This is a genomic window from Runella sp. R5_40, from assembly GCF_057652295.1.
In genome coordinates, this window is sequence record NZ_JBYFCH010000015.1 from 1 (window position 1) to 100,608 (window position 100,608).

Sequence of the window (100,608 nt, forward strand, 5' to 3'; positions counted from 1 at the left end):
TTTCCAAAACAGACAGGTTTGATTAAAACACAAACCTAAAAAAATACAACGCTCTCCACAAATTTTGAACTTGATCCCAAAATAGAGACTAAAAATACGGGTTGCAGTAATTGAAATGTGGAGTAAATTTAGGAGCATAGAAGCAAAAAAGGCTGCAAATCAGTGATTTGCAGCCTTTCAGCAGAGAGAGAGGGATTCGAACCCCCGGACCTGTTACAGTCAACGGTTTTCAAGACCGCCGCATTCGACCACTCTGCCATCTCTCTTTGTTTTCTCTTACTCGTCGTTTGGGATTGCAAAAGTAGAACTATTATTCAGCTTTGTCAAGCTTTTGTTTAAGAATTTTTAAGAGAATAGAGTTTCTTAAACAAATAAGCCTGTAAATCGGCAACATAGAAGCTTACGCATCAAAAACACATCAACTTTGACTACCAAATTGTTTATTCTTTAAAATCAAAAAACACTCTTCTTCTCCCATATTTAACAGAAACAATAGCCGCTATTTTACTCCAATCAAGGTTAAAAAACATTACTTAAGATATAATAAAATCATTGCAGTCCTCACCTGGTTTATGTAAATTTGACAAAATCAAATTTTTCAAAATATAAAAATGAAAGTTATTGATATTGATTATCAAGTAATTAGGAAATTTGAAACGACAATCGAGGGAGTCAGGGGTAAGATTGGAATCAACAACGATGAATTAATCACCCGTTGCCCTGAAAATGAAGCGCTCTGTTACCAAATTATTCTTCATAAAGAGATATATTTAAATCAGTTACCAGGCAAAATTTCCCTAAAAACGATCAAACTCTCTGTCAAACAACTATTAATGATTTATTAGATGAGAATATAGACCTTAGTGCTAACGCCCAATATGCTCCTGTATTTATAAGCCCTAATCTTGAAACAAGTCCCTTAGTTGCTATCGACGGTAATCATAGATTAATAGCCCATTTTTTAAAACACGGGGGAATAAGTGGCGTTCACGCTTACTTATTTGTTCATAACAATACAATGAGCTGGCCATGGACTCCACCGCTCGCCAAAGAATATCATCCCTCACATGACAAAAATTAGTGAACAGATTGATAAGCTAACGCGCTCTATCGAAAATGCTATTACGGGAGAACGCTTTTTGACTGACGTGTTGCCTGTGTCTTCATCAGAGATTAAGGCATCTGATTGGGTTTTTAACCGGAAAGCAGAAACTAAATACAATAGCCGAAGCGTTTTCAAGTTGGTAACTCACGAAAACCCGAAAGTTATTCATGGGCTGTTGAGCATAGAAGACAAAAACGACCATATCTTTATGCACTTGCTAGAAAGTGCAAAGTTCAACAAAGGAAAAAATAAAGTCTATGAAGGAGTAGCGGGAAATTTGGTCGCCTATGCTTGTAAAGTAGCATTTGAATACAACTATGACGGTATTGTATCTTTTGTTTTTTCTAAAACCCAATTGATTGAACACTACCAAGAAACTTTAGGAGCGAAACAGTTTGGTCGAGGCAGCCAAATGTTCATTGATACTCCTCAATCATATCAACTCTTTAAACGATATTTTCCCAATGAAAAGCAGTCCTAATTTTCAAAAACTCAATCAATCTGACGTAATGATTAATAGCGCAGTAGCTAAAGCTGACGATACCGCTTTCAGTGCGTTTTTAAAGGAGCGAAAAAAGAATAGCAGTGCGCAAAAAAAAAGCAAAAAACATTCTGCCTGCATTGAATAGAACATTCAATAATAAACAGCAGTATACCTAGCGATTTGGAGGCCTGTAAGCCCCCACCAATGATTTTAATACTTTCAACATTGGAAGATTCCCTCCTTAGACATTTGATATTTTTCACTGTTTTTAATAAAAACAAAAAAGGCTGCAAATCACTGATTTGCAGCCTTTCAGCAGAGAGAGAGGGATTCGAACCCCCGGACCTGTTACAGTCAACGGTTTTCAAGACCGCCGCATTCGACCACTCTGCCATCTCTCTTTGTTTTCCCTTACTCGTCGTTTGGGATTGCAAAAGTAGAATTATTACACAGCTTTGTCAAGTTTTTTCTAAGAAAAAATCTAAAAAAAAAGCGCAACAGCGCGTAAAAACGCCCTTTTTGCTGATTATCAATTTGTTAAAATTATTCTAATGCCTGCTTTAAATCCGCAATTAAATCATCAATATGCTCTAGCCCTACCGAAATTCTAAGCAGGTTTTTAGGACTCACCGAATGAACTCCCTCCGCCGTCGCGCGATGTTCAATCAAACTTTCTACTCCTCCCAAACTCGTGGCTCTAATAAACACTTTTACTTTGCTTTTCAAGGCCAAAGCCGCCGCCTCTCCCCCTTTCACTTGAATCGACATCATCGCTCCCCCCGCACTCATTTGTTTTTTGGCTACCTCTACCCCACTATGGCTCGGTAAAAAAGGATAATGAACGGCTTCTAAGGCAGGATGCGTACTCAGAAATTCTGCCAACTGTGCGGCATTCGAAGTTTGTTGACGAACCCGCAAAGGCAACGTTTTAAGCCCCCGCAAAACCAACCAACAATCAAATGGCGAAGGCACAGCCCCTCCCAATGCTTGTATCATTCGTGCTTTTTCAGCCAACGGACCATTTTCTTTAAATATTAACGCCCCGCTCAATAAATCGCTGTGCCCCCCAAAGTACTTGGTGGCAGAGTGCATCGACACATCACACCCCAAATCAAGTGGGCGTTGTAAAACAGGGGTTGCCCACGTATTGTCACAAACTGTATAGGCGCCTTTTTGGCGAGCCAAAGTAGCCACCTCCGCAATGTCAGTAATTTTGAGTTGGGGGTTCGACGGGCTTTCTATCCATACTAATTTGGTATTTGGCAAAAAAGCCGCCTCAATCGCTGCTAAATCGCTCATATCCACCTTTGTGTATTTTAACCCCCAAACGGACATTATTTCTTGCAACAAAGCGGGGGTTCCGTAGTAAGCATCGTCAGGAACAATGACGTGGTCGTTGGGAGAAAGACACTGAAAAATGGTAGCCGTAGCCGCCTGCCCCGACGCAAAAGCCATCCCGACTTCCCCACCTTCCAATACCGCATAGGCTTTTTCCAGTGAATTTCGGTTGGGGTTACTGGCTCGGGTATAGATATGTCCGTGAGGAATACTGCTATCGGGCTCACGCTCAAAGGTCGTTGACAAATAAATAGGCGGAACCACCGCACTGGCATTGGCGTCGTGGTACTGCGTACTATTAATGACTAAGGTTTCAAAATTCATCAGAAGTAGTAAGTGGGTTTTAACTCCACAATTTTACTCTAAATCTTTTTGAATCAAAAATTAGTTGCGTAGGTTTGTAATATAGTATGCAAGCATACCATTGATTTTGTTTTAATAAACCCTTTCGGACTCATGACAACCTTAGAAACATTCGACCTTCGTATTGAGGATTCAATTGCCTGGGTGTATTTTAATCGCCCAGAACGTGCCAACGCCCTAAATCAAAAGGCGTGGGATGAGATGAAGGTTCTTTTTGAAGAATTGGATGATAACAACGACGTTCGGGTAATTATATTAAGTGGGCACGGCAAGCATTTTTGCGCAGGAATCGACCTGGAGCTATTGATGAACGTAGCCCAATTTTCGCAACCTTGCGAAGGCAGAAAAAGAGAACAACTTCGCAAAAAAATTCTGGCCCTACAAGCTCCCATCAACGCCATTGAGCAGTGCAGTAAGCCCGTCATTGCGGCCATCAAAGGAGGCTGCATTGGTGGTGGAGTGGATATTATAAGTGCTTGCGATATGCGCTACTGCACCGACGACGCCTACTTTACCATCAAAGAAATTGACATGGGAATGGTGGCAGATTTGGGAACACTCCAACGGCTCCCTAAAATTATTCCCCCTGGTATTGCCCGCGAAATGGCTTATACGGGACGAAATGTAACGGGTTTGGAAGCAGAGCGCATCGGGTTAGTCAATCGTACTTTTGCAAGTGCCGAGGAAATGTACACGGAGGTGTTGAAAGTAGCTCAACAAATCGCGAGCAAGTCTCCCTTATCAATCAGAGGGACCAAAGCCATCCTCAACCACACCCGCGACCACTCAGTAGCCGATGGCCTAGAGTACATGGCAACCTGGAATGCTGCTATGTTACTTTCTGATGATTTAATGGAGGCGTTTCAGGCGAAAATGCAGAAGCGCCCCGCAGTGTATAAGTAAAAAAAGGGGCGACAAAACCACGTTCTTGCTTTTTGGCAAGAAAAATGGCTTTGTCGCCTCAGCGTATTCCCACGTTTCGTGCGTCGATTATACGCGACGAAGTTTTGCTTCAATCGTTTGTTGCGTATGTGGCACTGCGCGTAGTCGCTCCTTTGGAATCAACTTTCCAGTATCAATACAAATGCCGTACGTACCGTTTTTGATGCGAATAAGCGCGTTTTCAAGCTGCGTAATAAATTTTTGCAAACGCCCAGCCGATTGGCTCATTTGCTCCCGCTCGCTTGTGTCCACATCTTCCATCAATTTGGTCGCTGCACCAGTATTGTCGGTACCACTGTCATTTTTGCGACTTAATGTGTCCTTAATGTACGCCAATTCTTTACGCGCAACTTCAAGTTTTGTGTTGATGATTTCTTCGAACTCCTTCAACTCCTCTTCAGAGTAACGTTTTTTTTCTTCCTGTGCTGACATAATAAAACTCCTTGGTTTGGGGTACAACTTAATGGCGGAAGTCAATTAAGCCGCAAAAATACGTTTTATTCGGTTCTGTCAAACCATTTTTACGACCGTTTAATAAAAACTTATTATTTGTCGATTTTATGTTTTCCAACAAATACCAAGTAATATTTGGATAAAACCCCAAGAACCTATAGACTATTTTAACCTTTTGGCAAAGACTTGCATTTCCTTTTAAAGTCATTTATTGTATTATATCAAGAAAAAACTATCCTTTTGTGTTTTTGGTTATAATAATAGTAAGTTTGCGCCAAGAAGCTCAGACGCTTTTTGTGTCCAGAGATTTTATCATCAAACGAACATTCCAAATAATCAGATTTCTTTAAAGTTATGACTTACATTGAGCCTGCTCCTATCAAAGATAAGGAGAATCCATTGGAGTCGATGATGTCGCGTTTTGACAAAGCGGCCGAACTCCTTGGTATTAGCGATGAAATGTACCACATTCTCAAAGTCCCCCGCAAACAGGTCGTAGTCGGTCTTCCCGTTACGATGGACAATGGGCAAATCAAAGTCTTTGAAGGTTATCGCGTCATTCACTCTACCATCCTTGGCCCCGCCAAAGGAGGGATTCGATTTGATATGGCCGTCAACATTGACGAAGTGCGTGCCCTTGCCGCATGGATGACCTGGAAATGTGCCGTAGTAGATATTCCGTACGGTGGGGCAAAAGGAGGGATTGCTTGCAACCCTCGTACGATGTCCGCAGGTGAAATCGAACGCCTCATGCGCGCTTACACCTTGTCGATGCTCGATGTTTTTGGCCCCGACAAAGACATTCCCGCCCCCGACATGGGGACAGGCCCCCGCGAAATGGCATGGCTGATGGATGAATACTCCAAAGCCATGGGTATGACCGTTCACGGTGTGGTAACGGGCAAACCGCTCGTATTGGGTGGTTCACTTGGCCGTACCGAAGCGACAGGCCGTGGTGTAACGGTTTCGGCGCTTGCTGCCATGGAAAAAATGCGCATCAATCCCTACCGAGCAACGGCCGCCGTTCAAGGGTTTGGAAACGTAGGGATGTATGCAGCCTCGCTCATGCACGAACGCGGCGTCACAGTCCAAGCCATCAGTGATATTTCGGGTGGGTATTTCAATGCCCGAGGCATCGACATTGAAGATGCGATGAAGTACCGCGCTGCCAATGGTGGCATTATGGAGGGTTATAAAGAGGCTGACAAAATCACTAACGAAGAGCTCCTTTCGCTTCAAGTAGATGTATTGGTACCAGCGGCCAAAGAAGATGTTATTACCCACGACAATGCCGCGTATATTCAAGCTAAAATGATTGTGGAGGGTGCCAATGGGCCCACTTCTGCCAGTGCCGATGACATCATCAATGAAAAGGGGATTATGGTTGTTCCCGATATTTTAGCCAATGCTGGTGGTGTGACGGTTTCTTATTTTGAGTGGGTTCAAAACCGTATTGGTTACAAATGGAACCTCGAACGCATCAACCGCCGTTCGGATCGCATCATGAAAGATGCCTTTGAAAATGTGTATGCTACTTCGCAGAAATACCAAGTAAACATGCGACTTGCGGCTTATATTGTTGCTATCGACAAAGTAGCAAGTACCTATAAGTACCGTGGGGGTTATTAGAGAATTAAGATAGGGCAAGTTAGCAATCGTCACTTGCCCTTTTCATTATCTATTTGCTCAAAAATGCTGTCAATCGCTTTTTCTTAACCAATTCGTTCAAGTTCAGGATACAGTTTTCATCAATGACGATGTCTTGCTGCCAATTTGTTATTAACCAAGTTGGATTTAACTTTTCGGCCACCACAATTTTTTGGTTTTTGGTCAATACCCAAACAACTTTTTGCGTTCCAAAATCCAACATTTTTTGCGTTTTTTCAATAATATACTCCTCATCAGTGGCATAGTCGGCCATGTCAGCTTTGATATCCACTTCAATAACCACATGAGGGGAAGTTGAAAAATAATTATCATTCAGCGTACCTATATCATCTTGCCAATAGACAGCAATGTCGTTTGCAAGGTTATCTCCTACATCAATATGCAAACCAGCTTCGTTGGTAACGACTAGGTAGTCGTCCGAAAGATGAACCGACAGATACACATGAATTAGTGAAACAATAGCTGCTTGCAACGAACTACTTCCCATAATTTCTTCTGGTTTTTTCTTTTTACGAATCACATCCTTGTAACCTTTGTAATAAAGAGGTTTTCCGTTGAGGGTTTCGTAAATCAAATAATCGGGCACTTTTCGCTTCCGTTTTTGAGGCATATCAACCGAGGCAGTCATACAATTGTCGCTTTGATGATAAAGTAAAGATAGAAAAATTGAAGCGGTTTGCCTACTTTTGCAACGTTTATCTAAAAACCCCGTACGTATGACAATTCATAAAGAAGGTTTCGCTAGTATTGGTTTAGCAGGCGCATTTGTATTAATTACCAATTGGCTCTTGCGCTACTTTATAGGCGAAATCGAATGGCTAACAACCACTTGGCTTGTGGTATCACTCGTCTTCTTTTTTATTATTGTTCAATTTTTCCGTAAACCAACGCGGATTACGCCCATTCACCCCAATCACGTAATTGCCCCTTGCGATGGCAAAGTGGTCGTCATTGAAGAAGTGGTTGAAACAGAATACTTTAAAGGCCCACGTCGGCAAGTTTCTATTTTCATGTCCCCCATCAATGTCCATATCAACTGGAACCCCATTGCTGGTGTGGTTAACTATTTCAAATATCACCCAGGCAAATACTTGGTGGCGTGGCATCCCAAATCTAGTACAGAAAACGAACGCACAACTACGGTCATAAAAGCACCAAACGGAGCTGAAGTGCTTTTTCGTCAGATTGCGGGTGCCTTAGCTAAACGCATTGTTTGGTACGTAAAAGAAGGTCAACAGGTAAGCCAAGGGTCCGAAATGGGATTTATAAAGTTTGGCTCACGCGTCGATATTTACTTACCACTAGATGCTGATATTAAAGTAAATCTTGAAGAAAAAACAACAGGTGGAATCACAGTGTTAGCACATTTAAAATAAGTGTTATTCGACGCTTTGCACTTGACATTCGACATTAAAAATCATGCTATCTACGACAGAATCTACTTCACATTATGACAACCTCGACCAAATGAGTGTTCGGGAGTTGCTCACTAACATCAACAACGAAGACAAAACAGTTCCTTACGCCGTCGAAAAAGCCATTCCTCAAATAGAGGCATTGGTTGAGCAAATCGTCGTTAGAATGAAACAAGGTGGTCGCCTTTTTTACATTGGTGCAGGAACGAGTGGTCGCTTAGGTGTGGTAGATGCCTCAGAATGCCCCCCAACATACGGCGTACCTTTTGATTTGGTCATTGGTATCATGGCGGGCGGCGACAGTGCCATCCGTAAAGCCGTCGAAAATGCCGAAGATGACCCCAATCAGGCCTGGATTGACCTCCAAGCCTATGACATTGACGAACTAGATTCATTGATTGGAATTGCGGCGTCGGGTCGTACACCGTATGTGATTGGTGGACTCAATCAAGCCCGCAGTGCAGGCATTCTGACGGGGTGTATTGTATGCAATGTAGGGTCAAAAGTAGCCGCTGCGGCCGAATATCCCGTCGAAATCGTCGTAGGTCCCGAGTTTGTCACTGGTAGTACGCGCATGAAATCAGGAACGGCCCAAAAATTAGCCCTCAATATGATTTCCACTTCGGTCATGATTCAACTTGGACGCGTCCAGGGCAACAAAATGGTGGATATGCAAATGACCAATTTTAAACTCGTTCAACGCGCCATCCGAATGGTACGAGAGGAATTGCCGCACATAACCCCCGAAGAAGCGCAAGCGCTGTTGGATGCCCACGGAAGCGTTCGCAATGCTGTTGAAGCTGGCCGCAATTTGTCATGAAAAAAATCTGGAACAGCCTTAAAGAGCACGTAAAAGCCGATTTTGATGCTAAAACGTATGGCTTTACAGCTGTTTTTTTGGTGGTAATCATTGCCATCAATTACCGTATAAATTTAGAACGGGGAATCATTGATAGTTATCGTGGCAACTCGATTCGCATTTTCTGGTATTTTTTACTATACGCCTTCGCTTATTACGGAGGCGTTTTTATTTATACCCTTTGTAAAAAAGAAACCTCCGCACTGCGTACGCCTACTTTCTGGCTGTATAGTCTATTTATCTTGGGAGTGCTGGGATTAGACGGCGGCTTTTATGCCTACAACCAATGGAGTAAGACGCTTTTTGATGGACAAATTTACATCTTTGCGTTCCATTGTTTGTCTAACCTTTTTTCGGTTTTAACCGTCGTTCTTCCCTTTTTGCTCTTTTATAATTTCATTGAACAGCAGCCTTCTTACTTTTACGGACTACGTCCCCAATGGTTTGTTGTAAAGCCCTACTTGCTTTTGGTTGTTTTGATGGTGCCCCTTATCAGTTGGGCCTCGTTTCAACCTGATTTTTTGCGCTCATACCCTTCCTACAAAGGCTCAAATGCCGACGAGTTTTTTGGGGTAGCTCCTTGGGTAACAACCCTGTTTTATGAGGTGTGTTATGGTTTTGATTTCTGCATTACGGAGTGGCTTTTTCGAGGATTTTTAACCATTGGAATGGCTCGGTTTTTAGGTCGAGGTGTCATCATTCCAATGGTCGTCTGTTATGCCTCTCTTCATTTTGGGAAACCATTGGGAGAAACCATCGGCTCAATTTTCGGAGGCTATATTCTTGGTGTGTTGGCCCTACAAACGCGAAGTATCTGGGGCGGCATTATTGTTCATGTGGGAGTAGCTTGGCTGATGGACTTAGCGGCTTGGCTTCAACTGGTTTTGTCCTAGAGGCATTTAGCTCAAACGTCTTTTTGTATTGCTTAAAATTCGTTCCCATCCATTTATCCCACAAATTGAAATACAACCCATAATTCCCTTTCCCAAGTTGGTGATGCATGTTGTGGTGTGTGGGTGTATTTTGCCAACTTCCAAACCATGTATTTATAAAATTGGGTGAAAATACTTCGTAGCCAGTATGTCCCAGTACGTTCATAACTACCATAAAAATCAAGAAGATGAAAATTGCTAGCGGGTGCATGGGAATCAGTATTACCATAAAAATCAAAACACCTGCCTCAACTGCGGCTTCTAACGGATGAAACGCAAAGGCTGCCCACGGGGTTGGATTGTGCGACAAATGATGCACTTTGTGGAAAAAAGGGAATAATTTAGGATGGTGCATCATTCGATGAGTCCAATAAAAATATGTATCGTGCCAAAAAATAGCTAAAACAACACTTACTCCAAAATACAACCAGCCAATGTCTTCTATGTCAGTGTAAATTTGAGTAAGCCCCTGTTTACGAAGGGAATAGATACCCAAACCCACCGCCGAAAAAATAACCATTGTCAAAATTGAATAACCGATTTCACGGCGGACATCTTTGGATTTTGGGAATTTTTGTTGGATTTTAAAATAGAACCAATCGTGGCGTTTGAAGTAATAAAACAACCAGTAGGCTCCTCCTGCAACCAACACATATCGAACTAATTGAAAGAAAAAGGAAAGTGTCAAACGACTCAAAATATCGACTTCTTGAAATGTTTCCATGACTGATGAATTAGCAAACTATGATTATTTTAACTCAATTGATTTAGATTGGCCACCCACAGTGAGAATACCAACAGTATCGCAAGTACCTGAACCATAATCAAGTACACCTGATACACCTGCGGCGCTTAGTTTTACGACTCCGCTTACGGGCACATTGGTTTCACATGAACCTTTTGATACCATGGAGGTTGTAGTTTCGACGGCATAATCAAGGTCTCCCGCCTTAAAGCTCCCATTTAGAGAAGTTAATAGCTCGTCATCGCTCGTGGAGGGAGTAAGGAAGTTTTTCCAAGTTTGTGCCATAGCTACTGAGGTTGTAACACTCCCCGTGGGCGTAACGACATTAAGCGAGTTGACGTTGATTTTGTACTCAAGAGTGTTAGCTGGGTTTAATTTAAAATCAGAGAGGCTGATGGTACCATTCATGCTGACATCTCCCATTGTCAAATTCGTCATTTTGACCGTTATAGTTGTACCCGTTTGGCCAAAAGCCCCTGAATAAGAAATAGAAATTACCCCTTTAACAGTACCGTACGCTCCTGAACACCCGTTTCCAAAATCCACGGTAATTGATTTATTTTTGGTATCGGTTTGGATATTGGCACAGGTAGGGACATTTCCGCCGTCGGCAGCACGGCCATTCACTTTTGTTTTATCCATGATGTCATTCACCAATCTGGAGACATTTTGAAGTGAAGCTTGAACCTGGGTATTTTGTTTCATGGCTTTCTCCATTTGGGAAAAATCAACGGAGGGTTGTACAGTAACTGAGTCAATCTTGTTACAAGAAGTGAATAAGGTGGCTGCTAGAAGGGCTGCAATTGATAAGCGTTTCATGGTTTTGAGCTTTTAAATTTAGAAGCGTCGCTTCGATTAGTTAGACAAATTGATTTTGTTTGATGGCTCAAAATTGGGAGCGCCAGTCGAGCTCCCGAAAACAATTCAACCAACCCACTCCTTTTTTCAATCAAATTATCCTTTTGGGCTTCTTTTGCTTAAATACCTTCGGCCTATTCCTAAACTAGGCAGATGACGTATTTTACCACTTTTGTTGAAGAATTGAGCATTTTCGTTGAAAATTCCCCATAAAAGTCCCTTGCCTTCGTATTTTCGGGCATGTTTTTATTCACTAAAAAATATCGCTGGATTTGGCACGTCGCCTTTTGGTTGACCTACATATTGGTATTATCCTACACATTCGGTCAAATCATGCCCTTTTGGTCAGCCCAAGCACGCGTATTTTTGGGCTTGCTTTTACACGCTGCCTTTGCTTATTTTAACTGGTTTTGGCTCATTCCCCAATTTTTCCTCAACCGCAAATACGTTCACTATTTTTCGATTTCGATTCTGAGTTTTTTTGGTCTAACCGTCCTTCGCTTTTGGATTGAGCAATTATTGCCGACTTATCTTGTCTCCACCGTCACGACAATTCTTCCACTGCGCCTAATTTTCATTGCCTTTTCTTTTTTAAGCATTTGGGTGTTAAGCTCTCTTTTTAGGCTTTTAGAAGACCGAATTAAAACCATGCAACTTGAAAATGAGCTTCGAAACGCCCAATTAAACTCCGAACTGCGTTTTTTAAAATCTCAAATGAATCCGCATTTTTTGTTCAACACCCTCAACAATGTCTATTCACTAGCTTACCTTAAATCTGACCTGGCCGCCCCGATGATTCTTAAACTTTCGGGCATGTTACGATACATGTTGTACGAGTGTGACGCCCCCAAAGTGAGTATTCAAAAAGAAATTGAGTACCTTCAAGATTACGTTGAATTACAAGTCCTTAACCCCGCCGACCGCCCTAAAGTCACGTTTGAAGTAATCAATCAGGCACCCCAATTGCAGATTGAACCGATGTTGTTTGTCAATTTTATTGAAAATGCCTTTAAACACGGGAACCTAAATCATCCAAAAGGATTGATAAAAATCTACCTAAAAATAGAGCCTCAAATGCTAAAGTTTGAAGTTCAAAATAGCATAGGGTCGAGTGATAGCAAGGATAAAGTTGGTGGACTTGGTTTGCAGAACGTTCGACAACGACTTTCTCTCCTTTATCCCGAACGGCATCAGTTGAATACCATCCAACATGACAGCCTTTTTACAATTAGTTTACAACTCAAATTTTAACCTTGTTTTTCCTTTCTCCGTTTATGAATTGCTTGATTGTTGACGACGAATACATGGCGCGCCTTTTACTGGAAGAATACGTGCGAAAAGTACCCCAACTGACATTGTTGGCGAGTTGTGAAAATGCGTTAGAAGCGTTTCATCGGCTCAAAACCGAACAAATTGATATATTATTTTTGGACATTCAAATGCCTCACCTCAACGGGTTGGATTTTGTACAAACACTACAACAAAAGCCCGCCATCATTTTTACAACCGCTTATTCAGAACACGCTGTGGAGGGTTTTCGGCTCAATGCCATTGATTATTTATTGAAACCTTTTTCATTTGAGCGTTTTGTACAAGCCGTCAGTAAAGCAACCGATTATGTTCAGTATCGTCAACCGTCAGCTTCACTCCCTACCGAACCCACTCCCCCTATTTCTACCCATTTTTTTGTTAAATCAGAAGGAAAATTGGTTAAAGTGCGGTACGAAGACATTTTATACATTGAAGGTCTCAAAGAATACGTAAGCATTTATACCATTGATAAACAGCGGATTATCACACTTCAATCTATCAAAAACCTTGAAAATACGCTGCCAGCTTCTCATTTTATGAGAATTCACAAATCGTATATTATTCAATTAAAGTGGTTAGAGGCTATCGTTGGAAATCAGGTAGAAATCCACAAAAAGCTCCTCCCTATCGGTGCGACCTATAAAGAGGAGTTGCTTAAACGTCTGTCGATTGAATAAATCGTTATTCTTGTGGTATATTCTCCACCCCACGCACAAAAAGCGCTCTACTTGGCAAGGCAAATGTGGCACCTTGGGTTCGGACGATTTCTAGTATTTTGAAATTTACGTCTTCCCGCACGCGCATAAATTCCTTCCAAACGGACGTGCCCACGTGGTAAATTACTACTACGTCCAACGAACTTTCACTCAAAAGCTCTAACCGCACTGTGGGCTCTTTCGACCCCGTAATGTACTGCGAAAGTAAGTATTCACGGATTTCTTCGATGATTTTTTCAATGGTTTCCGAAGGTGTATCGTACGCCAATCGAACGTAGTACTTGGCGCGGCGGTGGGTTCGTTGTGAGACATTTTCGAGGGCTTGCGTCACCATCAAACGGTTGGGCACGGTTATCAAACTACCATCGTCCGAACGAACGCGCGTGCTTCTAAACCCAATTTGTTCTACCTCTCCCGAAATCTTATCCAATACCACCGACTGCCCCACCAAAAAAGGGCGTTCGAGCATGATGGTTATCGAGGCGATGAGGTTTTCGAGCGTTTCGCGGGCCGCCAACGCAATCACGACTCCCCCAATTCCCAAGCTGGTAATTAGTGCCCAAACGTTTACTTCATACACTTTGTGAAGCATGACAAAAAAACACGTCAGGGTCCAAAAAACGATGGCAATGTCTTTGAAGAAAGGGACGAGTTGATCATCTAAGGCAGAGGGCGTTTCGGCAGCTTGCTGCTTGAATATCAAGGAAATAAATTTTATTAGTCGAATTCCTAACCAGCCAACAGCCACCGACAACATCGTTTGAAAGACCCGCTCCAACAGCATCAGCCAGCCAAATTTTTCAGGCGAAGCCCAATTCCATTCGGAAGGAACTTTGAGGTGATGAAAGGCCAAAAATAAAATAACAAGGGTGATAAGAGCCTCAAAAGGACGGCGAGTAAGGCGCACAAATTCGGCCACGGGGATATTGCCAGCCTCACTTTTGATAAAACGGTAAATCGTACGACTCACAGTAAACGAAAGTCCGCGCCGAAGGATGATTCCTAAGCCCAATATGCCCACAAACCAAAATAAATCGCTGAGTTTGTTTTCTAAAATGGTGTAATGAAGCCAATACGAAACTTGGTCCATGTCTTTAGCTAGTTGATTCGGCTACAAAACAACGACGTATTTGGCGTTTTCACAACAAAAAGCGGGTTATCGAATGGTCAATTTCGACAACTCGGCCAAAAATACCTCTTTTCGACGACGGGCTACTTCAATCTGAGCATCGTCGTTCATTACCACCGTTCCCCCCTCCCCTTTGATGTATTTTTTCACTTGACGCAAATTGATAAGGTACTGATTATGAACCCGTACAAAGCCATAAGGGCTTAGCAATTCTTCGTATTCTTTTAAGTTTTTGGACACCATTATTTTTTTTCGGCCTATGAAATGAAAAATGGTATAATTCGCATCTGATTCACAGCGAACAATTTCTCGAATCGGTACATAAAAAATCCCTTCTTGCGTCGGAAGCGCCATTTGCATACTCTCCGACTGTCCTCCTCGAAGGTTTTGCAACAGTACTTCTACATTTTGAGCCGATGATTTTTTGGTTTTTATACGCTCAGAAGCCCGTTGAATAGCGGCCTCAAGTTCGTCGCCATCAATCGGTTTTAATAAATAATCGACCGCCCCAATTTTAAAGGCTTTTACGGCATAGTGGTCGAATCCTGTGGTAAAAATCACCTCAAAATCAATCCGTTCGAGGCCATCGAGCATGTCAAATCCGCTTTTGCCAGGCATCTGAATGTCCAAAAAAACCAAATCAGGGTTCAGCACCTGAATCGCGCGGGCACCTTCGTCGGCCGAATGGCAAAACTGCATAATGTAAATGTCTTGGGCATACAGTTCGAGGAGTTTTTTAAGGGCTTGGCACCCCATGAGTTCGTCGTCAACGATGAGCGCTTTTAACATAATTTGAATTGGGCAATGTCTGGCAAAACTATTTTTACTTTTGTTCCTGAAGGCTCACCCGTTTGGTCGTACAAATCGTCGATGATGATTTTGGCCCCTTCGGTATTGTACTGACGGTTAAAGGTTTCGATGCTTTCGAGGACGTTTTGAGTCCCTTTCGATTTTCGGCTGGGCGACAATTGTTTACTTATTTCTTTTGACTTTACCCGCCCGACTCCGTTGTCTTCAATGGTACACGACACCAGCGTTGACGTTTCTCTTTGAAACGAGAGTATAATTTTGCCTTGTTCCGAACGGTGCATCAGTCCGTGCCATATGGCATTTTCAACGTGCGGTTGTATCATCATGGTAGGAAAAACGGTTTCGTGAGCCTCCAAGCGGGGATCTACTTTGATTTCAAAATCAAACTTATTTTTCCCAAAACGCATTTGTTCTAACTCAACATAAAGGTTCATAAAGGTTACAATACGTTCGATGGTCTGAAGTGGCGTATCGGTATTGTCCAAAATTTGCCGAATCAATTTAGAAAACTTGGTGAGGTACTTCGATGCTTGGTGGTTTTGGTCGTGTAAAATAAAATTATTGATGGAATTGAGGCAATTAAAAATAAAATGCGGGTTCATTTGAGCACGTAATGCCTTCATTTCCAACGCTGCAATCTGGCGATTGAGCATCGCTTTTTCTTTTTCTCTCTCCTGAATACGGCGTATTCTTCCCGTAAAAAACACTACCAACGCCCCAACACCCGCCATCATCGCCAAAAAACGAAACCAATCTTTTGTCCAAAAAGGAGCGGTCACTCGTACTTTCAACGTCAGTGGAGTTTCGTTCCAAACTCCGTCCGAATTACTCGCTTTTATTTTAAAAACATAGTCTCCTGGAGGAATTTGCGAATAGCTCACAAAATGACGGCTTCCGCTGTATATCCAATTTTTATCAACCCCCTCCAATTGATACGCGTACTGATTCTTTTGGGGTGAAGTAAAATCTAGCGCAGCAAATTCAAACGACAAAAAGTTTTCTGTATAGCTCGTTTCAATCATCCCTTTTCCAAAAACATTCACCGAATGGTTCATCACTTTTACCTCTGTAATGGCCACAGGCGAAGGACTACCACGGCGTTGTAGCCCTGTAGGTTGAAAAATAGTAAAGCCATTGACTCCCCCAAACGCCATCTCGCCAGAAGCTAACTTAAGGTAAGCTCCCCCATTAAACTCATTATTTTGAATACCGTCGTGTACATCAAAAGCCGTAAAAGTCTCATTTTTAGGATTAAACCGTGCTAACCCCATATTGGTACTCATCCATACTTGCCCATTGTCATCCACCAACGAACCATACACGATGCTGTTGGGCAGGCCGTCGTCGGTGGTATATAGCTTAAATCGCTTAGACAGCGGATTGTATTTCCCAAAACCTACCCGATAACTACTAATCCAAAGAACGGAATCACTGCTTAGGTTGACACTGCTTACATCCCCCACCTCAATATGGGTGGACGGTATCACCAGTGGCACAGGCTCAATCGTCTCATTGATAGGCGAATACTTTTGCAGCCCTGCCCCTCTCCCAATCCAAATTGTCCCTTTTGAATCTTCTTTAAATGAGTTTATCAAATCGTCGTACCCGCTTGCATTGGCCCAAAAACGATACGCTTTTGTCGGATAATCAAACGTAAATAACCCTTTGGCCGTCCCCATCCAAATCCGCTTTCGGCTATCCATGTAAATCGTCCGAATTGCGGTTGATTGGAGCGTATCGAAGGCTGCCTTGCACGCAAGCGAAGGTTCGGTAAACTTTCCTTTTTTAGCATCAAACTGCACCAAGCCATTGCTCGTTGCCCCCCAAAAAAGGCTTGGTTCGACCTCAATCATTGCAAAGATCTGGCTTCGGCCTTCAGTTTCTGGTTTACTCACCCGCACTATTCCTGTCTTCTTATTCCAAACGTTGATTCCTTCTCCATCTGTTCCCACCAACAGATGGTCGCCCGATTCAGCAAAAGACAAAATGAAGTTGTAATTCAGCCCATTATCTTGATTTATGGTCCGAAATTTACCCAATCGAAGATTTATTTTGTTCAGCCCACTATTATTACTTCCCACCCACACTAAGCCCGAATTATCTTCAAAAATGTCGTTGAGCGGCGATCCTTTGAGGCTGTTGAGGCGCTGGTACGTCAAATCAGACGGCAAAAAATCCATTTTTTCGGTTTTGGTATCCAAACAAACCAACCCCGACTGTAGGCTCAACCAACATCGCCCGTTTTTGCCAATTGTCATCGATCGAATTGGAAATGTAATAAGCTCAGGCAAAAGGGCTCGTAAAGAATACTTTTTTACCAATTTCAGGGAATGACTATCAAACGTCCAAACGCCTTCATTTTCGACCCCTATCCAAATCAAGTTGTTATATACTTGCATCGGACGAATGTCATTGTCGGGAGCCAGCCCAAAAGACACTACCTTGTACTTGTTTTTTTTGACGTCCAACAACCAATAGTTTTCGCTGGTAGAAATCAATAGCCTGTTGGTATCAAGCTGTGCGGCATTTAGTATATTAAGCTTGGGGATTTTGCAGTAGGTACGTTTGCTTTTAGTATCTAGGAAATAGAGTCCTTTGTTGCTACACACCCAAAGCTTCCCTTGGGCACCTGGCAGGATTTTTCGTATTCTAATGTTTGGCAAAAACGTACGTATAGAATCCGTCAATATATTGAGTTCGGCAATGCCATTCCGAGTTCCTACCCAAAGGTGCTCGTCGCCATTGTGAAATAACTGCCGAATACTATTGCTGGGAAGCCCCCCCGCCGATTTGCCAATCTGCGCCCGATAGGGTTTGAACTGATACCCGTCGTACCGTAGCAACCCATCGTCAGTACCTACCCAAAGAAAACCCCGACTATCTTGGTTGATGCTCCAAACTGTATTTTGTGAAAGGCCGTTTCGGTTGTCAAAATTTTCCACCCAAGCATTTTGAAACACCTGCGCAAACAGCGACGGGATACTCCACCCTAGCAAGTACAACAAAAGCCCGCCTTTAAGCCGCATGTTTTTTCAATCAATCTTTTGAACAATCCCCAAAGTAGCAAATTACCAAAAATACATCCAAGCCCGCCACCTTTTTACAGATACCGCCAGTTATTCATCGGTAGTTTTTCGGGGATTTTGTCCAATTTATTTTTGAATCATCAAAATAACAAAACCCCTTGAAGTTATGAACGCGCTCACTCATCCGCCTTTGCCTCTGCTTGTAAAAACCCCTCCTCAGCGGAAAGTTTCCATTCCCAAACTCACGTTACCCTACATGAATCGCTTTGTCAGTATCCCAATCAATCAGATACTTTATATCCAAAGTGATGTCAATTACAGCAACATCTACCTAAAAGACGGGCGGCGTTTTTTAGTGGCAAAAACGTTAAAAGAATACAACCAAGAACTAAAAACCTACCCTTTCGCCCGCATTCATAAATCGTTTTTGGTCAATCTTGATTCGATTACTTCCTGTGATTTTCCTGAATACGAAGTACATCTTCAAAATGGGTTGTGCTTACCTATTGCGCGCCGTAAACGCAAAGTGTTTCAACAAGTATATCTTTTTTTTCAACGCGCCCACCGAATAGCCAGCTAAACTCATGGAAATGGCATTATTTATTGCAGGCATCGCCCTTGCTTTTGTGGTCGTATTTTCTATTCTGTGGTCGGCAGTTGTCTATGGTTTTTCTCACGTCAGTGGTTGGCAAAACCTAGCTAAAAAATTCGCTACCCAACCCTTAAAAGAGGGTTTTTATGCCAACGTGACAGGGCGGGTTGGTCTCTCCAATTATAACGGCTTGCTTCGACTCGCCTTTACCCAAGAAGGTATGTACCTGCACATTATGCCATTTTTCCAGCTCGGGCATCCGCCACTTCTTTTTCCTTGGACAAAAATTCGTCATTGGGAAAGTAAGCGTTTTTTTCTACAAACCTTTATTTGTTGTACCATCGACGGTATCCAGATTTGCCTCCCCCAAAAATACCTCGGAACACTCCAAAGCTACACCAGCGCTTATTCGTAAATCCTATGCTCAAAATTTTACTCTCCATCCTTTTGGTTTTGATTATTGCTGGCTACTTTTTTATTCAGTGGGCCAACCAACCTAAAAACGTTGAAGCCCTTTTAAAAGCTCGGATTGAGGCTCAAAGGAAAGCCCATTTGGACAGTCTTCAAGCCATCAAAAACAAAAAGGAAAATCAACAAGAACTCCAACAAACTATTCGTAAAGATGCTTTTAATCAACAAAAAACTGACAATGATTTACATTTATCCATCAATGAAACATTTGAAAACCATCAATTTAACAACCTTATTGACTCCAAAGCTGCCACTACGAAGATTGAAAAAAATCAACTTGTTTTTAGCACTATTGCCTACAAAAAGTCATCGAGTAGCTATGTTTTGGGATTAACAAAACAAGTATTTGACAACTTTGTGGCGGAAATGGACATCGAGTTGGGGGGAGGCAAAATTGACCTCGGAATCGTCTTCAATTACCAATCCCAAACCAAAAAAACCATGATTGGGGAGCTTGAATCATGGTCAGGTGACCAAATTACGACTAGCGGGCAAATACTCCGTACTTATCTCAACGGTAAATCAGACTATGAAAAACTGGTGTCCATCAAAGAAGAATTGACGTTTAAATCTATTCAGAAACAAAGGTTGAAAATTCGCAAAAAAGGTAATCACCTGACCATCAGTGTCAATGAACGAATAATCATTAACAAACCTACTGCTAATTACCGTTCTCCCATGGGAAAAATTGGAATTATCGCTACTGTTTCCAATAGTACTGATTGGAACGATAATGTAGTGGGAATCACCAAAAACCTTAAAATTTGGACATGGCAATAACCTCCTTATAGACATGAATCGTACTTTTTACTTTTATTCAAATTCGCTTCTACTCATGGGGATTTTATCTTGGCTTATATCAGCCTGTGGGCTAAGTTCCCCCAAAGAAAATGAGCGTTATGGTTTTGAACTTCCAATTGATAGCACAAAAGCAGTTTGGAAAAACTACCTCACCACACGCTCTTGGCACGACAGCATTCTATTGAAAAATCGGTTATACCTACCCCGCGACGAACACAAACATCGCCAACTTTTGTCAAAGCAAGGAATCGCCTTAATTGACCAAGCTACCCAAAAAGTTGTTTGGCATACCGATTTCCCCGTTGAAAAAACAGTGTCAGCCTACGATTCTGCTCAACACTCCTACGTTACTTCAAGTACACTTATTTTAGAAAACGACCGTCTTTTTTGCGCGTATTTGCACGTAGTTCCACCCCAACACACAGGCTCAACGGACTTAGACAAAAACCCCAAAGACCGATGGGAGTACGTCATTATGGAGGCAAGTACTGGAAAAATCATTCGGAAAGAAAAAATGCCCGACGCTCGCAATGCGTATGATTTTATCATTGTGGGCGACTACTGGTTTATCCAAGACACGCGCCACCAAACGCTAAGTCGATATTCGCCTCAAACAGGAGCCCGTTTATGGAGTTTCCCAACAACTGTCACTCTTTCGACCATTGCCAACGGAACCGTTTCTTTCCTAAAGCGGATTGATTCACAAACGTGGCAAACCACTGTTCTTGAACTAGATACGGGAAAAGTATTATTTAACAAACGCTTTGAGAAGTTAGACAAACACGTCATTAGTGCCTTGATTTACAAAGACGGCACTGCCTACGTGGAAATGGGCGCTCAAAAAGACATACACCTCGAACTAGGCACAAGCTACGCATATTACACCATCTCCTTTGATACTAAAACCAACAAACCCCTCTGGCGAACACCCTTTTCATGAAAAATCTACTACTTTCTCTCCTCCTGCTCATGACGACTTCTTACACAGCTTCAGCCCAAGAAGGGGCTTGGAAAATCGAAAAAGCTCAACTACCCAACGGTAAGCCCTACGAAGGAGCGTTGTCCATTTCAAAAATAGGAAACACATACGACGTTGACTGGAAAACTTCCGCAGGAAATTACAGCGGAATCGGCTTACTTGTCAACGGAAAATTGTTTGTTGGGTATGGGATAAATTCCGCCTACGGAATTGTCGTTTACCAAACAAGCCCAGCCCAACAACGGCTCCAAGGAGTATGGACTACCTCGAAACTCAACGGAAAAACGGGCACAGAAATCATCGTTGGCAAAAACGGGCAATACGATGTAGAAGGGAAAAATGCCGACGGCAGTCCCTATCAAGGCAAACTGATGATGCAAAAAACGGGCGATACTTTTCAAGCCCAGTGGACGATAGCGGGCCAAACGTACAACGGGGTCGGATTTATGAGTGGCGATATGCTCGTAATTGGCTACGGATTTGGTCAAGCTTTTGGGACCGTCGAATACCTGATTATCGGAAATAAAGCCAAGGGCCGCTGGGCAATGGGTGGCGGAAGTCAATTGGGAACTGAAAACCTAACCCGCTAATTCACTGACAATCATGGACTGCTTCCCAACCTGAAAATTCCAACACACTCCACGATAACACAAAAAAAAGCCACGAAGAATTGATTTCTTCGTGGCTTTTGGGCTTCCGTTGGAAGCAACAGCACTGACTTATTTCTGCGCTGGTTGTTGTGCAGGAGCTGGTGTAGTTGCTGGAGCAGGCGTTGTAGGCGCGGGAGCCGCAGGCAACGAACGTTGGTTCGCTTTCTCTACGTTTACGCTGTTGATTCCACCTGCCGCTTGAGGCTCACCGATGAACAAATGCGAAACCAACGCTAAAATCGCCATCGCACCTGCCAATCCCCAAGTGATTTGTTCCAAAAGGTCAGTCGTACGTTTTACACCAAACATTTGGCTCGCACCACTTCCTCCAAATTCTCCTGCTAAACCGCCTCCTTTTGAGTTTTGAACCAATACGATTAAAACCAACAATACAGCGATAATAGCAATTACAACGATAAATACGGTAAACATTTTTTTGTTTTCAGTTATGAGTTTTCTAGTTCAAGATTGACCTTTCACTTGCTACTCCGTGGTTAAGTCTTTTATCTTTTCGGCAAAGTACGCCTTTTTTTCTGGTTTTTTCAACATCAGTTGCTCGTATATTTCAATGGCCCGTTCAATTTTTCCTTGCCGCACCATGATTCGCGCCATCCCTTCGCTTACTACCTCTCTTCTGACGGTAGAGTTTCGCTTTTTGGCAAGGTCTTCAGGTTCAACATTAACTACGTCGTTCAGATTAGCGCGGATGGGACCAATTCGGGCTTCATTTTCGATGAAGCTATCAATGATGTCCATCTGAATTTGGCGTTCAAGTTCTCGATGTAACTTTACATTTTCTTCGGCTGTTGAACTCTCAATCTGTTCTAAATCATTCTGCAATACGTTCTCGCGCAATGTCGTGTCGTCAATAGGTGGCAATTCTGGCATCAATGTTTTCTGCTGTAATGAATCTAATGGTTCGTCAAAAAGGCTAATTTTTGGTAATTCTGGCAAATTCCATCGGGGTTTTGCCAATGATTCCACTTCCTTCTTCTGATAATCAGCTGGCCACAATACATTTTCAAATTTTTTACTCTTGAGATTGGGCGACCATTGAAATTCGTTTTGGATTAATTTTCGCAACGTATTTCGACTTATTGAATACGCTGCGGCTTTCTGAATGGGAACTTCCGCCACTTCTGGCTGATGAAGTGCAGTTGCTTTGGCAATCAATACCCGTAATGTTTGACAATAAGGGTACAAATCGGACGCCTCCTTGAGGTGAGGAATGTCAGCCTCCGTAATATCGTCTGGATGCGACGTCCAGTACGAAAATGATTCTTTTACGTAACGATTACTCATATATGGGGTCGTTTTATACAAAACCTACCAATCTCCTGCCGACTTATTAAAAATATCTTGGACAATTTGATCCAAAATTTGGGGTACAAGTCGGCTCTCTACTTGGCTTAGTGTCTGACTTTGAGGAAAATCTTTGAAGAATGAAAAACTTTGATCGAAGTTCTTCTCTTCATCTTTATTATTGGTAAACTTTACCTGAATCGTAATAGAAAGTCGGTTTAGAGCCGCTTGGTCATTGGCAGTGGGTGCCGCAGGAGTAACTTCATAGGCAGTAATAGAACCCTCCAACTGCAAATCGCCGTTTAGCGGCAATAGCGCCAAACTGGTATTACGCTGATAATACTCCTTCATTTTTTCATTAAACTGCAACGCCATGTTGGCTGGCCCCCCTGCGGTTCCCATCGTAAAGTTTGTAATCGTCACACTTTTAATATCGGGCGAAAGCGTCGTTCCTCTAAAAGAATAACAGCCTGACAACGATATACAAAGAGTCGTTAGGAATATCAGGTTTACGGTTTGGAGTTTACGGTTTGAAGTTGGGGGTTGATGGTTTACAGTTTGAGGTTTAGGGTTTAGAGTTAAAGCCCGAAATCCAAAAACAGGAAACCCCAAACTCAAAACCCGAAACAGGAAACCCGAAACAGGAAACCGAAAACTAATCTTCTTCAATATCATACTGTTTTATCTTACGATACAATGTTCGTTCTGAAATCCCGAGGGCTTGAGCTGCGTATTTTCGTTTGCCAGCGCTGCGTTGTAAAGCCTTCACAATCATCTCTTTCTCTTTGTGCTCCAAGGAGAGCGACTCATCCTCTGCTGTTTCGTGAGAAATATCCACTACCTCATTCTCAATGCTATCGTAAGGGGAAATCTGAATAATACTGGGGGTATTATTCGACATTGCCCCAGATGAATGCTGCGTTGCGGATGCGTTGAGGGCTGTTCCGCTTGGCAACAGTTTCGTAGTTTCTGATAAAGGCTGCGTGTCGGCTTCTATACTACTAAATAGACTACCATGTTCGCGCAAAATCTCTCCGTGGTGGGCATCGCCGCTCAACAACTTCAATACCAGCTTCTTGAGGTCATTCATATCGCGCCGCATGTCAAACAAAATTTTGTACAACAATTCTCGCTCATTAAATGACTCTCCCGCTGCGGCATTGTTACCTCCTGCTCCTAAAAACGTCATCGAGCGCGTCGTTGATGCGTAATTAGGTAAGTATTTTACCAAAACTTGCGGTGTAATTGGTACTTTATTTTCCGCTTCTAAGATTTGGATTTGCTCGGCAATGTTTTTTAACTGACGAATATTCCCTGGGAAATTATAACTAATCAGCATTTCTTTCCCTTCGTTCGTAAGCGTCACGGGTGCGATTCGGTACCTTTCTGCAAAATCTGAGGTAAATTTTCGAAACAATAAATCTATGTCGCTTCCCCGTTCACGAAGGGGTGGCACGGCAATCGGCACCGTATTGAGTCGATAATACAAATCTTCCCGAAACTTACCACGCTGCACTGCATCAATCAAATTTACGTTTGTTGCCGCAACCACACGAACATCGGTTTTTTGCACTGCCGATGACCCTACACGGATAAATTCCTTGTTTTCTAATACCCGCAATAAACGTGCTTGGGTCCCTACGGGCATTTCGGCAATTTCATCCAAGAAAATTGTACCACCGTTGGTAATCTCAAAATATCCTTTACGGTCTTCGATAGCTCCCGTAAACGAACCTTTCACGTGGCCAAACAACTCAGAATCAATGGTTCCCTCGGGAATTGCGCCGCAGTTGATGGCAATAAATGGGCCATGTTTACGTGAACTAAGATTGTGAATAATCTTAGAAAACGACTCTTTCCCACTTCCACTTTCTCCCGTTATGAGCACTGTCAAATCGGTGGCGGCTACCTGCATCGCTACGTTAAGGGCGTAGTTGAGGGCAGGTGCATTCCCGATAATGCCAAAACGGTTTTTAATGGATTGAATTTCAGGGTTTGTCATCATTAAACTTAGTAACTTTTCAAAAAATCAGCCAGCATCAATACATCAAAATAGCCATTTCCTTCCATTTGTCTTTTAAGTTTCAAATCAGAAGTGATGATAATTTTAGGCTCATTATCTGGGATTTGCCAAGCTGTTTCAAACAAATATCGGTCGCTATTATAATTTGTACCCAACTCGTTTAGTCGTTTGTCTATTTCATCAGGAATAGATTTATTTTTTTCTACCAAAACACACCTCTTATTATTTCTCAAAACTGCGCCAATAAATTGTTTAAAGTATTGATAAGTAGGAAACTGTTGATTGTCCTTAGCAAATTTATAAATCTTGGCTTCAAATGGACTTCCAGTCTGAACATATAGTACATCTCCGCGCTGTAAAAACCTATTTAAAAACTGCTCAAGTTGTTTTTTTTCTCCACCAGATGCTTTCCGCAAAAAATACTCAGGAAGCCATTCATTTACAACCAAATACATTAGGCTATTTTGAAAAAGGTTTCCAAATTTTTCAACTCAGACTCATAAAAATTTTTGAGTCCTCCTTCCAACTGCCCATCTGCATAAACTTTTTGGTGCTCAATGTGCGTACTTCTATCGTTTTTTGTCAAATAATAAACTTTCAAATCATCGGGCTGCAATTTCTTTTTTACGACCTCCGACAACAAACATGTAACAAAATGTTCGCTATGGGTAGAAAGTAAAAATTGTTTATCTTCTTCATAAGCGATTTCCACCAAGGCCTCCACCAGCTTTTCAATCATACTGGGATGCAGATGTATTTCGGGTTCATCAATACAAATAAATTTCTTATTGGGTTGTAATACCTTCGACAAAATCGTCACTAATTGGTTTGTTCCAGTCCCTTCATTGACTAAATTATTGACCAAACCTGTTTTTATATCTCGAGTTTGCAAGTAAAAAACTGCCGTATTGGGAATCACATGAACACTAAATGTCTTACCAGATATTTCTTCAAGATAATATGAAATCCTGCTTGACAAATCTTTATCTAAAGCAATTTTAGTAGCGATTTCATCTTCTGTAACAGTATCTATTTGTAAAGGCACCATCCCAAATGATGGTTTTGAGAAACCTCTCCGTACAGAAACAAGTTCAAAATTACTACTGAAATTATTTAATAAGTCTAACGATTCTTGAATTTCTTTAAAAGGACGGTTCGTTTCTTCATTATGAGAAACTAATAATTCTTTTAAAGTAAAACCATTATACTGTACTACTCCTACAAACTTTGGGAAGGTACTAAACTCAACCCATTTATTTAAAATGAAAGGCAAAGAAAAAGTCAATCTTTCAGAAGCTTCAAACGGTTGTCGAATCTCCAACTCTGCATTAACTTCGTATTTACCAAGCACTATCTTGTTATAAATATCGGTATTAAAATTTTTCAATTTAATACCGATAGCTATAGTGTCGTTATTATTCAAGTAATAAATCACATCCTCAAACCCGCCCATATTAATAATATTGGGAAGATTAAAAATGGCATCTAAAGGTCGGTTTGGATTAAATGCTAAATACTTTAAACACGCTAAGCCATACATTAAACTTGATTTCCCACTATTATTGCTTCCAGTCAATACCGTAATGCGCCCTAAATCTAAGGTTGCGTTTTCTATACTTCGGAAATTTTCAATATGTAATTCAGAAATCATGGCAATAAAAGCTTAAATCGTTTCCATTTCCACTACTTTTCCAATCAAAGTAGCCGACGAACATTCTGTTACTAGCACTTGTACGTAGTCTCCTTTTTTGAAATTTTCTTTCGGGAATACTACCACTTTATTTTGGTCATTTCGGCCACACAAGAAATCATCCGAGCGCTTTGATGGCCCTTCAACCAACACTTTGTGTATCTTACCTACAGCCAATTGATTGCGCTCGCTTGAGTGCTGCAATTGTACCGCAATCACTTCTTGCAAACGGCGTTTTTTTACGTCCTCCGCAATGTCATCTTTGAGTTTTTTGGCAGCTGGAGTTCCTGGGCGTTCTGAGTAAGCAAACATGTACGCATAATCGTACTTTACGTACTCCATCAGTGTCAACGTATCTTGGTGTTCTTCTTCCGTTTCCGAACAAAAGCCCGTAATCATGTCCGTTGAAATACCACAATCTACCCCTAAAATCTCACGAATACGGTCAATTTTTTGGATATACCAGTCACGGTCGTACGTACGGTTCATAATTTTCAGCACACGGCTGTTTCCGCTTTGCGCTGGCAAGTGGATGTATTTACAGATATTTTCGTACTTTTTCATTGTCCAAAGTACGTCATCGGTAATGTCTTTAGGGTGTGAAGTACTAAAACGTACGCGCAAATCTGGGCTAATGGTCGCGACCATTTCCAACAGCTGTGCAAAATTCACCATCGTAGGTAAATCATTGTTTTCGGCAGTTTCTTCTGTCCCTTTCCACTTATATGAATCCACATTTTGCCCCAAAAGCGTTACTTCACGGTAGCCTTCATCAAAGAGTTGTTGTGCTTCACGAACTACGCTAAAGGGATCGCGGCTACGCTCACGTCCACGGGTATAAGGTACTACGCAGAAGCTACACATGTTATCGCAACCACGCATGATACTGATATAAGCCGTGATTCCGTTGGAATTGAGGCGAATAGGTGATATATCGGCATACGTTTCTTCGCGAGAAAGAAATACGTTTACTGCTTTTTGGCCCGTTTCTGCCTCTTCTACCAACCGTGGTAAATCGCGGTAAGAATCGGGGCCTGCCACGATGTCAACAATTTTCTCTTCTTCTAAGAGCTTGGTTTTTAGGCGTTCTGCCATACATCCCAACACACCCACAATCATACCTGGGCGTTTTTTCTTCAACGTGTTGAGGTGTTTCAATCGGTTTCTAACTTTCTGCTCGGCGTTATCACGGATTGAACAAGTATTTAAGAAAACGACATCGGCCATGTCTTCCGAAGAAGTAGTGGCAAAATCGGCATTACGCATGACTGCGGCGACGATTTCGCTGTCCGAAAAATTCATCTGACAGCCATAGCTTTCGATAAACAGCCGTTTTTTTCCTGCCGCCAATTCTTCTTCACTCACTTTCACGACTTCGCACGCCTCTTTATCGCTTTCCGACAATATTTTTAATGTTGAGGTAATCATTCCAATAATTCGTTAAAAAAAAATTGAACCACAAAGGTACAAATTATAGACGACAAAACTGACAAAGTGGCAGAGTTTAACAAACTTTAAGGGGTTCACTCCCCAGGTTGCTGGGCTTTACCAATCTTCCTGTTCATCCAAAAATTGGCGGTGTGCGCGTTGTAGCTCTTGGAGTGTTTTGGTATTTTGTTGTTGGAGAGCCAATTGCATCCCTTTTTGGTACAATGCCTCGGCCCGTTCGAGGTTTTCGAGGGCCGCATACAACGCCGCAGCATGGTAATACGTTGGTAAATACGAAGGATGCTCGTCCAGCAAAGTATCAAAATAGACTTTGGCCTTTGCCGTGTCTTTGTTTAGATACTCCATCGCCAACGCATACGCATTAAAAGGGTCTTGAGAATCTTCTTCGTAAAATTGAAGCAGTAATTCGAGTCGGTTATTGTCCATAAAAAATTATTATGCAAGCATACTATTTTTAAACCTTGTGCTTTATATATTTGCACCAACAAAATAAATCTCCTTAAAGTTATATTTCAAATAATCCCGACGAAGCACATGAAAATTTTAGTTTGCATTACCAACGTACCTGATACAACGGCCAAAATCAGTTTTACCGACAATGACACTAAATTTAACAAAGCAGGCGTGCAGTACATCATCGGCCCATACGATGACTACGCCCTTGCCAGAGCCGTTGAATTGAAAGAAAAGCTGGGAGGAACCATCACTGTTTTGAACGTAGGCGAAGCCGAAAGTGACCCTCAAATCCGTAAAGCATTGGCCATTGGTGCCGACGATGCCATTCGTGTCAATTGCGACCCGCAAGACTCGTACTTTACCGCTGCCCAAATTGCAGCCATCGCCAAAGATGGCAGCTATGACTTGATTTTGATGGGACGCGAATCCATTGATTTTAACAGTGGAGTTGTTCACAGTTTGGTGGGCGAAATGCTTGGAATTCCGTCGTTTTCTCCTGTAATGAAACTTGATATTGAAGGTTCTACCGCCAAGTTTGCCCGTGAAATTGAAGGAGGTAAAGAAAACTTGGAAGCGCCGCTTCCGTTGGTACTCGGTTGCCAAGAGCCTATCGCTGAATGGAAAATCCCTAACATGCGTGGAATTATGACTGCTCGTACGAAGCCCTTAAAAGTGGTTGAACCAGTGGCCGTTGACGAGCTTGCGACCTTGGACAAATACACCTTGCCAGCCCCTAAAGGTGCTTGTAAGATGATTCCTGCCGACCAAGCGGAAACCCTCATTTCATTGCTCAAAACAGAAGCGAAGGTGTTGTAAAAACTGTCAATTTTCAAACGCAAAAAACTTAGAAATCATGTCAATTTTAATATTTGTAGAACTCGACAACGGTAGTATCAAAAAAACATCTTTGGAAGCCGTTGCTTACGGGGCAGAAATTGCCAAAGTAAAAGGAACAACCGCCACTGTATTGGCCATTGGCAATGCCGAAGCGTCAGAATTAGCCTCCGCAGGTGCGTACGGAGCCAGCAAAGTTTTGCACGCCAACGCGTCAGAATTAGCCACTGAAAATGCCATGGCTTACGCCTCGGTATTGGCCGCCGCAGTGCAGCAAGAAGGAGCTGAGGTTGTTATTTTACCAAAATCAGGTTTGTGTGATTCGATGGGGGCACGTGCCGCCGCTAAATTAGGCGCAAGCATTGTATCAGGCGTCACTGAGCTGCCCGATTTGACCGACGGTTTTAAAGTAAAACGCAGTATTTATACGGGAAAAGCCTTTGCGACAGTCTCGGTAAAAGGAGCAATCAAAATCTTGGGAATTAAGAAAAATGCCATTGAGGCCATTGCTGGCAGCGGAAGTGCCGAGGTTGTTGGCTTCTCTCCTGCCCTTGGTGGTGGCGATTTTGTGGCAAAAGTAATAAGCCAAGAAAAAGCCAGCGGCGAGTTGTCGTTGACCGAAGCCGACATTGTGGTGTCGGGTGGACGTGGAATGAAAGGCCCTGAGCATTGGCAACCGCTTCTCGACTTGGCACAGTCACTTGGTGCAGCTACGGGTTGTTCAAAACCAGTTTCTGACCTTGACTGGCGTCCTCACCACGAGCACATTGGTCAAACAGGTATCAAAGTGGCTCCTAATTTGTACATTGCGTGCGGGATTTCGGGAGCCATTCAACACCTTGCGGGCGTCAACTCTTCCAAAGTGATTGTGGCTATCAACAAAGACCCCGAAGCGCCATTTTTCAAAGCCGCCGACTATGGTATCGTAGGTGATGTATTTGACATTTTACCTCGCTTGACCAAAGCGGTGAAAGAGAGTAAATAAAAGGCAAAGGGCAAGTAGGCAAGAGGCAAGTTTGCCCCTTGCTAATTTGCTTTTTGCCCTTTGCTAATTTGTTTCTTGCCCTTTGCAAGTTTGCCCCTTGCTCTTTGCTAATTTGCCTCTTGTCTTTTACTAATTTGAAACTTCGTTGAAAGTTCCACTGTTACAAACCTGCGGGAGAAAAGAAAGCCTTTTCAAATCCCCGCAGGTTTATTATTTTTGTGTCCTAAAAAAAGCCGTGCTTTAGCATTTATCATAGTGGAAAAAATAAAACTTGAAATTTTGGGGCTTTCCCCAAGCCAATCCCAAACTGGTTCGTTTGCTTTGGTGTTGGGAGAAGAATACGGGAACCGTCGTTTACCGATTATTATTGGGATGTTTGAAGCGCAAGCCATTGCGATAGAAATAGAAAAAATCCAGCCCAATCGTCCCATGACCCACGACTTGTTCAAGTCGTTTGCAAAGGCATTCAATTATTCAGTCAGTGAAATTATTATTTCGGATTTAAAAGAAGGTATCTTCTTCGCACGTTTGCAATGCACTGATGGCATTCGTGATACGGTCATTGATGCGCGCCCTTCTGATGCCATAGCCATTGCACTTCGTTTCAATGTACCAATTTATACGTACGAAACCATTTTGTCGGAAGCAGGTATAACCTCTGGCGCACAAACTGATGCCGACGAACCCATCGAAGAAATTGTACAGTCGTCAAAGCCACGTTCATGGACTGACCAAATCAAAAACATGAGTTTGGAAGAGCTCCACAAAGTGTTGGAACAATCTCTCAACAACGAAGAATACGAAAAAGCCGCTAAAATTCGTGACGAAATAGCCCGTCGGAATTAATTTCGCCTGTTTTTTAAAATTATAGCTCACCAAAAAAGCCCCGTGAAGACGAGGCTTTTTTGGTAAATGGCAAATTAGGCTTCCCGTCTGACTATCGTCTGACGTGTGTCTCTCGTCTGACTATCGTCTGACGTTTACCTCGCGTCAGACGATAGTCAGACGCGAGGCACAGAGAAAATTTTTACTTTTTCTTCTTAGTAGGCAATACAGGCACTGGAATTTTTGAGGCAAACTCAGCGGCGCCTTTTTCGATGGCATCTTTAAAGAATGGGAAAGAAGTATCGTTGCTCGACTGACCCAAATCCAACGCTTTTTTCGCCAACGGTGCTGCTTCAGCAAAGTTACCTAACTTAGCCAAAATCTGGGCTTTCGTCCAAACGTTACGGAAAGTCTCTTTGTAAGCAACCGCTTGGTTGACCATCGAAAGGGCTTTTTGGAGGTTGCTTCCTTTGCCCAACAAATACGTTGCACCCGCGTTCATGTTGTTAGCACTTGCTTCCGCTGCTTTATCAATGGCTGTTTCCACAATTTTAGTCGTAGGAATTGCCAACAATGGGCTTACTTTCACTTTGTCCCATTTGATGTCCAAATTAGCCGTTGAATCCGTAATGTTTGAGAAACTTATTTCAAACGATTCCGTCATGGCAGCTTGCTCAGGCTTCACCGATATACGGGCCACGTCGTCTGCTTGTTTGTATTGTTCGGGCGCAGTAGCTGCTGATTTATTGATAATTACCGTCCACGCATCCGCATTTGGAATGCTGTAAAGGAAGTACTTACCCGCTGGAACCGTTTTACCATCCAACATAATATCCGTCGAAAACTCAATGGCAGTTGCTTGGTTGGCACCTGTGCGCCAAAACTGTCCATAAGGAACAAGTTTACCAAACACCTCACGGCCTTTTACGGCTGGGCGAGAATATTTTACCGTAATGTCAGTGACTCCTACAGTTTGCATCACTGTCGCTGCTGGACTAGGTTGTGGGGTACGGATTTGGGACATAGCCATACCGCTAACAAAAGTTAAAGCAGTGATTACCAACGATTTTTTCATCTTTTTAGGTATTTTATTAAATAAATTTGGGAAATTTTCGAGGCGAAGATACGGAAAAGAATGTGATAGATTCCATACCTTCGTCCCTGAATATTGTGCAATTTAAACAAACGTATGAACCGTACTCCACTTCTTCAACTCCTCCAAGCGTACCAACCCGCCGACACCGAAGAACAACGCATGTGGCTCGAAACCATTGAATTTGTGAAACAAAATCCTGCGTGTTTTGAGCGCTCACTCCAGATTGGTCACATCACAGGTTCTGCTTGGGTGGTGGACGAAACAGGGCAGTTTGTCCTGCTGATGCACCATCGAAAACTCGACCGCTGGTTTCAACCTGGTGGCCATGCCGACGGCGAATGGGATATCTTACAGGTAGCGATGAAGGAAGCACAAGAAGAAACGGGCTTAGGGTCGGTTGAAGTCGTGTCTCATTCAATCTATGATGTGGATGTTCACCTAATCCCTGCGAATGCCAAAGATCCTGCCCATTTTCACTACGACATACGTTTCATACTGCGTGCCAATAAATCTATACCCTTGAAAATCAACAATGAATCCAAAAACTTGGTCTGGGTTCCGCTGGAAGAGGTAGCGCACTACAATAACTCTGAATCTATTATGCGCATGGCACGCAAACAAAAATTAAGTACTTTTTTTGAGTAAAACAGGTAATTCCGCTTATCTTTGGTACTTTAAGTAGTGTATTCCAATCAGAACAAGTACCATCATGAAGCGTACCTTAACTCCATGTCGAAGCATGGCGGTTATGTGTTTGTTGTGGGTTCTAAACTCCCATCTCAGTAACGCACAACACAACAAAGAAGACCGCAATAATTATCCTTCGCCCCAAAACAACCCTAAAACCACCATTAAGGTGGACAAAGTACCTTTTGTTTTTTCGCCGCACTTGTCGTACAAAGAACAGAAACAGATTCAAATGAGTAAAAAACAGGTAGGCGGGATTACTTTTTCGGTTAAATCCGTTAAAAGTCAGCCCACTAATTACAAACAACCTACCCTCCGAAGTAAAAACAAGTTCCAGAAAAAAAGCCAAATGGTTGCTGATACGTCCGCGCCTTACGTGCGCTACGAGCTAAGTGACTCAACCGACCAATGAGGCCAATTGAGCAAGATTCGGATTGAATGTACTGCTGATTTCTGCCTATTTTTGCTGAAAGAAATCTCCCCAGAAATGGACACTATCAGCGAACAACAACACATTGATTACCAACGAATTGAAAAAGCAATTCGTTTTATTGAAGCTAATTTTCAGCAACAGCCGTCGTTGGCAGAAATTGCCGACCACGTTGCGTTATCGGAGTTTCACTTTAACCGACTTTTTAGCCGTTGGGCGGGGACAAGTCCACAGCGATTTTTGCGTTTTTTAACCAAAGAATTTGCCAAAGAACGCCTCGCCCAGTCGGCCAATTTACTTGATACCACCCTTGAAGCAGGCTTATCGAGCACCAGTCGCTTGCACGATTTGTTTGTGACCTACGAAGCCATGACTCCCGCAGAATTTAAAAACAAAGGTGAAGGGCTTACCATCCACTTCGGCATCCATGAAACGCCTTTCGGGGCTTGTTTTATTGCAGTTACGGCTCGGGGGGTAATGGAATTGCGATTTTTGGAGGAAGATGAAGCTGAACCGCTCACCCGTTCGCTCCAGCAGGAATGGATAAATGCCACCTGGATTCACACGCCCGAAATCACGCAATCTACGGTCAATCAGATTTTTGATGTTTCCCATGACGCGGCACAGCCCATTACAGTTTTATTGCGCGGCACCAATTTTCAAATCAAAGTTTGGGAAGCCTTGTTATCCATCCCAAAAGGACAACTAGCTAGTTATGAGCAAATTGCCCAACGAATCGGTCAACCTTCTGCCCACAGAGCCGTAGGAACTGCCATTGGAAGTAACCGCATTGCTTATCTGATTCCTTGCCATCGGGTTTTGCAAAAAGTCGGGGGAATTGGGGGCTATCGCTGGGGTATTACCCGAAAAAAGGCAATTTTGGGCTGGGAAATGAGCCAGATTTCGTAAAAAAAAGGCGAACTTTGCGGCCAAAATCAAGATTTCTTTTTTCATGACTTCTCCCCTTATTGCTCCTTCGGTTTTGGCCGCCGACTTTGCTAATCTCCAACGTGATGTTGAAATGCTAAATGCAAGCGAAGCCGATTGGATTCACGTTGACATCATGGACGGTGTGTTTGTGCCCAACATTTCATTTGGACTTCCCGTCACGGCTGCCATTAAGAAACACGCTCAAAAACCGCTGGATGTTCATTTAATGATTGTGCAACCTGAGCGCTACCTTGCCGCCTTTCGTGAAGCAGGAGCCGAGGTCTTGACAGTTCATTACGAAGCTTGCCCGCATCTTCACCGTACTATTCAACAAATCAAGGACTTAGGAGCCAAAGCAGGGGTTGCCCTTAACCCCCATACGCCCGTAAGCGTTCTCGAAGACGTCATTGCCGATTTGGATTTGGTACTAATTATGTCCGTCAATCCAGGTTTTGGTGGGCAAAAGTTCATCGAGCGCACGTACGAACGCGTTCGCCAAGCCGCTGCCCTGATTGAGAAGCAAGGAAGTCAGGCGGTTATTGAAATCGACGGTGGAGTGAACCAAGAAAACGCCCCACTCCTCTACCACGCAGGTGCTCGGGCCTTGGTAGCTGGCAGCTTCGTGTTCAACGCCCAAGACCCTATCGAGACGATTGCTCAGCTTAAGAAGGTTTAGTAGGTGAAGCAAGGCTTTGTTGCATACCTTAGGACAGAATTTAAGCATCTGTTCAAGAAGCTATGCAACAAACCTCCCCAAGCGTACGATTACCTGATTCTTCAGACCCTTTACAAAAAGTTTATCTTCTCTCATTTCGGCACTAATAATATCCCCTAAAGAACATTCGAGAGCATAAAATAGAATGTTATCTATTTGTATTTCACATTGTTAACCAATAGGAAACGCATAGATAATAAAGCTTATGGCTTGTATTGCACGCTTGTTTTTATACTGCGCTACAGCGCGATTGAGCGGTTAAGACTATTCTTGAGTTTTTTTGAACTGGGCTGCTTTAGCCTCGCTTTGAGGCACTATTTAGGCACGTATCACAGGCACTTTGCTTATGTTTAGTGCGTAGTCTTTAAGACGACGCAAAACTTTTTGATGTTTTATTTTTAGAATGCTGTGATAAAAACTCAAGGTTAGAGACTTTTCTATTTAACCTCCCAAATAGAAAACCAAATATTTTTATTTTTATCAATGGAAACTCTTATAGTAATTCTCAATTCGCTCTCACCATTCTCAACAGGAAGATAAAAGGAAATAAAGTACTCGGATAGAAATGTTTTTTTTGGAAACTCTATTTCTACTAATTCGTAATTAAAAAAATATTCTTTATCAGCCAATATCAGCTGATCTGGATATGATTCAATCACAGAAATTATTTCTTTCGTAATACCTTGTTTGTCAAAGCTATAATCATTTAATTCATTGTAATTTTGACCGATTAAGCATTTTACGAGACAGTATGAAATGTTTGCGAATGAAAAGAAAGAAGAGTCCATTTTATTAACTATTATCGTTTTACTCTAGTTTTTGGATAATTTGTAGGTGTTGAAAGGGTCATATTTAGCTTTCCCATGAAATATTTGTCCGCTTCTCTAACAAATATTTTAGCATCATTTCTTGATACCCCTGCGTTTCTTAAAGCTCGATATGCTATTCTTCTCTCTGCCCCATAAGTTCCACCACCTATTGTTTTATTTTGGGTTTGAGTAGCAATATTATGCTCCGTGCCTATAACATTTGCTTTACCTTTCAAATGTACATTAGGAGCATCCCGATATTTATAGCCAGGTATATTCCTAACAGCGGCATCTTGAATAATATGGTGTGCCTGCTCGTACTTACCAGTAAGTGCTTTCCAAGCGCCAAATGCTCTTTCACCTACAAACTCTACCCCTTTCTTGACAGCACTACCACTCACTACAGGTAAAGCAGCCCCCAAATGCGCACTAACTTTATCAAAAGTAGACGCTGATGTTCCATCTAAGTTAATAGCATTGCCACCTCTGGTTATATTGGTGGCTATGACTGTTGCATCATTAAAATCTGTATAACTCAGAATTTTTTTCCCTAAGTCAATCAGAGAGTTGCCAATATCGTTTTCGTGACCTAAAAAAGCTCTTTGTAACTGCCCATGTGATGTACGATCATTTTCTGGGCAATCTGGACATTGTCCGTCTGGGTCAGTATATTTGATGGGATTGTTCCAGCCGTAAGCGTAAGGGCTTTTATCTAATTGTACTGGTTCATCAGCCAGCGGGTCAATACTAAACCATCTTCCCACTGCTCCATCATACTGCCTTGCACCATAATCCAGCAAACCTGTCTCTGGTTGTAACTCTTTGCCGTTGTAGGTGTATTTATTTACAGTTCTATCTACGGCATCAATAGCTAATCCAAAAGCGTAATAATCATTTCGTTGCACTACCTCGCCTTGCCCACTCACTACCACCCGGGTATTGCCTAAGTGGTCAGTCACATAGTACTGGTACTCCCCTACGGTAGCACTTTGAAAGATATACTGACCCTCGCACGTGTATATAATTATGGTTTTTGACTCGCTTTAGGGTACATTTTAGGCACTCACCGTGTCACAGACACTCCGTTTATGTTTAGTGCGTAGTCTTGAAGATAACGAACAACGGTTCTGGTTTTTGTTTTTTAGAACACTACGACGAACTGGTGGGTTTTTAGGCGCTTACCATGTCACAAATACTTTACTTATGTTTAGTACGCAGTCTTCCGTTGGAAGCCAACGCACAACGTTTGTTATGCTATGCACAACAGTTTTAGTAATGGCTTAAATAACTTCAAAAGAATTATTTACTTTTCTCTCCAACTCCGTTCCAACATTTAAATTCAAGTATGGTATGATATAGGGATCGTAATTAGCAATAGTGTTTACATCATATATCATCAAATTTTCTGGATTGTTGATATATTCTTCATTTTCAGTTCCTGAAAAAAAACGCCAGCCGCTATCAGTATCAAAGTCGGGCGTTTCTCTGTACATATAACCAATTTCATATCCTTCGACAGTGACTTTGTCAGAAGCAATACAACTACCCATACCAGAAACTAGTTTTTTAATATATTCTGGTTGAATTTTAAAAGTCTTTTTTATCATTGTTTTTTCTCATATTTATGACTTCTGTTTGCCTTTCTATCCTCTAACTGGTACAAATTGGGGTTGTTTTCAGCTTCTATCACTTCTTTCCTTGTTCTCCCTTGTTCCTCGTGCATTTGTTTTCTGGATCTCCATTCATTACCTATGCCCCAAATCAATTTCACCGTCTTTTAATGGTTCTTTTGTATTTGGGGCTATCATTTCACCTTTTTCATTTCTTGGCTGATTTTCTTTTACTTTTTCAAGTGTAGATTTTCTTGGTTTTACTCGATTATATGTTTTTGCCCCCTCTCCTGCATCATCGGCCACGCCCAGCAATTTCTTCCCACCTTTATAGACATCTTTCACATCTCCCGCACTTACAGGCAATGCCTCTGATAGTAAGCTTAATCCTGCTCCTACCTTCTCCCAACCACTTGCATTTTTGTCTGTGAGGGTATTGGCATTATCTACAATATCACTAAAAGCGTCTGCCCAGAAGCTCCTTTTTTGAGGCTTGTTACTCCCTCTTTGGCTACTACTTTGCTTACTTTGAAAACTGCTTTGGCGGCTTTTGTCCAAATGCTTCGCCCATCGGGGTCAATATTATTTACGGGGTTGTTGTAAGTATAATGATATGGAGACCATGCTAAATACTTCTCTGCCAGAGGGTCAATTCCAAACCATCTTCCCACTGCTCCATTATACTGCCTTGCACCATAATCCAGCAAACCTGTCTCTGGTTGTAACTCATTGCCGTTGTAGGTGTATTTATTTACAGTTCTATCTACGGCATCAATAGCTAATCCAAAAGCATAATAATCATTTCGTTGCACTACCTCGCCTTGCCCACTCACTACCACCCGGGTATTGCCTAAATACTACTAAAATAACAAAGCTCAAAAAGTTTTTCAAATCACAATACTCTCATTTTTTAGGTTGCTAATTTCAGTCTGTTAAAGGTCACCCCAAAAATCACAAAATTTTGACAATTTCTCTCAAAAACTGTAACTTGGTGGCTTAGTTTTTCAAACTACCGATATGGCTCACCAATACGTTGACTTTATTTCTGACGAGCATTTGCTCAAGTGCATCCAAAATTTGCATAGTTCTTACTTAAAAGCAAAAAATAACATCAGTAAGAAGAGTTTTTACAGTAACAAAGTTGATACCATTAAACTGACTTTTGACGCTCAGTTTAATGGTATCAACCAAGAAGATTTAATTCAATCTGAAATTCTAAGGCAAATAGACAAATCTATTAACAATTCTATTGGCACTTTCCATGAGCAAATTTTAGGTGGAATCAATGGCTACGAAATTGGCAATTTAAGTGGGTTTGATATTAAAGCAACAGATAATACGCTATTTGCTGACATCAAAAACAAGCATAATACGATGAATAGTAGTTCGTCTGAGGCGTTATTCCAAAAATTAGCTCGATACGCAGACGACTACAAAAAAGCCAAATGTTACTGGGTTCAAATTTTATCAAAAGGAAGCTTTAATGAACACTGGAAAGGCGAAATTAATGGCAAAGAATATAGCCATAGTCGCGTATTTAAAATTTCTGGTGACCAATTTTACGCCCTTTTGTCTGGACAACCTAATGCCCTTTTGCAATTGTACAAAGCATTGCCATTAGCAATAAAAGACTACCTCAACGCTATAAATGCGGACAATATCATTGTTGAGAATTCAGCATTAGATGAAATAAAATCTGAAATTGACGAGTCAAAACGTTCGATTCTTGACCAAATCACGTTTGAAAACTACAGTTATTACTGGGGATTTAATGAGTTATGATATTCGTTTAAAAACTTAACAATAGAATACCCAACTTCACGACCCAAATTTACGGGCACTGCATTTCCAATTTGTTTATACTGTTGCGCTAAGGAACCAGCAAATCCCCAATCATCTGGAAAGGTTTGAATACGAGCGTATTCACGCACAGTAAATGGCCTTGTTTCTTCGGGATGACAACGTTCCGTTTGTTTTTGAGCAGGACTACAAGTAAGTGTTAGACAGGGTTCATCCCAGCCAATTCTTCTTGCTATTCCTGTTTTACCGCCACCTAAATAGAAGCTACCTCCCATAAATTCTTTTTGAATTTCAAGCGGTAAATCACGCCAATAACCTTTTTGTGGTACTAAATCTAAAACAGCCTTTTTACTCATTGGATATTTTGCACCATTTGATGTTGGAACATCACAATCAAACAGCTCGCCTTGCTTCAAAGCATCCTTTAGATTATATATTTTTTTGTATGGTTTTGGATACAGATATTCAGTATCAATATCTTTTCTTACACCAACTAAAATCAACCGTTCTCTTTTTTGTGGGACTTTATAATGAATGGCTTTTAAAACTTGAACAGGAACAACTTTATAACCAATCTCATCCAAAATAGAAATCATTCCTTGCAAAGTCTTCCCATTATCATGACTCAACAATCCTCTCACATTTTCGCCAATGCAAATAAGTGGGTTAGTTTCTTTGACAACACGGGCAAACTCGTAAAATAGCGTTCCCCTGGCATCGGCTAAGCCTAATTTTTTCCCCGCATAACTAAATGCTTGGCACGGGAAACCACCCGTAACAACATCTACTTGTCCATTAAATTCTGAAAAATCAAAATTCTTAATATCTCCTTCCAGCACTCTCCAATTGGGGCGATTATTGCGTAAGGTTGCACAAGCAAATTTGTCTATTTCATTCAAGGCTACGCATTTAAGGCCAGCCTGTTCCATTCCAACGGCCAACCCACCAGCGCCTGCAAATAACTCCAAAACTTTATAGTCTCTTTGAGGGGAAACATAATTAGAAACCGTCTCACGGGTATCCAAATGGACAAAATCAGAGAATAACTCTAAAACTTCCGTTTTTCTGTAAACACGATAGTTGCTCATAGGCTCTCTTACGGCTGACAATTTTCCTTCTCTATCCCAACGTCTTAGGGTTTCTTTATTTTTTCCAAGCAATTCAGCTGTTTCAGAGAGTGTCAAAAATTCATCCATAACCAAATTATAAAACATTATATATTGGTTACAAATTTAGCTTTTTTTTGAATTCAAAAAACAACCAACGAAAAATTAGTTTGGACTCACCTCCCAATAAACACCCCCGACCGCTTCCCTGTCGATTTTTGGGCGTGATATACTTCTTCGCCATTGACCCAAACCCGTTCGATGCCCGAAGACAAGGCCGTTGGGTTTTGAATGGACGCATTGCCATTGACTCGATTGGGGTCAAACAATACCAAGTCGGCATAAAAAGCGGGCTGAATGAGTCCTCTTTGCCGAATGCCTAGGTTTTCTGCCGTCAAGGAAGTCATTTTCTGAATCGCCGTTTCTAGGGGCATGAGTTGTTTTTCACGAACATAGTTTCCCAACACCCGAGTAAACGCCCCGTACCCGCGAGGGTGCCCACCCCAACCTCCATCCGAACAAATAGTCGTAAAAGGCCACGCCAAAAAATTGGCGACGTCTTCTTCACTCATGGATTTTCCCATGATGGTTTCGGTACTTCCCTTAAAATCAGGTTTTTTTTCGTCAAAATCGGCCGCTTCGGCAATCAGCCCCATGAGCGTTTTGGACGTTGTTTCTTTTCGGATAGCAGCAATTTCTGAGATGGTTTTCCCCACGTACGCAGCGTTGGGGGCATACCTCACCAATACCGAACCCGAGGGGTCAAATAATTGGTTAACGGCAAATTCGGCACTTTCAGCGTTGGTATAATCCCGTTTTGGAAACAACACCCGCAAAGTTGAATTCCAAAAATCGTAGGGATAACAATCGGCAGTAATGTTGATTCCTTGCGCTCGCGCTTTTTGCAAGGTCCCCAACACTTCCCGCGAACGCCCCCACTGATCGCGTTTGGCTATTTTAATGTGAGAAACCTGGACGGGCATCTTGGTTTGCCGTCCAATCTCAATGATTTCGTCCAAGGCTTCGTCAAACCCAATGTCTTCGCTGCGAATGTGGCTTATGTATCTTCCGCCTGCTTTGGCTGCGACTTTGGCCAATTGCAGCACCTCATCACGGTTGGAAAAAAAGGCAGATTCATATTCCAAACCCGTTGCCAACCCCAACGAACCTTTTTCCATCTCGGCGTTGAGTTCGCGCTTCATTTTCTCAATTTCGTCCGTTTTTGCGGTTCGGAACAAGCTTTTTGCCCCCATCGCTTTGGCACGTAGGGTCGAGTGCCCTGTGTAGGTCGCCACGTTGACTGCCACGGGCTGTTGCTTCATTCGCTTTTGGAGGGTGTCTATTGGATAGCTACTTCCATCTTGCCCAATCACTATGGTCGTAATTCCCTGACTTACTAGGGCTTCGGCATCAGGGCGGTTTTCTAGTCCGCCAAAATGATGGCTGTGGGCATCAATAAACCCAGGGGCTAACACCCATCCGTTGGCATTGGTCACTTTCTCTCCCCCATAAGGCTGCAAATCACCAACTTCCCAAATAAGGTTATTTTTGATACGAACGGCGCCCGCATAAGAGGCAATACCCGTTCCATCCACGATTTTAGCGTTGGTAATGAGTTCAGTAGTAGGGAGTTTGGCAATTTTTCCTTCTAAAATCTGTTGCGCTACCCGAATCGCCGTTCCGTCTTCCGAGCTCGTGAGGGCAATAAACGTCCATTTCTGCGCTAGGTGCCGTTCAATAATCGTTTGAAAGCCAACCCAACCTCCCGTATGCGAAACTTTCATTCCTTCTTTATCTAATCCCCACCCAAAGCCATACCACGAAAACGAGCCATCGTTGAGTTTGGCAGGCTTAAAAGCATCTTGCAGTGTCGCTTTTTTAATCAGTTTTTCGGTCAACAATGCCTGTTCCCAAATCAACAAATCTTCGACAGAAGAATACACATTTCCATCGCCCCAAACTCCGTCTAAACGTATCAAATCATTGGGCACATATTTCCCATTTACTCGTTTGGAGCCATAGACCCTATTTTCGGGCGATTTGGGCATGGTGAGGGTATAGATGTAGGTATTTTTCAATCCCAAGGGTTGCACAATTTTCCGTTCAAGATAGCGCTGAATAGGCTCAGCTGTCAATTTTTCGATTAGACACGCCAACAAAATATACCCTGTATTACAGTACGAAAATTGAGAATTGGGTTGAAACCGCAACGGTGGGCGGTGGTTTTTGAGCAATTTTAAAACCCCTTCATTTGTTAAGGTATCAAGAGTAGTGTTGTACTGCGTTGCCAAATCGAAGTACTCGGGCAACCCGTGGGTGTGATTCAACAAATGCCGAATCGTGATGGTATCGTAGGGAAAATCGGGCAGGTGTTGTTTGAGCTTATCATCGTATTGGAGCTTCCCTTCTTCTTTGAGCATCATAACAATCATGCTCGTAAACTGCTTTGACACCGAAGCTAGATTGAAAGCGGAGGCAGTTGTTAAGGATTGAGTAGCATTGGCTGCTACCGTTCCAAACGCTTTTTTATACACCGTTTTCCCTTCTTTGGCCACCAAAAATGTCCCATTCAACATGCCACGTTGGTGGAGTAAGGTCAAAGAAGAATCTAGGGTAGCGAGTTTTTGAGCATTGGGTTGGGCCATTGCAGTACCCAGAGCAGTCAAGGCAAGACATAACCAGTAAGCCTTACGAGCCCATTGATGAAGTGTGCTGTACGAAGCCATTTTTTATTCGTTATAAAAAAAGCGTGAGACCGAAATGGGCTCACGCTTTTTAAAGTTATAGATGATACACAACTACTTTTTCAACGCCTTGGGCGTCAAAATCATACTCATGCGTTTACCTTCCAATTTTGGTTCAAGTTCTACTTTCCCCACCTCTTCCAATGCCTTGGCAAAGCGCTCAAGGAGTTTATATCCTTGGTCTTTGAATACAATCTCACGACCAGAGAATTGCACATACGCTTTTACTTTTGCTCCTTCTTTGAGGAAGTTAAGGGCATGTTTCAATTTAAAATCGTAATCATGATCATCAGTCGTTGGACTAAAGCGAATTTCTTTAATCACTACTTTCTGAGCATTGGCTTTGATTTCCTTTTGCTTTTTCTTTTGCTCGTACTTGAATTTTGAATAATCAATGACCTTACAAACAGGTGGAACAGCATTAGGCGAAATTTCTACCAAGTCTAAGTTTTGTTCCTCCGCCATTTTAAGTGCTTGTTGGATGTCAAAAATTCCTTGTGGAACATTTTCTCCAACCATCCGCACTTGTGGTACACGGATACGTTCATTAATACGGTACGGTTCTTCTTGTCTTACTGGGCGAAAAGGTCTGCGTTGTTGTTGAGCCATTCAATAATTAAATTATGGTAATCTTGTGTTTGATGCGAAAACTAACGAATAGTTGAATTTTCTACAAAAATTTGGTGAAAAAAGTTTAAAATTTAGTGCAAAGTTAAAATTTCTTGCGAAACTTCCAGCTTATTTGACTTTGAAAGTCGTAGTACCGATGCGAAAACCTTCACAATACAACTCAATCGTGTGTTCGCCTTTTTTCAACGGAACACCTGCTCTTGAGTAAATGATCGACCCTTGTGAACCGTCATTGCTGTAGTTAAGGGATTGTTTTGCGGTATATACAGTCTCGCGGCCACTGTACAAAAACGTACCCGAACCCGTCGCCATGTCTGCCATTACTGCTCCTTCAGGATCAAGGATTCTTAAATAAACGTCACGGTTTCCGTTTTTCGCAATTGGATTACCCGCCAAATCAAAATCCACTTTCAATTTGTCGATGCGTTTGGCACGGTAGCTTCCACCGTCGCGCTCTTTGCCTTTTGAAGAAACTGCATTTACTTCAATTTTTTCGGCTTTCAACGCAGACGCAATCGTTACTTTGTCAGAAAGTTCTTTGTTTTTGGTACTCAAATTACCCACCGAATCTTCAAACGTACGCTGTAAGTTTGCTTTTTCGCCCTCAAGTCCCGAAACTTTGCTTGAAAGTTCCTGATTTTGAGCGGTTACAATACCCAATTCTTCTTTCAACTTTGCAATGTCTTGGTCTTTCTGGGCCAAAATTGCTTCGTAGTTGGCAATTTTTTGTTTGTATTTTGACACATCTACCGACGCTGCCGTTGCTGAATTTTTCAACGCAGCCCGATCGCGGTCAAGTTGTTGTTTCAACGTAATCAATGAATCCACTTGTCCTCCTAATTGCTGTATTTCAGCGATTTTCAGGTCTAGTTGAGCCGAAATTGAGTCAAGTTTCATTTTGGTAGCCACGACTTCTTCCGTTTTTGCCGCAATCACCGTTTCTTGTTCTTTATTCTTTTCCCGTTCTTTGTAGAAAAAATAAATTAACACCACGTTGAGTAGCGCTAAAATCGCTAGTGCAGCAAGGAGCAGGCTTTTGCGGTCATTCTTTTGTCCTTGATTGTAGTCCATAATGTTTGTTAATTAGTTAGAGTAGTTACCGCCCAAGAAACGTGAGCCTTGGGAATTTATTGCGAAAAATAACAAAAAATTCAATGTCAGAAAATCAGCTCCCCCCCAACGAAGACGAGGAAGAAGAATATTACGAACATCACCGCATTGTGGCCGACAAAGGTCAGACCCTGATGCGAATCGACCACTACCTCAAACATCATCTTTCGGGAGTCACACGGACTAAGCTTCAAAATGCGATTGAGACTGAATCGGTCAAAGTTAATGATAAACCTGTAAAGTCAAGCTATAAAGTAAAACCGTTTGATATTATAACGGTTGCGATGCCACATCCGCCGAGGGTTACGGAGATTTTGGCTGAGAATATTCCGCTCTCAATCACCTACGAAGATCCCGAAGTACTGGTGCTCAACAAACCCGCAGGGATGGTCGTACACCCTGCGTATGGCAACTGGAACGGCACCGTGGTCAATGCACTTTTATATCATTTTGAAAATTTGCCTACGGGGCGAAACGGAGAGGCGCGCCCTGGCCTGATTCACCGAATCGACAAAGACACGTCGGGGCTGTTGGTCATTGCCAAAACCGAATATGCGATGGCCCACGTGGCCCGGCAGTTTTTTGAACACACCACTGAGCGTACGTATTACGCCATCATTTGGGGGATTCCTAAAGAAGAAAAAGGGACAATTGTAGGGCACATCGGCCGAAGTGCCCGCGACCGAAAAGTAATGGCCGTTTATACCGATGGAAGCCAGGGCAAGCACGCCGTTACCCACTACGAAGTACTTGCTACCTATAAATATGTATCACTTATCAAATGTAAACTAGAAACGGGGCGAACGCACCAAATTAGGGCACATTTTCAATTTTTGGGCCATCCGCTTTTCGGTGATCCTGTTTATGGTGGCGATAAAATCTTGCGCGGAACAACGAGCGGAAGCTACCGAGCTTTTGTGGACAATTGTCTGCAAATTATGCCTCGGCAGGCACTTCACGCCAAATCGCTGGGCTTTGTACATCCTCGTACCAAACAATGGTTACAGTTTGAGTCCGAACTGCCAGAAGATTTTACGACAGTGCTGGAAAAATGGGATAAATACGCCAATCAATAGCCCTTTTATTCCACAACACCCGAAAACAAATAAAGCCAGAGTAACCGCGCCATTCTGAAATTGAACGGAAACAATCCCAAAACGACAACGATACTCGCGATTAGGTTGGAAATGGCCAAGGCATCAAACTTAAATATCAGGATGCAAATGGCATAAACGATGGCCATTTCGAAGGTAGCAAGGGCATAACTAACGTACATAGCACCCCAATAAAACCCAGGTTCTTTGCTGAAGTTATGCCCGCAATGCGCACAACTTTCTTTCATCGTTGCAGGGCGAAAGGTAAGTAAGTTATTGGTTGAAAAAACCTGACCTTGGTGGCATTTTGGGCACTTATTTTGAACGACGTGAATGAGTGACATGGTTGTATTTGTTTTTTGAAATACAAAAATACGGTCAAGGACAGAAAGATTTGGTTTACTTTTGTAGCAAAAAATAGGACAATACAGACATCATTGAAATAAACATGAAAGATATTCCTATTTATGGCATCACAGAGTTTACCGAAGCAGACCTCTCCAAGGTGTTGTATGTCAATAACCTAAAAAAACACCTAGCTACCCACCAATTTGTCAACCACCCTCATAAACATAGCACGTACATAACTGTTTTTTTTACATCTGGCGAAGGCACGCACGAAATTGATTTCCAAACCTACCCCGTACAACCTGGTAGTTTGTTTTTACTAACTCCTGGTCAAGTGCATTGTTGGAATTTGTCAGATGATGCCGACGGGTTTGTCGTTTTTCATACCGAAGAGTTTTATAACAATGCTTTTTTAACCCGAAAAATAAGCGATTTTCCTTTTTTTTACCTGCAAACCAACTATCCTGTTGTCTATCTTTCATCGGTAGAACAGCCCCTTCTCTCTTCAATTTTTGAATGGATTTATGAAGAATCGCAGCACGAACGTCCGTTTAAATCCCAAAAACTTATTTCACTGATAGATGTGCTTTATATCGAATTGGCGCGGGTTTATACTGACAATCGCCCTGTAAGCGATTATTACTCTCACAATTACGTTCAAATCAAAAAATTGGAAAAATTGATTGAAGAAAATTTCAGAACTTTAAAACTTCCCAAGGAATACGCGGACGCCATGAACATGACCACCCGCCACCTAACTAGGATTTGTCAGCAAAGCCTCAATCAAAGTACGGGGAAGTTGATTTTGACCCGTATCATCATCGAAGCCAAACGAATGCTGGTCCACAGCGACACTTCAGTGAATGCCGTTGCCGATTATCTAGGCTATGAAGATTACTCTTATTTCGTTCGGTTGTTTAAGAAAGAAGTGGGCGAAACACCCAAGCAATTTCAGCTTCGTTTGGCCTCCGAAAGAGCCTCAGAACGAGTGAGTCTTTTCTAAAAAATAACTATTTCAAAAATATATTGTATTTTATTAGGAAAAACGAATAAATAAACAGAAGTTCAACCTATCAATTGACGGTAAAGTTTTCGTACACACCCTGTTAGAAGCGAAGGTAAATTCATTTTCTTTCATCTAAACTCTTCCAAAATTATGAAAACTGTCATGTACGCTCTCCTTCTGTTTTTGTGTGCTTTTTCTTCATGTCAAACTGCCGATAGCAAGGCTGCTTCAAACCTAGACGAGGAAAAAGAGAAAAAAGCGATTATGCAAACGATTGAAAACGAAACGAACTGTTTTTTTAACGGTGACTACAATTGTTGGAAAGAAAATTTCATTCAAGCCAATTATGCTTTTCAAGTTTGGAGTGATGCAAGCGGTGCATTCGACCCAAAAATCGGCTGGAATGAGGTGGACGATAAAATTGGACGGTATATTGAAGACAACAAAGTAGGACAAGGCGGTAGTAATAACCCGAAAGTAATTCGTAAAGGAATGATTGTGAAGTTTTTCGGCGACAATGTTGCTTATTTAATTTGGCATCAGTACAATGCCGACAAGAAAATGAAGCATTTTATTCACAGTACCGAAACCCGTATTATGGAAAAACAAGACGGGAAATGGAAAATTGTGAATGTCACGGCGTTGTGGGATAGAAACCAAACTATCCCGATGGACAGCATCAAAGCAGAGTAATTTTACACTGAAACCTATGAGGTTTTTGACAAATTTTTTGATAAAACCTCATAGGTTTAATAACGACTAAGCCAATTCTTGGGCCGAAGCACGGTATTTTACTTCTACGTTGTGCAATTCAATCAACGGCTTCAAAAATTCCTCTAAGTAGTTAATATCCAGCTGACTAGCGGCATCACAAAGGGCCTCCGACGGGCACGTATGCGCTTCTACAAAAAGACCATCTACCCCTGCGGCCACGCCAGCACGTGCCAATACGGGCAAATACTCACGCGCTCCTCCTTTGCTGTCTTTCGACGGAATACCATATTTACGAATGGCGTGGGTCACGTCAAACACTACAGGATAACCCGTTTTGTTCATGTGGTAAAAACTACGTGGGTCCACAATCAAATCGTTGTAACCAAACGTATAGCCACGTTCCGTCAAGATAATTTGGTCATTGCCACTGTCTTCAATTTTTTTCACTGGGTGCTTCATGTTCTCAGGCGCCAAGAACTGACCATGCTTCAAATTCACCACTTTACCCGTTTTGGCAGCGGCCACCACGAGGGTAGTTTGCATACACAAATACGCGGGGATCTGAAGTACATCAACCACTTCGGCCACGGGAGCACATTGTTCAGGGTAGTGTACGTCGGTCAAAAGCGTGAAACCAAATTGCTCCTTCACTTTTGCCAAAATACGCATTCCTTCTTCCAATCCTGGCCCCATGTAGTAGTCTAGGCTACTGCGGTTGTCTTTCATAAACGAAGACTTGTAAATGATTTTGATTCCCAAACGTTCCGAAATTTCTTTCAAACGTTCAGCCACGGTCATCATAATTTTCTCGTCTTCAATGACACATGGCCCCGAAATCAAGAACAACTCGTCGGTTCCGCACTCAATATCGCCTACGCGAACGATTTTCTTTTGCATTTTTTATAATTGATTCAGTATGTTTTCAATTTTAGTTTTCAAGTCGGGAATGTCGCTCTTAATAATTCCCCAAACAACACGACTAATTACCCCAAAATATTCATGTACCAAAATATTACGAAGTCCAACAATTTTTCGCCACTCAATATCCCCAAAACGTTCTTGCAGTTCTTCCGAAATGTGATTACTTGCTTCTCCTATGATTTCAATTTGCTTGATGCAGGCAAAACGCATCATTGAATTGTTTAAGAATTCATCTACTTCGATATCCCGAGTATATAATTCTATTTCCAAAATGGCATCATAGATATGTTGAACCCGTGCTTGGTCGCCCAGTTTATCTTTCATATATCATTTCCTTTTCTGCTTCAATGTAAGGTTTAATGTATTTTGAAACACTGTCAGCTGGTATCAAATCCACTTTCTTCTTCAGCAAGTCTTCCAAATCAAAAATCATTTGGACAAAATGAAGTCCAATCCGTTGAGAGTAATCTAATTCAACCAATAAATCAACATCGCTTTCTTCATTGGCCTCTCCCCTCACGTAAGAGCCAAACAAGTACGCTTTCAACACAGGCTGTGTTTTAAAGTACTGCTGAATTTGCTGGATATTTTGGGCTGAAAGTTGCATAATGCTTGCAATTTTTACGCACAAAAATGGGCGATTTTATCGGGTTAAACAACACCTAAGCGTCCTCCCACTTCGACTTGATTCCTACTTTCTCGAAAAGCTCCGATAAGCTTAACTGCGTCTGACGAATATCTTGCCAATCTTTTAGCACGACGCCTAGGGTGGACTCCACCAACGATTTTTCGAGGTGTTGGATGTGCATCCCCGCCAATGCTTCGGCCCAATCAAGGGTTTCGGCAATGCCTGGCACTTTGTTAAGTCGCTGCTGCCGAAGCTCTTGCATAAATGCCGTAATCTGACGTGCGAGCGTTGCGTCAATTTGCTCCACTTTCGATTTGACAATGGCCAGTTCTTTTTCAAACGGCGGATAATCAATCCACAGATACAAACACCGACGCCGAAGTGCCTCCGAAAGTTCACGGGTACGGTTTCCTGTCAAAATCACGTGGGGAATATGCGTCGCCTTGATGGTACCAATTTCAGGAATGGTAATTTGCCAATCCGACAACATTTCAAGCAAAAAACTTTCAAATTCTTCGTCTGCCCGATCTACTTCATCAATCAAAAGCACAGGTGCTTTCGGCTGCGTAAGCGCCTTTAGCAAGGGACGTTTCAACAAAAATTTTTCACTAAAAATAGTTTGCTCAATAGATTCGGTGGTCAGCGGACTGTGGACGGTGGACTGCTCCCCCATTTTCAAATACAACAATTGATGTTGGTAATTCCACTCATAAATGGCATGATTTGCATCTAATCCTTCATAGCACTGCAAACGAATCAGTTCCGTTTCCAGTGCCTGCGCCATCACTTTGGCAATCTCCGTTTTGCCGACCCCCGCTGGCCCTTCAATGAGTAACGGTTTACGGAGTTTCATGGCCAAATAGACCGACATTGCGACGTATTCATCCGCAATATATCCCCGAGTTTGGAGTAAAGTCTGGACGGAGGCAAGGGTTTGAGACATGTTTGAGTGTCGAATTTTTGAGTGCAGAGTGTCGAATTGAAGTGCAGAGGGTTGCTCACAACCCGATACGTTTTACCAGGTCAGACCTGGTTTTACCTTATTTGTTAGACAAAGTCTGACCTGATTCTTTAATTTTTATGCGGTCTGACCGTTGGTCTGACCTGTTTTTTCTACTCAGGGAACTGCGATTTGTCAATGGCAGGAATGAGTTTGATAGCATTTTTGTAATACACCTTTTTCAGCACTTCGTCAGGCAAACCCATCCCGTACATGCGCCAGAAGGCATGGTATTTTTTATGGTAGGGAAAGTATTCATCTTCCGTTTCTAACACTCGAAAATACGTAGCGTACTCAGATGGCACCCAGCTGTCTTTTCCAAAAAGGATTTTATCTTGCCATTTCACAAAAAACTGCTTGGCCGCGCGGGGTTGACGTCCCAATTCGGCGATAACAGCGCCAATCTCTACGTACATATTGGGAAAACGGGTCATCAAACTATCTAATTTTCGCAAATCATTAGGATACCAACCCATGTGAGCGTTGATGAACTTAGTTTTGGGGTGACGCGCAAAAACCGCGTGTTGTTCCTTCATCAAAGAATCAAACGGAACGGGGTCGTTATTACCACGCTTGCGTCCTGCGTGTGTTTTAAGCTCTAACCAACGTTCGTTGTAACGGTCGAGGGGATCCCAAAACGATTTAGGGTCGGCCGTGTGAATAATGACGGGGATACCAAGTTCACCGCACTTTGCCCAAATAGGGTCTAAACGTGGGTCACTTACCGCAACGCGTTTTCCATCGGTATCTTTTATTCCACTGAAACCCAAACTTTTATATACTTTCATCCCTACCGCTCCCGCTTTCACATCTTCCTCCACTTGTTTAGCGGCCCTCTCACCGTAGCCAGGCGAGCCTACACCTTTCAGCTCGGGGTTGGTGAACACCATAAAACGCTTGGGGTAGTTCTTTTTTACGTTGTCAAGCATACCTTTTATGGTCGTTGTCCCTTCTTCCCACTGCTGCGACCATCCACGCCCGCTCAAATTCACCATCACACCCATATTCAACGCATCCATCTCAGCCACCAATTTTGACAAATCTTGGTTTGACATGCTGTATTGGTGGTTGTGAATATCGATAAAAGGGTATTTAGAACGGGTAAGCTTATGTTCCGATACTTTCAGCGTCGAGACGGGGTCGTATTCTTCAAAGCCCAGAGGCTGCTCAATTTGTCCTCCGTTGGTCTGAGCCACAGCAGTAAGTGAGCCCAATAAATACAGAAAGGTGAAGTGTATTTTCATCATTATTTTTGTGTCAAGGAATTTAGATAACTTTCAATTTGCGTTACAAAAACTTTTGCTTCTTCAAACATAGCATGTGCTACAGTTTCATCAACATCCTCAGTCATATTTCAATCCCTTCTTGTCTTACATTTTTATAAAACATTGAGTTTGCTTCTTGCAATCGTCGAAAACTAACAGGTAGAATTGATATAAGTTTATCATACTTCAAGGACAAAGTATTGAGTAAATCTCCAGTATAAAATATTTCAATTCCACCCTGTATCTTTTCATCATTTAAAACAACTAAGAAATCGACATCAGATTCTTCGTGAAAATCACCTCTAGCATAAGAACCATAAAGAATCAGCTTTGCAAATCGTTTACCGTAACGTTCTCCAAGTTTTTCTTTAAACTCAAGTGCCAAACTTTGAATTGTCGTATTCATATTTATCAAAAATTTCTAACTATAAATCAACGCAACACAATGGGCGGCGATGCCTTCTTTTTTCCCAACAAAACCCAAATGCTCAGAAGTAGTGGCTTTGATGGAAATATCCTCAATATCAATGGCCATGACCTTCGAAAGGCATTCTTTCATCGTCGGAATGTGCGGATTAAGTTTGGGTTCTTGAAGTACAACGGTCACGTCAACATTGCCAACTTCGTAGCCTTTTTCACGAATCATTTCCATGACTTTCGCCAACAACAGCTTGCTATCAACGCCTTTCCATTGGGGATCTTTATCCGAGAAATGGTACCCAATGTTGCGCATATTGGCGGCTCCAAGCAGGGCATCGCAGAGCACATGACAAACGACGTCGGCATCGGAGTGCCCTTTGGCTCCGTGGGTGTGGGGAATTTTAATACCACCCAACCAAAAATCACGTCCTTCTTCCAATTGATGCACGTCGTAGCCTTGTCCAATTCTATATTTCATACGTTTTTTTAGTTTACTGCGCGGTAATACATCGTTGAACAATTGTTTTTAGACAGCACTTTCTGAGCCATTTCTTGAATGTCTTTGGCCGTTACTGCCTGAATTTTAGCCGCTTCTTGATTGACCAAATCAGGATTCCCAGCGTTGGCAGCATAGGCCAAATTCATGGCACGGTTGAGTAATTCAACTTCCGAAAACGCCAACGTTGACTCCGCTTGGTTTTTCACTTTTGCCAATTCTTTTTCATCCAACGCAATCTCCACCAACTCCTGCAAAACTTCCTCCACGGCGGCATTGGCCTCGTCCAAGGTTACTCCCGCATTGAGATTTCCTTGAATTACTAATAAACCTGGGTCAATGGAAGAAGTATTATAGGCGTTGATATTTGAAAACAACTGTCTTTCTTTCAGTAATTTTTGGTACAAACGCGCCGATTTTCCTCTTCCTAAAATATCACTTAATAAATCTGCCGTGTAAAAGTCGTCCTCAAAACGCCCAGGAATGTGGTACGTTTTATACAGCGCATTTAGGGGCACTTTTGCTTCAGTTTCCAAAAATCTAGGAGCCGTTTGAACGGGTTCCAAAGGTAAATTGCGTACGTATTGCTCACCCGCAGGAATAGACCCGAACCATTTTTCGGTCAATGCTTTCACTTGTGGAACCGTGACATCCCCTGCTACGACCATGATGGCATTGTTTGGCAAATAATATTTGTAAAAAAACGCTTTGACATCGTCCATCGTCGCCTCTTCGATGTGGCTAATTTCTTTGCCAATCGTGGCCCAACGATACGGATGCACTTGATACGCCAACGGCCGAAGCTTTAGCCATACATCCCCGTAAGGTTGGTTCAAATAGCGCTGTTTAAATTCTTCTACCACCACTTTTTGTTGAATTTCGAGTACTTTTGGATCAAAAGATAAACTCATCATTCGGTCAGATTCCAACCAGAAAGCGGTTTCGAGATTGACAGCGGGTAGGGTGATGTAGTAATTGGTAATATCGGCAGAGGTAAACGCGTTGTTTTCGCCGCCTACCGTTTGAAGAGGTTCGTCGTAGGATGGAATATTTTTCGACCCCCCAAACATTAAATGTTCAAACAAGTGGGCAAAACCAGTACGTTTTTCCTCTTCATCGCGAGAACCCACATTGTAGAGAATATTTACAGCGGCCAAAGCAGTTGTGTGGTCTTCGTGGACAAATACTTTGAGCCCGTTGTCAAGGGTAAAATGGTCGTAGTGAATCATTGAAAATAATTATCTATCAAAAAAACAGAAGTTAATAAACTCTTTGTTGGTTGTCTAACGTTAGAACCAAAGCGAAAGGTTTCTAACCCAACGCCCAAAAATAGCATTTTCTATCTATTTCGCAGGTACAGCTCCATGAAACGAATGTTCTTAGTAGTGACTCAATTGATTGTTTTTTTATTCATCGCATTATCTTTTCCTCCACTTCCTGCCCGCGCACAAATTTTATACGATACGCCTACGCAAGAATTGGTACTGGAAGCCATCGACCATATTTACAATTATGAATTTGCGGCGGTAGAACCCGTTGCTCGTCAAATACGGGCCAAATACCCTAATCACCCCGTGAATGCCATGCTCAAAGCCATGCAAATGCAGTGGCAATACTTACCCGTAAAAGACAACAAGGCCATGAGTGGGCAGTATGCAAAACTCCTTGAGGAGTGTATTGCCAAAGCAAAAGTGTTAGAAAAAAATGAAAAAACACGTCCCGAAGCTGCGTTTTTCTCAATGGCTGGCCATGGCTACGTTGCGTTGATTCACAACTACAATGACGAGAAAATGAAGGCTGCCAGTGAAGCAAAAAAAGCCTACGATTATGTCATGGCAGGATTCAAATACATGAATCACAATCCTGAGTTTTACTTTTCCTCTGGCCTCTATAATTACTATATTATCCGCTACCCCGAAGACCATCCAATCGTAAAACCCGTTGTGTTGTTTTTCAAAGACGGAAACCGCGAGGAAGGACTCCGACAAATGGACATTGCGTCAAAAAAAGGGATGTTTACACGCACCGAATCTTCCTTCTATTTGGCCCGTATTTACCTTAAACACGAGCAACGTTACGACAAAGCCAGTAGCTACTTGGGGAATCTCGTAGAAAAATACCCCAATAACCCTATTTTTTTGATGAAACACACCGAAGCGTTGTTGCTTTTGGGAAAATACGAAGAGGCTGAACCTTTTATTGAAAAGCTAAAAAAACGAAACGAGCCTTTCTTTTCACTCGTTTCTCACACATTAGAGGGAATGTACCTCGAAAAACAATCACGCAACGACCAAGCTGCTCAACGCTTGTACTTGACGGCTATTCGTCAGCCACGCGACGAAGAATATACCAAAGAGTACCAAGCCTTTGCCTATGCAGGTTTGGCACGAATTGCCATTCGGGCAGGAGATAAAAGAAAAGCTACCGAGTACTACAAAATCGTAAGTGATTTGGCAGAATACAAAGGCACGCTCAAAGAAGCTAAGAATTTCTTAAAATAACGCCTTATTCATCGTGCTTGGCTGAAGCCGACAATTTTACTGAACTCAGAGGGGCGGCGGGTTGTACTTGCCAATTTTTCCCAAAACGATGGAGGACTGCTCCATTTTCGGCAAAAATCTGGACTCCTCCCGTCGGAATTGCCTCTACTCGGACTAAATTTTCGGTAATTGGCGACACTTCTTCTTCCCAACTTATACCGTTCCAGCGAAGTATGGTGCCTTTGTTGCCGACAGCCCAGCCTTCTTCACGACTCAACAAAAATACCGAGTTCAAATCTTCGTTGGCAAAAACCAATACTTCGCTCCACTGTTCGCCATCCCAGCGCAATATCGTGGAGTTTTTGCCCACAGCCCAGCCAAAATCCGCCGAAAGCAGGTACAAAGAGGAAAATGTTTGCGAAGTAGGAATCGAAGCCGCTTCCCAATTTTCATTGACCAGGCGTTCAATTTTGCCATTGGTTGACACGCGCCACTCAGCTTTTGGCAAAACCGAGGCCGAATCTTGCCCCCAAACGGCAATGATGGTCGCGATTACAATCAAAAATGAGATGATTAATTTTTTCATGGGTCGTTGAGGTTGACATGATTAGTTATAAACACTCAACAGTATCTATCATAAATCATGCCAACTCATCATTACCCTTGCAAAGCCACCAATGCGTCAAAATCATCGGCTAATTTATGGCTCAATCGGTCAAAAATTTCAGAAAACTGCCCATAACGATGGTGGTTTTTATCATTGGCCGAATACGTCTCTACCGATTTGATGGTTTGAGCAGCAGCCACTAAGTTTTCATATTTCCCAAGTTTTGTCAAAGCCAGCAGCGCTGCACCTGCACTTGCGCTATCGTGTTTGTCGTTGATATAGACCGTTTTCCCAAATACATCCGACAGAATTTGGGCAAACAACGGCAGCGTAGCATAAGCCCCGTTGATGTACAGATTTTCAATCGAGCGGTATTGTTGCAGCAATTTACCAATGCTATATACCTCATACACAATACCTTCGACGGTTGCCCGAATAAAATGCCGACGTTCGTGCGTAATATTCACTCCCATGTAAGCGCCTCGGGCATTGGCATTCCACAACGGAGCACGTTCGCCTAACAAATAGGGCAAAAATAAAAGCCCCCCCGCTCCTGCTGGAACGCGTTCGGCTTCCATCAACAATTGCTGCACAGCATAGTCCATGTCAAAATGGAGTCCAGAAGTACCAAATTGCTGCACAAACCATTCAAAAACCACACCGCCGTTGTTGGTCGGCCCGCCCGAAATGTAGGTTCCTTCGGTGAGGATATAGTTAAAAAAACGCTGTTTTTCGTCCACCAACACCTGTTTAGCCGCTACCCGCACAGCACCACTCGACCCAATGGTTATGGTAGCGTCTCCTTCCGTTACTACACCTGCCCCAAGCGTTGCCAAACAGCCGTCGCTCGCTCCCGCAATTACTTTGAGGGTATTGGGTAAGCGGAAAAGCCGCAGGTATTCTTTTTTAAGTTTAAGTTCGTCAAAATCAATGGCTACCGGTTCTGACAGCTGCTGAGTTTTTATTCCTATATAATCAAGCGCCGATGTTTCCCAAGACAAATGATGAATATTAAATAAGCCTGTGGAAGACGCCAAACTATGATCAACAACCAGTTGCCCCGTCAGTTGATAAACAATGTACTCTTTGATAGAAATAAACTTAAAGACTTTTTCAAACCAAGCCGTTGGGGAGTTTGTCCCAAACCATCGAATTTTGACCAAAGGCGACATGGGGTGAATCGGTGTGCCTGTTTGTTCGTATAATTTCGCCCCTAGCTCAGAATTTTTAAGGGTGGTTGCTTCATCACGACCACGGTTATCAGCCCAAATAACTGCGTTACGAAGCGGTACGCCGTGTTTGTCGATGGGCAACACACTGTGCATCGAAGCACTAAAAACCAAGGCCACTGGTCGATATTTTTTAGAAAGTTCGTCGTTAATTAGTCCTTTTAACGCGTACAAAACAGTCAAAAATATTTGTTCGGGATCTTGCTCGCTATAATCAGGCTGCGGATGAAACGTTGGGTACGACCCTTGCCGCGCCCCAATCAAATTATTTGAAAAATCAAATGCTGATGCTTTGACTTTTGTAGTACCAATATCAATGGTTATGACACACTCCATATAGATTTATGATATAAATAAATAAAATTAGTTGTCCCCCGTTTGGCGCTTTCGATAATGCCCAGGGGTATAGCCTGTTAGTTTCTTAAAAGTCGTAGAAAAGTGTTGGGATGAATAAAAGCCAGTATCGAGGGCAATATCGGTCAGGCTTTTATCGGTTTGGCGGAGTTGGCGCATTGCCTCTGCAATACGAATATTTATCAAATAGTTGAGCGGAGAAAAGCCAGAATACGCCTTTACTTTTTCGGTAAAAGCCGTGCTTCCCAGCCCAACCACTGTCGCCATTTCTTCCACCGTCCAGGGGTGATCCAAGCTTTGTCGAAGCATTTTTTCGAGCTGTTCAAATGCCTGCGAAAAATCGCGCCGTTGGTTTTGTTGTTGGCTTTGCTGCCGTACAATCGTTACTAATAGCTCATCCAGCAGTTGATTGACGCGGGTTTGGTAGGCAAACTCTAGCTGTTTTAGCTCCTGCTCAATTTTTGTAATCAGCTCATTGACCTGTTTTAGCTGGTTCAGCACCATCGGGGCGTGCGTACCCATGAGCCGCCCCATTAGCCTTTGTTCGTTCTCGTGAATCGCCGACCAACTGCCTAATTGTAGCTCTTTTGTAGGCTCAAAAATGGTTGGTTCTAGTTTTAGCCAAACAAAACTTCCAATTTCTAAGGTATTTGTGGGACTCCCAAGCTGCTGCCAAGGGCATAAAACGACCACGTCATTGGGGTATAAAACGTAACGCTGGTGTTCAATTATCCACTCATATTTTCCTTCTAAGACACACAAAATATAGATTCCACCTCTCACTTGCACGGGCCAATCATTCAGCTTAACTGTCTGATTTTTAACACGAACCAATTCCCTGATGTGGGGAAACTCGGAAGAAGGAAGGTGGGTCAGTGTGGTTTTATTCATTGACAGAAAACCTATTTATTAAATTTTTTAAATAAATCATCAAAATATTACAAAATCCTACATCGTCCATTCGTAGAAGTTTTTTGTACTACTCTCCTATTTTTTTGCACTCAGTTCTTTATCCTATCAGTACTGTTCAACATACCCTTTTAACTTACCAACAATTTAACATGAAGATGAGAAAATTTCTACTCTTGCCCAAAGTCATTTTAGTAATGATGACTTTTCTGGCACTCACAACCACACTTTGGGCCCAAAATCGAATTAGCGGAACGGTGACTAATTCCGCTGACAAATCTCCCCTCGCAGGAGTTTCAGTTGTAGTAAAAGGAAGTACCACAGGAACATCTACCGACGGCAGCGGAAATTACAACCTTTCTGTTCCCAATAATGCAACCCTTGTATTTAGCTTTATTGGTTATGGTTCAAAGGAAATTTCGGTAGGAAACCAAACTCGCATTGACATTTCGCTATCAGAAAGTGCCGAGGCCCTCAACGAAGTCGTAGTGACAGCCTTGGGTATCAAAAAAGAAGCGAAAAAACTTGGTTATGCAACAGCAACTATCAACGCCGACGCGCTTACTGAAAACCGTACACCCAATTTTATAAATTCATTGCAAGGTAAAATTGCGGGGGTAAATATTTCGGGACTAGGTACAGGACCCGCGGGAACATCTAAGATTCGTATCCGTGGTCAATCTTCAATTTCTGGGCAAAATAACCCCCTCATTGTCGTCAATGGTATCCCAATCGATAACACTAACTTTGGTACAAACCCTGGAAATGCTGCCGCCGACAACTCGATTGGCGTAAGAGGCGGGGGAAATACCTCAGATGGTGGCGATGGTTTATCATCCATTAACCCCGATGACATCGAAAGTATGACTGTCCTCAAAGGTGCTACTGCGGCTGCTTTGTACGGTTCACGGGCAAAAGACGGGGTACTTATGATTACAACCAAAACAAAAGGAAATGGCAAAGGTATTGGCGTGAGTTTTAACAGTAACTATACCAACGAAACGCCGCTTGATTTTACGGATTATCAGTACGAATACGGCCAAGGTGAAAACGGCGTTCGCCCAACGACTCCCAACCCAACCTCGGGTCAGTGGTCGTTTGGGGAAAAATTCCAACCAGGTATGACGCAGGTATTGTTTGACAACGTAACCGTTCCGTACGAGCCTGTTTATAACCGCATTCGTAAGTTTTTCCGCAACGGTTCAAACTTCACCAACACCGTCAGCCTGTCATCGGCCAGTGATAAAGGTGGTTTTAACCTTTCGTTTGCCAACATGGACAGCAAAGGAATTGTACCCAATAATAGTTTTAACCGCAAAACTATTAACCTTGGGTATTCTTACGATTTATCGAAAAAATTGAGTTTTTCAGGAAACATCAACTATTCGCACGAGTACAACAAAAACCCACCGAACATTGCGAACCAAGATAACTCTATTCCAACTGCCATCTACAACTTAGCCAACTCCATGCCTTTGGATTTGTTGGAAGCGAAGAAATTCAACGCAGCAGGAAATGAATACATTTATTCACGTTTCCAAAACCGTACCAACCCTTACTTTACCCTTTCTGAACAATTTCAGAACATTGTCCGCGACCGTATTTTTGGCAACATTTCGGTAAAATACAACCTGCTTCCATGGTTGTTTGTCCAAGGTCGTGTAGGACAAGATTATTGGTCACGCGATCAGGATTACAACAACTTCCCAACAGGCCAAGCTTCTATTGCTGCCGCACCAGCTGGTTTTGTGAATGGTACATATACCCAAGAGTCAAGACGGTTTAGAGAAATTAACACGGACATCTTGATTTCTGGTACCCAAAAGTTTGGTGATTTTGGGTTTGATTTCAACGTGGGTGGAAACAAGATGTACCGCCGTTCGGATTTAAACAGTGTACTTGTCCAAGACTTTGTTGTAAGAGGTTTATATACCGTGATGAACGGACGGGTAAAAGACCCTATTTATGGGCTTTCGGAGCGGGCAGTTAACTCGGTCTATGGTTCAGCTGAATTTTCGTATAAAAATGTTTTGTTTGTCAACGCTACTGCGCGTAACGACTGGTTTTCAACCCTTTCTCCCGCCAACCGCAGCATTTTATATCCTTCAGTTTCAGGAAGTTTTGTATTTTCACAAGCATTCAACAGTGTTCCTACTTGGCTCACCTTTGGAAAACTCCGCGCTGCTTATGCTGAAGTGGGAAGCGATACCGACGTATCCCCTTACTCAAACAACTTGTTTTACGGTATCAATGCCAACCTCTTCGGCGGGCAGCCTGTGGGCGGTTCTTCAGGAACAACGACCCTTCCCAACGCCAACCTCCGTCCTATGCGTACGGCAGAAACCGAACTTGGGTTAGAGCTCAAATTGTTTGACAGCCGCGTTTCGTTGGATGCGGCGATTTATAACAAAATCACCAATGATCAAATTGTGTCGGCACAAATTTCGGATGCCTCAGGCTTTATTACGACCCTTATCAACAGCGGAAAAAGCCAAAACCGTGGTTTTGAAATGTTATTGAATCTTGTTCCTGTCAAAACGCCTAATTTCCAATGGGATTTGACCCTGAATGGTTCGTATAACAAAACCAAAGTATTAAGCCTTTTGACCAACACGCCAGGCGAACGTATCACCGTAGGTACCCACGTGTTCAACGGCGAGCTTCGTCAAGTGGTTGGTCAAGAAATGGGTCAGATTTATGGCTTCGGGTTTAAGCGCGATGCCAGCGGACAAATGATGTTTGGTGGCAACGGTATCCCGCTTCGCACAGACGACCTTATTTCGTACGGCTCTGCTTTACCAAAATGGAATGGTGGTATCAACAACTCCTTCAATTACAAGGGCATTAACCTATCGTTCTTGGTTGATTTCAAACTTGGGAACACGATGCTTTCAGGTACCAACTTCAACGCAGTACGTCACGGATTGCACAAAATGACCCTTGTAGGCCGCGAAGGTGGTGTATTGGGAGTGGGTGTAAACGCCAAAGGGGAGACAAATACAGTAAAAGCACCTGTTCAAGATTATTGGTCAGTCGTACGCTCGCTGGCACTTATCGAACCAGTTATCTACGATGGTGGCTTCTGGAAAGTTCGCCAAATCACAGCTGGTTACGACTTTACCCGCTTTTTGCCGAGAAACTTCCCAGTTAAAAACCTAAAGCTTAGTGCAGTTGCCAACAACGTATTCCTGATTAAAAAGTGGGTTGACAACATTGATCCAGACTCATTTGGTTATTCGTCAGACAACCTCGTCGGAATGGAATCAACTGGTTTGCCAACAACGCGTAGTATTGGTTTTAACCTTAATGCGAAGTTTTAACCCCCAAACCCCCGAAGGGGGCTTATAACCAAGCTTTCGGGGACACTCAAAAAAGAAACAAACAATGAAACGTATATTAAAAAAATCGGCCCTTTTACTCCCACTTTGGGCAGCGACTGTTGTCGGCATGGTAAGTTGCGACCAAGGTTTTGATGAACTGAATATCAACAAAACCGCCGCCCTTTCGGTCAATCCAGTGTTTATTTTGAACAATGCGACCGTCAACTCAGCCTTTACGACGGGTTCAGTTATCTACGAAACGGGCATTGTCCAGCAAATGATTTCACCCAACTCAGGGGTATTAACGGGGGCTAACTTCAACCAAGATAGCCGCGACAATACTGTTCAAAATTGGCAGAAATACTACCGCAACGTGATTCGTAACTCCCAAGATGTTATCAATCAAACGCAAGCGGTGGCGTCTCGCAGTAATTTGTACAACATGGCTCGCATCATCCAAGCCAATGCGTACATGATTTTAACCGATTCATACGGTGATATTCCTTACACCGATGCGGAAAAGGGTTATACAAATCAAATATTTTTACCAAAATATGACACTCAGCAAGCTGTTTATGCAGGTATTATCAAGGAATTGACAGAAGCTACCGCTGCCCTAGATGCTACTAAGGCCATTGAAGCTGCTGATGTACTTTATGCGGGAAATATTGCTCTTTGGAAAAAGTATGGCAATTCGCTCCTACTTCGTGCAGGTATGCGTTTAAGTAAAGTGGACGCAGCCCAAGCCCAGCAAGTGGTTGCCAAGGCATTGCAAGGCGGGGTGATGGAATCAAACGCTGATAATGCGATTATTAAGCATGACGCTAACTACGTAAATGGGATTGGCAACATGTTGAATGCCACAGAAGCAGCCAACATTTACCTTGCGGCACCGTTTGTGGATTACCTCAAAAAAACCAACGACCCACGCCTCAAGTCCATTGCTGTACGCTATGTGGGGGCTAAATCTGGGCCAGAACAAGTAGCTTCGCGCGCTTCAACCGACCCCGCCGTCCAAATTGGAATGCCATTAGGATTTGACAACAACACCATTTCGGCCGAAGTAGCAAAAAACAAATTGGCTAGTTTCTACGATTTTACGCAAGTTGACCGTACTCGCATGGTCAAAATGACCGCGCCGACGTTTTTAGTAACAGCAGCTCAAACGCAGCTTTTGTTGGCCGAAGCAGCGCAAAGAAACTGGGTAACGGGTACCAGCGCCGAAACGTACTACAACCGTGGTGTTCGCCTGCACATGGAACAAATGGCACTGTTTGACGCAAACTCAGCAGTAGCAGCGGCAGATATTGACACTTATTTGAAAGCAAATCCGTATGTGGCAGCCACTGCTTTAGAACAAATCAATACCCAATATTGGGTGGCTTCGTTCTTAAACGGCCCAGAAGCATTTGCCAACTTCCGTCGGAGCGGTTTTCCTAAACTTACGCCTAACCCTTTTCCTGGAAAGGGAATTAAAGGGGATTTTATCAAACGACTGACCTATCCTAACTCGGAAATTTCAGCCAACACAGTTCACGTGAGAGAGGCAATTACTCGCCAAGGAGCTGACGATTTAGACACAAAAGTTTGGTGGGATAAATAATTTTAAATACTGATGAGTGGGGATTGAGTAACTATAGTCCTATTTTTGCCTTTTCCCACTCATCTATCCATTTATAAAACGTCATCTTTAATGCAAATTGGATTTGTTGGTCTTGGCAAAATGGGGTACAACTTGGCCCTAAACCTGCATCGTCACGGTTATGAAGTAGTTGCGTACGATGTAGCAACCGAAAACGTCAAAAATATTCTTCTTGAAGGCATTTCTCCTGCTTTCAGTTTGGAAGAACTTTGTCAGCAGCTCAATGGCAGAAAGGTAATATGGCTGATGGTTCCTGCGGGAAAGCCTGTTGATGACTGCATCGAGACATTGATACCGTTTTTATCAGCCAGTGATATCATTATTGACGGCGGCAATTCCAACTTCAACGACTCAGTTCGTCGATATAAATACCTTAAAGCCAAAGGGATTGATTATTTGGACTGCGGTACAAGCGGCGGTGTGGACGGTGCTTTGAACGGTGCTTGTACCATGATTGGCGGTGAAGATGAAGTTTTCAACTATTGCGCCTCTGTTTTTAACGATATTTCACTTCCCAACGGTTGGCTTCATGCAGGTGGCCCAGGAAGTGGCCACTTTGTCAAAATGGTTCACAATGGCATTGAGTACGGTATGATGCAAGCCATTGCGGAAGGTTTTGAAGTGATGGAGCAATCAAAGTATAACCTTGACTTAGAGCAAGTTGCGCGCGTTTTCAACCACGGCTCAGTTGTTCGCAGTTGGTTGATGGAACTTACCGAAAAAGCTTTTTCTAAAGACCCGAAATTGGACGCCATCAAAGGGGTCATGCACTCTTCGGGCGAAGGGAAATGGACGCTGGAAACGGCCCTCGACATGGGTATTCCGACGCCAGTAATTGCACTTTCATTGTTGATGCGTTATCGCTCACAACAAGACGACACCTTTACGGGCAAGGTCGTAGCGGCCCTTCGCAACGAATTCGGCGGCCACGCCGTGGAAAAAGCCCATTAACGAATGTCGAGTGTAGAGTGCAGAATGTCGAATAAAAAGTAACAATTCGACACTCTGCATTCTGCACTCGACACTTTGTCATTCCCAATTATTCTATTTCCTGCACTTTATAGACCTGAATTTCGGTCACATAGACGGTTTTATCTTCTTTGTTTTTGTACGAACGGTAATTCAGTTTTCCTTCTACTGACACTTTTTTCCCTTTCGTAATCAAGCGTTCGCATACCTCCGCCACTTTACCAAACGCCACGAGGTTGTGCCACGTTTTGCTTTCCACTTCTTCGTTTTTACGATTCTTGTACGTTTCCTTCGTCACCATCGTAAAAGACGCCAACTTTCCGTTTTCAAATGTACGTACGTTCAAATCTTTACCTACGTTGCCTGTTAATGTTACCTTGTTCATGTTCCTAAAAGTTTGTATTTGAGTGATTTGATTTTGTTTTGTCAACTGTCTCTCAATCGACGATACAAAGGTGCAGCCTCACTGCCACTCGATTCGGTTCGTACGCGTTTCTAGTTGGATAAAAACGTTTGTAACCGTTTACAAACGGATAAGTATGTGTATATTGCAGAAGAAACAATGACAAAAACAATGAAAGCCTGCTTAGAATGTGGAGAAAAAATAATGGGGCGTTCCGACAAGAAGTTTTGTTCGGATGCGTGCCGAAATGCCTATAACAACAAACTCAATTCGGACTCCAACAATTTTGTTCGGAACATCAATAACGCACTTCGTAAAAATCGCCGAATCTTGGAGGAAGCCTGCAAAGAAGATGACAAGGGAAAAATCTCTAAAAGTGCGCTACTGAGAGAAGGTTTTGACTTTACGTATTTTACCAATACCCGCACCACCCAAAAAGGCGCTACGTACGTTTTTGTGTATGAATATGGCTATTTACCCCTCGAAAATGAGCAATATTTAGTGGTAAAAGACCGAAAAGTACCTTCCTAAATTACTGCTTTCCAAAGGCGTTTTGGAGTACCGTTTCGGCAGGTTTAAATTGGGGAGAAAACGTATCACGGTGAAACTGCCGCTTGGGTTGTTGTAAAAACCACTTCCAAGCAAAAGCTCCCGCGAGCCATTTTCTGGGCCACACTTCATTAAAAAAGGCTTGGTAAGCATCGGCTTGCAATGCCAAGTTTTCGGGTTTTTCGTCGTGCGATTCCCAGGGTTTCTCGGTGGCGAAATCAACACTTCGGTAGCCTATTTCGGTAAATAAAATAGGTTTCTGGTGCTTTCCCGCAAAGTTTTCTAGTTCATTCAAATGTGACTTCCAGCCTTTTTGCAAAGTTGCGATGCTCGGGTGTTTTTCAGCAGATAAAGGAAAATAAGCGTCTATTCCGATAAAATCCAGCTCATTCCAAAACGGGTTTTTGGGGTAATGGTTCCAATTGTCGGCGTACGTGAGTTGGCCACGGTACATGGTGCGAACCTCCTTGATTAGATTTTTCCAGAAAGCAGGCCGTTTTTGGGTAAAATTATCCATTTCGGTACCGATGCAGAAGAGTTCCACTTTTAAAGAATCCGCAATTCGCGCGTTGGTCAAAATGTAATTACCAAAGTCTTTTTCAAAGATTTGCCAATCAGCCTCTGTTTTTAAATCAAAATCGCCCGTGTACATACCCCTACCCACCCAAGCGTGGGGTTTGAGCATTACTTTTAGGCGATTTTTGTGGGCCAGCTCAATCGTTTTTACAATTCCTTCGACGGATTCTCCCCACCACATTTTGTTGGAATTAAAGTAAAAATGTGGCTCATTCTCGCGACAGAAACCGTAGGGAACCACCGCCACCCATTCTGCTTTTAGTGTACTTAGTGGCACAAAAGCCGCCGAATCAATTGGTTCTGGCGGCGCAACCAGATTAACACCTTTCATTTTAGCACCTGCATACACAGGAGGCGAGGGCCGCGTACATCCATATTGCATCCAAACTGTTGCCCAAATCAATATTTGTAAGACATTCGTATTCAGACGAGTAGCGATAATCCAAGCCATTTGTGTTGATTTTCCTTAAAAGTAAAAACTTCTACCTTTCTACAGATAGAAGTTTTAGAAAATCTTTTATTTGCAGGTTAAACGCATTTTAAAAACACAGCCTCGGAGAGGCGAAACATTTGTAGAAAATGTAAATAAACCCCTCCACAAAGCTCCATCGGGGCGGCCAATACTCGGTGAAAGAGGTCACCCCCATGGGGCTTTCTGAAGAACCTAATTATTACTTTCTACTAAGATAGGGCTCCTCTGGAGCAATAAATAGTTACTTTCTATTTTGATGCGTTCAACCTGAATTATTTGGATTGTTTTTCAAAAATCAAAAAATTTCCTTTTCCTCCGATGGGTGCCACCGATTTCTGCGTACTCAAAACCCCCAACTCAAGTTGTTGTTTTCCATTGATGGTACTCAACTGATAATCAACGGCTTGACCTAACAACAAAAAATAGCGCGATTCGCATTGCATCAATTCTGGCGAACCGCCCATTTTTGTACTTCCAATTGGAGACATTTTAAGTTTGCCCGTTTTGGTCGTTTCGTCGTACGATTCTAACGCGTAACTACCAGAATATTGGTTCACCGACGAGCGACCATTCAACAACAAAACCGCACCCGTTTCGTCTCTGGTAGTGGTCAATTCCAGCGTGATTGGTTCAAACTTTCCTTCATTGGGGATGCCGCACGGCAAATCAATCATATCACCTAGTAGGATACTTTTCAATACCCAAGTCCCCGCAAGTTCATTGTTTTCTAACTTTTGGGCTTGTTGATCTACGTTTTGGCTTTCGCAAGCTCCCAGCACTGCGACCAAACAGCCAACCATTAATGCAATCATTGTCTTTTTCATAGCCATATTTTTTTAGTATGACTTTTTTCTACCATAAAAGGTTGGAACAAGGTATAAAAAAAAAGCCACTGTACAGTGGCTTTTTTTGAAATGTATGTACGTCTTTTAACCGAGGTACGTCTTCAACGCTTTGCTGCGTGAAGTATGGCGTAGGCGACGAATTGCTTTTTCTTTGATTTGGCGAACACGTTCGCGGGTCAAATTAAATTTCTCACCGATTTCTTCCAACGTCATAGGATGTTCTCCGTTCAATCCGAAGTAAAGCGCAATCACATCAGACTCACGTTGGGTGAGCGTAGATAGCGCGCGAGCAACTTCTTTACGGAGAGAATCATTGATAAGCCCTTGGTCAGGCTTCTCTTCCATGTCGTTTTCAAGAACGTCGAGGAGGCTATTTTCTTCCCCTTGCACAAACGGCGCATCCATCGAAACGTGGCGGCCAGAAATTTTGAGTGTGTCCACAACCTCATTAGCTGAAATATCCAATACTTCGGCCAATTCTTCGGGTGATGGTTCACGCTCAAATTTTTGTTCAAGATCTGAGAATGTCTTCGATATTTTATTTAATGACCCAACACGGTTGAGTGGAAGGCGAACGATACGAGATTGTTCGGCCAACGCTTGCAAAATGGACTGACGAATCCACCATACAGCATACGAGATGAATTTAAAACCACGGGTTTCGTCAAAGCGTTGAGCGGCTTTAATCAAACCTAGGTTTCCTTCATTGATAAGGTCACCAAGCGAAAGACCTTGATTTTGGTATTGTTTTGCGACAGATACCACAAATCGAAGGTTAGCTTTGGTAAGTCGTTCCAAAGCTTGTTGGTCTCCCTCTCGAATTCGCTGCGCCAAAGTCACCTCCTCATCAGGAGTTAGCAAATCCACCTTACCAATCTCTTGTAAATACTTATCAAGCGACTGGCTTTCGCGGTTGGTTATCTGCTTACTAATTTTAAGCTGTCTCATCTATCTTTACTTTGGTGCTTTGTACTATTACAAGAGTGTAACGTAAAAAGCGAATCAAAAGTTGATTTTTTACTTTCTAATTTAAGTTAAAAAAACAAAAATCTACTTATCGCGACGACGGTTGTCATCACGACGACGATCTCCGCCTCTATCGTTGCGATCACCACGGTCTTCGCGGGGTGGTCTTTCAACGAATCCTTCGGGTTTTGGTAGTAAAACCTTGCGTGATAAGCGGAATTTACCCGTTTTCTTATCGTGCTCCACAAGTTTCACTTGTACCTCATCTCCTACCTGAAGAACGCCATCCATGGTTTCTAGGCGCTCCCACGTAATCTCGGAAATGTGCAATAATCCATCCTTACCTGGCATAAATTCAACAAAGGCCCCGAAAGGTTGAAGCGTCTTCACTGTTCCTGTATAAACTTCCCCTACTTCTGGAATTGCTACAATGCCTTTGATGCGTTTTACGGCAATGTCCATGCTATCGGCATTGTTCGCAAAAATGCTTACGTAACCCATGCTGTCACGCTCTTCGATGGTAACGGTTGCACCAGAGACACGTTGAATTTCTTGAACCACTTTACCACCTGGCCCAATGACGCCACCGATTTGGTCTTGTGCAATTTGGATAACAACCGCGCGAGGTGTTTGTGGTTTGAGTTCTGGACGAACTTCAGTAATCGCTTTCTTCATTTCGCCCAAGATGTGCAAACGTCCACGACGAGCTTGGTCAAGTGCTTCTACCAATACTTCGTACGAAAGTCCGTTTACTTTCAAGTCCATCTGACAGGCAGTAATCCCCTTTTCAGTACCCGTCACTTTGAAGTCCATGTCACCAAGGTGATCTTCATCGCCCAAAATGTCCGAAAGTACGGCGTATTTTCCTTGTTCGTCAGTAATCAAGCCCATGGCAATACCTGCAACTGGCGCTTTGATTTTTATCCCAGCGTCCATCAAGGCAAGCGTACCTGCGCACACAGTAGCCATTGACGACGAGCCGTTTGATTCTAAGATATCCGAAACGATACGAATCGTATATGGATTTTCTTCATCTGGAGGCAATACTTTTTTCAACGAACGGTGCGCCAAGTTTCCGTGGCCAACCTCGCGGCGACCAGGGCCACGGTTTGGTTTTACCTCACCCGTTGAGAAGCCTGGGAAGTTATAGTGCAACAAGAAACGGCCATATCCATAAAACATCGCCGTATCAATGATCTGTTCATCAAGTTTTGTACCCAATGTCACCGTAGTCAACGATTGTGTTTCACCACGTGTAAACAAGGCTGAACCATGCGGCGTAGGCAAGAAATCAACTTCGCTCATAATTGGGCGGATTTGATCCAAGGCACGGCCGTCGAGACGAGTACGCTCGTCCAACACCAAACGGCGCGACGCTTCCCACTCCAAATCGTGGTAATACCGTTTGATAAGGCCTACTTTTTCGTCGTACGTTTCTGGATTCTCTTCTTTGAAGTTGGCCAAAAACTCAGTAATAACGGCTTTGAAACCATCTTTACGCACCTGCTTATTGGCGCTGCCTTGGCGGGCTACCGCATAAATTTTATCGTAGCAAGCCTCGCGTACTTTGGCACGGAGCTCTTCGTCGTGTACTACGTACTCAAAAGAGCGTTTTTCTGTTTTCCCTGCCTCTGCTTCAAATTCTTTTTGAACTGCGCATTGGATTTTAATCACTGCGTGAGCCGCTTTCAAGGCTTCCACTACTTCCTCTTCTGAGGCTTCGTTCATTTCACCTTCCACCATACAGATGTCTTTCTCCGAAGCCGCTACGATTAGGTCTAAAGTAGCATTTTTCAGTTGTGACGTAGGCGGGTTAATGATGTATTCACCATTGATTTTGGCTACACGTACCTCAGAAATTGGTCCATTAAAAGGTACGTCTGTAATCATCAATGCTGAAGAAGCAGCCAACGCAGCAAGGGCATCAGGCAATACCTCTGAATCTGCTGAAATTAAGAAAACGTTGACTTGCGTATCTGCATAAAAGTCATCTGGAAACATAGGACGCAAAGCGCGATCCACCAAACGACTCACTAAAACTTCGTGATCTGACAAACGGCCTTCGCGCTTCTGGAAACTTCCAGGAATACGACCAGCCGAAGCAAATTTTTCTTGGTAATCAACCGATAGTGGTAAAAAGTCTGTACCAGGTCTTACCTCGGGATTAGAAACAACTGTAGCTAGGAGCATGGCATTCCCCATACGAACCACGACTGAACCGTGGGCCTGACGAGCAAGCTTCCCTGTCTCAATTGTAATGATACGACCATCGGGCAGGTTGATAGTCTTTGTGATGATGTTAAACATGAAAGAAGAATTAAAAAACCGCTTGAAAACCTATCCTTCAGCGAACATGATAGGTTATTATTTATAAAACCGCAAAAAGTTATTATTTACTTACTTAGGTGAAGATAAATAACAAACAGGGAAGCCAGTTGCCTGACATTCCCTGTTTGAAGTATCGCATTACTTTCTGATATTCAGTTCAGCGATGATAGCACGATAACGGCTGATGTCATTCTTGAGAAGATAGTTCAACAAGCGTCTGCGCTTACCTACCAACTTTAAAAGGCCAAGGCGAGTAGCATTGTCATGCTTGTGCTGCTTCAAGTGCTCCGTTAAATAATTGATACGGTGAGTGAAAAGTGCGATTTGTGATTCTGATGAACCAGTGTCGCTTTCAGACTTGCCAAATTTTTTGAACAAGTCTTTTTTTACTTCCGATGTTAAATACATGATTGTAACCTCAGATTGTTTAAACGTGAAAAATATAAAAAACAAAAACGCCTGCAAAGATAGACGATTTTGTTTTAAAAATCAACCATTTTTCTTACTTGATGTTGATTGCTGCGACTCAAGCACTTCCCGAACGCGTGGTAGGAGCGCGCTTGAAGGATAATCTTTCACAAAACTGTTAAGAGCCTTCAAATACGCCTCTTTTCCTTGTAATTTTCCTAGTAAATAAATCCGAAGCAACGCGTACTTGTCCTCAATTTTACTACCCGAATAGGTGACCATTGCCATTTCGAGCTGGGCATAGGCTTCTGAGAAATTATTAGACTGATACAGGGTTAAGATTTTTTCGTAGTCCTTCATTGCTTCCAACTCAATATTTCCTGAAGCTGCGACAGCGCCGCCATTTTTGGTCAGCAGGCGAGTAAAGGAAGAATTTGGAAATTCTGCTAGCAACTTATCTTTCCATGATTGGCTATTTTTGGCCGATGTGAGGAAAAGCAGGTAATAAATTTCGGGTTTATAATTTGTGTTTGGAAAACGGGACAAAGTAGTCTCAAACGTTTTAACTGCATTGTCTGGTTCTTCTAGGTTAAACTTATAAATCTTCCCTAATTTATAATGCGCATCTTCTAATCGCTGATTTGAGGCATCTAACTCCTGCTTTTTCAAGGGAATATTACGGTAGAGCGCATCTTTTTTAGCTTTCCATTCGGGCGAGTCTTTGGTCAATTTCACCAAATCATCTCCCGCAATCTGAATAGTAGCTCCTTGGCCAGGGGTTGTTGGTACTGCCGTAATGTTGTTATCGGCAGGAGTCATTAGGGTAGCTATTTTGGCACTTCTTCGCCAATCATCTTCCAACGTTCGATTTCCCCAACGCTGCCTAAACTCCACTTTACCCGTATTGACCAAGGTCAAATCATACAACGGAAAACGTTCGGCAGGATTTCCATCAAAATTGGACGCATTGGCACTCAAACTCTGCGCTTGCGAAACCAGCATTTCGGCCTCTTTCACTTTTCGTTTGTATTCCGCAATCTCGTCCTCAATTACCTTATCTAAGTATTTATCCAACGTTGCTGGGTTCATTTGCGAGAGCCGTTGTAGGCTATCTTCCGTCCGAATCGTGGTAATTTGCTTTACAAATTCGTCCAAAACTTCCTTACGTTCGGCTACTTTTTGGCGCTGCGGCGACGCAACTGGCAACAAGACAAGCGCACTATCAAAATACGCTTTCGCTAACTCATAGTTTTGAAGCTTATCGTAATACACTTTTGCCATTTCCAAATAGGTAAAAGGAACTTGCGTGGTATTGGTAGTGGTTTCACGAACCGACTTTCCAAAGAATTCAAGTCCTTTTTTATAATTTTTTTTGCGGGTCTCAATCACCCCCATCGAGTAATACAGGCGGTCAATCAAGTCGTTGTTTTTGCGGTCGTTCAGGAGTTTTTTAAAGCCATCTTCGGTAGAAATCGAGGAGTTGGTCAGGGCTTCATTCTGGAGAGAGTTCATTTTGGCAAAAAACTCCAAATCGTACGAAGGTCTGTTTTTGGAAACAGCTTTGTAATGAATATTGGCAGCCAAAGGCTTCTCAATAAGGTCGTACATTTGGGCCGCTGCATAATGAATACGGGCCGTTTCTTCGTTTTTAGAAAGCAACGGAAACGTTTCCTCCAAAATCCCAAGTGCCAACGGAATCTCCTGCTTTTGTTGGTGCAAATAAGCTTTTACTAAATAAAAATCACGGGTATTATTTTCGTTCAAAGGCAAACTTCTGAGGTGTTCGGCTACGCTTAGAGCGCTGTTGTAGTCTTTGGTTTCGACGTACGCACGCATGAGCCAAATTAAGCCTTCATGTTTATCATCATCATCTTTCCCTTTGGCATTGACATAACGCAAGGTCTCAATCCCATCGGTAAATTGTCCTTTGTATAACCGCGCGCGGCCAATCAAAACAAGGGCATTGTCCACCCAACGGCTATTTTGGTGACGGTCGGGAATCAACGACCCCTTTTTAATGACATCTTGCAAAAGAGCATCCACACTTTTTGCCTCCATCGAGTCCAACGGGTACAAAATAGGAAGGAGCTGGTTATAATTTTCTTTTCTATTTTTTTTCAGGGCAATGTCCGCCTCTTTCATCTTATCACGGGCGATGACATAGGCATTGTATTTGGCCGTAAGGTTGTGATACCCCACGCTCAAACCGCTTGTGCTGTACTGAGAACAGCCAAAAAATAGTGCAGAAACCCCAAAAATAACAAGGGGAAGGTAATACTGAGAAGGAAAGAGGCGATTTCTAATTTTCATCAAATAACTCACTTTCAAGAGCTTGCTCTTAAACTGTTAGATTTTCAACCGTAAATGTAACGTTTTCTACGGACTAAAAGTATGCAATCGTGATGCCAATATGGTTTTAAATAACATAAATTAGTCAAACAATGTACTCATCATTTATGTATTCACAAATAACATATTTTATCTTTACAGGAAACAATATATACATAAAATATCTTATTTAGGTTTATTTATAAGACTTTTATTATTTATTTTTCGAACCAAAGGCCATTAATTCTCTAGCAATTTTAAACAATATGTAATTTTGTTACGTTAAAGAACAAGTCAATATAATTTCTTTTCCAATGGAGCAAAATCCAATAAATCCTGATAAAGTAGCCGAAAACCCTGGGCTCATGGCCTATGCTCACTCTGTTGGTGGAGCAGTCATTAAGCCCGTTGACATGGGCAAAGCAAAAGGGAAAGCCGTGTTGGCCATGCGTCAACAAACCGAGCGCCAGCTTAACCAAATTTATCAACAAATGGCGACATTGGCACAACAAGCCAAAGAACTTCGTCAACGTGTTGATGTATCAGAAAGAATCTACGGTGCCCAAATGAATTTTGAACCCGTCTTGAACGAAACGTACTATGTGTATGAAAAGGAAGATGGAAAAGATGTTTTGTCGATGGTTGCACCACATGAATGGGGACGCGCCTACAAATTTAGCCGTTTTATTGCCAAAGTAACCATGCTCGCCGACCATACATGGCACGTAGAATACAACGAAAGCCAAGATTAAGCCTTCATCTAACGTTACTTAGACTATGAAAATCCCTTCGCTTCTCAATACGGCGAAGGGATTTTTCGTTATTCAACTTTGAAAATTGCAACGCTTCCCACTCAATTTGTCGTAAAAAGAGGTAGAGCTATCAAAAAATTGACAATTCGTTAAAACTTTTTTATTTTTAACGAGTCCTTGTAAGAAAACCAGACCGTGAACAACCATACCCACCAGTGATCAAACATCTATTCATCAACAAAGCTATTCCCTTACTCATCTCCATTTTGTTATGTTGGAATGAAGCTTTTGGTCAAACCACCTACACCATTTCGGGCAGAATCACCGACGCCCAAACGGGCGAAGCAGTGCCTTTTGCTGCGGTTGCTATCAAAGGAAAAACCGTAGGAGTGACGACCAATTTTGAGGGTTTTTATACCCTCAAAACAACCCAAATTGGTGATTCATTGGTAGTTTCGTCGATGTCGTATCGAAAACGGATGAAAGCTATTGTACCCAATCAACTCACGCAAACCATTGATTTCCAACTTGAAGGCTCGGAATTTAAACTGCAAGAAGTAAAAGTTTACGCAGGCGAAAACCCTGCCTATAATATTCTAAGGAGAGTCGTAAAGCAAAAACCATTGCACAACCCCAATCGACTCCAAGCGTACGAATACGAAAGTTACAGTAAAATAGAAGTGGATGTTGACAATCTCTCAGAACGTTTTAAGAAACGGAGAGCGATGAAGCAAATCACAGGCGCTGTTGAGCAATTTGATAAAATCGCGGGCGAAGATGGGCGCCCTGTTATTCCTATCTATTTGTCAGAATCCATTTCCAACTATTATTTCCGCGAAGACCCTCGAAAAAAGAAAGAACATATTCTCAAAACCAAGATATCTGGCATTGCTGTCACAGACGGCAGCTTGATTTCACAGATGATTGGTTCGTCTTTTCAACAGTATAATTTTTACCAAAATTGGCTTAGTGTTCTTGATAAAGATTTTCATTCTCCCATTGCCGACGGTTGGAAAAACACCTACGACTATTATCTGATAGATACCACCTTTGTAGCAGGATACTGGTGTTATCACATTGATTATGAACCCAAACGACCACAAGATTTGGCCTTTAGTGGCTCTTTTTGGGTTGATACCCTCAGTCACGCCTTGGTACAAATAGATGCGTCGGTGGGAAAAAGCGCGAACATTAATTTTGTAGAAAAAATAAAACTACAACAAGAATACGAGCAAATTGGTGATAGTACGTGGATGCCCGTGAAATCGCGGGTACTTATTGATGTAGCCGAATTAACCGACTCCACCGCAGGCATGTTGGTTAAATTTTATACTTCAAATCGGAACATTATTCCCAATAAACCACACCCTCCCAAGTTTTATGATTATCCCATAGAATTATCAGAAAGCTACAAAGAATACCCCGCTGATTATTGGGACAAAGCACGCCACGAACCCCTAACAGCTGGCGAACAAACAGCGTATAGGCTCATTGACTCCGTGAAGCAAGTGCCAATTATGCGTACGTACATCGAAGTATTTAACATGTTTGTTAATGGCTATAAACGTATTCCGAAGGTAAATATAGACGTTGGACCGTTTCTGTATCTATACTCAAACAATGTTGTTGAAGGACACCGTTTTCGCATTGGTGCTAAAACCAACCCCGATTTCAGTCGCAAATGGGTATTGAGCGGTTCGGCGGCCTATGGTACCCTCGACAAAGAGTGGAAATATAATTTTAGTGTTGATTATATTTTCAGTCGCAAACCTTGGACCATTGGGGGTATCAGCCATAGTTATGACCTCGAACGCGTAGGTTTGTCCTCCGAAGCGATTGGCAATAACGTTTTGTTTGGGGCGCTAACCAAGTGGGGAAATGTGCGGCGGGGGTATTTTGAGGGAATCACCTCTGCTTACCTCAAGCGAGAACTCATAAGAGGATTGACCCAAACGGTTGGACTACGGCACCGAACTTTTCAGCCCATTTACCCTTTTGCGTTCAAAACAGCCCCATCCCTTGGCGATCGGTCACCTATTCAGAGCAATTACGAAACGGCTGAATTATTTTTTGAAACACGTTGGGGAAAAGATGAAATTTTCATTTATAACGAAAATGAACGGTTAACTTTAGGTACACAAAAGTGGCCTTTGGTAGTTCTTCGTTATCAACTTGGCATGCGCAGGTTTCTCAACAGTGATTTTAGCTACCATCGCTTGTCGCTCAACGTTAAACAAAGCTTTAGGGTGGGTATTTGGGGACGTTCCAATTACAACATAACGATGGGATATATTCCATCCACCCTCCCCTATCCCTTACTCTATACCCCACTTGGAAACGAGTCAGTTTTCTACGTTGACAATGCCTTTAACCTGATGAATTACTTTGAATTTGTGAGCGACCGTTACCTTCAGTTACGGTACGAGCACAATTTTGAAGGGCTGCTCTTTAACCGCTTACCCGCCATCAAAAGGCTTAAATGGCGATTCTTAGCCAATGCAAAAGTTTTGTATGGAAGTATTCACCCTTCCAATATGAATCTGCTTGCCCCCACCAACGCACAGAGTCAAACAGTCCTTGGATTTAACAGCTTAGGAAACACACCTTACGTAGAGGTTGGATACGCAATTGACAATATTTTTAAGGTACTCAGAGTTGACGCGGTTCATCGCCTCACCTATCGCCAAAACCCTAATGTCACGCCATTTGCGGTCAAGTTTTCGTTTTGGTTTAATATTTAGGGTTGTGTTTTAAAAGTTTTACGGATGAGGCTGTTTAAAGTTCCTGTTTTCGATTTATTTTTCATGAGAAATCGTGAAGTACTACAAAGAACACGGAGCTGCGAGGTTTCTCAAAACCTCAGAAAACAAACTCAACACCCAATATTTCACGACGGGGTGGTTTTGAGAAACCTCCCGCACAGTTAAAGTAAAAAAGGCGTAAATTGCGCCTTTTTGTATTTTATCCATTTCCAATACACTCAATTTACACCCACAATGTCCAAGATTTACTTCGCGACGTTATCCGTCTTTCTACTTTTTCTTTTCAACATCACCTCTTTTTGGAACACAAACTCCAACAGCTTAACAAACGTTACCGTCACCAAGGCCGATTCGCTTCCCAATGCCAGTAGTTGGCCTGCCGAACTGGCCATTAGTCACTTTGCAGGAGCCGACCTCACCCCTAGCCCTGCTTGTTTGGCAGTGGCACCCACGGGCGAAGTCTATGTTGGTGTCGATATGATTGGTTCATTAGGGAAAAAACCAGGCAACGGCCGCATCGTTCGATTGGTTGACTCCAACAACGACGGCAAAGTGGATTCCCACACCGTATATGCTACTGTTGACAACCCTCGTGGTATTATTTCGATGGGCGATAAAGTTTATGTTTTACATACCGTTTTTTCCAAAGAAACAGGTATCGCCTCGGGCATGGACTTGGTGGTTTTTGAAGATAAAAACCACGATGGCGTGGCTGATGGCCCTTCTAGCCCGTTGATTCAACACATTAGCTCTCCTAAATTTTTACAAAGTCGCGGAACCGACCACGCCACCAACGGTATTCGGATGGGGATTGATGGTTGGATATACATTGCCGTGGGCGATTTTGGTTTCCACAACGCCACCGACCGAAGTGGCAAAAAAATGACCATGCTTGGTGGTGGCGTTGTGCGCGTTCGCCCAGATGGCACCGAAATGGAAGTTTATACTCACGGACTTCGTAACATTTACGACGTGGCGATTGACCCTTACATGAATATTTTTGCCCGTGGAAATACCAACGATGGCGGCGGATGGAACGTTCGGTTCAGCAACCAAATCCAGTCTGGCGAATATGGTTATCCTGTGTTATTCAAACACTTTACCGACGAAATCATCCCTGCACTTATCGATGTTGGCGGAGGCTCTGGAACGGGTGCTTTGTTTATGGACGACGACACTTGGCCTGCTCAATACAACCAAGTACCTATGATGGCCGACTGGGGTCGCAGCCAATTGTACATTCACCGCGTGACAGCCGATGGCCCAAGTTTTACCCAAAAAGAAGAAAGTTTCGTAAAATTAGCCCAAATCACCGACGTGGACGTGGACGCTTCGGGTCGTGCTTACCTTTCAGCTTGGGACGGGGCAGGTTATTCAGGAAATCCAAAAAAAGGATTTGTCGTAAGAGCTACTCCGAAACAATGGACGTATAAATCGTTCAAAAACCCTCAGGAACTTTCTATTTCAAAATTGGTTGACCTCCTAAAATCAGGAAGCGGCGTGGCTCGTCTAGCTGCCCAGCAAGAGCTTCTCACCCGCCCCTCCGACAAAACTGTAAAACCTGTTTGGGCGTTGGTAACCAATGCTAAACTTCCTTTGGTCGTACGAATCGCAGCAATGTACACGTATGCTCAAGCCGCTGGTGTGAATGCCAATGACAATTTAGCCAAATTGACTTCAGATGCAGCCATGCGTGAGTATGCGCTTCGGGCTTTGGCCGACCGTAAAATTTACAATTCTAACGTTTCAAGTGGTACATTTATCCAAGCATTAAGTGATGGTTCTCCTCGCGTCCGTCTGGCAGCTACTGTCGGACTTGGTCGTCTTGGAAACGCTGATGCGGCACAAGCACTTCTTAAAACACCTGTACCAGCGAGTTTTGCCCCACCAGCAATGGGGACCGAAGGGCCACATGCAACCCCTAATTCGGCGATTATTCTACCTCACGTGGCAGTGCGTTCATTGGTTACTCTCAACGCCGTCGATGCTTGTGTGAAGGCCATTGGTACTGAAAACTCCACCCTTGCGCTTTGGGCACTTCGCTACATGCACGACCCGAAAGCAGTTTCGGGATTGATCAATGCCTACCAAAAATCAAACGACGCTGCCCTTAAAAAGCAAATCATTGTTACGCTTTCCCGTTTGTATAAAAAAGAAGCCGATTACGACGGTTCGTGGTGGTGGAGTACTCGCCCCGACACGCACGGCCCTTATTATAAAGGCATTACGTGGGAAGCTTCGACGAATATCAAAGATTTCTTGATTGAAGAATCGAAAAAATTAAACGACAAACCCTTCTTTGTGGATCTCAACAGCCGTCATCGCATGGAAATACCTGAGTTTGGGGTAGAAGAAGTCGCCGCAGTGAAGGAAGAGGTAAAGATTGATTTGGACAAAATCCGTAATAAAAAAGGACAAGTAGGTGAAGCTTCGATTGAAGATGTAATGCTTGCCATGGCCAAAATCCAAGGTGATGCAGCTTTAGGTAAAACGCTATTTACGCAGCAAGGTTGTATCGCTTGCCACAGTTTATCAAAAAGCGAACCCATGAAAGGGCCATTTATGGGACAAATTGGTTCGATTATGAACCGTGAGCAAATTGCAGAGTCAATCTTAAAGCCAAACGCCTCGATTTCACAGGGTTTTGCATCGGTGACTATTACAGCTAAACGCAACAAAATTTACTCAGGTTTTATCACCGAAGAATCGTCGGCCCGCGTTGTTTTGAGAGACATTGCTGGACAAGTTTATACCATTAAAACTGCCGACATCGTTAGTCGCAAAGAAATGGAAACATCAATGATGCCTTCGGGTTTGGTCAATGCCCTCTCTTACGAGGAATTTGCCTCATTGTTAACCTTTTTGTCGCAACAAAAGTAACCTACCTTTCAAACTATTTTTGATATGAAATACGCAGTAATTGTCTTTTTAAGCCTTTGTGTTACGTTTGTTTTTGGACAAAAAAAGGCCGACAAACAAGAATGGCAGCAACTTTTCAACGGTAAAAACCTTGATGGTTGGGATATTAAAATCCGTGGGAACGACCTCAACGACAACTTTGGCCAAACGTTTCGGGTTGAAGATGGGAAAATGGTCGTTCGCTATGACCAATACGATGATTTTAAACGCAAATACGGCCATATTTTCTACAAAGGCGACTTTTCTTACTACCGCATTGCGGTTGAGTATCGTTTTGTAGGTGAGCAAGCCCCCAAAGGCGAAGGCTGGGCGTGGCGCAATAGCGGCATCATGGTCCACGGCCAAACGGCCGCTTCGATGGGTAAAGACCAAGATTTTCCTGCGTCTATCGAAGTTCAATTACTTGGTGGTGACGGCAAAAAACGCACTACTTGTAACTTGTGTACTCCTGGAACAAACGTTGTGATGGACGGCAAATTAATCACCCAACACTGCATCAATTCTACGTCACAAACCTACAACGGCGACCAATGGGTGCGGGCTGAAGTGTTAGTTTTAGGCGACTCGCTCATTCAGCATTTTGCCAACGGTGAAAAAGTGTTGGAATACAACAAACCTCAGTGGGGAGGCGGCAACGTGAGCGGACATGACCCCAATCTGTTTGTTAACGGAAAACTTCTCGACCACGGCTCTATCTCGCTCCAAAGTGAAAGTCACCCCGTTGAATTTAGAAAAGTAGAATTATTGAACTTAAAAGGTTGCATGGACCCTAAAGCCCTTAATTTCAAGTCGTACTACGTCAAAGAAGACAATTCGACTTGCCAATATGGGAAGAAGAAAAAATAATGTTGTGGTGTGGGGCTCAAAGCACTGTGCAAAGGGTTGCTCACAACCCGACCAAGGTGAACTAATAAAAAGGGGGCTTCCGCCCCCTTTTTATTTATACTTTAATCAACTTCGGAAGCTACCCATTCTACAATGAATCGGGTTTTGAGAAACCCTTTGCACGAGTAAGAAAACCTCCACAGAGTATCGGTTATTTCCGAAGCAACATAGCTCCGTACGAATATCCACCTCCAAAAACAGTAATAACAATATGGTCTCCTGGTTGAAAACGGCTCCAATGTTCAGACAACCCAATGGCGCAACCCGCACAGCCCGTATTTCCAAGGTATTGAATGTTCGAGATTAGTTTTTCTTCGGGCAAGCCAAGCGTATTCATTACATTCATACTAATGCGCAAATTAGCTTGGTGTGGCAAAACATAAGACACATCTTCCACCGTTAGGCCACATTTTTCAAGTACCGTTAAACTAGCCTTGGGCATGTAGGTACAAGCATTAATAAACACATCTCGTCCAAAGGGCATAATCACTCCACGCTCGTTAGGGCGCAATACCACGGCTTCCGTGGCTTTCCCGCTGGTAGCAGCACCACCTGTCACCAAGGATCTCATTTCCATATCCCCATCACTTACACGCTCTTTTGTAAAGAGTAAAGCCGCTGCCCCGTCGCCCCACAAATGCCCTGATACGGTATCCGTTTCGTTGTAGTAACCAGTGTTATGCTCTGAGGTAATCACCAACGCTTTTGACGCTTTATTCATGGCAAAATAACCCTCCACTACTTCTACGGCATTCAATAATGAAGAACAAGCCGAGGAAATCGTCACCACAGGAATATCCGCTACTTCGATAAAATGTTGCACCGCATGACCAAGCGTAACAATGGTATCATAAGCAGTATATGTAGCACCTACGATTAAATCAACTTCTGATATATCAATTTGAATTTTATCCAATAATGACTTTACAGCTTCGACCCCCATGCTGTGGGAGTTTTCGGCCGAGGCTGCCTTGCGTCGGAGCTGAATGCCCGTACGCTGCACTATCCACTCATCAGACAGCCCATTGAGTTTAGTAAAATGTTCGTTATCAACTACTTGTTCTGGCAAGTAGTGAGCCACTTGGTGAAGAAACATACAAGGGTTGGTTTATACCTAACTATTTATGGCCGAAAGTTAAACATTTCGTAGAAAACGTGGTACAAAATATTAAAATCTTACAAGAAAGTCGTCAATAAATCCTAACAATTTTCTTTTGGAGATTCAATACTTACTTACTTTTAAACAAACTTAGGCCAATACATTCAACCCAAAAACCACAGAAAAGTTCGATAGCTACGTAATAATTCCGAAAAACTGGGGTTCAACGTCTTCCTATAACCAGCCATTCAACCCACCTTCAATCATTTTTTTTTCCCCCGAAAAATAAAATCTCTGCCCTAAATGACGCTCGGTTATGGAAAGTGCCGTATTTTTGCCAAATTCCAATGACTGTTGATTTATCGCAAATGCCTCAAACCAAATTATTACTCGTAGTACCCTGCTATAACGAAGAAGAAATTCTTACTAAAACACATCGTACGCTTCAGCAGTACCGTACTCGGTTGGTTCAAGAAGGTAAAATTGCCACTGAAAGTAAGATTTGTTACGTCAACGATGGAAGTCGTGACCGTACTTGGCAACTTATCGACGACATTTGCAACACGGATACCCATGCCATTGGGATTAAACTTTCGCGAAATTTTGGCCATCAAAGTGCTATTTTAGCTGGTCTAATGCACCATATTCAGGATTTCGATTGCTTTGTCACGATTGATGCTGACCTGCAAGACGACGTAGAGGCCATTGGTCAGATGCTCGACCAACACCATGACGGGGCTATGGTAGTTTATGGCGTGCGCGACGACCGAAGTTCAGATACATGGTTTAAGCGTACCACCGCCGAAGGGTTCTATAAAGTGATGCGTTGGATGGGCGTGCCTGTGGTATTCAACCACGCCGATTTTCGCCTCATGGATCGCCGTATTTTAGAAGAATTTTCCCATTTTAAGGAAGTTAATTTGTTTTTGAGGGGTATTATTCCACTCATCGGCTTCCGTTCCGAGAAGGTTTTTTACAAACGTTTTGAGCGAGAAGCAGGTGAAACCAAGTACCCGCTCAAAAAAATGCTCCTTTTTGCGTGGAATGGTGTCACCTCTTTCAGCACTTTCCCAATGCGATTGGTGCTCTATTTTGGCGTATTCAATTTCTTAATTGCCATGGGCATTGGGGTGTATATTGGCGTCTCGTACCTTTTTGGGAGTACGGTAGCGGGTTGGACATCGATTGTGCTTCCAATGACCTTTTTTAGCGGGGCTAATATGATTGCCCTCGGCTTAATTGGGGAATACGTTGGAAAAATTTACGAAGAAGTAAAAGGCAGACCTAGATACATCATTGAGAAAGTAACAACTGACGCGGCTCAGTAAAATCGTTCGATATCGTCATAAAACAGCTGCATTCAATGCTAAAAAAACTACAACAACCTCTTTTTCAAGACCTCTTCAATGTTGGGCTACTTGCGGTGGCAATCGTCCCTTTATTGGCGTTGTCTTTTTATAATCACCCCTCTCCTGTCGATGATTATTGCTACATAGATACGGTCTTTAAGTATGGTTATTTTGAAGCCATGAACTTTTATTACACAGGTTGGACGGGCAGATACTTTGGTATCCTTCTCAATCACTCTAATCCGTTGGTGGTCAAATGGGCGGGAGGTTTTAAGTTACTTTCTTTTTTGCTCGTTTTGGGACTTACGGGTAGTTTATACGCGCTATGCAAAGAGTTGTTCACGAAATGGAGCCGTTGGGCTATTTTGGGTGTTACGGGTGGGATTATGCTGCTCTTTATCCTCAAAATCATGAGCATTGTAGAGGCTTTTTACTGGATGGCGGCTTTTGTCACTTATACCGTTCCTAACATCCTTACTTTGTATTGGCTTACGGTGATGATACGTATGTACCAACAGCCCAACGGAATGCACCAAAAACTCACTGCCCTTTTTGCTGGATTCTTGGTGTTCGCAGTCATTGGTTGTAGCGAAACCAACCTTACGATTATGGTGCTGCTAGTGGCAGGTTGGTTTGGTTACCAGCTTGTTATTCGTCGTACGTGGGACAATTTGGCGTTTTTTATGGTCATCGTCGCCGTGTTTTCGTGCTACATTTTCTTTACCTCCCCTGGCAACGTCCTCCGCATGAATGGAAACCCTGAAGGTCGAAATTTTACCCTTTCGACGCTACAGTCACTCAAAAAATTGGCTCAACTTAGCATCGACTGGATTTTCAGAACTCCGCTTTTGGTATTTTCGATTCTTTGGATTGCCGTTTTACCTCGCCTTTTTGACAAATATACCACCGCTATTCCTTATTTCAGGGTGCCTATTTGGATTGTCATACTCACTTATTTGGGCATTTTGTTTGTGCAAATTTTTCCTTCTTACTACGGTATTGGAATTGAACCTGCCCCTCGCGTCATCAACTCAGTTTATTTTTACTTTTTGTTGGGCTGGTTTTACACGCTCTCCGTCGTCTTGTATTGGCTCTACAACAACCAAATTTTAGGCGCGCAACATTGGTATTTACCGCCTTCCATCAAAGCCGTTTTGGCACTACTTATTTTAGTAAGCACCCTCTTTAGCAGCAACTTACGAATGGTATATGGCGACTGGCTACGGGGACGGGCTGCTGCTTACGACCAAGAATTAAAAGCTCGCTACGCTTATATTGAAAGCACGCCAGGTGATACTGTTTATGTTTCCCCGCTGCAATCTAAACCCCAATCAATTTATTTGGACGACGCCAATCCCGATCCCAAACACTGGTGGAGCAAGTGCATGGGGGGATATTTCGGTAAAAAAGCAGTTGTACTTAAAGCCACTCCCTGATGCGTAAAGTTCTTTTTGGTCTTCTTGCTGCTTTACCAGTTGGATTATTTGTGGTTACACTGGCCCAGTTTTCCGTCAATGTGCCTTGGTTCGACGACTTCGACCCATTTCCTGACTTTTTGCGTAAATGGGTAAATAGCAACGACCTATCGACTCAACTACAGCTCATTTTTCAACCCAACAATGAGCACCGAATGATTTTTGGTAAGCTGGGAGCTTTGGTTTATTATTGGCTTTTCGGTGAACTAAACTTTACCTTTCTGCACTGGCTAGGGTTTGGTTTCACGCTAGGAACATTGGCTATTTTTATTGCGGTTTTTCGGCAACAAAAAATTGAGTGGGAATACCTTATTCCGTTACTTTTCTTTTTGTTTCAGTTGCAATACCACATGACTAGCCTGTGGGCTATCACAGCGCTCCAACATTTACCCGTCATTTTCTTTGTGAGTCTCACCTGTTATCTTTTGAGTAAACAACAGTTTGGATGGGCAGTATTGACGGGGTTTTGTGCCAATTTTGCCATGAGCAACGGCATTTTTGTGTGGCCAGCGGGTATGGTTATTTTGTTTGTTCAGGGCCGCTATAAACTGCTCCTAACGTGGTTAGTAGCGGGCGTGGCTGCTGTTTTTTTGTATTTTAGAGGAATGCAAACCTTGAACAACGAGTCAAGTTTCGGCTATTTTCTACAGCACCCTCACCAGACATTTTTTGGCTTTTTTACGTTTATCGGGGGTTTATTCGATTTCTTCCCCGACCGCAGTACACTCCAACGGTCTATCTTGCCAACGATAGGCGGGATGGGCATGATAGCAGCACTCGTAGTTGCCTTAGTAAAAGTGTGGAAATTGTTCCGAGAACGTACTTTAGCCCATCAAGAGGCGTTGCTGTTTTTGTTGGGTGTCAGTACCTATTTGTTGGCCAATGCCAGTATTATTGCTTTTCTGCGGCCTCGATTTGGGTATTTTGTCATGATTGTCAGCAATTACAAAATCTATCCTGCGTTGTTTTTAATGGTTATTTACGGATTTTACCTCGTGTTGAACCGTCAACAAACCAAGAAAACCCACTTTAAGGTGGCTTTAGCGGTAGGAATTGGCATTTGGGGGTTGAGTTTGCTGCATTACTGGCCTACCATCAACGAACGCCGTAAAACGCTACTAGCTGGGGCATTTAACCAAGAACACAACGGTTTTGGCTTAGGATTCACGCCTAATACACCTGCTGCTCAGTACATTGATTCATTGATGAAATTCAGCATTCAACAGGGAATTTACCACTACCCTACTACCCTTGCCCCCGTTATCCAATCACTCCAAACACCGACGAGTTTGCCGATTAAACCACAGCTTGAATATCAAGCAGATGGCTTGTTGATTCGAGAAGAAACCTACTCCTTTACTACCGAAATGAATGGAGCGTTGTACGTTTCGTTGCAATCTAACCGTCGGCAGTATTTATTTAAACTTGAACCTACACTTTATACAGGCCATAATTGGCTCAAACGCTACGCAACAGGCACTACACTGCTCATTCCTTATGCGACTGTTGAACCTGGAACGTACCAAATGCAGTTTGTCCTTGTCAGAAACGGCAAGCCACAATCAACTCACAATCAACCCCTTGAATGGAAAAAAAAGGCATGAATACACCCCAAATATCCATCGTAGCTCCGCTCTACAACGAGTCGGAATCATTTCCTCACTTGGTAGAGCGCCTCACCAAACTCATGGACAGCCTCACGCTTCGGATTGAGGTGGTGTTGGTCGATGATGGCAGTCGCGACAATACGGCCCTTCAAATGCGCCAACTAGCGTTGACCGACGGTCGTTTTCATTGTGTATTTTTATCTCGCAACCACGGCCACCAGCTTGCCCTTACAGCGGGTTTGGCAGCAGCAAGGGGGACAGAAGCGCTATTTATTATTGATGGTGACTTGCAAGACCCGCCTGAGCTTTTACCCGATTTTTACCAAAAAATGCAAGAAGGGTACGATGTGGTCTATGCTGTTCGTCGTAAGCGTAAAGAAAATATCATTAAGCGAACAGGTTATTTTCTGTTTTACCGTTTGTTGAAATCAATCTCGTACGTGGATATTCCCCTCGATAGTGGCGATTTTGCCATGATAAGTCGGCGCGTAGCAGATGTGTTAAACCAAATGCCAGAAGAAAGTCGTTTCTTACGCGGAATGCGGTCTTGGATTGGTTTTAAACAAACTGGATACGAATACGAGCGAAGCGAACGGGTAGCAGGCGAATCGAAATATACTTTCAAACAACTTTTCCGTTTGGCGTATAATGGTATTTTCAACTTCAGCGAATTCCCTATTTCGTTTATGACACGGGCAGGGGGTGTTTCTATTGGTATAGCATTGGTCTATTTTATCGTTGTGCTTGCTAAAAAACTGTTCTTTGCTGATGTCATTGAAGGTTTCACTGCTCTTTTATTCGTCATCATTTTGTTCAGTGGCGTTCAGCTTATGGCTTTGGGAATCATTGGCGAATATGTATTGCGTATTTTCTTCCAATCCAAAGGTCGCCCGTTGTTTATTGTGAAAGAAACGATTGTTGAGGGAAAATTAAACGAACCGAAAAACAAATTAACTAATGAGACAAGGTAATGTCATACGCCGCTTGTCAGTTTAGTATTTTAACTATTTCGGTCCAACATTCTCGGTTTTAATCAAGCCATGCTTTTCAATTCGGTCCAATTTCTGCTTTTTTTTATTGTTGTTACGCTTGCCTATTATAGCCTGCGCGGAAACCTGCGTTGGCTGTTGTTGCTGCTTGCGAGCTGTTATTTTTATTTGGTTTTCAAACCGATTTATATTTTAATTCTGTTTGCCACCATTGTTATCGACTACTTTGCAGGAATTTGGATTGCGTCTGCCGAAGGGACTAAACGAAAATGGCTTTTGGTTATTAGTATTTTTACCAACGTCGGAATTTTAGCCGTTTTTAAGTACTTCGATTTTTTTGCCGAAAGTTTCAACGCCGTTTCGTGGAAAGTGGGCTTAGAATGGAGTTTGCCCATCCTAAAACACCTAAATCCCGACCTCGTTTTACCCATTGGCTTGTCGTTTCATACATTTCAGGCCATGAGCTATACCATCGAAGTATATCGTGGAAATCAGCAAGCAGAACGGCATTTTGGGATTTATGCGCTGTATGTGATGTTTTACCCGCAACTGGTTGCTGGCCCCATCGAGCGCCCGCAAAACGTGCTGCATCAATTTCACGAAAATCATGCTTACGATTGGGAAAACATCAAAGCAGGCCTGACGCGAATGGCTTTTGGTTTGTTCAAAAAGGCCGTTATTGCCGACCGCCTGGCCCTGATGGCTGGCCCAGCTTACCTAGACCCACAGCATCACAACGGACTTACGTTGTTGGTTGCGACCTTCTTTTACACTTTCCGAATCTATTGCGATTTTTCGGGTTACTCTGACATTGCTTTGGGAGCGGCTCAAGTCATGGGTTTCAACCTCATGGAAAACTTCCGCACTCCTTATTTCTCAAAGTCCATCGCTGAATTTTGGGGACGCTGGCATATTTCGCTATCGACTTGGTTTCGAGACTACTTATACATCCCTCTCGGCGGAAATCGCGTAGGAGAAGGAAGGGCTTACCTCAACCGCTTCATTGTTTTTCTTGCAAGTGGACTCTGGCACGGAGCTAGTTGGAATTTTATCATTTGGGGAGGATTACACGGAAGCTATTTGGTTGCCGCCTCTATTCGCGACAAATACTTAAAACGGTGGAACATCACACTGCCCAAAGCTACTTGGTATCTTTACCTCCAAACAGCTATTACTTTTTTACTTGTGATGCTGACGTGGGTATTTTTTGCCGTCGGCGATAATCCCAAACTTACCGTTGGAGAAGAAGTTCGCCATTCTTTTATTATTCTGAAAAAAATGACGCAACTTTCCTTTCATGAACCCCTTCAAGCAGCGCTCAACAACGTTGAAATGTGGTTTTCGGTAGGGCTTATTCTTCTTTTGCTCATTAAAGAGCACTACGTTTTACACATTCCGACCCGCAAAAACGTTGTTTTCTGGACGGTCTTTGTTACGGTATCCGTCTTAACCTACTTCTTTGGCGTTTTCGACTCCAATCAGTTTATCTATTTTCAGTTTTAGGAAACTATCGTGAGTCAGGTTGCTCACATCCCGTGTGTCAGGTTGCTCACAACCTGACGGTAAGGAGCAAGTCAGGTTTTGAGAAACCTGACACACGAAACTTCGGTTTTGAGAAACCGAAGGCACAGTTGGCTTTGAGAAACCGAAGGCACACCTCAGGCACACAGTTGGCACAAAAAAACCTGTGGGTCGAAACCCACAGGCTGGATATATAAACTCCAAGAAACAAAGAAACTACATTAGCGAAGGCAATTTACAACTGAGATGCTAAAATTGCAATACCCTCTTTAAAAGTATGTGGATTATATCCCAAAATTTCATTTGATTTATCCAAAACAAAGCCCGTACGCGCTGGTCGCTTCGCTGGTTGGGTAAAATTAGAAGAATCGGCTTCGGCAATCAAGCCTTTGTCTAACCCAAAATAATCGGCCGTCATCATCGCCATTTCGTAGGGAGTTAGCAAATCCTTCCCTGAAATATTAAACACGCCTTCGGCTTCCTTATCGGCAATTAAAAAACAACCCATCGCCAAATCTTCGGCCAAGGTAGGCGTACGCCATTGGTCGGTTACTACTTTGATGTTTTTACCTTCTTCCAACGATTTTTTGACCCAAAGAATGATATTGGAACGAGACATATCAAACGCAATACCATAGACCAATACCGTCCGAGCTATTGCCCACCGAATGCCCGAATGTTGAACTACCTTTTCAGCAGCGTATTTGCTCCATCCGTAAAAACTCAACGGATTGGCTTCTCCTTCTTCGGTATATGGGCCTGCGGCACCGTCAAAAATGAAGTCTGTCGATACATGGCAAAGAAATATATCGTGCTTACTGCACGCTTCTACCATGTATTCAACGGCTTTTACGTTTTGTGCCCAACACGTTTCTTTTTCAAATTCACACTGATCCACGTTGGTCATCGCCGCTCCGTGGATAATTACATCCGGCATCGTTTTTTGGATGACAGATGCGACTTCTTCAGGCTTGGTAATGTCCATTGAAAAATAGTCATACCCTTCTTTAAAAGGAAGACGGTTTTCGCCGCGTGCCGTAGCAATAACCTTTTTATCAGACTGTTGAGTAAGAAGTTCTACTAATTTTTGTCCCAACAAACCGTTAGAACCTGTCACAAGAATTGTTTTCATACGCGCAAAGATAGTACCTCATGCCAAACCACAAACATTAAGTTTGTGGTTTGGCATTAAAATAAGATTAAAAAATAAGGACGATTTACCTAAAATTTCTCAAGGTGTAGGTGAATGTCATCATGTAATAACGCTGCAAAACTTGCGTCCTAACATCTTCAATATAGGAGGAAGTAATGTTACGGCTTACACTATTGTTCTGGCGAAGTACGTCAAACGAACTTATTTTCAACTCTCCTGCTCGATTCTTCAAGAATTTGTATCCTACAGCCGCATTCCAGAGGGTGAAGTTAAGGTTAAAATCCTGTCCAAGTCCCGTGTAAAACGTATTATTGATATTCGTATTAACGAAGAAACCGCCTTTTGTCTCCCAGTTAATTTTGAAGTTGCTATTTTGGAAATAGAATGTCCCATCAAGCGCAGGTTGGAGAGAGTTTTTCACGGTATTGTAGTTACCATTGACCGACAAAGTAAAGTCAAGTTGTTCGCTAATGTTGCTACTTAAAACAAGTCCTCCCGTAATTGATTGGGTATTTGCAATATTTTCCACAAAGTTAATCAAACCTATGGTTCGGGTATAACCTGTTCCGATGTTGAAATTCAAATTACTTTTCAGCGACGTAAGCGGCATTCCGTACGTAATAAATGAGCGAACATTCCAGTTTCCGTTGACGTTGACGGGCTGGGTAAATTGGGAGCCAGTCCGCAAAGTAAAGCCTGCAACCACGGTATCTCTGGTAGCAATAAAGGTAGTATTGCTAATATTGTTTTGGGTAAACGACCCATTCAAATTGATAAAGAAACTACGAGCGGTTTTTGCCTTTGTGATTCCGTACCGAAGCGACATATTATGGTTATACTCTTGCTTCAAGTCAGGATTACCCGTTCTGAGCAACAATGGGTTAGAGTTGTCCACCACATTTTGCAATTGGCTAATAGAAGGTGCATTGGTGGAAGTGCGGTAATTGATTCGCAAACTTTGGCCATCGCTTCCACGGTACATCAACATCGCCGATGGCAAGAAGTTATTGAACGAACGGTTTACTTCAAATTCTGTTGGATACGTCTGTTTTCCAACGAGTTGGGCATTTTGGTAGTTCAATTCGGCCGTCACCATCGTTTTTTTGATGCGCAAACGATAACTTCCACCGAAGCGGTTGGTCATGTAGGTATTATCAAACTCATTGGAAAGGCGCAAATCAGGCGAGCTGTATTCGCTCGTTGCTTGGTTATAGTTGTAGGTATTTCTTTCCGAGTAATTTTTGGTGTACGATGGCACGTAATTGAGTTGTAATTGCCCACCCCGACCTACATTTTCGGTCAAAGAAATAGTACTCGAAACCGTGTAGCCATTTCCTCTGCTTTCGGTTTGTTGGTCGGTAATTTGCAAGGAATCAGCCGTCAAACGTCCGAAATAACGGTTGGTTGACTTCAACGACGATTCACCGACGCGGGCATTCGATGAAGTGGTCAATCCTACTGAAATCGTACGGCCAATTTTTCCAAAACGGTGACGCCACAGAATCGTATTTCCCCAGTTATTCCCATCATTTTGATTTTGGCGATTGGTCTGCGTTTGGTTTAGCGCTCTTCCACTCAAACTATTCGCTCCTAATAAACTACTGAACGAGGTATTATCTTGCAGGCTAAATCTAGGCGTAATGATGACCGAGTTTTTGGTATTGATGGTATATTCCAAACGGGCATTTACGCGGTGGTTAAAGTTATTGTTTGACGAATAATAATTTTCATCATACAGTTGGCCTGCACCTTGGGTTGTAAAAAACGTACGTGCCAAATCCGTTGTGTTGGTGTTTTTAGCATTATTAAAAAAGTAACTACCCGTCACTTTCCACTTTTTCCCCCAGTTGTCAGAGTAGTTCAACCCAATTGCGTTGGTCGTTGTAATACCACTTTGCTGTCCTGCCAAAAAATTATCAGAGGCATTTCCACCGCCAAAATTTCCACCACCGCCGCCGCCGCGATTTCCACCACCGCCGCCACCGCCACGGTTTCCGCCGCCGCCTTGGCCTCCCCCTCCTGAGCCACCTAATACCCCAAGCAAGTCTTCGGTGCCAAAGTTTTGTTGGTTGATATTATTAGACATCCCGATGAGCGAAATGCGGGTATCTTTCTTAAAATAATTGGTACTTCCCCCTATCATGTAGCGGTTGTCGGTGCCATAGCCTGCATAAGCTTTCCCAAACTGACCATTATTGCGGTCTGAACGCGTAACAATATTGATGGTTTTGGTGGTTTGGCCATCGTCAAACCCCGTAAACTGTGCTTGGTCACTGAGGCGGTCAAACACTTGAATTTTATCAATTACTTCGGCTGGAAGGTTTTTTAAGGCCAATGTTGCATCATCTCCGAAAAACTCACGGCCATCGACAGTTACCTTTTGTACGTTTTCTCCTTGGGCTTTTACCTGACCGTTTTCAATGGTGATGTTGGGCATTTTTTCCAACAAATCTTGCGCATTAGCGTCTTTGTTGACTTTAAAAGCACTGGCATTATAAACAGTGGTATCGCCTTTTTGCTCAACACGCTCCGCTACCCCTTTTACAATGACGTCTTTCAACAACTGCGCATCAGGTTTAAGGGCAATTTCGCCCAAATCAGGACTAGTCCGACGAAAATTAAGGCGTTGGTCGTACGAGATATAACCAATATATGAAGCCACCATCCGATAGCTTGCCGAGGGAATGTTTTTGAATAAGAACCGCCCAGACGTATCGGCAACGACTCCAAACCGTGAGGTTGAATCGGCCGTATTGATCAAGAGTACATTGGCGCCAATCAGCGCAGATTTGTCGTTGGCATCAATCAGGCGGCCTTTTACTTCAATCGTTTGGGCTACCGCCAAACTAGCTGAACATAGAAAAAGAAGGGCAAAAATGTAACGTATTTTTGTCATGGTGTATGTTATTTCACAATTGGATAGTTGAAATAGCAGAAAGTTTAGTCGCAGAAGCGGTAAAAGCGATGAAACGCCCAAGAACACCGACGATAAGGGGGGGATTTACCGATAAAGATTTTGACGTTTTTGGGCTTTAAGAAATATTGGCTTTACTTGTAACCTAAATCTTAAAACATCCTTTTCCCCTCATGAATCGTCGCGACTTTTTCCAACAAACAGCCTTGGGCGGCGCTGCCTTGTCGCTCCCCACTCCTACACCAGCCCCAGCGGCCGTCGCCCCTTACAAACTAGGACTTGCCTCTTATTCCTACTGGCATTTCAAAACGCCCAAAGTACCCATCGAAACGGTGATTGACGAAGCCGCTCGCCTCGAAATCGAAGGAGTGGATATTTTGCACCGCCAAATGGACAGCGAGGACAACGCTTACCTCCAAAAGCTCAAACGCCATGCTTTCGTCAACGGCGTGGACCTGATTTGTTTGTCGATTCACCAAAGTTTCGTTTCGCCCGACGCCGCCGAGCGCCAAAAAAACATCGACCATACTTTGCACTGCATTGAGCTTGCGTACAAAATGGGCATTCCGTCGATTCGTCTTAATTCGGGGCGTTGGAATACCATCAAATCGTTTGATGAACTCATGGCCAAGCGGGGCGTAGAACCCATCTTGCCAGGCTACACCGAAGACGACGGCTTCAAATGGTGCATTGATAGCATCGAAAAATGCCTCGCCAAAGCCGCCGAATGTGGGGTGATGTTGGCACTCGAAAATCACTGGGGACTTACCTCTACGCCAGAAGGATTGTTGCGCATTCGGAAAGCGATTGATTCGCCTTGGTTGGGGGTGTTGATGGACACGGGTAATTTTTTGGAAGACCCTTACGCCAAATTAGAGAAAGTAGCCCCCGTCGCCAATTTTGTACAAGCCAAAACCTACTACGGAGGCGGCGAGTGGTACTCGCTCGACTTAGACTATAAACGTATTTTTAATATCCTTCGCCAAGCCAACTACAAAGGCTACGTGGCCCTTGAGTTTGAAGGCAAAGAACCCGCCGAATCGGGGGTACGCAAGAGCATTGCGATGTTGCGCGAAGCCATGAAAGGCTAACGCCAATCCCACGCCACAATGTTCCACAAGTCGATGTGGTCTTCGTGGGTGTGTATCGTCCGAAAACCTACGCGCTCGTGCGCCCGCGTCGAGCGCGTATTTCGTACGGCAATTTCGGTAACGCACAAGTCAAATTCGCCCGACAATTGGCGTTTATGTTCGGCATACAGCCCATCAAAAATCCCTTGTCCACGGTGCGACTGCGCCACACAAATTTGCCCCATGACGTAATAACGTTGCTCACTCAACGGCTTTCCGTCGTACGACAAGCCCGAAATAATGTCGAACATCGGCACCAATTCGGGAATGAGTTGCCCGAAAGTTCGGGGCATCACCAAGGCATAGCCCACCAACAAGTCGCCGTCTTTGGCGATGATTTGGGGCAAGGCATCGTTCATTTTTTTGATGGACTCAAATGAATGTTCGACCGTTGTAAAACCTTGGTCTTGTTGGTATTCTGACGGGGTATTTTTGTATAAATTTTGGCGTTGAAGTTCCAACACCTTACGTAAATCTTCGTCGTTTTGGGCAGAAGTAAAAATCACCGACATGTCGCTAACGGGTTAAAAAGTAGAATGGCCGTAAAAGTAACAACAGGCTTTCAGCAACCCAAACATTCGCCGTATCTTTGTCACAAACACATTCATCCAACCTAAACACGTATGCTAAAACAACCTTTACTTCGGCATTTTTTGTCCATTGCTTTCTGCTTAGTTACTTTTTTATCTTTTTCCCAAACCCCCATTCTGCCCGAGCGCGAACGAGCCCGCGTTGTGGATGAAATTTTAGAAGACCGCTTCAACAACCTATTGCCACAGTTGATGCGGCGAGAGGGAATTGACATGTGGATTATTATTTCGCGCGAGTACAACGAAGACCCCGTCATGAAAACGATGTTACCCAGTACGTGGCTCTCGGCGCGGCGTCGTACCATCATGGTTTTTTATGATGCGGGTGGTGACAAGCCCCTCGAAAAATTAGCCATTGCCCGCTACGACGTCGGGAATTTGCTCAAAGGCGAGTGGGACATCAATGTACAACCAAACCAATGGCTGGCCCTGTCGAAGATGATTGACGACCGAAATCCGAAGAAAATTGCCTTAAATTTCTCCAAAGATTATGGCCATTCTGATGGACTGACTTTTACCGAACACAAAGAGTTTATGACGGCTTTGTCGGAAAAACAAAAAGCAAAAATTGTCTCAGCCGACCGCCTTGCCGTGGCTTGGCTCGAAACGCGTAGCGAAAAAGAAGCGGCCATTTATCCAATTATTTGCCGTATTTCTCACCAGATTATTGAAGAAGCTTTTTCGGAAAAAGTTATTCACCCAGGCATCACCACCACCGACGATGTGGTTTGGTGGATGCGCCAAAAAGTGACGGATTTGGGATTAGAAACGTGGTTTCATCCGACGGTTGACATTCAACGCCTTGACCCCGAAAGTTTTGACCATTTACGTACGTTTTCAAAGCGCCCCTCCAAGCAAGTCATCATGCCAGGCGACCTGCTACACTGCGATTTTGGGATTACGTATTTACGCCTAAATACCGACCAGCAACAACACGCTTATGTCCTTCGGTCAGGCGAAACCGACATTCCTGAGTACTTGAAAAAGGCATTTATGCAGGGAAATCGCTTGCAAGATATTCTTACAAGCCGCTTTAAAGTGGGAACTACGGGCAACAAGATGTTATTGGAATCGCTCGAACAAGCCAAGAAAGAGGGTATTACGGGAAGTATTTATTCTCACCCAATTGGCGTACACGGCCACGCTGCGGGGCCTACGATTGGGATGTGGGATCAGCAACAGGGAGTACCTGGCACGGGCGATTATCCATTGTTCCAAAACACCGCCTATTCCATTGAGCTAAATGCGGCCGTTGAAATTCCTGAATGGAAGAAAACGATTCGGATTATGTTGGAAGAAGACGGCTACTACGACGCCAACGGCTTCCGTTATTTGGACGGTCGGCAAAAGGAAATGTTTACCATTCCACGAAAAGTGGCCAATGTCAAATAAAATCAAAGAGGCTGCCAACAATGGCAGCCTCTTTGATTTTTGGCGATTAGGAGGGTTTTTCCCCTTTCTTCATTCGATTAGTAATCGACAACAACAAGGCTGGCAACAGAATCAAGTTGGTACACATCGCTACCAAAAGCGTGATAGAAACCATGACCCCCATCGCCGCCGTTCCGCCAAAACTTGACGCGGCAAAAATGGCAAATCCACAGAACAAAATCGCCGCCGTGTAAATCATGCTCAAGCCCGTTCCAAAAATCGCTTTGCTAATCGCGACCGTTGGGGGATGGCCATTTTTGTAAATTTCCTGACGATAACGCGTCAAGAAATACACCGTACCGTCGGAAGCAATCCCAAACGTGATGCTAAAAATCAGAATCGTGGTAGGCTTAAAGTAAATATCAAAAAAGCCCATTATACCCGCCGTCAGCGCCAGAGGAATCAAACAAGGCAGTTTTGACAATAAAATAATAGGAACCGAACGGAAGAGAATCATCCCCACCAAAGCAATCAGAACAATCGCAATAAGCAAGCTTTCGTATAAGTTGCCCAACAAGTAATCGTTGCTTTTCAAAAACACCAAACTATGTCCCGTTAAGCTTACGTTGTAATCTTTGGGGCTAAAAATAGAATCAACTTTCGGACGAATTTCTTTCAACAACTCTTTAATGCGTTCTGAACCTACATCGGCCATTTGAAAACTCACCCGCGTAATGCTGCGGTCTTTGTTCAAAAACGTATTCAACTGCTTCGCTCCTGCTCCATTTTGGCCTTGCCCTTGCACAAAATCCGACAATTTCGACAACTCCATCGCCCCAGGAAGTACGTAATACTTGGCATCGCCCCCGCGATAGGCTTGGTATAAAAAGCGCGATGCTTCCACCGCCGAAACAGGTTTTGAAAACTCTGGGTAATCGGCAAGTGCATTTTGGAGTGCTTTAATTTTGTACAATGTTCGGGCTTGATTTCCAAATACACCGTTGGGTTGTTTGGTATCAATCATTACTTCAAACGGTAGAACTCCATTGAAGTTTTTCTCAAAAAAGCGCAAATCCACGTAGATTTTATCATTTTTGGGCAAGTCATCCACCACATACCCAATGGCCTTGATTTTGGTTATTCCATACGCAGAAATCAAAATCATAGCCACCATCACCAGGTAAATAGCGCGGCGTTTGTTGTGTACCAAATAATCTACTTTTGTCAGGATTCCCACCGCCCATTTTCCGTCCAAATGACGTAAATGACGCGCTTTTGGAATATCCATGTAGTGTAACGTGATGGGCAACAGCACCAAACAAAGCACGTATGTTACCATCACACAGATAGCCGCAACCACGCCAAACTCCACCAACAAAGCACTATTGGTAAAATAAAACACCCCAAAACCAATGGCCGTGGTGACATTGGCCAACAAAATCGACAGGCCGATTTGTTTCACCATTTCGGCAATGGCCTCGTCTTTATTGCCGTGCGTTTTGAGTTCTTGTTGGTATTTATTGATTAAGAAAATACAGTTCGGCACACCAATCACAATCAACAACGGCGGAATCAACCCCGTGAGGGCCGTAATTTTATACTCAAAAAGCTGCAAAGTGCCAATTGAAAACACAACCCCGATGAGCACGACGACGATAGAAAGAAGGGTAAGGCGGAAAGAGCGGAAGAAAACCCACAAAATAAAGGCCGTCACGACCACTGCCAAAATCATAAACAACGTCATTTCGCTCGAAATCTTCTTCATCATCGTTGTTCGGATGAAGGGCATACCCGAAAAATGAAGCTCGGTATTGTGCTTAACGGCAAATTCGTTTGAAAACTTCGCAACATCCTCTACAATCGACAATCGGCGCTTTGAGTTTAGCGAAGCTTCGTTGAAGGTTACTAAGATAAGAGTCGAATTGGTTTTTGAATTCCACACCAACCCATCATAAAACGGCAAATTTTGAATTTGTTTTTTCAGAGTATCCGCCTCCGCTTGGGTCGTTGGGAGCTGTTTCATGGCGGGAAGAATATCGAAGCGGCTGGCACTGTCGTTTCGTACCACCTTATAAACACTTCCCAGCGAAAGCACATTTTTTATCCCCTCAGTCGATTTGATTTTCTGAGCAAGGGCCTCCCAATCGCGAAATTTATTGACTTCAAACAAGTTTTCATCCTGCCAACCAATGACCATTATCGCGCCATCTTCCCCAAAAAGTTGTCGAAAATATTGGTATTCTTTTTCGGTAGGGTCGTCAGACGGCAGGATACGTGCAAACTTGTACGAAAGCTCAATTTTACTTCCTTCGTACCCCATAAAAACCGTTGAAACCAGTATGACTGCCAGCCAAATAAACCGATATTTGATGATATTTTGAGCAATATTATTCCACATACGCAATGGTGCTTTGTTTTACGAAAGTCGCAAAGATACTCAGCCTTCCCGTGATTCAGCCTAAAAAAGTAAAGTTTATTGTCCATCATGAAGGTCAATAGAAAATAAAAATGCCCCGATTTTCATCGAGGCATTTCGCATTTACAAGCTCGTTTATTATTTAAAAGTAACAGGCAACGTCAATTTATCAGCCCCTCGCTGCACTTCTGCTTCCACCGTTTGGCCTTTTTCAAATTTTCCCAACGCGCCCATATAATCGTAAATGGTATTGAGGGTATATTTATCCAAACGTAAAATCAAATCACCACCTTTGATACCCGCCGCTTCGCCAGGACGATTTTTAGAGACCCCATCCACCTTGATACCTGGCCCATTGAAAGAATAATCGAGCAAAAGCCCCATCGTCACTTTGAAACTCATATTTCGGGCCATTGGCATGGCAGTTTCGCGGTATTCTAAACGATTAGGAAGTTTATCAACGGCGTTCACAATCCCAACCACTGAGTTGAGAATTTTAGCTTCTCCTTCAAAGTTAATCAGTTCAATGTCGTCGCTTGGCTTGTGGTAATCGCCGTGAACCCCCGTAAAGAAGAACAAAACAGGGATTTTCTTTACATAAAACGACGTATGGTCGGAAGCACCAGCGCCTGCGGAGTCAATTTTAAACGCCATTTTATCACGTTCCAACACGGGCGGTATCACTTGCCCCCAGCTAGGACTTGTTCCCCACCCGCCCACAGTAATTGCTTTATTAGGGTCAAAACGGCCAATCATGTCAAAATTGAGCATTAAATTCACCGTTGATAAGTCGATTGTAGGGTTATTAGCGTAGTATTTTGAGCCTAACAGACCTAGTTCCTCAGCCGAAAAGCAAATGAAGAGGAAGTTGTGTTTTTCTTTGACTTTGTTTTTGGCAAAATGCCGCGCTAATTCCAACACACCTGCCACACCCGACGCGTTGTCGTCGGCACCATTGTGGATTTTCCCTTTACTGTCAGGAATCAACGAGCCACGCTGATACCCTTCGCCGAGGTGGTCATAGTGCGCTCCGATGACAATGGTACGGTCGGCCCCGTTATCCAAAAAACCAACTACGTTGCGGGCGTCCAACACGTGTACTGTATCAAGATTCGCCTTAAAAGGCTGTTCGTAGCCATTGGTGCCTTTGGGTTGAAGCCCAATTTCTTTGAAATACTTCGCAATATAATCCGCCGACATTTTTTCTTCCTTCGTCCCCGTCCCACGGCCTTTCAGTTCGTCGGATGCCAAGTAAGAAATATGTTTTTGGACGTTTTTGGCAGAAATGTCTGATTTCTGGGCGTACAATGAACCCGCTGCCAAGCAAGCTACTAATAGTATTTTTTTCATTAGAGGAATGTGATGAGTGAATAGTTTAGAGTTTGCATCTTCAACAAGTTTAGTCTAGGCCAATATACCGTGTGCAATACGGGTTAGTTCGTCATGAATCCACTCAAAACCATAAGGCGTTTCAAGCAATTCTATGGTTTTTTTACCGCTTAAAATATGGTTTGGGTGATTCATCCACCCAACAAACTGCGGCAATTCTCCAAAAACATCCTCCCCACATTTACATAAAACCGCAAGTTGAAGAGAATATTCCTAGACATCTTTTCCTATTGGCACAGAAATGATTTCAAGTTCGCCCCAATTATTTACATCAAACATCGTACATGGCATTTGGCGTAAAAATAATGACTATTTTACATAACAACCCTGTGAAAAATGTTTTAATTATAAGTTCTTACCTACGAATTTACAAAGCCTATTGCTTCGGTGGCGTGGGTCTCCAACGAAACGACTGCGTATCAATCGCCCTCATCGTGCACAAAACGCCATCAAGATGGTCGTATTCGTGTTGCAAAAGTTCTGACAACGCATCTTCCATCAGCCATTCTTGCGGCTGCCAGTGTTCATCGAAATATTTTATGGTCAACGACTTATGGCGCTTGACTTTTACCAACAAATTAGGAAAGCTCATGCAGTCGTCCCACAGCTCAAAGGTTTCATCGCTCAAATTCACCAGTTCTGGATTAATAAACACCACTGGGCGGTCGATGTTCATGTAAATCAACCGTTTCATAATCCCTAACTGCGGTGCGGCAATGGCTCGTCCAAAGCCATATTTTGTGCGTACTTCTTGCATTACATTGTGGAGGTCGGCCACCCAGCCCAGCAACTCGTCGTGTTCTTCGGGTAAAACAGGGGCACATACCTCGTATAATCGCGGGTCGCCCAGTAAAAGTAAATCGGCTAATGTTTTCATCTTTTTCTTCGTGTCTAAGCACCGTTGTAAATCAAAATCTTTATGTGTGTTTGGCTTTGTGCGGTTGGTTTCTCGTGATGTGCCGTTGGTTTCTCAAAACCAACCAACTCGGGTCTCTTAAAACCCTTACAAACGAGGTTTTGAGAAACCTCCAACGTCAGATTTGAGAATCTGACGTCACTCATGATGTGAAGTTGGTTTCTCAAAACCAACCGACTCAGCTTTTTCAAAACCCTTGCAAACGAGGTCTTGAGA

General features: G+C 43.0%; 95 protein-coding genes, 2 tRNA genes and 1 pseudogene. 42 read left to right on the plus strand and 56 right to left on the minus strand.

The features are described 5' to 3' along the window. Positions 1-181: 181 nt before the first annotated feature. Positions 182-266: transfer RNA gene (locus tag AC23N5_RS21215), tRNA-Ser, on the minus strand. 345 nt (positions 267-611) lie between these two features. On the opposite strand from AC23N5_RS21215, the gene AC23N5_RS21220 reads away from it, so the two are divergent. From AC23N5_RS21220 to AC23N5_RS21230, 3 genes are all read left to right on the plus strand, one after another. After that, positions 612-845, plus strand: coding sequence for a hypothetical protein (locus AC23N5_RS21220; protein ID WP_487757157.1), 234 nt, complete (start codon positions 612-614; stop codon positions 843-845). A gap of 222 nt (positions 846-1,067) precedes the next feature. Then, positions 1,068-1,586, plus strand: coding sequence for a hypothetical protein (locus AC23N5_RS21225; RefSeq protein ID WP_487757158.1), 519 nt, complete (start codon positions 1,068-1,070; stop codon positions 1,584-1,586). Next, on the plus strand, positions 1,570-1,734 hold the full coding sequence (locus tag AC23N5_RS21230; RefSeq protein ID WP_183972924.1) for a hypothetical protein: 165 nt from the start codon (positions 1,570-1,572) through the stop codon (positions 1,732-1,734). The genes AC23N5_RS21225 and AC23N5_RS21230 overlap by 17 nt, the downstream gene beginning before the upstream one ends. A 171-nt stretch (positions 1,735-1,905) precedes the next feature. On the opposite strand, the gene AC23N5_RS21235 is transcribed toward AC23N5_RS21230, so the two are convergent. Both AC23N5_RS21235 and AC23N5_RS21240 read right to left on the minus strand, forming a co-directional pair. Next, a tRNA-Ser gene (locus AC23N5_RS21235) sits at positions 1,906-1,990 on the minus strand. A 142-nt stretch (positions 1,991-2,132) separates the two neighbouring features. Further along, positions 2,133-3,251: a trans-sulfuration enzyme family protein gene (locus tag AC23N5_RS21240; protein WP_183972926.1), complete on the minus strand. Its 1,119-nt coding sequence runs from the start codon at positions 3,249-3,251 to the stop codon at positions 2,133-2,135. Between the two features lie 132 nt (positions 3,252-3,383). Between AC23N5_RS21240 and AC23N5_RS21245 the strand changes: the two genes are divergently transcribed. Continuing rightward, entirely contained in the window at positions 3,384-4,193 is an 810-nt protein-coding gene (locus AC23N5_RS21245; RefSeq protein WP_487757159.1) for a crotonase/enoyl-CoA hydratase family protein, read from the plus strand. 87 nt (positions 4,194-4,280) lie between these two features. Here AC23N5_RS21245 and AC23N5_RS21250 read toward each other — a convergent pair whose 3' ends face one another. Next, positions 4,281-4,664: a TraR/DksA family transcriptional regulator gene (locus AC23N5_RS21250; protein WP_028525477.1), complete on the minus strand. Its 384-nt coding sequence runs from the start codon at positions 4,662-4,664 to the stop codon at positions 4,281-4,283. Between the two features lie 375 nt (positions 4,665-5,039). On the opposite strand from AC23N5_RS21250, the gene AC23N5_RS21255 reads away from it, so the two are divergent. Continuing rightward, positions 5,040-6,314, plus strand: coding sequence for a Glu/Leu/Phe/Val family dehydrogenase (locus AC23N5_RS21255; protein WP_487757160.1), 1,275 nt, complete (start codon positions 5,040-5,042; stop codon positions 6,312-6,314). A gap of 49 nt (positions 6,315-6,363) precedes the next feature. Here the strand turns inward: AC23N5_RS21255 and AC23N5_RS21260 are convergent, their stop codons facing one another. Next, a complete protein-coding gene (locus AC23N5_RS21260) occupies positions 6,364-6,981 on the minus strand; it encodes a Uma2 family endonuclease (protein ID WP_487757161.1) in 618 nt (205 codons plus the stop codon). 88 nt (positions 6,982-7,069) lie between these two features. Here AC23N5_RS21260 and AC23N5_RS21265 point away from each other — a divergent pair, with 88 nt between their 5' ends. From AC23N5_RS21265 to AC23N5_RS21275, 3 genes are read left to right on the plus strand one after another with little or no spacing between them, the layout of a single operon-like run. Continuing rightward, positions 7,070-7,729 (plus strand): phosphatidylserine decarboxylase family protein, encoded by a 660-nt coding sequence (locus tag AC23N5_RS21265; RefSeq protein ID WP_487757162.1) that lies wholly within the window; start codon positions 7,070-7,072, stop codon positions 7,727-7,729. A 43-nt stretch (positions 7,730-7,772) separates the two neighbouring features. Further along, positions 7,773-8,588 carry an N-acetylmuramic acid 6-phosphate etherase gene (gene murQ, locus AC23N5_RS21270; RefSeq protein ID WP_183972934.1) on the plus strand — a complete coding sequence of 272 codons (816 nt, stop codon included), beginning with the start codon at positions 7,773-7,775 and terminating at the stop codon, positions 8,586-8,588. Next, positions 8,585-9,520, plus strand: coding sequence for a CPBP family intramembrane glutamic endopeptidase (locus AC23N5_RS21275; protein ID WP_487757163.1), 936 nt, complete (start codon positions 8,585-8,587; stop codon positions 9,518-9,520). Before murQ ends, AC23N5_RS21275 begins: the two co-directional genes overlap by 4 nt. Here the strand turns inward: AC23N5_RS21275 and AC23N5_RS21280 are convergent. Further along, on the minus strand, positions 9,453-10,283 hold the full coding sequence (locus AC23N5_RS21280) for a sterol desaturase family protein (RefSeq protein ID WP_487757164.1): 831 nt from the start codon (positions 10,281-10,283) through the stop codon (positions 9,453-9,455). The genes AC23N5_RS21275 and AC23N5_RS21280 overlap by 68 nt on opposite strands. A gap of 24 nt (positions 10,284-10,307) precedes the next feature. Beyond that, entirely contained in the window at positions 10,308-11,123 is an 816-nt protein-coding gene (locus tag AC23N5_RS21285) for a hypothetical protein (protein WP_487757165.1), read from the minus strand. A gap of 372 nt (positions 11,124-11,495) precedes the next feature. Here AC23N5_RS21285 and AC23N5_RS21290 point away from each other — a divergent pair, with 372 nt between their 5' ends. Together AC23N5_RS21290 and AC23N5_RS21295 are read left to right on the plus strand one after the other, a co-directional pair. Then, a complete protein-coding gene (locus tag AC23N5_RS21290; protein ID WP_487757166.1) occupies positions 11,496-12,413 on the plus strand; it encodes a sensor histidine kinase in 918 nt (305 codons plus the stop codon). A gap of 23 nt (positions 12,414-12,436) precedes the next feature. Then, entirely contained in the window at positions 12,437-13,150 is a 714-nt protein-coding gene (locus tag AC23N5_RS21295) for a LytR/AlgR family response regulator transcription factor (RefSeq protein WP_487757167.1), read from the plus strand. 4 nt (positions 13,151-13,154) lie between these two features. Here AC23N5_RS21295 and AC23N5_RS21300 read toward each other — a convergent pair whose 3' ends face one another. The 3 genes from AC23N5_RS21300 to AC23N5_RS21310 all read right to left on the minus strand — a co-directional run bounded on the left by AC23N5_RS21300 (position 13,155) and on the right by AC23N5_RS21310 (position 18,154). After that, entirely contained in the window at positions 13,155-14,279 is a 1,125-nt protein-coding gene (locus AC23N5_RS21300; RefSeq protein ID WP_487757168.1) for a mechanosensitive ion channel family protein, read from the minus strand. A gap of 66 nt (positions 14,280-14,345) precedes the next feature. Further along, positions 14,346-15,107 (minus strand): LytR/AlgR family response regulator transcription factor, encoded by a 762-nt coding sequence (locus AC23N5_RS21305; RefSeq protein ID WP_183972941.1) that lies wholly within the window; start codon positions 15,105-15,107, stop codon positions 14,346-14,348. Next, on the minus strand, positions 15,101-18,154 hold the full coding sequence (locus AC23N5_RS21310) for a ligand-binding sensor domain-containing protein (protein WP_487757169.1): 3,054 nt from the start codon (positions 18,152-18,154) through the stop codon (positions 15,101-15,103). Before AC23N5_RS21310 ends, AC23N5_RS21305 begins: the two co-directional genes overlap by 7 nt. A gap of 166 nt (positions 18,155-18,320) precedes the next feature. Here AC23N5_RS21310 and AC23N5_RS21315 point away from each other — a divergent pair, with 166 nt between their 5' ends. Genes AC23N5_RS21315 through AC23N5_RS21335 form a run of 5 tightly spaced genes read left to right on the plus strand, consistent with a single transcriptional unit; the run spans position 18,321 to position 21,587 of the window. Further along, on the plus strand, positions 18,321-18,734 hold the full coding sequence (locus AC23N5_RS21315; protein WP_487757170.1) for a LytTR family DNA-binding domain-containing protein: 414 nt from the start codon (positions 18,321-18,323) through the stop codon (positions 18,732-18,734). Between the two features lie 10 nt (positions 18,735-18,744). Next, complete coding sequence (locus AC23N5_RS21320) at positions 18,745-19,161, plus strand: hypothetical protein (protein WP_183972946.1); 417 nt, start codon at positions 18,745-18,747, stop codon at positions 19,159-19,161. Positions 19,162-19,166: 5 nt separating this feature from the next. Next, on the plus strand, positions 19,167-19,997 hold the full coding sequence (locus AC23N5_RS21325) for a hypothetical protein (protein ID WP_487757171.1): 831 nt from the start codon (positions 19,167-19,169) through the stop codon (positions 19,995-19,997). Between the two features lie 13 nt (positions 19,998-20,010). Next, positions 20,011-20,958: an outer membrane protein assembly factor BamB family protein gene (locus tag AC23N5_RS21330; RefSeq protein ID WP_487757172.1), complete on the plus strand. Its 948-nt coding sequence runs from the start codon at positions 20,011-20,013 to the stop codon at positions 20,956-20,958. Further along, positions 20,955-21,587: a hypothetical protein gene (locus AC23N5_RS21335; RefSeq protein ID WP_487757173.1), complete on the plus strand. Its 633-nt coding sequence runs from the start codon at positions 20,955-20,957 to the stop codon at positions 21,585-21,587. Before AC23N5_RS21330 ends, AC23N5_RS21335 begins: the two co-directional genes overlap by 4 nt. A 129-nt stretch (positions 21,588-21,716) precedes the next feature. Here AC23N5_RS21335 and secG read toward each other — a convergent pair whose 3' ends face one another. The 8 genes from secG to AC23N5_RS21375 all read right to left on the minus strand — a co-directional run bounded on the left by secG (position 21,717) and on the right by AC23N5_RS21375 (position 28,537). Further along, positions 21,717-22,079: a preprotein translocase subunit SecG gene (gene secG / locus AC23N5_RS21340; RefSeq protein WP_487757174.1), complete on the minus strand. Its 363-nt coding sequence runs from the start codon at positions 22,077-22,079 to the stop codon at positions 21,717-21,719. Positions 22,080-22,130: 51 nt separating this feature from the next. Then, positions 22,131-22,949 carry a hypothetical protein gene (locus tag AC23N5_RS21345; RefSeq protein ID WP_183972957.1) on the minus strand — a complete coding sequence of 273 codons (819 nt, stop codon included), beginning with the start codon at positions 22,947-22,949 and terminating at the stop codon, positions 22,131-22,133. Positions 22,950-22,973: 24 nt separating this feature from the next. Further along, positions 22,974-23,618, minus strand: a complete 645-nt coding sequence (gene lptE / locus AC23N5_RS21350) for an LPS assembly lipoprotein LptE (protein WP_487757175.1) — start codon at positions 23,616-23,618, stop codon at positions 22,974-22,976. Then, entirely contained in the window at positions 23,605-24,951 is a 1,347-nt protein-coding gene (locus tag AC23N5_RS21355) for a sigma-54 interaction domain-containing protein (protein ID WP_487757264.1), read from the minus strand. Before AC23N5_RS21355 ends, lptE begins: the two co-directional genes overlap by 14 nt. A gap of 8 nt (positions 24,952-24,959) precedes the next feature. Continuing rightward, positions 24,960-25,427 carry a hypothetical protein gene (locus tag AC23N5_RS21360; protein ID WP_487757176.1) on the minus strand — a complete coding sequence of 156 codons (468 nt, stop codon included), beginning with the start codon at positions 25,425-25,427 and terminating at the stop codon, positions 24,960-24,962. Then, complete coding sequence (locus AC23N5_RS21365) at positions 25,427-26,623, minus strand: AAA family ATPase (protein ID WP_487757177.1); 1,197 nt, start codon at positions 26,621-26,623, stop codon at positions 25,427-25,429. The genes AC23N5_RS21360 and AC23N5_RS21365 overlap by 1 nt, the downstream gene beginning before the upstream one ends. A 12-nt stretch (positions 26,624-26,635) precedes the next feature. Then, the gene (miaB, locus tag AC23N5_RS21370; protein WP_487757178.1) at positions 26,636-28,090 is read right to left on the minus strand and encodes a tRNA (N6-isopentenyl adenosine(37)-C2)-methylthiotransferase MiaB; all 1,455 of its coding nucleotides are present in this window, start codon (positions 28,088-28,090) and stop codon (positions 26,636-26,638) included. A 117-nt stretch (positions 28,091-28,207) separates the two neighbouring features. Next, complete coding sequence (locus tag AC23N5_RS21375; protein WP_487757179.1) at positions 28,208-28,537, minus strand: tetratricopeptide repeat protein; 330 nt, start codon at positions 28,535-28,537, stop codon at positions 28,208-28,210. Between the two features lie 108 nt (positions 28,538-28,645). On the opposite strand from AC23N5_RS21375, the gene AC23N5_RS21380 reads away from it, so the two are divergent. The 3 genes from AC23N5_RS21380 to AC23N5_RS21390 all read left to right on the plus strand — a co-directional run bounded on the left by AC23N5_RS21380 (position 28,646) and on the right by AC23N5_RS21390 (position 31,232). Then, complete coding sequence (locus tag AC23N5_RS21380; RefSeq protein WP_183972965.1) at positions 28,646-29,383, plus strand: electron transfer flavoprotein subunit beta/FixA family protein; 738 nt, start codon at positions 28,646-28,648, stop codon at positions 29,381-29,383. Between the two features lie 37 nt (positions 29,384-29,420). Continuing rightward, complete coding sequence (locus AC23N5_RS21385) at positions 29,421-30,386, plus strand: electron transfer flavoprotein subunit alpha/FixB family protein (RefSeq protein WP_487757180.1); 966 nt, start codon at positions 29,421-29,423, stop codon at positions 30,384-30,386. A 255-nt stretch (positions 30,387-30,641) separates the two neighbouring features. Further along, positions 30,642-31,232 (plus strand): bifunctional nuclease family protein, encoded by a 591-nt coding sequence (locus tag AC23N5_RS21390; RefSeq protein ID WP_122934321.1) that lies wholly within the window; start codon positions 30,642-30,644, stop codon positions 31,230-31,232. A 181-nt stretch (positions 31,233-31,413) separates the two neighbouring features. Here AC23N5_RS21390 and AC23N5_RS21395 read toward each other — a convergent pair whose 3' ends face one another. After that, positions 31,414-32,286: a DUF2911 domain-containing protein gene (locus AC23N5_RS21395; protein WP_487757181.1), complete on the minus strand. Its 873-nt coding sequence runs from the start codon at positions 32,284-32,286 to the stop codon at positions 31,414-31,416. A gap of 114 nt (positions 32,287-32,400) precedes the next feature. On the opposite strand from AC23N5_RS21395, the gene AC23N5_RS21400 reads away from it, so the two are divergent. The 4 genes from AC23N5_RS21400 (at position 32,401) to rpe (ending at position 35,030) form a co-directional block, all read left to right on the plus strand. Beyond that, complete coding sequence (locus AC23N5_RS21400; protein WP_487757182.1) at positions 32,401-32,952, plus strand: NUDIX hydrolase; 552 nt, start codon at positions 32,401-32,403, stop codon at positions 32,950-32,952. Between the two features lie 64 nt (positions 32,953-33,016). Beyond that, positions 33,017-33,406, plus strand: a complete 390-nt coding sequence (locus AC23N5_RS21405) for a hypothetical protein (RefSeq protein ID WP_122930489.1) — start codon at positions 33,017-33,019, stop codon at positions 33,404-33,406. 75 nt (positions 33,407-33,481) lie between these two features. Beyond that, positions 33,482-34,333 carry a bifunctional transcriptional activator/DNA repair enzyme AdaA gene (locus tag AC23N5_RS21410; protein WP_487757183.1) on the plus strand — a complete coding sequence of 284 codons (852 nt, stop codon included), beginning with the start codon at positions 33,482-33,484 and terminating at the stop codon, positions 34,331-34,333. A gap of 43 nt (positions 34,334-34,376) precedes the next feature. Further along, positions 34,377-35,030 carry a ribulose-phosphate 3-epimerase gene (gene rpe, locus AC23N5_RS21415; protein WP_487757184.1) on the plus strand — a complete coding sequence of 218 codons (654 nt, stop codon included), beginning with the start codon at positions 34,377-34,379 and terminating at the stop codon, positions 35,028-35,030. 476 nt (positions 35,031-35,506) lie between these two features. Here the strand turns inward: rpe and AC23N5_RS21420 are convergent, their stop codons facing one another. The 6 genes from AC23N5_RS21420 to AC23N5_RS21445 form a co-directional block, all read right to left on the minus strand. After that, a complete protein-coding gene (locus AC23N5_RS21420; protein WP_487757185.1) occupies positions 35,507-35,857 on the minus strand; it encodes a hypothetical protein in 351 nt (116 codons plus the stop codon). A gap of 11 nt (positions 35,858-35,868) precedes the next feature. After that, complete coding sequence (locus AC23N5_RS21425; protein WP_487757265.1) at positions 35,869-36,906, minus strand: RHS repeat-associated core domain-containing protein; 1,038 nt, start codon at positions 36,904-36,906, stop codon at positions 35,869-35,871. A gap of 252 nt (positions 36,907-37,158) precedes the next feature. Beyond that, positions 37,159-37,485 carry a DUF2185 domain-containing protein gene (locus AC23N5_RS21430; RefSeq protein ID WP_487757186.1) on the minus strand — a complete coding sequence of 109 codons (327 nt, stop codon included), beginning with the start codon at positions 37,483-37,485 and terminating at the stop codon, positions 37,159-37,161. Then, positions 37,482-37,601 carry a GH-E family nuclease gene (locus AC23N5_RS21435; protein ID WP_487757187.1) on the minus strand — a complete coding sequence of 40 codons (120 nt, stop codon included), beginning with the start codon at positions 37,599-37,601 and terminating at the stop codon, positions 37,482-37,484. Before AC23N5_RS21435 ends, AC23N5_RS21430 begins: the two co-directional genes overlap by 4 nt. A gap of 22 nt (positions 37,602-37,623) precedes the next feature. Then, positions 37,624-37,854 (minus strand): hypothetical protein, encoded by a 231-nt coding sequence (locus AC23N5_RS21440; RefSeq protein ID WP_487757188.1) that lies wholly within the window; start codon positions 37,852-37,854, stop codon positions 37,624-37,626. 80 nt (positions 37,855-37,934) lie between these two features. Then, a complete protein-coding gene (locus AC23N5_RS21445) occupies positions 37,935-38,321 on the minus strand; it encodes an RHS repeat-associated core domain-containing protein (RefSeq protein ID WP_487757189.1) in 387 nt (128 codons plus the stop codon). Positions 38,322-38,505: 184 nt separating this feature from the next. Here AC23N5_RS21445 and AC23N5_RS21450 point away from each other — a divergent pair, with 184 nt between their 5' ends. Next, the gene (locus AC23N5_RS21450) at positions 38,506-39,270 is read left to right on the plus strand and encodes an Eco47II family restriction endonuclease (RefSeq protein WP_487757190.1); all 765 of its coding nucleotides are present in this window, start codon (positions 38,506-38,508) and stop codon (positions 39,268-39,270) included. On the opposite strand, the gene dcm is transcribed toward AC23N5_RS21450, so the two are convergent. The 4 genes from dcm to AC23N5_RS21470 all read right to left on the minus strand — a co-directional run bounded on the left by dcm (position 39,246) and on the right by AC23N5_RS21470 (position 44,839). Further along, entirely contained in the window at positions 39,246-40,502 is a 1,257-nt protein-coding gene (gene dcm, locus AC23N5_RS21455; protein WP_487757191.1) for a DNA (cytosine-5-)-methyltransferase, read from the minus strand. The two genes, AC23N5_RS21450 and dcm, sit on opposite strands and share 25 nt — an antisense overlap. 68 nt (positions 40,503-40,570) lie before the next feature. Further along, complete coding sequence (locus AC23N5_RS21460) at positions 40,571-43,120, minus strand: serine hydrolase (protein WP_487757192.1); 2,550 nt, start codon at positions 43,118-43,120, stop codon at positions 40,571-40,573. A gap of 72 nt (positions 43,121-43,192) precedes the next feature. Further along, on the minus strand, positions 43,193-43,747 hold the full coding sequence (gene infC, locus AC23N5_RS21465) for a translation initiation factor IF-3 (protein ID WP_051397838.1): 555 nt from the start codon (positions 43,745-43,747) through the stop codon (positions 43,193-43,195). Between the two features lie 129 nt (positions 43,748-43,876). After that, complete coding sequence (locus AC23N5_RS21470; protein ID WP_183972984.1) at positions 43,877-44,839, minus strand: hypothetical protein; 963 nt, start codon at positions 44,837-44,839, stop codon at positions 43,877-43,879. A gap of 83 nt (positions 44,840-44,922) precedes the next feature. Here AC23N5_RS21470 and AC23N5_RS21475 point away from each other — a divergent pair, with 83 nt between their 5' ends. Beyond that, positions 44,923-45,954 carry an RluA family pseudouridine synthase gene (locus tag AC23N5_RS21475; protein ID WP_487757193.1) on the plus strand — a complete coding sequence of 344 codons (1,032 nt, stop codon included), beginning with the start codon at positions 44,923-44,925 and terminating at the stop codon, positions 45,952-45,954. A gap of 5 nt (positions 45,955-45,959) precedes the next feature. On the opposite strand, the gene AC23N5_RS21480 is transcribed toward AC23N5_RS21475, so the two are convergent. Next, positions 45,960-46,316 (minus strand): DUF983 domain-containing protein, encoded by a 357-nt coding sequence (locus AC23N5_RS21480; protein WP_183972987.1) that lies wholly within the window; start codon positions 46,314-46,316, stop codon positions 45,960-45,962. Between the two features lie 104 nt (positions 46,317-46,420). On the opposite strand from AC23N5_RS21480, the gene AC23N5_RS21485 reads away from it, so the two are divergent. Next, entirely contained in the window at positions 46,421-47,323 is a 903-nt protein-coding gene (locus tag AC23N5_RS21485) for a helix-turn-helix domain-containing protein (protein ID WP_487757194.1), read from the plus strand. Between the two features lie 153 nt (positions 47,324-47,476). Next, a complete protein-coding gene (locus tag AC23N5_RS21490) occupies positions 47,477-48,019 on the plus strand; it encodes a nuclear transport factor 2 family protein (RefSeq protein ID WP_487757195.1) in 543 nt (180 codons plus the stop codon). Positions 48,020-48,085: 66 nt separating this feature from the next. Here the strand turns inward: AC23N5_RS21490 and kdsA are convergent, their stop codons facing one another. From kdsA to AC23N5_RS21530, 8 genes are all read right to left on the minus strand, one after another. Further along, positions 48,086-48,937, minus strand: coding sequence for a 3-deoxy-8-phosphooctulonate synthase (gene kdsA / locus AC23N5_RS21495; protein WP_487757196.1), 852 nt, complete (start codon positions 48,935-48,937; stop codon positions 48,086-48,088). 3 nt (positions 48,938-48,940) lie between these two features. Continuing rightward, positions 48,941-49,285 (minus strand): HepT-like ribonuclease domain-containing protein, encoded by a 345-nt coding sequence (locus AC23N5_RS21500; RefSeq protein WP_487757197.1) that lies wholly within the window; start codon positions 49,283-49,285, stop codon positions 48,941-48,943. Continuing rightward, entirely contained in the window at positions 49,275-49,568 is a 294-nt protein-coding gene (locus tag AC23N5_RS21505; RefSeq protein WP_183972994.1) for a nucleotidyltransferase family protein, read from the minus strand. Before AC23N5_RS21505 ends, AC23N5_RS21500 begins: the two co-directional genes overlap by 11 nt. A 55-nt stretch (positions 49,569-49,623) precedes the next feature. Further along, on the minus strand, positions 49,624-50,532 hold the full coding sequence (locus tag AC23N5_RS21510) for an AAA family ATPase (RefSeq protein WP_487757198.1): 909 nt from the start codon (positions 50,530-50,532) through the stop codon (positions 49,624-49,626). A gap of 170 nt (positions 50,533-50,702) precedes the next feature. Continuing rightward, positions 50,703-51,833 (minus strand): amidohydrolase family protein, encoded by a 1,131-nt coding sequence (locus tag AC23N5_RS21515; protein WP_487757266.1) that lies wholly within the window; start codon positions 51,831-51,833, stop codon positions 50,703-50,705. Between the two features lie 103 nt (positions 51,834-51,936). Next, positions 51,937-52,260: a nucleotidyltransferase domain-containing protein gene (locus tag AC23N5_RS21520; protein WP_487757199.1), complete on the minus strand. Its 324-nt coding sequence runs from the start codon at positions 52,258-52,260 to the stop codon at positions 51,937-51,939. Between the two features lie 15 nt (positions 52,261-52,275). After that, complete coding sequence (gene ispF / locus AC23N5_RS21525) at positions 52,276-52,752, minus strand: 2-C-methyl-D-erythritol 2,4-cyclodiphosphate synthase (protein WP_122930471.1); 477 nt, start codon at positions 52,750-52,752, stop codon at positions 52,276-52,278. Between the two features lie 8 nt (positions 52,753-52,760). Then, on the minus strand, positions 52,761-53,999 hold the full coding sequence (locus AC23N5_RS21530; protein ID WP_487757200.1) for a M16 family metallopeptidase: 1,239 nt from the start codon (positions 53,997-53,999) through the stop codon (positions 52,761-52,763). A gap of 135 nt (positions 54,000-54,134) precedes the next feature. Here AC23N5_RS21530 and AC23N5_RS21535 point away from each other — a divergent pair, with 135 nt between their 5' ends. Beyond that, positions 54,135-55,271: an ABC transporter substrate-binding protein gene (locus AC23N5_RS21535; RefSeq protein ID WP_229601297.1), complete on the plus strand. Its 1,137-nt coding sequence runs from the start codon at positions 54,135-54,137 to the stop codon at positions 55,269-55,271. A gap of 4 nt (positions 55,272-55,275) precedes the next feature. On the opposite strand, the gene AC23N5_RS21540 is transcribed toward AC23N5_RS21535, so the two are convergent. From AC23N5_RS21540 to AC23N5_RS21550, 3 genes are all read right to left on the minus strand, one after another. Further along, positions 55,276-55,836, minus strand: coding sequence for a beta propeller repeat protein (locus AC23N5_RS21540; protein ID WP_487757201.1), 561 nt, complete (start codon positions 55,834-55,836; stop codon positions 55,276-55,278). A 71-nt stretch (positions 55,837-55,907) separates the two neighbouring features. Continuing rightward, positions 55,908-57,422, minus strand: coding sequence for a gluconokinase (locus AC23N5_RS21545; RefSeq protein WP_487757202.1), 1,515 nt, complete (start codon positions 57,420-57,422; stop codon positions 55,908-55,910). Between the two features lie 27 nt (positions 57,423-57,449). Beyond that, positions 57,450-58,331 (minus strand): helix-turn-helix domain-containing protein, encoded by an 882-nt coding sequence (locus tag AC23N5_RS21550; protein ID WP_487757203.1) that lies wholly within the window; start codon positions 58,329-58,331, stop codon positions 57,450-57,452. A gap of 176 nt (positions 58,332-58,507) precedes the next feature. On the opposite strand from AC23N5_RS21550, the gene AC23N5_RS21555 reads away from it, so the two are divergent. From AC23N5_RS21555 to gnd, 3 genes are all read left to right on the plus strand, one after another. Beyond that, positions 58,508-61,669 (plus strand): SusC/RagA family TonB-linked outer membrane protein, encoded by a 3,162-nt coding sequence (locus tag AC23N5_RS21555; RefSeq protein ID WP_487757204.1) that lies wholly within the window; start codon positions 58,508-58,510, stop codon positions 61,667-61,669. Positions 61,670-61,733: 64 nt separating this feature from the next. After that, positions 61,734-63,272: a SusD/RagB family nutrient-binding outer membrane lipoprotein gene (locus AC23N5_RS21560; RefSeq protein ID WP_487757205.1), complete on the plus strand. Its 1,539-nt coding sequence runs from the start codon at positions 61,734-61,736 to the stop codon at positions 63,270-63,272. Between the two features lie 90 nt (positions 63,273-63,362). Next, positions 63,363-64,262 carry a phosphogluconate dehydrogenase (NAD(+)-dependent, decarboxylating) gene (gnd, locus tag AC23N5_RS21565; RefSeq protein ID WP_487757206.1) on the plus strand — a complete coding sequence of 300 codons (900 nt, stop codon included), beginning with the start codon at positions 63,363-63,365 and terminating at the stop codon, positions 64,260-64,262. Between the two features lie 88 nt (positions 64,263-64,350). Here the strand turns inward: gnd and AC23N5_RS21570 are convergent, their stop codons facing one another. Further along, the gene (locus AC23N5_RS21570) at positions 64,351-64,665 is read right to left on the minus strand and encodes a single-stranded DNA-binding protein (protein ID WP_183973021.1); all 315 of its coding nucleotides are present in this window, start codon (positions 64,663-64,665) and stop codon (positions 64,351-64,353) included. A 189-nt stretch (positions 64,666-64,854) separates the two neighbouring features. Between AC23N5_RS21570 and AC23N5_RS21575 the strand changes: the two genes are divergently transcribed. Then, on the plus strand, positions 64,855-65,214 hold the full coding sequence (locus AC23N5_RS21575; protein ID WP_183973023.1) for a hypothetical protein: 360 nt from the start codon (positions 64,855-64,857) through the stop codon (positions 65,212-65,214). Position 65,215: 1 nt separating this feature from the next. On the opposite strand, the gene AC23N5_RS21580 is transcribed toward AC23N5_RS21575, so the two are convergent. From AC23N5_RS21580 to porW, 6 genes are all read right to left on the minus strand, one after another. After that, complete coding sequence (locus AC23N5_RS21580; protein WP_487757207.1) at positions 65,216-66,259, minus strand: glycoside hydrolase family 113; 1,044 nt, start codon at positions 66,257-66,259, stop codon at positions 65,216-65,218. Between the two features lie 293 nt (positions 66,260-66,552). Beyond that, positions 66,553-67,104 carry an META domain-containing protein gene (locus AC23N5_RS21585; RefSeq protein ID WP_183973027.1) on the minus strand — a complete coding sequence of 184 codons (552 nt, stop codon included), beginning with the start codon at positions 67,102-67,104 and terminating at the stop codon, positions 66,553-66,555. A gap of 105 nt (positions 67,105-67,209) precedes the next feature. Further along, a complete protein-coding gene (locus AC23N5_RS21590) occupies positions 67,210-68,073 on the minus strand; it encodes a sigma-70 family RNA polymerase sigma factor (RefSeq protein WP_013930257.1) in 864 nt (287 codons plus the stop codon). Positions 68,074-68,175: 102 nt separating this feature from the next. After that, complete coding sequence (pnp, locus tag AC23N5_RS21595; protein WP_183973029.1) at positions 68,176-70,398, minus strand: polyribonucleotide nucleotidyltransferase; 2,223 nt, start codon at positions 70,396-70,398, stop codon at positions 68,176-68,178. 159 nt (positions 70,399-70,557) lie between these two features. Next, on the minus strand, positions 70,558-70,827 hold the full coding sequence (rpsO, locus tag AC23N5_RS21600) for a 30S ribosomal protein S15 (RefSeq protein WP_122934319.1): 270 nt from the start codon (positions 70,825-70,827) through the stop codon (positions 70,558-70,560). A gap of 81 nt (positions 70,828-70,908) precedes the next feature. Continuing rightward, positions 70,909-73,137, minus strand: coding sequence for a type IX secretion system periplasmic lipoprotein PorW/SprE (gene porW, locus AC23N5_RS21605; RefSeq protein WP_487757208.1), 2,229 nt, complete (start codon positions 73,135-73,137; stop codon positions 70,909-70,911). Positions 73,138-73,469: 332 nt separating this feature from the next. Here porW and AC23N5_RS21610 point away from each other — a divergent pair, with 332 nt between their 5' ends. The 4 genes from AC23N5_RS21610 (at position 73,470) to AC23N5_RS21625 (ending at position 80,434) form a co-directional block, all read left to right on the plus strand. After that, entirely contained in the window at positions 73,470-73,907 is a 438-nt protein-coding gene (locus AC23N5_RS21610) for a DUF2452 domain-containing protein (RefSeq protein ID WP_183973033.1), read from the plus strand. Positions 73,908-74,122: 215 nt separating this feature from the next. After that, positions 74,123-76,648, plus strand: coding sequence for a DUF5686 and carboxypeptidase-like regulatory domain-containing protein (locus AC23N5_RS21615; RefSeq protein ID WP_487757209.1), 2,526 nt, complete (start codon positions 74,123-74,125; stop codon positions 76,646-76,648). Positions 76,649-76,903: 255 nt separating this feature from the next. Further along, a complete protein-coding gene (locus AC23N5_RS21620) occupies positions 76,904-79,549 on the plus strand; it encodes a DUF7133 domain-containing protein (protein WP_487757210.1) in 2,646 nt (881 codons plus the stop codon). A 24-nt stretch (positions 79,550-79,573) separates the two neighbouring features. Then, positions 79,574-80,434: a 3-keto-disaccharide hydrolase gene (locus tag AC23N5_RS21625; RefSeq protein WP_487757211.1), complete on the plus strand. Its 861-nt coding sequence runs from the start codon at positions 79,574-79,576 to the stop codon at positions 80,432-80,434. Between the two features lie 190 nt (positions 80,435-80,624). Here the strand turns inward: AC23N5_RS21625 and AC23N5_RS21630 are convergent, their stop codons facing one another. Further along, positions 80,625-81,569 carry a 3-oxoacyl-ACP synthase III family protein gene (locus AC23N5_RS21630; RefSeq protein WP_487757212.1) on the minus strand — a complete coding sequence of 315 codons (945 nt, stop codon included), beginning with the start codon at positions 81,567-81,569 and terminating at the stop codon, positions 80,625-80,627. Between the two features lie 350 nt (positions 81,570-81,919). Between AC23N5_RS21630 and AC23N5_RS21635 the strand changes: the two genes are divergently transcribed. From AC23N5_RS21635 to AC23N5_RS21655, 5 genes are all read left to right on the plus strand, one after another. Continuing rightward, positions 81,920-82,900, plus strand: a complete 981-nt coding sequence (locus tag AC23N5_RS21635) for a glycosyltransferase family 2 protein (protein WP_487757213.1) — start codon at positions 81,920-81,922, stop codon at positions 82,898-82,900. Positions 82,901-82,935: 35 nt separating this feature from the next. Further along, complete coding sequence (locus tag AC23N5_RS21640) at positions 82,936-84,357, plus strand: DUF6056 family protein (protein WP_487757214.1); 1,422 nt, start codon at positions 82,936-82,938, stop codon at positions 84,355-84,357. Next, positions 84,357-86,000, plus strand: coding sequence for a hypothetical protein (locus tag AC23N5_RS21645; RefSeq protein WP_487757215.1), 1,644 nt, complete (start codon positions 84,357-84,359; stop codon positions 85,998-86,000). The genes AC23N5_RS21640 and AC23N5_RS21645 overlap by 1 nt, the downstream gene beginning before the upstream one ends. Beyond that, complete coding sequence (locus AC23N5_RS21650; protein ID WP_487757216.1) at positions 85,982-86,974, plus strand: glycosyltransferase family 2 protein; 993 nt, start codon at positions 85,982-85,984, stop codon at positions 86,972-86,974. Before AC23N5_RS21645 ends, AC23N5_RS21650 begins: the two co-directional genes overlap by 19 nt. A gap of 69 nt (positions 86,975-87,043) precedes the next feature. After that, entirely contained in the window at positions 87,044-88,495 is a 1,452-nt protein-coding gene (locus AC23N5_RS21655; protein WP_487757217.1) for an MBOAT family O-acyltransferase, read from the plus strand. Positions 88,496-88,748: 253 nt separating this feature from the next. Here the strand turns inward: AC23N5_RS21655 and AC23N5_RS21660 are convergent, their stop codons facing one another. Both AC23N5_RS21660 and AC23N5_RS21665 read right to left on the minus strand, forming a co-directional pair. Further along, positions 88,749-89,645 carry an SDR family oxidoreductase gene (locus AC23N5_RS21660; protein ID WP_487757218.1) on the minus strand — a complete coding sequence of 299 codons (897 nt, stop codon included), beginning with the start codon at positions 89,643-89,645 and terminating at the stop codon, positions 88,749-88,751. Between the two features lie 85 nt (positions 89,646-89,730). After that, complete coding sequence (locus AC23N5_RS21665; protein WP_487757219.1) at positions 89,731-92,562, minus strand: TonB-dependent receptor; 2,832 nt, start codon at positions 92,560-92,562, stop codon at positions 89,731-89,733. 191 nt (positions 92,563-92,753) lie between these two features. Between AC23N5_RS21665 and AC23N5_RS21670 the strand changes: the two genes are divergently transcribed. After that, positions 92,754-93,671, plus strand: coding sequence for a sugar phosphate isomerase/epimerase family protein (locus AC23N5_RS21670; protein WP_487757220.1), 918 nt, complete (start codon positions 92,754-92,756; stop codon positions 93,669-93,671). On the opposite strand, the gene AC23N5_RS21675 is transcribed toward AC23N5_RS21670, so the two are convergent. Further along, positions 93,668-94,222 (minus strand): GNAT family N-acetyltransferase, encoded by a 555-nt coding sequence (locus AC23N5_RS21675; RefSeq protein ID WP_487757221.1) that lies wholly within the window; start codon positions 94,220-94,222, stop codon positions 93,668-93,670. The genes AC23N5_RS21670 and AC23N5_RS21675 overlap by 4 nt on opposite strands. Positions 94,223-94,333: 111 nt before the next feature. Between AC23N5_RS21675 and AC23N5_RS21680 the strand changes: the two genes are divergently transcribed. Then, positions 94,334-95,692: a M24 family metallopeptidase gene (locus tag AC23N5_RS21680; protein WP_487757222.1), complete on the plus strand. Its 1,359-nt coding sequence runs from the start codon at positions 94,334-94,336 to the stop codon at positions 95,690-95,692. A 46-nt stretch (positions 95,693-95,738) separates the two neighbouring features. Here the strand turns inward: AC23N5_RS21680 and AC23N5_RS21685 are convergent, their stop codons facing one another. The 4 genes and pseudogenes from AC23N5_RS21685 to AC23N5_RS21700 all read right to left on the minus strand — a co-directional run bounded on the left by AC23N5_RS21685 (position 95,739) and on the right by AC23N5_RS21700 (position 100,353). After that, positions 95,739-98,069 carry an efflux RND transporter permease subunit gene (locus tag AC23N5_RS21685; RefSeq protein WP_183973055.1) on the minus strand — a complete coding sequence of 777 codons (2,331 nt, stop codon included), beginning with the start codon at positions 98,067-98,069 and terminating at the stop codon, positions 95,739-95,741. A gap of 156 nt (positions 98,070-98,225) precedes the next feature. Beyond that, positions 98,226-99,437: a M20/M25/M40 family metallo-hydrolase gene (locus AC23N5_RS21690; RefSeq protein WP_229601301.1), complete on the minus strand. Its 1,212-nt coding sequence runs from the start codon at positions 99,435-99,437 to the stop codon at positions 98,226-98,228. Between the two features lie 54 nt (positions 99,438-99,491). Beyond that, positions 99,492-99,641, minus strand: a pseudogene (locus tag AC23N5_RS21695) (antitoxin Xre/MbcA/ParS toxin-binding domain-containing protein); the annotation flags it as partial. Positions 99,642-99,852: 211 nt separating this feature from the next. Next, positions 99,853-100,353, minus strand: a complete 501-nt coding sequence (locus tag AC23N5_RS21700) for a peptide deformylase (protein WP_487757223.1) — start codon at positions 100,351-100,353, stop codon at positions 99,853-99,855. Positions 100,354-100,608: the final 255 nt, after the last annotated feature.

Coding starts and splice junctions, on each gene's coding strand:
- AC23N5_RS21220 (WP_487757157.1), top strand. CDS start 612: ATGAAAGTTATTGATATTGATTATCAAGTAATTAGGAAATTTGAAACG.
- AC23N5_RS21225 (WP_487757158.1), top strand. CDS start 1,068: ATGACAAAAATTAGTGAACAGATTGATAAGCTAACGCGCTCTATCGAA.
- AC23N5_RS21230 (WP_183972924.1), top strand. CDS start 1,570: ATGAAAAGCAGTCCTAATTTTCAAAAACTCAATCAATCTGACGTAATG.
- AC23N5_RS21240 (WP_183972926.1), bottom strand. CDS start 3,251: ATGAATTTTGAAACCTTAGTCATTAATAGTACGCAGTACCACGACGCC.
- AC23N5_RS21245 (WP_487757159.1), top strand. CDS start 3,384: ATGACAACCTTAGAAACATTCGACCTTCGTATTGAGGATTCAATTGCC.
- AC23N5_RS21250 (WP_028525477.1), bottom strand. CDS start 4,664: ATGTCAGCACAGGAAGAAAAAAAACGTTACTCTGAAGAGGAGTTGAAG.
- AC23N5_RS21255 (WP_487757160.1), top strand. CDS start 5,040: ATGACTTACATTGAGCCTGCTCCTATCAAAGATAAGGAGAATCCATTG.
- AC23N5_RS21260 (WP_487757161.1), bottom strand. CDS start 6,981: ATGACTGCCTCGGTTGATATGCCTCAAAAACGGAAGCGAAAAGTGCCC.
- AC23N5_RS21265 (WP_487757162.1), top strand. CDS start 7,070: ATGACAATTCATAAAGAAGGTTTCGCTAGTATTGGTTTAGCAGGCGCA.
- murQ (WP_183972934.1), top strand. CDS start 7,773: ATGCTATCTACGACAGAATCTACTTCACATTATGACAACCTCGACCAA.
- AC23N5_RS21275 (WP_487757163.1), top strand. CDS start 8,585: ATGAAAAAAATCTGGAACAGCCTTAAAGAGCACGTAAAAGCCGATTTT.
- AC23N5_RS21280 (WP_487757164.1), bottom strand. CDS start 10,283: ATGGAAACATTTCAAGAAGTCGATATTTTGAGTCGTTTGACACTTTCC.
- AC23N5_RS21285 (WP_487757165.1), bottom strand. CDS start 11,123: ATGAAACGCTTATCAATTGCAGCCCTTCTAGCAGCCACCTTATTCACT.
- AC23N5_RS21290 (WP_487757166.1), top strand. CDS start 11,496: ATGCCCTTTTGGTCAGCCCAAGCACGCGTATTTTTGGGCTTGCTTTTA.
- AC23N5_RS21295 (WP_487757167.1), top strand. CDS start 12,437: ATGAATTGCTTGATTGTTGACGACGAATACATGGCGCGCCTTTTACTG.
- AC23N5_RS21300 (WP_487757168.1), bottom strand. CDS start 14,279: ATGGACCAAGTTTCGTATTGGCTTCATTACACCATTTTAGAAAACAAA.
- AC23N5_RS21305 (WP_183972941.1), bottom strand. CDS start 15,107: ATGTTAAAAGCGCTCATCGTTGACGACGAACTCATGGGGTGCCAAGCC.
- AC23N5_RS21310 (WP_487757169.1), bottom strand. CDS start 18,154: ATGCGGCTTAAAGGCGGGCTTTTGTTGTACTTGCTAGGGTGGAGTATC.
- AC23N5_RS21315 (WP_487757170.1), top strand. CDS start 18,321: ATGAACGCGCTCACTCATCCGCCTTTGCCTCTGCTTGTAAAAACCCCT.
- AC23N5_RS21320 (WP_183972946.1), top strand. CDS start 18,745: ATGGCATTATTTATTGCAGGCATCGCCCTTGCTTTTGTGGTCGTATTT.
- AC23N5_RS21325 (WP_487757171.1), top strand. CDS start 19,167: ATGCTCAAAATTTTACTCTCCATCCTTTTGGTTTTGATTATTGCTGGC.
- AC23N5_RS21330 (WP_487757172.1), top strand. CDS start 20,011: ATGAATCGTACTTTTTACTTTTATTCAAATTCGCTTCTACTCATGGGG.
- AC23N5_RS21335 (WP_487757173.1), top strand. CDS start 20,955: ATGAAAAATCTACTACTTTCTCTCCTCCTGCTCATGACGACTTCTTAC.
- secG (WP_487757174.1), bottom strand. CDS start 22,079: ATGTTTACCGTATTTATCGTTGTAATTGCTATTATCGCTGTATTGTTG.
- AC23N5_RS21345 (WP_183972957.1), bottom strand. CDS start 22,949: ATGAGTAATCGTTACGTAAAAGAATCATTTTCGTACTGGACGTCGCAT.
- AC23N5_RS21355 (WP_487757264.1), bottom strand. CDS start 24,951: ATGACAAACCCTGAAATTCAATCCATTAAAAACCGTTTTGGCATTATC.
- AC23N5_RS21360 (WP_487757176.1), bottom strand. CDS start 25,427: ATGTATTTGGTTGTAAATGAATGGCTTCCTGAGTATTTTTTGCGGAAA.
- AC23N5_RS21365 (WP_487757177.1), bottom strand. CDS start 26,623: ATGATTTCTGAATTACATATTGAAAATTTCCGAAGTATAGAAAACGCA.
- miaB (WP_487757178.1), bottom strand. CDS start 28,090: ATGATTACCTCAACATTAAAAATATTGTCGGAAAGCGATAAAGAGGCG.
- AC23N5_RS21375 (WP_487757179.1), bottom strand. CDS start 28,537: ATGGACAATAACCGACTCGAATTACTGCTTCAATTTTACGAAGAAGAT.
- AC23N5_RS21380 (WP_183972965.1), top strand. CDS start 28,646: ATGAAAATTTTAGTTTGCATTACCAACGTACCTGATACAACGGCCAAA.
- AC23N5_RS21385 (WP_487757180.1), top strand. CDS start 29,421: ATGTCAATTTTAATATTTGTAGAACTCGACAACGGTAGTATCAAAAAA.
- AC23N5_RS21395 (WP_487757181.1), bottom strand. CDS start 32,286: ATGAAAAAATCGTTGGTAATCACTGCTTTAACTTTTGTTAGCGGTATG.
- AC23N5_RS21400 (WP_487757182.1), top strand. CDS start 32,401: ATGAACCGTACTCCACTTCTTCAACTCCTCCAAGCGTACCAACCCGCC.
- AC23N5_RS21405 (WP_122930489.1), top strand. CDS start 33,017: ATGAAGCGTACCTTAACTCCATGTCGAAGCATGGCGGTTATGTGTTTG.
- AC23N5_RS21410 (WP_487757183.1), top strand. CDS start 33,482: ATGGACACTATCAGCGAACAACAACACATTGATTACCAACGAATTGAA.
- rpe (WP_487757184.1), top strand. CDS start 34,377: ATGACTTCTCCCCTTATTGCTCCTTCGGTTTTGGCCGCCGACTTTGCT.
- AC23N5_RS21420 (WP_487757185.1), bottom strand. CDS start 35,857: ATGGACTCTTCTTTCTTTTCATTCGCAAACATTTCATACTGTCTCGTA.
- AC23N5_RS21430 (WP_487757186.1), bottom strand. CDS start 37,485: ATGATAAAAAAGACTTTTAAAATTCAACCAGAATATATTAAAAAACTA.
- AC23N5_RS21435 (WP_487757187.1), bottom strand. CDS start 37,601: ATGCACGAGGAACAAGGGAGAACAAGGAAAGAAGTGATAGAAGCTGAA.
- AC23N5_RS21450 (WP_487757190.1), top strand. CDS start 38,506: ATGGCTCACCAATACGTTGACTTTATTTCTGACGAGCATTTGCTCAAG.
- dcm (WP_487757191.1), bottom strand. CDS start 40,502: ATGTTTTATAATTTGGTTATGGATGAATTTTTGACACTCTCTGAAACA.
- AC23N5_RS21460 (WP_487757192.1), bottom strand. CDS start 43,120: ATGGCTTCGTACAGCACACTTCATCAATGGGCTCGTAAGGCTTACTGG.
- infC (WP_051397838.1), bottom strand. CDS start 43,747: ATGGCTCAACAACAACGCAGACCTTTTCGCCCAGTAAGACAAGAAGAA.
- AC23N5_RS21470 (WP_183972984.1), bottom strand. CDS start 44,839: ATGGACTACAATCAAGGACAAAAGAATGACCGCAAAAGCCTGCTCCTT.
- AC23N5_RS21475 (WP_487757193.1), top strand. CDS start 44,923: ATGTCAGAAAATCAGCTCCCCCCCAACGAAGACGAGGAAGAAGAATAT.
- AC23N5_RS21480 (WP_183972987.1), bottom strand. CDS start 46,316: ATGTCACTCATTCACGTCGTTCAAAATAAGTGCCCAAAATGCCACCAA.
- AC23N5_RS21485 (WP_487757194.1), top strand. CDS start 46,421: ATGAAAGATATTCCTATTTATGGCATCACAGAGTTTACCGAAGCAGAC.
- AC23N5_RS21490 (WP_487757195.1), top strand. CDS start 47,477: ATGAAAACTGTCATGTACGCTCTCCTTCTGTTTTTGTGTGCTTTTTCT.
- kdsA (WP_487757196.1), bottom strand. CDS start 48,937: ATGCAAAAGAAAATCGTTCGCGTAGGCGATATTGAGTGCGGAACCGAC.
- AC23N5_RS21500 (WP_487757197.1), bottom strand. CDS start 49,285: ATGAAAGATAAACTGGGCGACCAAGCACGGGTTCAACATATCTATGAT.
- AC23N5_RS21505 (WP_183972994.1), bottom strand. CDS start 49,568: ATGCAACTTTCAGCCCAAAATATCCAGCAAATTCAGCAGTACTTTAAA.
- AC23N5_RS21510 (WP_487757198.1), bottom strand. CDS start 50,532: ATGTCTCAAACCCTTGCCTCCGTCCAGACTTTACTCCAAACTCGGGGA.
- AC23N5_RS21515 (WP_487757266.1), bottom strand. CDS start 51,833: ATGAAAATACACTTCACCTTTCTGTATTTATTGGGCTCACTTACTGCT.
- AC23N5_RS21520 (WP_487757199.1), bottom strand. CDS start 52,260: ATGAATACGACAATTCAAAGTTTGGCACTTGAGTTTAAAGAAAAACTT.
- ispF (WP_122930471.1), bottom strand. CDS start 52,752: ATGAAATATAGAATTGGACAAGGCTACGACGTGCATCAATTGGAAGAA.
- AC23N5_RS21530 (WP_487757200.1), bottom strand. CDS start 53,999: ATGATTCACTACGACCATTTTACCCTTGACAACGGGCTCAAAGTATTT.
- AC23N5_RS21535 (WP_229601297.1), top strand. CDS start 54,135: ATGAAACGAATGTTCTTAGTAGTGACTCAATTGATTGTTTTTTTATTC.
- AC23N5_RS21540 (WP_487757201.1), bottom strand. CDS start 55,836: ATGAAAAAATTAATCATCTCATTTTTGATTGTAATCGCGACCATCATT.
- AC23N5_RS21545 (WP_487757202.1), bottom strand. CDS start 57,422: ATGGAGTGTGTCATAACCATTGATATTGGTACTACAAAAGTCAAAGCA.
- AC23N5_RS21550 (WP_487757203.1), bottom strand. CDS start 58,331: ATGAATAAAACCACACTGACCCACCTTCCTTCTTCCGAGTTTCCCCAC.
- AC23N5_RS21555 (WP_487757204.1), top strand. CDS start 58,508: ATGAGAAAATTTCTACTCTTGCCCAAAGTCATTTTAGTAATGATGACT.
- AC23N5_RS21560 (WP_487757205.1), top strand. CDS start 61,734: ATGAAACGTATATTAAAAAAATCGGCCCTTTTACTCCCACTTTGGGCA.
- gnd (WP_487757206.1), top strand. CDS start 63,363: ATGCAAATTGGATTTGTTGGTCTTGGCAAAATGGGGTACAACTTGGCC.
- AC23N5_RS21570 (WP_183973021.1), bottom strand. CDS start 64,665: ATGAACAAGGTAACATTAACAGGCAACGTAGGTAAAGATTTGAACGTA.
- AC23N5_RS21575 (WP_183973023.1), top strand. CDS start 64,855: ATGAAAGCCTGCTTAGAATGTGGAGAAAAAATAATGGGGCGTTCCGAC.
- AC23N5_RS21580 (WP_487757207.1), bottom strand. CDS start 66,259: ATGGCTTGGATTATCGCTACTCGTCTGAATACGAATGTCTTACAAATA.
- AC23N5_RS21585 (WP_183973027.1), bottom strand. CDS start 67,104: ATGAAAAAGACAATGATTGCATTAATGGTTGGCTGTTTGGTCGCAGTG.
- AC23N5_RS21590 (WP_013930257.1), bottom strand. CDS start 68,073: ATGAGACAGCTTAAAATTAGTAAGCAGATAACCAACCGCGAAAGCCAG.
- pnp (WP_183973029.1), bottom strand. CDS start 70,398: ATGTTTAACATCATCACAAAGACTATCAACCTGCCCGATGGTCGTATC.
- rpsO (WP_122934319.1), bottom strand. CDS start 70,827: ATGTATTTAACATCGGAAGTAAAAAAAGACTTGTTCAAAAAATTTGGC.
- porW (WP_487757208.1), bottom strand. CDS start 73,137: ATGAAAATTAGAAATCGCCTCTTTCCTTCTCAGTATTACCTTCCCCTT.
- AC23N5_RS21610 (WP_183973033.1), top strand. CDS start 73,470: ATGGAGCAAAATCCAATAAATCCTGATAAAGTAGCCGAAAACCCTGGG.
- AC23N5_RS21620 (WP_487757210.1), top strand. CDS start 76,904: ATGTCCAAGATTTACTTCGCGACGTTATCCGTCTTTCTACTTTTTCTT.
- AC23N5_RS21625 (WP_487757211.1), top strand. CDS start 79,574: ATGAAATACGCAGTAATTGTCTTTTTAAGCCTTTGTGTTACGTTTGTT.
- AC23N5_RS21630 (WP_487757212.1), bottom strand. CDS start 81,569: ATGTTTCTTCACCAAGTGGCTCACTACTTGCCAGAACAAGTAGTTGAT.
- AC23N5_RS21635 (WP_487757213.1), top strand. CDS start 81,920: ATGACTGTTGATTTATCGCAAATGCCTCAAACCAAATTATTACTCGTA.
- AC23N5_RS21640 (WP_487757214.1), top strand. CDS start 82,936: ATGCTAAAAAAACTACAACAACCTCTTTTTCAAGACCTCTTCAATGTT.
- AC23N5_RS21645 (WP_487757215.1), top strand. CDS start 84,357: ATGCGTAAAGTTCTTTTTGGTCTTCTTGCTGCTTTACCAGTTGGATTA.
- AC23N5_RS21650 (WP_487757216.1), top strand. CDS start 85,982: ATGGAAAAAAAAGGCATGAATACACCCCAAATATCCATCGTAGCTCCG.
- AC23N5_RS21655 (WP_487757217.1), top strand. CDS start 87,044: ATGCTTTTCAATTCGGTCCAATTTCTGCTTTTTTTTATTGTTGTTACG.
- AC23N5_RS21660 (WP_487757218.1), bottom strand. CDS start 89,645: ATGAAAACAATTCTTGTGACAGGTTCTAACGGTTTGTTGGGACAAAAA.
- AC23N5_RS21665 (WP_487757219.1), bottom strand. CDS start 92,562: ATGACAAAAATACGTTACATTTTTGCCCTTCTTTTTCTATGTTCAGCT.
- AC23N5_RS21670 (WP_487757220.1), top strand. CDS start 92,754: ATGAATCGTCGCGACTTTTTCCAACAAACAGCCTTGGGCGGCGCTGCC.
- AC23N5_RS21675 (WP_487757221.1), bottom strand. CDS start 94,222: ATGTCGGTGATTTTTACTTCTGCCCAAAACGACGAAGATTTACGTAAG.
- AC23N5_RS21680 (WP_487757222.1), top strand. CDS start 94,334: ATGCTAAAACAACCTTTACTTCGGCATTTTTTGTCCATTGCTTTCTGC.
- AC23N5_RS21685 (WP_183973055.1), bottom strand. CDS start 98,069: ATGTGGAATAATATTGCTCAAAATATCATCAAATATCGGTTTATTTGG.
- AC23N5_RS21690 (WP_229601301.1), bottom strand. CDS start 99,437: ATGAAAAAAATACTATTAGTAGCTTGCTTGGCAGCGGGTTCATTGTAC.
- AC23N5_RS21700 (WP_487757223.1), bottom strand. CDS start 100,353: ATGAAAACATTAGCCGATTTACTTTTACTGGGCGACCCGCGATTATAC.